Raw genomic sequence first — 83,166 nt, 5'->3', positions numbered from 1 at the left:
ATTTAAAAGTTTGATGCTCAATGAATTAAACTTCGTAATGAATTACGTGTTCACTCGTTGAGACTTGGTATTCATTTTTCGTCCGAGGACGTTAAGAATCCATGTCACTTTGAGTGCCCACACAGATTGTCTGATAAATTGTTAAAGAGCAGTGCCGCTTCGTTTTCGCTGCGGCGCGGGGTGTGCATATTACGCTTTCCCGCTTCAGAGTCAAGTGATTATTTTCGCTTTTCTCTGCTGACCCGGCGGCGTATGTGCCGTTGTTCCGTGTCAGTGGAGGCGCATTATAGGGAGTTATTCCGATGTGACAAGCACAAAATACAAAAAACTTTTCGTTCGCTCACTTTTCAAACTTAACGCTTATTTAAGTCGCGAATTGTCCGTTAAATGCGCGATTTCCCGTGCAAAACTGGCCACCTGCGACCAGTCGGTATAAACCACTTCTTTACGTGTATCCGTTTCGCCCCCTGTCATTTTCATAATCAGGCGGATCATAAAGCGGTCATACCAGCGGTAGCGAGGGTAGCGCAGCGCGCCGGCAAAAACGGCGCACAGGTCTGGCTGCCACGGCGAGTTGAGTAAAAACTTGCGCGTGTAGCTGTTGGTCTGCGGCGTACGCTTTTCCGCTTTACGCGCGACCAGATTGACCGAGTAAAACGCACCGGGCAATTTATTGAGCACCGCCGTATGCTTTTTCACAAAGCGATCCAGCGCCGGATGGAAATGCCCGTAACGAATTGACGCGCCAATCACCACGCGGTCGTAATCCTGCCAGGCAATCTGCTCCGCACGGTTCAGGTTCACCACATCCGAGTATATACCCAGCTCTTTTAATTCCGACGCCAGATACGCGGCAATCTCACGCGTTTGCCCGTCTCGCGTAGAGAAAAGAATCAGTGTTTTCATCAACGGCTCCTTACTCGCGCCAGAAGGTAGGGGTGAACAGCACCAGCAGCGTAAAGACCTCAAGACGACCAAACAGCATATTGGCGATGAGGATCCATTTCGCGACCGGGTTCATGCTGGCAAAGTTATCCGCCACCACCCCAAGTCCGGGCCCCAGGTTATTCAATGTTGCGACGACGGACGCAAAGGCGGAGAAATCATCCACTCCCGTCGCGATTATCGCCAGCATACTGACGATAAAGACCAGCGCATAGGCTGAGAAGAACCCCCACACCGCTTCGAGGATACGTTCCGGCAACGCGCGGTTCCCCAGTTTGATGCTATAGACCGCGTTCGGGTGGACCAGACGTTTCAGCTCACGGTTGCCCTGCTTGAACAACAGCAGAATACGAATCACCTTCAGGCCACCGCCCGTCGACCCCGCACAGCCGCCGATAAAGGCGGAACATAGCAGAAGCACCGGCAGGAACAGCGGCCAGCGTGCAATACTGTCCGTGGTAAACCCCGCGGTTGTCGCCATTGATACCACCTGGAAGAACGCCTGATTCAGGGTCGTCAATGCCGAGTTATAGACATCATGGAACCAGAGCACCAGGGTACAGATGATGACCAGCGTAAGCTGTACCCCAATAAACATGCGGAACTCAGGATCGCGCCAGTACACCTTCAGGCTGCGCCCGCTCAGTAAAGAGAAGTGCAGGCCATAGTTACAACCGGAGATCAGGAGGAAAATCGCAATAATAGTATTGATCGTTGGGCTGTCGAAGTAGCCCACACTGGCATCGTGGGTGGAGAACCCGCCGATGGCAATCGTCGCAAAACTGTGTCCGATAGCATCGAAAGCCGGCATCCCGGCAAACCATAGCGCCAGCGCACAGGCGACCGTCAGCAGAACATAAATCAACCACAAGGTTTTCGCCGTCTCGGCAATACGAGGCCGCATTTTGTTGTCTTTCAGCGGCCCGGGCATTTCGGCGCGATAGAGCTGCATCCCACCGACGCCCAGAATAGGCAGAATGGCGACGGCCAGGACAATGATCCCCATCCCCCCGAACCACTGCAGCATCTGGCGATAAAAGAGAATCGCGTGCGGGAGTGAATCCAGCCCCACCAGCGTCGTCGCCCCGGTTGTCGTTAAGCCGGAGAAGGATTCAAAAAAGGCATCCGTGATGCTCAGGTTAGGCTGTTCTGAGAAGATAAAGGGGAGCGAACCGACGCTTCCCAGCACCGTCCAGAACAGAACCACAATCAGAAATCCTTCGCGAGATTTCAGCTCACCTTTCTGACGACGGTTTGGCCACCACAGCAGCGAGCCAATCGCCAGCGCGACAAAGAAAGTCTGAGTAAACGCCCGCCCTGCACCGTCCCGGTAGATAAGCGCCACCAGTCCTGGGAGGATCATCGTCCCGGAAAAGAGTATTACCAGCAGTCCAACGATTCGGGTTATGGCACGAAAATGCATCTCTGCCGCTTCCTTTGGTATTCAAAAGTGAGGTGGGGATTATTCTTCAATCGGCAGCAATTGCAACGAACCACGACTAAAATCAGCCAGTTTTGCTGAAAAAGCAGCCAGTTCCGCCTGAGGAAGCGCCACGCGTAATTGCACCATTGCCTGATATTCACTGTGTGCGATGACACCATTGAACTGCTTCAGCAGTGCTTCAATACCCGAGAGCTGGGCGTAATCGCATAACAAAGTATATTCGGTGAGCGGCGTTTTGCGGGTAGTGACCAGCATATTAAGCGCCTGCTGCACGCCCCCGCCATAGGCTTTAACCAGCCCACCGGTACCTAACAAAATGCCGCCGTAATAGCGCACCACCACGGCGGTAATTTCACCCACGCCGCTGCCCATCAGCTGCGAGAGCATGGGTTTTCCGGCCGTGCCCGCCGGTTCACCGTCGTCGGAAAACCCCAGCTGCTGTGAATCGTCCGGCGCCCCCGCCACCCACGCCACGCAGTGGTGACGCGCGTCAGGATGTGCAGCCCGGACGGACTCGACAAACGCTTTTGCCGCGTCCACGCCGTCAGTATGCGCCAGCAGCGTAATAAAGCGGCTTTTCTTGATTTCCTCAACAAAGGTGACCGGTTCAGCCGGTATCAGCCAGCTTTCCATCAGGCCAGCTTCAGGTCTCGCGTCATGTTCTCGATACCATTTTCGTGAACCACAACGTTATCTTCGATGCGAATACCACCAAACGGCTTCAGCGCGTCAATTTTTTCCCAGTTGAAGTGTTTGCTGAACTGACCTTCACGCCACGGTGCCAGCAGGGATTCGATAAAGTAGATCCCCGGCTCGATGGTCAACACCATACGCGGCTCAAGAATGCGGGTGCAGCGCAGGTAAGGGTATTTAGACGGTGCCGCCAGGTGCGTACCGGTATCGTCCTGCATGAAGCCGGCAACGTCGTGAACCTGCAGACCCAGCGGGTGACCAATGCCGTGCGGCATGAATGGCCCGGTCAGATCGTTCTCAACCATCGCCTCTTCACTCATGTCTTTCACAATCTGATGCTTACGCAGCAGTTTCGCAATGCGCTGATGGAACTGGATGTGGTAATCCACATAGCGGGTTCCCGCCTTCATGGTGCTAATAAGCGCCAGCTGTTCATCGTTCACGTCTTTAATCAGCTGTGCGAAATCGGTGTCCGCGTTGGCCGCCCAGGTTCGGGTCAGGTCCGCTGCATAACCGTTGTACTCGGCACCCGCATCAAGCAGGAAGCTGCGCATTTCCGATGGAACCTGGTGATCCAGTTTGGTGTAGTGAAGCACAGACGCATGCTCGTTGAGCGCGACGATATTGCTGTACGGCACATCGGTATCACGGTGGCCTGTCGCGGTCAGATAGGCCTGGTTGATATCGAACTCGCTCATGCCCGACTGGAACGCTTCGTGCGCCGCACGGTGGCCATTCACCGCCGTTTTTTGCGCTTCACGCATACAGTAAAGTTCGTAGTCGGTTTTATACGAGCGGTAATAGTGCAGGTAATCCAGCACCCCTTTCGGGTTGAGCTTGTCGGCCGGAATGTCCAGGCCCAGCGCACGTTCCGGTACCGGACCAATATAGGCGATGTTGCCGCGTGCGGCAGGCAGCTGGCTGCCAATGCCGTCGGCTTTTGGTAAGGCGATGACCTCCACTTCTTCTGTCCAGAAGCTGGTCGGCAGCGGTTCCACGTTGTGCCAGTAATCGACCGGCAGGTAGAACCACAGTTTCGGCTTGTTCACGCCATCCACCAGCAGCCAGCAATTTGGAACCTGAGTCACCGGCACCCAGGCTTTAAACTGTGGGTTCACCTTAAATGGGTAAGCGTGATCGTCGAGAAAGGTATTCATCAGCTCGCCGGAGTGGATCAACAGCGCATCCAGCTTAAAGCGGGCCAGTACATCGCGGGTACGTTCCTGTAGGGTAACGATATGATTTTTATAAAGCGAAGCCAGTGAGTCCATCATTCTTCCTTTCGTTTTTTTGACCTCAAGTCATCGCATCTTAGCACACCTCTCTCCGGCTGCGTGATTTCCGCCGACCGTGATCAATGCAGCAATTTCTTAATGAGTAATTTGCATTTTATTAACATAAATCCCACACTCCGACTCATCTGGTATGACCAGATCCACTTGCTGGATTCAGGAGACTGACATGCTCTACAAAGGCGACACCCTGTACCTCAACTGGCTGGAAGATGGCATTGCCGAACTGGTGTTCGATGCCCCCGGCTCAGTAAATAAGCTTGATACCGCGACGGTGGCCAGTCTTGGCCAGGCGCTGGATGTTCTTGAAAAACAATCTGAATTAAAAGGGCTGCTGCTGCGCTCGAACAAAGCGGCCTTTATTGTCGGCGCCGATATCACCGAATTCCTCTCGCTCTTCCTGGTGCCTGAAGAGCAGCTGAGCCAGTGGCTGCATTTTGCCAATAGCGTCTTTAATCGTCTGGAAGATCTGCCTGTTCCGACGATCTCCGCCGTCAACGGCTACGCGCTGGGCGGTGGCTGTGAATGCGTGTTAGCGACTGATTACCGTCTGGCTACACCGGACCTGCGCATTGGCCTTCCGGAAACAAAGCTGGGTATCATGCCGGGCTTTGGCGGCTCCGTACGCATGCCGCGCATGCTGGGTGCCGACAGCGCGCTTGAGATCATTGCCGCAGGTAAAGATGTCGGTGCAGAACAGGCGCAGAAAATCGGCCTGGTCGACGGTGTCGTGAAGCCAGAAAAACTGATTGAAGGCTCCCTCACCATTCTGCGTCAGGCGATAAACGGCGATCTCGACTGGAAAGCCAAACGCCAGCCGAAGCTGGAGCCGTTAAAACTCAGCAAGATTGAAGCCACGATGAGCTTCACCATCGCCAAAGGCATGGTGATGCAGACCGCGGGTAAACACTATCCGGCGCCGATCACGGCGGTGAAGACCATTGAAGCCGCCGCCCGCTTTGGCCGCGATGAAGCCCTGAAACTGGAAAACCAGAGCTTTGTCCCGCTGGCACATACCAACGAAGCCCGCGCGCTGGTTGGCATCTTCCTCAACGATCAGTTCGTGAAGGGTAAAGCTAAACAGCTGACCAAAAACGTTGAGACGCCAAAACATGCGGCTGTACTCGGCGCTGGCATTATGGGTGGCGGCATCGCTTACCAGTCTGCCTGGAAAGGCGTGCCGGTGGTGATGAAGGACATCAGTGAGAAATCCCTGACGCTGGGGATGACCGAAGCGGCCAAGCTGCTGAATAAACAGCTGGAACGCGGCAAAATTGACGGACTTAAGCTCTCCGGTGTGATCTCGACTATCCAGCCAACGCTGGAATACACCGGTTTCGACCGCGTGGACGTAGTCGTTGAGGCGGTCGTAGAAAACCCGAAAGTGAAAAAAGCGGTACTGGCGGAAACGGAAGAGAAGGTTCGCCCGGATACCGTCCTGGCGTCTAACACCTCAACGATCCCAATTAGTGAGCTGGCGAGCGTGCTGAAGCGTCCGGAGAACTTCTGCGGGATGCACTTCTTCAACCCGGTACACCGTATGCCGCTGGTCGAGGTGATCCGCGGGGAAAAAACCTCTGACGACACCATTGCCAAAGTGGTGGCATGGGCAAGCAAGATGGGTAAAACGCCGATCGTTGTTAACGACTGTCCGGGCTTCTTCGTCAACCGCGTCCTGTTCCCTTACTTCGCCGGTTTCAGCCAGCTGCTGCGCGACGGCGCGGATTTCCGCAAAATCGACAAAGTGATGGAAAAACAGTTCGGCTGGCCGATGGGCCCGGCGTATCTGCTGGATGTGGTCGGCATTGATACGGCACATCACGCTCAGGCAGTCATGGCGGCGGGCTTCCCGCAGCGCATGCAGAAAGATTATCGCGACGCCATTGACGCCCTGTTCGACGCCAACCGCTTTGGTCAGAAAAACGGCCTGGGCTTCTGGCGCTATAAAGAAGACAGCAAAGGCAAACCGAAGAAAGAAGAAGACGCGGCGGTGGATAGCCTGCTGGCCGATGTCAGTCAGCTGAAACGCGACTTCACCGACGATGAGATCATCGCCCGGATGATGATTCCGATGATCAACGAAGTGGTGCGTTGCCTTGAAGAAGGCATCATCGCCAGCCCGGCAGAAGCCGATATGGCGCTGGTATACGGCCTGGGCTTCCCGCCGTTCCACGGTGGCGCGTTCCGCTGGCTGGACACGCTCGGCAGCGCCCGCTATCTCGATATGGCCCAGCAGTATCAGCACCTCGGCCCGCTGTATGAGGTGCCGGAAGGGCTGCGCAACAAAGCGCGCCATAACGAACCCTACTATCCAGCAGTTGAGCCAGCCCGTCCGGTTGGCGAGCTGAAAACGGCTTAAGGAGTCACAATGGAAAAGGTTGTCATTGTTGATGCGATTCGCACCCCGATGGGCCGTTCAAAAGGCGGCGCATTCCGCAACGTGCGTGCGGAAGACCTCTCCGCGCACCTGATGCGTAGCCTGCTGGCGCGTAACCCGGCGCTGGATCCGGCTGCACTCGACGATATCTACTGGGGCTGCGTGCAGCAGACCCTGGAGCAGGGCTTCAACATCGCCCGTAATGCCTCCCTGCTGGCGGAGATCCCACATTCCGTTCCGGCCGTCACCGTTAACCGTCTGTGTGGTTCGTCCATGCAGGCGCTGCACGATGCGGCACGTATGATCATGACCGGCGATGCCCAGGCCTGCCTGGTCGGCGGCGTGGAACATATGGGTCACGTACCGATGAGCCACGGGGTCGATTTCCACCCGGGCATGAGCCGTAACGTGGCGAAAGCCGCGGGGATGATGGGCCTCACCGCTGAGATGCTCTCCCGCCTGCACGGCATCAGCCGTGAAATGCAGGATACCTTTGCCGCGCGATCTCACGCTCGCGCATGGGCCGCAACGCAGTCCGGCGCATTTAAAAATGAGATCATCCCAACCGGCGGCCACGATGCTGACGGCGTTCTGAAGCAGTTCAGTTACGACGAGGTGATCCGCCCGGAAACCACCGTGGAAGCCCTTTCCACGCTGCGCCCGGCGTTTGATCCGGTCACCGGTACGGTAACAGCCGGTACCTCGTCGGCGCTGTCCGACGGCGCGGCAGCGATGCTGGTGATGAGCGAAAGCCGCGCCCGCGAACTGGGGCTAACGCCTCGCGCCCGCGTGCGCTCGATGGCAGTCGTGGGCTGCGATCCTTCGATCATGGGTTACGGTCCGGTTCCGGCCTCGAAGCTGGCGCTGAAAAAAGCAGGATTAACCACCAGCGATATCGACCTGTTTGAGATGAATGAAGCCTTCGCCGCGCAGATCCTGCCGTGCATTAAAGATCTGGGGCTGATGGAGCAGATAGACGAGAAGATCAACCTCAACGGCGGCGCGATCGCCCTCGGTCACCCGCTGGGCTGCTCCGGGGCGCGCATCAGCACCACGCTTATCAACCTGATGGAACGCAAAGATGCCCAGTTTGGTCTGGCAACGATGTGTATTGGTTTGGGTCAGGGTATCGCGACGGTGTTTGAGAGAGTGTAAGGCTATAACGTAGGCCCGATAAGCATCGCGCCATCGGGCTTTTGCCGGGAGGCGCTGTGCTTTCCCGGCCTACGAGAGGTACCTCGCCGCCAGTGGCGTCACTGGCGAAGAGAGACAGTTTAGTTGCCGTTCTTCCCGCCTGTCAGGGGCGGGTTTTTTATTTAGATAAACGCAAACGCATCGCCAAACAGGCGGTCTTCACGCGCGTCACGTTCATTACAGAACAGATCGCGGGCAATTTTCGCCATCTCAAAACGGCCAGCGATGTAGATATCGTGTCCTGCCAGCGTGCCATGATCCTGCAGTACTGCCGTCAGCACTGTACCGCTACGCCCACGCCAGCCCTCTTCCGGCTGTTCAACCACCGGCTCAACACGCAGGTTAGGATGAGTGACGCTCAGCGCTTCCAGTTCAGACAGGTCGTAGAGATGTTTCTCTTCACGGCCACCCCAGTAGATGGTGATATCACGGTCCGGGTTACGCGCGAGGGCAGTCAGCAGAATAGAACGTACGTAGGAGAAGCCTGTCCCCCCGGCGATCAGGATCAGCGGACGGTCTTCGTCATCACGCAGCCACGCGTCACCGTGTGGAATGTCCACCACGATCTCACGCTCTTTAAGAATGCGGTCCATGACGGCCATCGCATACAGGTTAAGCTCTGACGCACCGATATGAAGCTCAATAAATTCCTGCTCCGCTGGCGTTGAGGCCATAGAGAAAGGACGCTTATCACGTTCATCCATCACGACCATCAGGTACTGACCCGCGCGGAAAGAGAATGGCGCTTCTGGCACTAAACGGACGCGATATACGGTGTCGGTGATGGCATCTACCGAGGTCACTTTACAGCTTAAGGTTGTCATTCGCTCTCTCTGTCGGGAAGTCTAAAGGGCTTAACGGTCAGCTCAGGGTTTACCGTTATTCATTATGGCCAGTTCGTCCCAGATCGCGTCAATTCGCGCGGTCACAGCAGGATCTTTCTTGATCGGGCGACCCCATTCGCGGTCGGTTTCGCCAGGCCATTTATTTGTGGCATCCAGTCCCATTTTTGAGCCAAGGCCGGAAACCGGCGAGGCAAAATCCAGGTAATCTATCGGCGTGTTTTCGACTAACACCGTATCGCGCGCCGGGTCCATTCGCGTGGTAATGGCCCAGATTACGTCATTCCAGTCGCGGGCGTTAACGTCATCATCGCAGACAATAACAAATTTGGTATACATAAACTGGCGCAGGAATGACCATACGCCCATCATCACGCGTTTAGCGTGGCCCGGATACTGCTTCTTCATCGTGACCACTGCCAGGCGATACGAGCATCCTTCAGGCGGCAGATAGAAATCAACAATTTCCGGAAACTGCTTTTGCAGGATCGGCACAAACACTTCATTCAACGCCACGCCCAGCACTGCAGGTTCATCCGGTGGACGTCCGGTATACGTGGAGTGGTAAATCGCATCTTCACGCTGGGTTATGTGCGTCACGGTAAACACCGGGAAATTATCCACTTCGTTGTAATAGCCAGTGTGGTCGCCGTAAGGACCTTCCGGTGCCAGTTCACCCTGCTCAATGTAACCTTCCAGCACAATTTCCGCACTGGCCGGGACTTCAAGATCGTTAGAAATACACTTCACGACTTCGGTTTTGGTCCCGCGCAGCAGGCCTGCGAAGGCATATTCTGACAGCGTATCCGGCACCGGCGTTACCGCGCCCAAAATGGTGGCCGGGTCAGCGCCGAGCGCAACAGACACCGGGAAACGTTCACCCGGATGCGCAGCACACCACTCCTGGAAATCCAGCGCGCCGCCGCGATGTGACAGCCAGCGCATGATGAGCTTATTCTTGCCAATCAACTGCTGGCGGTAAATACCCAGATTTTGCCGCTCTTTATGCGGCCCACGCGTGACGGTCAGCCCCCAGGTGATGAGAGGCGCAGCATCTTCAGGCCAGCACTGCATGATCGGGATTTTGGTCAAATCAACTGCATCACCTTCCAGCACTTTCTGCTGGCATGGCGCGCCGCGAAGGCGTTTGGTGGGCATGTTCAGCACCTGCTTAAACTGCGGCAGTTTGTCAAACAGGTCGCGGAAACCTTTTGGTGGCTCCGGCTCTTTCAGAAATGCCAGCAGCTTACCCACTTCACGCAGCGCCGTGACGTCCTCCTGCCCCATTCCCAGTGCGACACGACGCGGCGTACCAAACAGGTTGCACAGCACCGGCATTGAGTAACCCTTCGGATTTTCAAACAGTAATGCAGGGCCACCGGCACGCAGGGTGCGGTCAGCAATTTCTGTCATCTCCAGATACGGATCAACAGGAAGTGTAATGCGTTTGAGTTCACCCTGCTTTTCCAGCAGCGTCAGGAAGTCGCGGAGATCGTGGTATTTCATGCAGTTAATCATGGCCTCTCTGTAAGCGCTTCATTATACGGCGTTAGCCTGCGTGATGCTGTAATTTTGTTAAACAAGCGTGAACTTATGCGTTCTGTTCCCATTTCCCCCATTATAATCAGCTTAGCGATCCCGCCAGGGTTTTGATATGCTTGCGCCCCGAACTAAGGGAAAGAGTGATTATGCAGGCCTGGTATTTACTGTATTGCAAACGCGGGCAACTTCAGCGCGCGCAGGAACATCTTGAACGTCAGTCTGTAAATTGCCTGACGCCCGTGATCACGCTTGAAAAAATGCAGCGCGGGAAGCGCACAACCGTCAGTGAACCTCTGTTCCCGAACTATCTGTTCGTTGAGTTCGACCCGGAGGTGATCCACACCACCACCATCAGCGCCACGCGTGGCGTCAGCCACTTCGTTCGTTTTGGCGCTCACCCGGCAACGGTTCCGTCGACGGTCATTCACCAGCTTTCGGTTTATCAACAACCTGAAGGCATCACCGACCCGGAAACACCTTACGCGGGAGACAGCGTCGTTATTACGGAAGGGGCTTTTGAAGGCCTGCAGGCAATTTTTGCCGAGCCGGACGGCGAAGCGCGCTCCATGCTGTTGCTCAATCTGCTGAACAAGCAGGTGCTGCAGAGCGTTAAAAACACCGACTTCCGCAAAGTTTAAAAACGTATCCCGAACAGCGTACGCACGTTGTCATCCGTTTGCGCGGACAGCCCGGCCGGATCCTCTCCGCGCCACGTCGCTACACGCTCAACAATGTGTCCCAGGTAAGCGGGCTCATTTCGCCGCGAAGCCGGTTTGGGTTGCATATCGCGCGGGAGCAAATAAGGTGCATCGGTTTCCAGAAGCAGCCGGTCGACCGGGATCGCCGGTAACAGCTCACGAAGCGCCAGCCCGCGACGTTCATCGCAAACCCAGCCGGTAATGCCCAGATAAAGCCCGCGCTCCAGACACTCAAGCGCCTCATGGCGTGAACCGGTAAAACAGTGCAGCACCGCGCCAGGCAGTTTATCCAGCCACGGTTCCAGCAGAGCGAGGAAACGCTCATGCGCGTCGCGACAGTGCATAAACACCGGCATTTCAAGCTCGGCCGCCAGCGCAAGCTGGGCGGTAAAGGCTTTTTCCTGTTCGGCTGGAGTGGAAAAATTACGGTTGAAATCGAGTCCGCATTCTCCAATGGCCACCACCTCAGGCGTTTTCGCCAGCCGGTGAATGATTTCAGCGCTCTGCGGCGTCCACTGGCTACTGTCATGAGGATGCACGCCGGCGGTAGACCAGCAGCGCTCGTAGCGTTGCGCCAACTGCTGCGCCTGCTCGCTTTCATGGAGGTTGGTGCCCGTCAGCAGCAATCCGTTCACCCCGGCGGCAAACGCGCGCGCAACCACCTCATCACGATCTTTCGCAAACTGCGAACTGGTCAGGTTAAGTCCGATATCAAACATGCAAATCCCCATGTAACAACCGCCCTGACGGGCGGCTGGTTTTACTCTTCAGTGGTCTTGTCCGACGTATCGTCTTCGTCATCCGCGCGACGACCTTTCCCCACGTAGAAACGCGAGAAGAAGACGCCGACCTCAAACAGACAGTACATCGGTATGGCCAGCAGGGTCTGGGAGAAAACATCCGGCGGAGTCAGCAGCATGCCAACCACGAATGCGCCGACCAGGATATAGGGACGCTTCTTACGCAGGTCATCCGGCGTCGTGACCCCTACCCAGCACAGCAGCACAATGGCCACCGGTACTTCGAAGGCCACGCCAAACGCCATAAACAGCGCCATCACAAAGCTGAGGTAGCTGGCGATATCCGTCGACACCTGAACCCCTTCCGGCGCGGTGTGCGTCAGGAACCCGAAAGCCAGCGGGAAGACGACGAAATAGGCAAACGCCATGCCGATATAGAACAGCAGAGAACTGGAGATCAGCAGCGGGATCACCAGCTTGCGTTCATGCTTATACAAGGCCGGCGCCACAAACGCCCAGACCTGATACAGAATGACTGGCGCAGAGGCGATCAACGATACCCAGAAGGTGAGCTTGATGGGGGTAAAGAACGGAGAAGCCACGTCCGTCGCAATCATCGTTGCGCCCAGCGGCATCTGCTTGATCAACGGTGCAGAGACAACCTGGTAGATATCATTGGCGAAATAGACCAGGCACAAAAAAATCACGAAAACCGCAATAATGCAGTTTAACAGGCGCTTACGCAGCTCAATGAGGTGCGTAATGAGCGGTTGAGTATCATCTACTGCCATGTTTACGCTTTATCACTCGACGAGGGGGATGATTCGGAAACAGGTGCGACGGGCTTCACTTCAGCCACTTTAACCGCGGGCTCTACTGATTGCGCCTGTTTTTTCACTTCGGCTTCCTGCGGCGTCTGTTCTGGGGCGTCAACCTGATGCTCAGCGCTGGCTGGCGTGACGCCCTCACGCTGCGCCTCGCTGCCCTTCACCACCGGGTTATGAATGGTGTTGGCTTCATCGCTCGCTTTTTCAGGGTCGTTGACGCTGTACGAGCGCTTCATGGACTCTGCCGCTTCGCGCAGTTCATCCATTGAGGCTTTCAGTTCCGGCGTCAGGTTATCCATGCTCGCCTTCTCGACCTTTTTCAGGCTTTCCTGGAATTCCTGCAGCTTAAGTTCCTGCGCCAGCTCGTTCTGTACGGTGGACGCCAGCGAACGAAGCGCACGCACCCACCCCGCAACCGTTTTTACTGCAACGGGTAAACGCTGTGGACCCAACACAATCAGGCCAATCACGAAGACCAGCAGCAGCTCACCAAAACCAATGTCGAACACGACTTACACCTGCTCTTTATCGTGGCGTTTAGCGTCTTCCTTTTTCGCATCATCCTGCTTGTCGGAGATGGACTTAGCAGTAAAATCAGCGTCCTGGCTGGATTTATCCTGCTTGTTCTCATCATCGCTCATCGCTTTTTTGAAGCCTTTGATAGACGCGCCCAGATCGGACCCAATGGAACCGAGCTTTTTGGTGCCAAACAGCAGCACGACGATGACGGCAATGATCAACAATTGCCAGATACTGATACCACCCATACATATTCCTCAGTGATAGATGATTAAGGAGTCAGGCCGCATTATACGTATGCGGCCTGGTGATAGCGACGCCTGCTCAGCGCGTTTTTCTCCAGCCAACGAACCAGACCACGATCCCGGCGGCCATCAGCCAGGCGGGCATCATCTGCCAGTCCGGACGGTTGATTAACAGCAACGTACCGCTTAACAGCAGGGTTGCGCCAATGCCAAACAGATAGCGAGACTGGCCCTGACGAACCCGGTTTGACTGAAGCTCGTGGGCGATTTTATCCATGCTGAGCTGAAGGTTCTTGCTCTGACGCAAACTGTCATAGACCAGTTCAGGAAGCTCCGGCATCTTCTCAACCCAGAACGGTGCTTTCTCTTTGAATGCCCGCACCAGAGCCGGAATGCCGACCTGATCTTTAATCCAGGATTCAAGGAACGGTTTCGCCGTCTTCCACAAGTCTAACTGAGGATAGAGCTGTCGACCTACACCTTCAACGTAAAGTAATGTTTTCTGAAGTAAAACAAGCTGTGGCTGCACTTCCATGTTGAAGCGACGAGCGGTGTTAAACAGATTCAGCAGCACGTGGCCGAAAGAGATTTCCGCCAGCGGTTTTTCAAAAATCGGCTCGCAGACAGTACGGATAGCAAACTCAAACTCTTCGACGTTGGTGTCCGGCGGAACCCATCCGGAATCAACGTGCAGTTCGGCCACTTTACGGTAATCGCGATTAAAGAAGGCAATAAAGTTCTCAGCCAGATAGCGTTTATCTTCTTTGTTCAGCGAGCCTACAATCCCGCAGTCAATACCGATGTACTGCGGATCTTCAGGATGCTCGTAGCTGACGAAGATATTGCCCGGGTGCATGTCTGCGTGGAAAAAGCTGTCGCGGAATACCTGGGTAAAGAAGACCTGCACACCGCGCTCGGCCAGCAGCTTCATGTTCGTTCCCTGTTTCTCCAGGGCCACCACATCCGAGACGGGGATCCCGTAGATTCGCTCCATCACCATCATATTCTGGCTGCAGTAGTCAGAGTAGACTTCGGGTACATAGAGCATCGGGCTATTTTCAAAGTTGCGGCGCAGCTGAATGGCGTTTGCTGATTCGCGCAGCAGGTTAAGCTCATCAATCAGGGTTTTTTCATACTCCCGTACCACCTCCATCGGACGCAGACGACGCCCGTCCGGAAGCAAACGCGGTACCCAGCGCGCCAGACGGTAAATCAGCTTCATGTCTGCTTTGATGATCGGCAGGATGTCCGGGCGAATGACCTTAATCACCACTTCTTTGCCGTTTTCTTTCAGACGTGCAGTGTGCACCTGCGCGATAGAGGCTGACGCCAGGGGATGTATATCGAAATCGTCAAACCAGGTCTCGACAGGAATATTGCCCATCGCCTCTTCAATTTGCTTTTTCGCGCGCGCACCGTCAAACGGCGCAACGCGATCCTGCAGCAGCGCGAGTTCATCAGCAATGAGCGGCGGGAAGAGATCGCGGCGGGTCGATAGCATCTGCCCGAATTTAATCCATACCGGGCCGAGCTCCTGCAGCGCCAGACGCAGACGCTCACCCAGCGGCTGACCTTTATGGCGATTGGGCATCCAGAACAGCATCCGCCGCCAGATACGCAGCGGCAGCGTAATGCGCATTTTGGGAATAAGCTCGTCGAGCCCGTAGCTCAAAAAGGTGCGAATGATGAAGTAGAGGCGCCGAATTTCACCAGGCGTCATTTGCCCTCCAGTTTTTCCAGCCGTTTGGTTAACGCGTCAACCGCACGTTCAACAGCAGCGGTCTCTTCCGCAAACCACGCCACTTCCAGTGGCCCGGGCGCCATTCGCCACTCCTCCGTCAGCACTTCCGCCGCATAGCGTTGCTGCCGTTGCAGGCTTTTACGCAGGAAGGCCGTTCCGCCATGCAGGACTTTACCGATCCCTTCAGCAGCAATGTCACCAATAAATGGCGCGAGCAGCTCTGCCGGATCGAACTCCGCCAGATCGGTGAGCGCCACGAAGCTCTGGACAACCTGAATGTCGCCTTCCACTTCCAGCTCACCGCTGCGGATCAGCGCCGTTAATTGCTGACGGTCGCGCAGTTTAGGCAACACGCTCATGTGCGTAATGACCGAACAGTCGGCTTCACCTTCCCACTCACCCAGGACGTCAAGCTGGCGTTCGCTAAAGACCAGCACAAGCGGCGTCGAGAACTCTTTTAAAACAATGCGTAATACCTTCCCGTTAAGCCGCTGGCGTGCGGCTTTTAGCGCCGGTGCGCGATAGAGAAAGGCATTCAGTACGTTCTCGATGCCTGCGGTGACTAAGGGTTTAAAGGGCACGGGACACCTCCACTCAGAACTTGTAACCGCGATGCAGTGCGACGACACCTGCCGTCATGTTGAAATACTCAACGTTTTCAAACGCTGCATCCTGCATCATGGCTTTTAAGGTGTCCTGATCCGGGTGCATACGAATGGATTCTGCCAGATAGCGGTAGCTTTCGGCGTCGTTTGCGACCAGTTCACCAATACGCGGCAGAACGTGGAAGGAATAGGCGTCGTAAGCTTTGCTCAGGGGCTCGATAACCGGTTTGGAGAACTCAAGCACCAGCAGACGTCCACCCGGCTTCAGCACGCGGTACATGGAGCGCAGCGCTTTTTCTTTGTCGGTGACGTTACGCAGACCGAAGGAGATTGTGATGCAGTCAAAGGTATTATCCGGGAACGGCAGCGCTTCGGCGTTCGCCTGCACATACTCCACATTCCCCACCACGCCGATGTTACGCAGCTTCTCGCGTCCCATTTTCAGCATGGAGTCATTGATGTCGGCCAGAACAACACGCCCGGTTTCGCCCACCAGACGGGAGAATTTCGCGGTTAAATCGCCCGTACCGCCGGCGAGATCCAGCACCGTTTGTCCACGACGCACACCGCTACAGTCAATGGTGAAGCGCTTCCACAAGCGATGAATGCCGAACGACATCAGGTCATTCATCACATCGTACTTCGCCGCCACGGAATGAAATACGTGGGCCACCATGTCAGCTTTCTGCGCTTTGGCGACAGTCTGAAAGCCAAAGTGCGTTGTGTCTTGTGAATCGTCAACCATCTCAGAGCCTGCTTATCAGTAAAATGTCCGTGAAGTGTAACAGATTGGGCGCGATTGCCCTACGTTTCAACCACCGCGAAAGAAACGCGCTGGCTGCGCGTCGGGTGAGTGCGTCGCTGCTAACGCGTTGTCTTCACTGCGTGTCTTTTGTTCATCCGCCCCTTCGCGCAGGCGAAACTCTTCGTCCTGCGCGGTAGCCTGTTCAACCAATTCCGGATTAATCTCGCGTTTCACCTCCACCCCAAGGCCGCGGAAGGCTTCGGCCTGCGCCAGCAGATTACCTCGCCCGGAGGCGAGTTTTTTCATCGCCTGGCGGTAGTTATCCTGCGCGCGGTCCAGGCTCTGCCCGACCGAAGACATATCGTCCACGAAGAGGCGCATTTTGTCGTACAGCTTGCTGGCGCGATCGGCTATCTGCTGCGCATTGCGGCTCTGGTGCTCATACCGCCACAGGTTAGCAATGGTGCGTAAGGCCACCAGTAGCGTGGTGGGGCTGACCAGCATAATGTTATTTTTGAGCGCTTCGGTGATCAGTTCCGGCTGTCTGTCGAGCGCCAGCAGAAACGCGGGCTCTACCGGGATAAACATCAGGACATAGTCCAGTGAGCGCAGGCCGGGCAGCTGCTGGTAGTCTTTTCTGCCAAGCAGGCGAATGTGATTACGCACGGATGCAATGTGCTCCTGCAGGGCAGACTCACGCGTGTAGTCATCCTCCGCATTGAAGTAACGCTCATACGCCACCAGCGTCATTTTGGCGTCAATTACCACATCTTTACCCTGCGGCAGTCGTACGATGACATCCGGCTGCATGCGCGAGCGGGCATCGTTTTCGATACTCACCTGCGTTTCGTATTCATATCCTTCCCGCAGGCCCGAGGCTTCCAGGACGCGGGTCAGCACCACTTCTCCCCAGTTGCCCTGGGTTTTGTTATCCCCTTTAAGCGCACGGGTGAGGTTGACCGCCTCCTGCGCCATTTGCGCATTCAGCTGCTGAAGATTGCGGATCTCATGCGCCAGCGTGTGCCGCTCGCGGGCCTCCTGACCAAAGCTGTCCTGCACCTGGCGGCGAAAACCGTCCAGCTGTTCGCGCAGGGGCGTCAGCAGGCTGTTCAGGCTCTGGCGGTTCTGTTCATCAACGCGGCGGTTGCTGTGCTCGAAAATACGGTTAGCGAGGTTTTCAAACTGTTCGCTGAGGCGCTGCTCGCTGTTGAGCATCTGGCGGATTTTGTCTTCCGCATGCAGTTGCGTGGATTCCAGACGGGTGGTCACTTCGCGGAGATCGGCCTCCAGCGAGGTGTTGATATCACGCAGGTTGCGCAGCTCGTTATTGAGTAACTCGCACTCCTCTCGCCAGTGGCCACTCAGCGCAAGCTGCTGCTTTGCCGCACTTAATTCGGCGACTATCTCTTCACGCTCTGCCAGCTGATCGGCCTTCTGCTGCGCATGTTGATAGCTGGAAATAAGCCAGCCTATCGCCACGCCCGCCAGCGCAATCACCGCATAAATCAGGACTGAGATATCCACAATGCCCCCTGCATCAACGTATTACCCGCACAAAATAAGATTGTGCTGTATAAACGTCCAGTTTGAAAGGGTTTTCCTGCGAGGCGCAACGCAAAAAAATTAAGGCCGAACGTGTCGGCCTTTGATTTCGAAGGGAGAGGATTAGATCAGGCGACGCGCGGCTTCAACCACGATTTTCACCGCATGGCTTTCGGTCTGCTTCATGGTTTCAGCGTTCGGGATCTCCTGCTGGGTACGGTTGACGATAACGCCCGCCACCATACCGGCACGCAGACCCTGGCTTGCGCACATGGTCAGCAGCGTTGCGGATTCCATTTCGTAGTTCATCACGCCCATGGACTGCCACTCTTCCATTGAGCCTTTGAAACGGCTTACCACGCGGCCAGAGAAGGTGTCGTAACGCTCCTGGCCTGGGTAGAAGGTATCGGAAGAGGCGGTTACGCCCACATGCGTGGTGGCGCCCACAGATTTCGCGGCCTCAACCAGCGCAGTGGTGCATTCGAAGTCGGCCACTGCCGGGAATTCCATTGGCGCAAAGTGCAGACTTGCGCCGTCCAGGCGCACGGACGCGGTCGTGACCAGCACGTCGCCGACGTTGATATGCGGCTGAATAGCGCCAGTGGTACCGATACGCAGGAAAGTACGAATGCCCAGCTGCGCCAGCTCTTCAACGGCAATAGAAGTAGACGGGCCACCGATACCGGTAGAACAGACGATCACGGCTTTACCATCCAGCTCTGCGCGCCAGGTGGTGAATTCACGATGGGCTGCCAGCTTAACCGGCTTATCCATCAGCGCGGCGATCTTTTCCACACGCTCAGGATCGCCCGGGACGATCGCGAGCGTAGCCCCTTGTAAATCGTTTTTGGTGAGGCCGAGATGAAAAACATCAGACTTAGACATAGGTGACTCCTCTGTGGGTCGGTTAGTCAGAAGAAGTAAAACGGTACTTTACAGAAGCAATACGCATAATTTCGTGACACAACTCACCATGACCGAAAATGATTGCAGTTAATTTCCATAAAATAGTGATATACATCACATTAACAAGTTATATCGTTGGGCGCTGCACAAAAGATAGACCGTTTAAGGCACTGTGAGTTGTTAACCTGGTGTCTATATTTACCTTTGCGCTAACTCATTGGTACGGAGAATGCCATGACTGAAAAAACCGGTTTTGCACCTGCTGCGGCCCCGCATGCCTCAACCATCGTCTCAACGTCTGAAGAGGCCATCACGGCGGGTGAGACCTCTATTCCCTCGCAGGGAGAGAATATGCCTGCTTACCACGCACGCCCAAAATCAGCAGATGGCCCGTTGCCCATCGTGATCGTGGTTCAGGAAATTTTCGGCGTTCACGAACATATTCGCGACCTCTGCCGCCGACTGGCGCTGGAGGGTTACCTGGCCGTTGCGCCTGAACTCTACTTCCGGCAGGGCGATCCCGACGACTACAGCGACATCCCCACATTGCTCAGCAATCTGGTGAGCAAAGTCCCGGACGCGCAGGTCATGGCCGATCTCGACCACGTTGCCAGTTGGGCGGCGCGCAACGGGGGCGATCCGCACCGGCTGCTGGTCACCGGTTTCTGCTGGGGCGGACGCATCAGCTGGCTGTATGCCGCGCATAACCCGCAGCTGAAAGCTGCTGTCGCCTGGTACGGCAAACTGGTGGGCGAAAAAACGCTGAATTCACCGAAACATCCCGTGGATATCGCCACGGAGCTGAATGCCCCCGTATTAGGGCTGTATGGCGGTCAGGACACCGGTATCTCCCTTGATTCGGTAGAGACCATGCGCCATGCGCTCCGTGCGGCCAATGCGAAGGCCGAAATTGTGGTCTATCCGGATGCCGGACATGCCTTTAACGCTGATTATCGCCCGAGCTATCACGCGGAATCGGCTAAGGATGGATGGCAGCGGATGCTTACATGGTTCCGTCAGTACGGTGGTAAAAAAGGGTAAGCCTTTCCCATTGTCATGACGCATAAGGAGTGCGTGTTATGGAGCAATCCCTCTCGTTTCCACGCGGTTTTCTCTGGGGCGGCGCCATTGCCGCCAACCAGGCTGAAGGGGCATGGAACGTGGACGGCAAAGGGCCGTCCGTGGCAGACGCCGTCGCCTGGAAACCCAACCTGTCCGTAAAAGATTACAGGGGTCATATGGCCCTGACGGACGAGAACATTCGTGATGCGTTTGAAGGCAACCATGACGCGCGCTACCCGAAGCGCCGCGGCATCGATTTTTATCACCACTATAAAGACGACATCGCCCTGTTTGCTGAGATGGGTTTTAAGGTGCTGCGCGTCTCCATTGCCTGGTCGCGCATTTTCCCGACCGGAGAGGACGCTGCGCCCAACGAGGCCGGGCTGCAGTTTTATGAAGAGATGTTCCGCGAGCTGCGTCGTCATCACATCGAGCCGCTGGTCACCCTCTCCCACTATGAAATGCCGCTGGCGCTGAGCGAAAAATATAACGGCTGGGTACATCGCAACGTGGTGAATGCCTTTGTCCGCTTCAGCAATGTTTGTTTTGACCGCTATAAAGATCTGGTGCGTTACTGGCTGACCTTTAACGAAATAGACAGTATTCACCGTCATCCGTTTACCACGGCGGGTATTCGCGAAGAGAAGAGCGCACCGGGTCAGGCAAAGCAGGATATTTATCAGGGACTACATCATCAGTTTGTCGCCTCAGCGCTGGTGACGCGCGACTGCCACGCCAAAATTCCCGGCAGCCAGGTCGGTTGCATGCTGACAAAACTGACCACCTATCCGCACAGTTGCCGCCCGGAAGACGTTGAAGCTACGCTGAAGAAAAACCTGGAGAACTATTTTTATGCCGACGTGCAGGTATTTGGCGACTACCCGCCGCTGATCCTGCGCGATCTGGAAAGACAAAATATCCATATTGAAATGCACCCTGACGATCGGCGTATTTTAAAGGAGCATACCGTCGATTTCGTCTCCTTTAGTTACTATATGTCGATGACCGAATCGACACAGCCGGACGCCGAACGTATTCCCGGCAATACCGTGCTCGGCGTGAAAAACCCTTATCTGCCTGCGTCGGAATGGGGCTGGCAGATTGATCCCCTTGGGCTGAAAATCTCGTTGCTGGAGCTGTATGACCGTTACCGGAAACCGCTGTTTATCGTTGAAAACGGTCTGGGCGCGAAGGATGTGGTCGAAAACGGCAAGATCCACGATAGCTATCGCATCGACTATTTCCGCGCCCACTTTGAACAAACGCTGGCGGCGATTAATGAAGGGGTGGAGGTAATGGGGTTCACCACATGGGGGTGTATCGACATTATTAGCGCAGGCACCTCGCAGATGTCGAAGCGCTATGGCTTTATCTATGTCGATCAGGACGATGAAGGCAACGGCACGTTAAAACGGCTAAAAAAAGACTCCTTCTGGTGGTACCAAAGAGTGATTGCCAGCAACGGCGCAGACCTGAGCTAAGTATGCGCAGGCCGGGCAGACGCCCGGCCATCGCGCGTCGTGGCTACGCCTGACGCAAATTCTGTGCCGCCTTCACCATATTCGCCAGCGCCGCGCGGGTTTCCGGCCAGCCGCGGGTTTTCAGGCCGCAGTCCGGGTTCACCCACAGACGCTCAGCCGGAATGCGCTGGGCGGCTTTCTTCAGCAGGGCTTCGATCCACTCCACGCTCGGCACGTTCGGGGAGTGGATGTCGTACACGCCCGGTCCGATTTCGTTCGGGTAGTCGAACTCTTCGAACGACTCCAGCAGTTCCATATCTGAACGCGAGGTCTCGATGGTGATCACATCAGCGTCCAGCGCGGCGATCGAATCCATGATGTCGTTAAATTCGCAGTAACACATGTGGGTGTGGATCTGGGTGTCGTCCTTCGCCACTGCGGCGTTGATGCGAAACGCCTCCACGCCCCACTTCAGGTAGGCCTCCCAGTCGCTGCGGCGCAGCGGCAGACCTTCACGCAGAGCCGGTTCGTCAATCTGGATGATGCCAATGCCTGCGGCTTCGAGATCCGCCACTTCATCACGCAGCGCCAGCGCGATTTGCTTCGCGATGGTTTCACGGGACACATCTTCACGCGGGAAGGACCAGCAAAGAATGGTCACCGGGCCGGTCAACATCCCTTTCACGGGCTTGTCGGTCAGGGACTGGGCGTATTTCGCCCACTCCACGGTGATGGGTGCCGGGCGGCTGATATCACCGATGACCACCGGCGGCTTCACGCAGCGGGAGCCGTAGCTCTGCACCCAGCCATTCTGGGTGAACACGAAACCGTCCAGATGCTCACCGAAGTATTCCACCATGTCGTTACGCTCGGCCTCCCCGTGCACCAGCACGTCCAGACCTAAGCGCTCCTGCTCCACAATCGCCTGTTTGATGTGTTCGGCGATACCGGTACGGTAGTGATTCGCGTCCAGGTTGCCTTTTTTGAAGTCCAGGCGCAGGCCGCGGATCTCGGTGGTCTGCGGGAAAGAACCAATCGTGGTGGTCGGCCACGCAGGCAGGTTGAAGCGCGCGCGCTGCGCTTCGGCACGCACCTCATACGGGCTCTGACGCTGGCTGTCCTGGGCGGTGATGGCCGCCAGACGTTTCTCCACAGCCGGGTTGTGAACACGAGCCGAGTGACGGCGCGCCTGGATGGGTGCGCTCCATTCGCTAATCGCCGCCGTGTCGCCGCTGTTCAGGGCGTCACGCAGCAGGGCCAGCTCCTCACACTTTTGCAGGGCAAAGGCGAACCAGCTCTTCACTTCCGCATCCAGACGGGTTTCTACGCTGAGATCAATCGGGCTGTGCAGCAGGGAGCAGGAAGAGGCGACCCACAGTTCACGTTTGTCGGCGATGTCTTTAATCTGCGCATATTTCTCCGTCAGATCGGCGCGCCAGACGTTACGCCCGTTCACCAGGCCAGCAGAGAGTAGCCAGTCCGCTGGCAGCCGTTTATGCAGCTCTGCCACATCATCGTTACCGTGTACGAGGTCGACATGCAGACCCTGCACCGGCAGCGCGGTAATCGTCTTCAGGTTTGGCGTCACGCCTTCGAAATAGGTGGTCAGCAGGAGCTTCACCTGCCCCGCAAGCGCATCATATGCCGGTTTGAAGGCAGAGAGCCATGCCTGCGGCAGCTCCAGCACCAGCGCAGGTTCGTCGATCTGCACCCACTGAATGCCGCGCTTGCCCAGCTCAATCAGGACCTGTTTGTAGACCGGCAGAATATCGTTGAGCAGGCTCAGACGATCGAACTGTTCCCCTTTCACTTTACCCAGCCACAGGTAGGTTACCGGCCCCAGCAATACGGGCTTCACCTGGTGACCCAACGCCAGCGCTTCGTCTACTTCATCAAGAAGCTGCGTCCAGGTCAGTTTGAACTGCTGACCTTTTACGAACTCCGGCACCATATAGTGATAGTTGGTGTTAAACCACTTGGTCATTTCCGCCGCTGCCGCTGGCTCACCCGTTGGCGCACGGCCACGGCCGATGCGGAACAGGGTATCGATATCTACCGATCCATCGCTGTTCTGATGACGAGCCGGCACGTTGCCAAGCAGCAGGCTGGTCGTCAGAACATGGTCGTACCAGGCGAAATCGCCCACTGGCAGCAGGTCAATGCCCGCCTGTTTTTGCTGATCCCAGTGACGGGCGCGCAGCTCGCGTCCCACCGCCAGCAGCTCTTCACGGGTGGCGTTTCCCGCCCAGTAGCTTTCTTGCGCTTTTTTCAGCTCGCGACGCAGGCCAACGCGAGGGAAACCGAGAGTGTGATTGCGGATGGTCATGTGTTCTTCCTCTAATTAATTGTAAATCCTTTGGATTTTGAATTCAGGGAAGGCGGCAAGTTTGCTCATCCCCGGGAGCTTACATGAGTAAGTGACCGGGGTGAGTAAACGCAGCCAACGCACCATAAATTTAAAAGACCAAGGATTTTAGACGTCCAGATGTTTACACTTCTATAATTGGCGGTTACTGTATATTCCTCAAGCGCAAAATGTTCATGCCGAAGTGAAGGACTTTCATGATCGAGATAAAACACCTGAAAACGCTCCAGGCGTTACGGAACTGCGGCTCGCTCGCGGCGGCGGCGACCACGCTGCACCAGACCCAGTCCGCCCTTTCTCACCAGTTCAGCGATCTGGAACAACGCCTCGGCTTTCGTCTTTTTGTGCGTAAGAGCCAGCCGCTGCGCTTTACACCGCAGGGCGAGATCCTGTTGCAGCTGGCGAATCAGGTCCTGCCGCAGATCGCCAGCGCGCTGCAGGCGTGTAACGAACCGCAGCAGACCACACTGCGTATCGCCATTGAGTGCCACAGCTGTATCCAGTGGCTGACCCCCGCGCTTGAGAACTTCCGCCAGAAGTGGCCGCAGGTGGAAATGGACTTTAAATCCGGCGTGACGTTCGACCCACAGCCCTCGCTGCAGCAGGGCGAGCTGGATCTGGTGATGACGTCCGATATTCTGCCGCGCAGCGGCCTGCACTATTCACCGATGTTTGATTATGAAGTGCGCCTGGTGCTGGCGCCGGACCATCCGCTGGCGGCCAAAGCGCGCATCACGCCGGAAGACCTGGCGACAGAAACGCTGCTGATTTATCCCGTTCAGCGCAGTCGTCTGGATATCTGGCGTCACTTCCTGCAGCCGGCAGGCATTAGCCCGCAGCTGAAAAGCGTGGATAACACCCTGCTGTTGATTCAGATGGTGGCGGCCAGAATGGGTATCGCAGCGCTGCCGCACTGGGTGGTGGAGAGTTTTGAACGCCAGGGCCTGGTGGTCACCAAAACCCTGGGTGAAGGACTGTGGAGCCGGCTGTACGCCGCCGTGCGCGATGGCGAGCAGCGACAGCCCATTACAGAGGCGTTTATTCGCTCAGCGCGGAACCACGCGTGCGACCATCTTCCGTTTGTGCGGAGCGCGGAGCGACCCAGCGGCGATGGACCCACAGCGAAGCCAGGATCACCGTTCCCCCAATAAGGAAGCTCGGCCAGTGCGGCTGTTGCTGCCAGATGGCGAGGTTGACCAGCAGCCCCGCCGGGACATGCACGTTGTTCATGATCCCCAGTGTACCGGCGTCGACCTGGGTCGCGCCGTAGTTCCACATGAAGTATCCCAGCCCTGAAGCCACCACGCCCAGCCAGACCAGAACGCCCCACTGCACGTTCGTGGTTGGCAGTTTTTGCGGATTACCGAGCATAAACCACGCCGCCACCGCAACAATCGCAGCCCCCATATAGAACCAGGCGAACGCGTTATGCTGCGGCATCGGACGGGTTTCCATCAGACGTTTGTAGCCCACCATGCCGATGGCGAAACTGATGTTGGCGAGCTGGACGAACATCAACCCGGTCCAGAAGTGATCGCTCACTTTGTCGTAGCGAATAATCGCCGCGCCAATCACTGCCAGCGCCGCGCTCAGCAGGTATCCCCAGCGCAGGCGGCGCTTGCTGAGCAAATCGTAGATCAGCGTGATATAGAGCGGCGTAAGCACGGTGAACAGCAGGAATTCAGAGACGGACAGGTAGACGTAAGCCCGGAAGCTAAACAGATACATGATGCCGAGCTGCATCGCCCCCACCAGCATATACAGCACGATCGTTTTCAACGATTGCCCGCGCGTACGCAGAAACGGCAGGAACACCAGCGCCGCCAGCCCCACGCGCATCAGCACCGAGAAGTAGCTGTCGACCGAACCGGCAAGGTATTCGCCAATCAGGCTAAAGGAGAAGGCCCACAGGATAGTGGTGATAATGAGTAGCGCCACAATGCTTGTCTCTCAGAAATAAGGAGAGGCATTGTAGCGAACTCTTTAGTTGACAACTGAGCAATAAATAACCGAATGAAGATTATTCAAGGAACAGTTTGCGCAGATACTTCGGTACCGCGTTATCAGCGTTAGAACCAATCACTTCCAGTTCCGGGTGCAGATCTTTCAGACGCTGGTGCGCGTTCTGCATGATACAGCCCTTACCTGCCATCGAAAGCATTTCGGCATCGTTCATGCCGTCACCAAAGGCGATACAATCTTTCAGCCCAAAGCCCAGACGTTTCGCGACCGCTTCCAGGGCGTGGCCTTTGGAGACACCTCCCGCCATCACTTCCAGACAGGTCAGCGTTGAGAAGCTGACATTAACGCGATCGCCCCAGCGGGCGTTGATCGCCTGTTCCAGCGGGAGCAGCTCTTCATGGCTGTCGCAGGTGAAGAACACTTTACTGATGCCATCCGGCTCCAGCAGACCTGGTTCATACAGGGAGTAGTTGAATACCGCTTCTTTGAAGAAACGCATTTCATCCGGGCGATGGCGGTTCATGAACCAGTCGTCATCGCGGTAAACGTTAGTGACGATAGCCGGATTATTGTGCACCACACCGAACAGATCGGCAGCAATATCGCGATCCAGGTTGTGCGTAAAGATCAGATTGCCGTCGGTATCATGTACGCGCGCACCGTTGGAGGTGATCATGTACGATTTGATCTCAAGATTATCGCGGATCTGCCCCACGTCTACGTGGTGGCGGCCGGTGGCAAACACAAAGTTCACGCCCCGGGCAGTCAGCAGCTTTAAGGTCTCTTTCGCGTAAGGCGACAGGGTGTGGTCGGGGGAGAGCAGCGTGCCATCTAAATCAGATGCAACAACCTGGTACATAGGAAAATTTAACCTCAATAGACAATCAGTTATGCCGGTCGAAAAACTCGACGATGGCGTTAAGCGCGACTGAGCGCATAGCGTCCTTTTCAAAAAGGATCTCATGGTACGCGCCGTTGATAACCAACGGTTTTCCCCCTTCACAAGGGTGGCCGGCGGCAGCGCGGAGTTCACAAAAGCGGTCATGCATGCGGTTATCCACCACACGCTCTTCTTCAGCCTGAATCAGGAGGGTTGGCGTGTCATCATTCGCGACGCCTGCCAGGACCTGCTCACCGGCAAGGATCCCTTCCCGTACCCAGTGATATGTCGGGCCGCCCACGCGCAGGCGCGGCTCATCGGCATAAAAACGCAGGTTACGACGATAGCGCTGTCGGCTGTGCGTCAGGACGTTCATCGCAAAGGGCAATGCTCGCCAGCGCCCCGTTCCGATGGCATAGCCTTCCCGAATGCGCTGATGGCCCTCAGCCCAGTCGAGAATATGACGCACCATCCAGTCAGGAAAACGCATGACGATGCCATACATCGGCGCGGTGAGCGCAATGGCGTCGCACTGATGCGGGTGGCGCTGTAAGAACAGCGTTGAAATCGCACCGCCCATCGAGTGCGCCAGGATATAGCGCTTCCGCCAGGGGCCAGGCTCGACCTCCTGCTGCCAGAACGCGGCGAGATCGTCGACGTAATCACTGAAGTTATCCACATGGCCGCGATGCGTGTCCGATAACAGGCGGCCGGAAAGCCCCTGCCCGCGATGGTCAATAATCAGCACATCGAAGCCAAGATGGAACAGGTCATAGGCCAGTTCGGCGTATTTGACGTAGCTCTCGATACGTCCGGGGCAGACCACAATGACCCGGTCATTTTTCTTATCGCGAAAACGCACAAAGCGTACCGGAATACCACCGACACCCGTAAACTCATCTTCCTCACGCTGGCGCCAGAAATCGGTCAGCGGCCCCATGGAGAAAGCAGCAAATGCGTTTTCTCGTGTTTCCCAGTCCTTTTTCTGCTGAAACATCGGGTTTCTACTCACCTAAGCCAAGGAATATCGTTTTTTCGTCACCGGTCACAAAATGACTCAACAATAGCGTATTGTGGCATAAAAACAGACGATTCGGGAGTTTCAAATGACCTTCGAGTGGTGGTTCGCTTACCTGCTGACATCCATCATCCTTAGCCTTTCACCAGGCTCGGGCGCCATTAACACCATGACCACCTCCATTAACCACGGCTATCGCGGTGCGGCGGCGTCGATTGCTGGTTTGCAGACCGGGCTGGGCATTCACATCGTGCTGGTCGGGATTGGTCTGGGCACCCTGTTCTCCCGCTCGGTGCTGGCGTTTGAAGTACTGAAATGGGCCGGGGCAGCGTATCTGATCTGGCTCGGCATCCAGCAGTGGCGCGCGGCAGGCTCCATCAACCTGAACACGCTCGCGCAGACGCAAAATCGTGGCCATCTGTTTAAGCGTGCGGTGTTCGTCAACCTGACCAACCCGAAAAGCATCGTCTTCCTCGCCGCGCTGTTCCCGCAGTTTATCGTGCCGCATCAGCCCCAGGTGATGCAGTACGTGGTGCTGGGCGCGACCACCATTATCGTCGATATCATCGTGATGATTGGTTACGCGACGCTGGCGCAGCGAATTGCGGCATGGATTAAAGGGCCTAAACAGATGAAGGCCCTGAATAAGGTGTTTGGTTCGCTGTTTATGCTGGTTGGCGCGCTGCTTGCGTCAGCGCGTCACGCTTAGCGAGAAATGATGAGATGAATACCGAAGCCGGCGAACAGCGCGCCGGCGAAGCCGTCAATCCACTTCGCGATGCGCTGGTAGCCGCGGCGCATCGCCGGTAAGGCAAACAGGCTTGCCACGATGGTGAACCAGGCAAACGTCTCAACCACGATCAGCAGGAAGATCCCCCAGCGTGCGCCCGCGCCAACGCTGTCGCCGACAAAGAGCGAAAAGACAGAGCCGAAATAGATAATCGCTTTCGGGTTCGCCAGGTTGGTCAGCAGACCTTTTACAAAACTGCGGCCGCCCGTTGCCAGCTCAACCTTTGGCTCTTGCGGTTTTTTCTCTTCTTTCTTCAGCGCCCCGCGCAGCATCTGGTAGCCCATCCAGCACAGGTACAGCCCGCCACCGACCATAATGATGTTATGCAGCCAGGCCATTTTCGCCAGAATCAGGTTCAGACCAAGCAGCGCCACCGCCGCCCAGACCATAACGCCCATGGTGATACCCAGCACGCCCATCATCGCCTCTTTGCGGGAGCGGCTGACCGCGGTTTGTGATACGAAGAAGAAGTCAGGGCCCGGGCTCATCAGCGCAACGATGTGCACTAACGCCACGGTGAGAAATAGCATTAACATAATTCGCTCGCGGGGAAATAATTCAGTGAGTCACCATCCTGGCACTTTTTCGCCCGGCTGACTACTCCTCATCATCACCGTCAGCATGGGAACGGATAAGCGCCATAAACTCCTTACCAAAACGCTCCAGCTTGCGCGTGCCAACGCCGTTAACGCTGAGCATTTCGCTGGCGCTCAGCGGCATCTGTTCGGCCATCTCGATCAGCGTCGCGTCGTTGAACACCACGTAAGGCGGGATGTTTTCTTCATCGGCGATGGCTTTACGCAGCTTGCGCAGTTTGGCAAACAGCTTGCGGTCGTAGTTGCCGCCGTACGATTTTTGCATCACTCGCGGCTTCAGGGCGACAACGCGCGGCACGGCAAGTTTCAGTTCAACGTCCCCCCTCAGCACCGGGCGCGCGGCTTCGGTGAGCTGAAGCGCGGAGTGCTGGGCGATGTTCTGTGTGGCAAAACCGAGGTGAATCAGCTGACGAATAATGCTGACCCAGTGCTCGTGACTCTGATCCTTGCCAATACCGTAGACAGGCAGCTTGTCGTGGCCCATGTCGCGAATACGCTGGTTATTGGCACCACGCAGCACTTCCACCACGTAGCCCATCCCGAAGCGCTGATTCACACGATAAATGGTCGAGAGCGCCTTACGCGCGTCCATCAGACCATCGTACTGTTTCGGCGGATCGAGGCAGATATCGCAGTTGCCGCACGGCTCCTGCCGCCCCTCACCAAAGTAGTTGAGCAGCACCAGGCGACGGCAGGTTTGCGCTTCGGCAAATGCGCCCATCGCGTTGAGCTTGTGACGTTCGATATCCTGCAGCTGCCCCTGCGGTTTCTCTTCCAGGCAGCGGCGCAGCCACGCCATATCGGCCGGATCGTAAAACAGCATCGCTTCCGCAGGCAGACCGTCGCGTCCGGCGCGACCGGTTTCCTGATAGTAAGATTCAATATTGCGTGGAATGTCGAAGTGCACCACAAAGCGCACGTTTGGCTTGTTGATCCCCATGCCGAACGCCACCGTCGCCACCACAATCTGCAGGTCGTCGCGCTGGAATTTTTCCTGCACGTCGGCGCGGATGTGGTTTTCCAGCCCGGCATGGTAAGCCGCCGCGCTAAAGCCGCGGTTTTGCAGGCGCGCGGCGGTGTCTTCCACCTTCGCACGGCTGTTGCAGTAGATGATGCCGGACTTGCCGCGCTGCTCCTGCACGTAGCGTAAAAGCTGATCCAGCGGCTTGAATTTTTCCATCAGCATATAGCGGATGTTGGGGCGGTCGAAGCTGCTGACCTGAATATAGGGGTCGTTCAGCCCCAGCAGGCGAACGATATCCAGACGAGTGGTGTCATCTGCCGTGGCGGTAAGCGCCATAAATGGCAGCTCGGGGAAGCGCTGACGCAGCTGACCGAGTGCGGCGTATTCCGGACGGAAATCGTGTCCCCACTGGGAGATACAGTGCGCTTCATCCACCGCCAGCAACACCGGGTTCCAGTGCGCGAGATGGTCGAGGAAGTTATCCAGCATCAGGCGTTCGGGCGCGATATACAGCAGGCGGATCTGCCCGGTGCGGCACCCGGCCATCACTTCCTGCTGCTGCTCGCGGGTTTGCGTGGAGTTAAGACAGGCCGCCGCCACGCCGTTGGCGAGCAGCTGGTCCACCTGGTCTTTCATCAGCGAAATCAGGGGCGATACCACCACCGTCAGGCCGTTAAGAACCAGCGCGGGCACCTGATAACAGAGCGATTTACCGCCGCCGGTTGGCATCACCACCAGGCAGTCGCGGCCTTCCAGCACCGTTTCAATGATGGTTTCCTGGCCAGGGCGGAACTGCTGGTAGCCAAAGGTTTCATGCAAAACCTGTTTAGCCAGCGACTCCTGATTCAATACTTCCGCCTGCGCCACATTAACCCCATCTGCGAAAAATAAAACAGGCGCTATTTTCAGCGCCTGAGAGAGAAACTTCAACGTTTAACGCAAAAACATTCGAGCTGTCTAGAGAATGTCGTTCAGCATCACGCCCACGCCGACACGGGTCTGGTTGAAGTTGTAGTCGATAAGCGACTCGCCGTAACCGCTGTAGACCTGCGTATAGATACGCACGTGCTTCGTCATTGGGTAGCTTAAGCCCACTTCCGCACCGCCGTAACCGGTGTTCCAGTTATACTGGCCCTTCGCGCTCAGCACGGCATCGCCCAGCTGATAGCCGACTTTAAGCTGGTAGTAGCCCATGTATTTGGTGATGTCCGGGTTGTCATCGGTTTCGCCCACCACATACCACGGCTTCACCTCCACCATCCAGTTGCCATTCTGCGCCATCAGGCGCGTATAGGCGCGGTTCCAGCTACGGGAAGTCGGGTCGGAACGGCCGTTGGAATCGTGGTTAAAGCCCACTTCGACGTCACGCAGTGTCCAGCCCGCAAACTCATAATCCGTTGCAAAACCGAGGAACAGCTGTGGCTCATAGTTAGTTTCACGGAACGGCGAGGACTCGCCGCTGTTAGAGAGCTGCCACCAGGATTTTTGCGTGTAAGACGCGCCCAGCACCGAGTTCGGCCCCAGAATGCCGCGCCAGAACGGGAAGGCCAGGCTGAGCTGGAACTTCACCTCATCTTTACGCGCATTATCAGACCAGTTATAGGAGCTTATCGCCTCTTTGTTGAGGTCACTGGTCTGGGTGTAAATCACGTAGTTGGTGTCATACGGATAGAGCGTGAACGGATTGTCATGCTCCTGAAGTAGGTTGGCGATAATGCTGCCGTGTACGGCAGGTTTATCATGCACCTCTTTGATCGTCGCTTCCTGCGCATACGCTGTGAGGGGCAGCGAAACCGCCGCCAGTAACCAGGCCAGATACGTCCGCATCGGTGGTGTTCTCCTGCAAAAGAGTAAATTTCGTTGAATAGTTATGTGCCCGTCATTCTACAGACTTCTGCGACAACTGCTGCATCCTCGTTTCTGAAAGTGGAATTCCTTATTGCTGAGGCATAAAATCAACATTTCATTAACAATAAGGATGTGATGCCTCATGTCAGCCATGCTTACCGCCGATGAAGTGTTAAAACTCGTGGGCGAGATTTTTGTTTACCATATGCCGTTTAACCGTGCGCTGGGACTGGAGCTGGAGCGTTATGAAAAGGACTTTGCCCAGCTGAGTTTCAACAACCAGCCAATGATGGTGGGTAACTGGGCGCAAAGTATTTTACACGGCGGGGTGATTGCCTCCGCGCTGGACGTCGCGGCAGGCCTGGTCTGTGTGGGCAGCACGCTGACCCGCCATGACACCATCAACGAAGACGAACTTCGCCAGCGTCTGGCACGCATGGGCACTATCGACTTACGCGTTGACTACCTTCGCCCGGGGCGCGGAAATCGCTTTACCTGTACCAGCAGCCTGCTGCGCGCGGGCAACAAAGTTGCCGTGGCACGCGTTGAATTACACAACGAGGAACAGGTCTATATCGCCAGCGCAACTGCCACTTATATGGTGGGTTGAGGCTGCAAAATCGGGTAAAATTATTTCACTTTTTTGTAACGGATTTTCCCGATGGATGCTAAACAGACGCGGCAAGGCGTTTTACTCGCCCTTGCCGCTTATTTTATTTGGGGTATCGCCCCGGCGTATTTCAAGCTTATCGCCGACGTTCCGGCCGATGAGATCCTGACTCACCGCGTCATCTGGTCGTTCTTCTTTATGATTGCGCTGATGAGCCTTAGCCGTCAGTGGTCAGGCGTCAAAACGCTGCTGCAAACCCCGAAGAAGATTTTCCTGCTGGCGCTCTCTGCCGTGCTGATCGGCGGTAACTGGCTGCTGTTTATCTGGGCAGTGAATAACCACCACATGCTCGAAGCGAGTCTGGGGTACTTCATTAACCCGCTGGTGAATATTGTGCTGGGGATGATTTTCCTCGGCGAGCGCTTCCGACGTATGCAGTGGGTGGCCGTCATTCTGGCTTTCTGCGGCGTGATGGTACAGCTCTGGACCTTCGGCTCGTTGCCGATTATTGCCCTCGGCCTGGCGTTCAGCTTTGCCTTTTATGGCCTGGTGCGTAAGAAGATAGCTGTCGAAGCACAAACCGGCATGCTGTTTGAAACCCTGTGGCTGCTGCCGGTTGCGGCGATTTATCTTTTCGGCATCGCCGACAGCCCGACCAGCCATATGGGCAGCAACCCGTGGTCGCTGAATCTGATGCTGATGGCGGCAGGTGTGGTAACGACGATCCCACTGCTGTGCTTCACCGGTGCGGCGACACGCCTGCGTCTCTCTACCCTGGGCTTCTTCCAGTATATTGGCCCGACGCTGATGTTCCTGCTGGCGGTGGTGTTTTACGGTGAAGTGCCGGGTGCGGATAAAATGGTGACGTTCGCCTTTATCTGGGTGGCGCTGGCGATTTTTGTCGCCGATGCGATTTACACCCAGCGCAGGGCCCGCAAAGGAATGTAGGTGTTTTGTAGGGCGGGTAAGCGCAGCGCTACCCGCCAGATGTTTACAGCCAGTTACGACGCTTAAAGTACAGATACGGCGCCAGCCCGGCGAGGATCATAAAGATAATCGCCCCCGGGTAACCAAAGCTCCACTTCAGCTCCGGCATAAACTCAAAGTTCATCCCGTAGCTGGAGGCCACCAGCGTCGGCGGCAGGAACACCACGGATACCACCGAGAAGATCTTGATGATGCGGTTCTGCTCGATGTTGATAAAGCCCATCGCCGCCTGCATCAGGAAGTTGACCTTCTGGAACAGGGATTCGTTGTGCGGCAGCAGGGATTCGATATCGCGCAGGATCTCCCGCGCCTGCTCCAGCTGGCCGCCCGGCAGACGCGCCTTGCGCACCAGGAAGTTCAGCGCGCGCTGGGTATCCATCAGACACAAACGCACTTTCCAGCCGATATCTTCCAGCTCCGCCAGGGTGGAGAGCGCTTCGTCGTACTCATCGCCCTGATGGCCTTCCATGATGACACGGCTCAGCTTTTCCAGATCGCTGTAGATGTTTTCAATCTCGTCCGCCAGTTGTTCAATTTTGGTCTCGAACAGGTCGAGCAGCAGCTCCCAGGCATTACCATCATTTAATGGCTGGCTGCGGGCGCGCATGCGGTAGAGACGGAATGCCGGCAGCTCACGCTCGCGCAGGGTAAACAGGCGGCCATCACGAATGGTAAACGCCACGGTGGAGTTTCCCGCGTGGTCTTCGGCATCTTCAAAGAAGAAGAAAGAGTGAATGTGCAAACCGTCTTCGTCTTCAAAAAAACGCGCAGATGCTTCGATATCTTCCAGTTCCGGGCGTGTCGCCAGGCTTTGTCCCAGCTCAGATTGTACGCGAAGGCGTTCATCGTCGTCCGGCTCGACCAGATCCACCCATACGGCATCAATGAGGGGCTGTGACTCTTCGGCTTCAAGCCGCGTCAGTCGGTTATTTTCGAGTTGAAATGCGCTCAACATGACCGGGACTCCCAATGCAAAAAAAATCGGACAGTTCGGTGGGCACACAGAAACAAATTGGGTTTCAGACCATTAAACAGCCTGACTCAGCGCGACGGGAATAATGCAGTCGCTGACAACCACTAAGGCCATCAGCAAGAGGAGATAGCCTTAGGAGTTGTTCCTGGATGACAGGGAATTGAGCCAGTATCTACTGGGTGTGTCCAAGGCGAATGTCCTCTTAGCGTAATCGTGCGCGCATGTTACGCCAGCTATAACTGTGGCGTCAACACGCAACGGAACGCTGAAGGGCATTAATTGACCTTCAACGTATAAGGTTAGCAGATTATTACAAAATAATGATATTTTTCTGAATGTTACACAGTTTCCAGCTTCGCGTAGGCTGCCACCAGCCATTTGATTCCCTGCCCCTGGAACGCCACCTGCAGGCGGCTGTGCTCACCGCTGCCTTCCAGATTCACAATGGTCCCTTCGCCAAACTTAGAATGGCGCACGCGCTGGCCCAGCTTGTAGCCGGTGTCGGTTTCCGCCATCGGCGATCCCATCCGCTGATGGCTGACCGGACGGCTGATGCTGGCACGCAGACGCACCTCTTCCACGCACTCCTCCGGCAGTTCACCGATAAAGCGCGACGGGCGGTGATAGACCTCTTTACCATACAGGCGGCGGGTTTCGGCGTAGGTCAGCGTCAGCTTTTGCATCGCTCGCGTCACGCCGACATAGGCCAGACGACGCTCCTCTTCCAGGCGTCCGCCTTCATCCAGCGACATCTGGCTCGGGAACATCCCCTCTTCCATACCGACGATAAACACCTGCGGGAACTCCAGACCTTTGGCGGAGTGCAGGGTCATCAGCTGAACCGCATCCTGCCAGGTGTCCGCCTGCCCTTCCCCCGCTTCCAGCGCAGCGTGAGAGAGGAACGCCTGCAGCGGCATCAGGTCTTCATCTTCTTCGTTGTAGCTGAACTGGCGCGTTGCCGTCACCAGTTCCTCTAAGTTCTCAATACGGGTCTGGCCTTTCTCACCTTTTTCCTGCTCGTACATGGTTCGCAGGCCGGAGTCTTTAATCACCCGGTCGGTCTGCACGTGCAGCGGCATGTCGGCGGTTTCCTGAGCCAGGGCGTCAATCAGCTCAAGGAAGCGCTGCAGGGCGCTGGCCGCGCGTCCGGCAAGCGCTTTTTCCTGCAGCAGCTCGCGGCACGCCTGCCACAGCGTCAGCTGACGGTCGCGCGAGGCCTGACGCACCACGTCCAGCGTACGGTCGCCAATCCCGCGGGTCGGCGTGTTGACCACGCGTTCAAACGCCGCGTCGTCGTTACGGTTCGCAATGAGGCGCAGATACGAGAGCGCGTCTTTGATTTCCTGACGTTCGAAGAAGCGCATACCGCCGTAAATGCGGTATGGCATCCCCACCTGCAGCAGCGCCTCTTCCAGCACGCGCGACTGGGCGTTGCTGCGATAGAGAATGGCACACTGCTCCAACGCGCCACCGTTGTCCTGCCAGGTTTTAATGCGGTTCACCACGAAACGGGCTTCGTCGAGTTCATTGAATGCGCAGTAAATCGAAATCGGTTCACCGTCGACGCCGTCGGTCCACAGTTTTTTCCCCAGACGCCCGTTGTTGTTTTCAATCAGGGCGTTGGCCGCGCTCAGGATATTGCTGGTAGAGCGGTAGTTCTGCTCCAGACGGATGGTCTGTGCGCCGGGGAAGTCATTGAGGAAGCGCTGAATATTCTCTACCTGCGCCCCGCGCCAGCCATAGATTGACTGGTCGTCATCGCCCACGATCATCACCTTGCCGGTATCGCCGGCCAGCAGGCGGATCCACGCGTACTGGATGTTGTTGGTATCCTGGAATTCGTCCACCAGAATATTGGTGAAGCGTTCGCGGTAGTGCTGCAGGATATGCGGTTTGTTGAGCCACAGCTCGTGGGCGCGCAGCAGCAGCTCGGCGAAATCCACCAGGCCGGCGCGATCGCACGCTTCCTGATAGGCCTTGTAGACGTTCTGCCAGGTCTGCTCGACCGGGTTGCCGAAGCTCTGAATGTGGTGCGGGCGCAAGCCTTCGTCTTTCTGGCCGTTGATGTACCACATCGCCTGACGCGGTGGCCACTGCTTCTCGTCAAGGTTCATCGCCTTAATGAGGCGTTTCAGCAGACGGAGCTGGTCTTCGCTGTCGAGGATCTGGAAATCCTGCGGCAGATTGGCATCCATATGGTGCGCGCGCAGCAGACGGTGCGCCAGGCCGTGGAAGGTGCCGACCCACATGCCGCCCTGGCTGGTGCCCATCAGCTGGGCGATACGGTGGCGCATCTCCGCCGCCGCCTTGTTGGTAAACGTGACCGCCATGATGGAGTACGGCGAGCAGTTCTCCACGCTCTGCAGCCAGGCGATACGGTGAACCAACACGCGTGTCTTACCACTGCCCGCCCCCGCCAGCACCAGCAGGTTGGTGCGCGAGGCGGCAACCGCGTCACGCTGTTTGTCATTAAGGCTGTCGAGCAGGTAAGAAACGTCCATTGGCACCGTCACGTCATGTCGGGCAGGCGAATAGCATTCGCCAAAACCCTGTTAATTTATACAGAACAACTGATGATTATATCAGCGTCGTGAGGGATGCCAACCGCGAAATTTCCAGGTGTGGCAGAAGACGGCTATCGGAGGCGATCATCAGGTCGGCGTTTTCCGGCTTGATCCAGCAGGCCTGCATGCCGCAGCGGATGGCTCCGGCCACGTCTGTGGTCAGGTCATCCCCCACGTGCAGGATCTGACCCAGCGGCAGGTTCAGTTTTTCCGCCGCCAGATGGTACATATCGTTAAACGGCTTCGCGCGCCCGTGGGGACCCGCACGCAGCACAAATTCAAAGTAATCACTCAGGCCAAACAGCTCCGGCTGGGCATTGCCGTTGGTGATCGCCACCAGCGGCCATTTTTCGGCAAGGGCAGTCAGCGTGTCGTGGGTCTCCTGCGGCACGTCGATACGGCTGCGCCATTTGGCGAAGTGTTCCATTGCCGCTTCAGCCCCAATGGCCGCATCCTGTACGCTGAGCCCCGCGTTGAGCATCGCCTGCTCAACCGCGCGGCGACGCCATTCGGTCACGTCGTGGTAAATCTCCGGCTCGGTCTCCCGCAGGGACTGACGCAGCTTCTGGAAGTCCTTGTTCTGTATCGTCTTCAGCGCCGGATGGTAGTTCTGGACAAACGCCAGCGACTCCTGCTCGGTACGCAGGATCACGTCGCGGTTGTCATAAAGGGTGTCATCAAGGTCAAACGTCAGGGCGGAGATCTGACCGAGTGGGCGGTAAAAACGCATTATTTCCCCCGTTTGGCGCGTGGATGCGCCGCGTCGTACACCGAGGCAAGGTGTTGAAAGTCTAAGTGGGTATAAATTTGAGTGGTCGACAGATTCGCGTGGCCGAGCAGTTCCTGCACGCCGCGCAGATCGCCGCTCGACTCAAGCATGTGTGTCGCAAAGGAGTGGCGCAGCTTGTGCGGGTGAACGTGGCTGTTAAGCCCCTGCTTAATGCCCCACTCCGCAAAGCGCTTCTGCACGTTACGCGCCGAGATCCGCTTGCCGAGCTTCGACAGGAACAGCGCATCCTCTTCTGCGCCAAACAGCCCGCGCAGATCCAGCCAGTGCTCAATCCAGGAGACCGCATTGCGGCCAATCGGCAGGCGGCGCTCTTTGCTGCCCTTGCCCATCACCCACACTTCGCCGGTCTCCAGGTCGAGATGTTTTACATCAAGGTTAACCAGTTCCGAGAGACGTAGCCCGGCACCGTACATCACCTCCAGCATCGCGCGGTCGCGCACGGCCAGCGGATCGTTCAGATCGATATCCAGCAGGCGGTTGACGTCGTCAACGTCGATATTTTTCGGCAGATGGCGCGGGGCTTTCGGCGTGGCGATCCCTTTTGCCGGGTTGGCTTTTAAGCCTCCCTGGCTGACCAGCCAGTCGAAGAAACTGCGCAGGGCGGAGAGCCTCAACGCCAGACTTGCGGGACTGAGATTTTTTTTACGGCTACGCACAACGAACCCGCGTACCGTCGCAGCATCACATTGTTGCCAGCTTTTCAGGCCGATTTCGTCGGCAATCTGCATGATGGCATCAAGCTGACGCTGATAGTTGAGCAGGGTAATAGGGCTAAGCTGACGCTCCACGCCCAGATAGCGCAAAAAGCGGGAGACGTCTGTGGCAAGCAATCCGTCCATCATACGCGCTCAATCCAGCGCTCCAGCAGCTCAGGCAGCATCAGGGCAATCTCCTGCAGCAGGTGCGTGGCCTGCCCGCGCTCGTAGTGATGCGCGTCGCGGCTGGTAAATAAGATAACCCCCAGATCGCCATCGCGCCCCATCAGAGACATCGCTACCGAACCAATCGCTTTGGCCTCCGGCAATACCACCAGCAGTTCGGGTCCGTTCAGCGGTCCCAGATAGTGATGCTCATGGCCCAGACGCTGAATGCGCAGCGGTTCAAACGCCTGACGGCTAAGTGCCAGATGGGTAAATCCCGACGGCGCGCCAATGCGCCAGCGGTCAGGGAAAAGACGGATCGTTGCGCCCGCCAGCCCAAGCTCGCGCGCCCAGCGATGGAAACGGTTGAGGAACTCTTCGAGGCTGTGCGCCGACGCCAGACGCGCCTGCAGATGGAGCAGACGGTAGAACAGACTTTCGTTTGTACTCGCCTGTTCCATCAGCAGCGTCATGTTCTCTTCAAGCTGATTGATGTGGTTGCGCGAGCGCGCCATATGCCATTCGACCAGCGACACGGTTCCGCGAACCGGATGTGGCACGCGCATCTCTTCGACGACGCGTGCATTGCGAATAAAAAACTCAGGATTGCGCAGCAGATAATCAACAACAGCCCTGTCGTCCAGTTCCGTCACTGTTTCCTGCAGTTCTTCCCCTGGTTGTTTCATAGATGGATAAACCCGTCATAGACATGTGCCGCCGGGCCAGTCATATACAGTGGATGACCCGGTCCTTTCCAGGCGATATCAAGCCGACCGCCTGGTAACTCCACGCGAACCTCTTCTGCCAGTAACCCCTGAGAGATGCCCACGGCCACCGCCGCACAGGCGCCGCTTCCGCAGGCCTGCGTCTCGCCCGCGCCGCGCTCGTAAACCCGCAGGCGGATGTGCTCGCGTTTCACCACCTGCATAAAACCGATGTTCGCGCGCTCCGGGAAACGTTCGTGGCTCTCCAGCACCGGGCCGAGGGTTTCGACGGCGGCCGTTTCCACATCATCAACCTGAATCACGCAGTGCGGGTTACCCATTGAGACGACGCCGCACAATACTGTCTGCTCGGCCGCACGCATAATATAGGTCTTTTCCGCTTTGTTTGCGCGAAACGGCACGACGGAAGGCTCGAAGTTTGGCTCGCCCATGTTCACCCGCACCAGCTCATCGTCGGTGACGCTGAGCACCATACGACCATTGGCCGTACTGACGCGAATATCACGCTTGTTGGTCAGCCCTTTCAGGCGGACAAAGCGGGCAAAACAGCGCGCGCCGTTGCCGCACTGATTCACTTCGCTGCCATCCGCGTTAAAAATACGGTAGTGGAAATCGAGGTCGGGATCGTACGGTGGTTCAACCACCAGCAGTTGATCGAACCCCACGCCCAGATGCCGATCCGCCAGGCGGCGGATCAATTCCGGGGAGAAAAACACATTCTGCGTTACCGCGTCGACGACCATAAAATCGTTGCCAAGGCCATGCATTTTAGAGAACTGCATCATTTGCTCCATTGCGCGGGTACAGAACGTTGTCGTCAGAGATTAACCTGAGTCGGGCCGCCGTTGTTGCCACGATCGTTAGTATCTGGCGTAGAGGACTCAATGCCGCTGTTCACCGGTTTCGTCGGCGGTGGTGCGGTTTTATCCGCTGGCGGGAAGTACAGCGGTCCCTTCAGTCCACAGCCAGTCAGGCTAAACAACGTGATGAGAACGGCAAGCGTTCGGAAAGCGTTTTTCATTATAAAGTTGCCCGTAAGTTCAAATCTGTTTCTATCATCGCAGGAGAAGACACAAAAGCAAGAGTTTGCCGCTTTCCTGCAACGGGATTTATTTAGGGTTATACTGCCGGCATCACGAAAAACAGGAACAAAACCATGAACGACAGTGAATTCCATCGCCTTGCCGACAACCTGTGGATGACCATTGAAGAGCGTCTTGACGACTGGGACGGCGACAGCGATATCGATTGTGAAATCAACGGCGGTATTCTGACCCTGAGCTTCGAAAATGGCAGCAAAATTATTATTAACCGCCAGGAGCCGCTTCACCAGGTATGGCTGGCGGCCAGACAGGGCGGCTATCATTTCGATCTGAAAGACGGGGAGTGGGTTTGCGACCGCAGCGGCGTACCGTTCTGGGATCTGCTGGAACAGGCGGCGACCGCGCAGGCGGGCGAGGACGTCAGTTTCAGATAATTTTGTTGCCCGGTGGCGGCTACGCCTTACCGGGCCTACAACAACTCGAACTGTAAGCCGGGTAAGCGCAGCGCCACCCGGCGAAAAGAGTCAAGAGAAGTACTGCTGCAACAGCGGCGCGGTGTCCTGATTGGCAGGGGCAGCAGGCGTTACGGTCTGAGTCCGGAACGGAATCACCTGCGCACGGCCATCAACGTTCACAATCTGGTAGAACTGCGGCAGGTTAAAGTTGATAAAGCTTGAGCCGTAGGTGAACCGGTCATGCGAAGAGGAGTAGAAGCGGCTGACGTCGCGCACCAGCTCCTCTTTACTGCCTTCACAGTGGTGATAGACCTCGGCGCGGTTGGTCTCATCCAGAATGTAGATGTTGAAACCAGCATCATCGCCCGACTCTTCAAAGAAGAACTGAATAATCCCTTCACTGGCAAAACCATCCACCACCTGCGGCAGCTTAACGTGGTTGGTTTCCACCTGCACCGACAGACCATGCAGTTTGTTGTGCGAAATCGCGCCATAGAACTCGATGGCGTTTTCCAGCTTCTGTACTGACACATTGAGACGTTCGAAGAACAGGCCCCAGGTCTGGCCGGAAACGCGCAGCGCTTTAAAGCGGCCGGTTTCCTGACGGGTACTCGAGAGACGCAGCTCAATACATTCCGAGACCAGCTGCTGCACGCGGGTACGAATCAACCCACGCAGATGCTGGCTGTAGCAGAACACTTCCACGCTGTCCGGCGGCGCGGCATCCTGGTGCATCTTGCCGAGAATGGTTTTCAGCGCTTCGATCATCGCCTGCTCGCCGTTGAAGTGCAGGGTACGCACTTCGTTCCACGAGTTGCGGTACAGCAGATCCACGCTACCCACCAGGCAGTTTTGCTGCTCGCCAAAGCTAAAGACGTCCAGCTTGCGGAAGTCGAAATGAACCACCTGATTGCGGAAGGCCGCCGTCGGGTCGTATTCCAGGTTAACGATGATCGCCAGATGGCGGATCTCGCACGGGCTGTAGAGCGCTTTCGGCGTGGGTGCCGGCAGGCGCAGCGGGAAGTGGTGGGAAACATCCGCCACCATCTCCTGCAGTTTAGCGAGATCGACCACCTCGTTGCCTTTGATGAACAGACGCGTGCGTGAGGTCAACAGGCCGTTAAACCAGGCCCAGGCCACCAGCTTGTTCAGGTAGCGGTTATACTCCAGCGGCTGATGGCTGATGATCGAGTCCATGCTGGGGGCGCGGTTATACAGATACCACCCGGTGCGGTTCGCGCGGCCCGGCGGAACATAGATAAAGGTCAGGTTCGGTTCTGACAGGTCAGGCGAAATCTGTGGGTTAACCAGGGTCACTTTACCCGGCAGCGCTTCAAACGCGGCGTACAGTTTACGGGTCAATACCCCGATATCCTGCGGGCTGGCGGAAACGCTGAGGTTGTTACGGCGCGCAAAGCGGATCAGATTACGGTAGCTTTGCATCATCGCATCGAGCAGTTCGTTGTGCGCTTCACGCACCTGATCGATTTTCCAGTTGGCCCGGTTGTCGAGCATGGAGAGACGCTCTTCGCCCCATCCCCACTCTTTCACTAACTGCGTGACCACTTCACGACGCCAGCCGACGCAGGCGCGCTCGCGGCTCAATTTCTCACACACTTTGAGATAGAAACATCGACGCACCAGGTCGAGACGCGTGGTGTCATCAATGGCTTTCAGGTATTCGGTCACGCGCTCCAGCATCATGCAGTAAGCGTCCAGCCCGAAGGAGACAATTTCCCCGTCGTGCAGACGCTGCTTGATATCTTTCGCCAGCAGGCGCGGCGTGGGGTATTCCCAGGAATAGGCTTCAAGCAGCAGCGTTTTCAGCACCGCTTTGTACGGTGAGTCGATGCTCTTATAGAGCTGCCAGAGGCTTGCGCCAAAGTACTCTTCGGCTGACAGCGAGCTCAGGCCGCCGAGGTCCAGCCATTCGTTTGGCGTCAGTACGCCCTGCGCATAAAGCGACATGACGTAATCGTCGTAATGCTCTTCTTCTTCGCACGGGACCATATTCCACAGAATACGCTTCCCGGCCAGACGCACAGCAGTACGGTAAAATTCATCCAGCAACAGGATGTGCTGCGTCGAGCCACAGTCCTCACCACCCAGACTGCCGCTTTCGTTATGGCGGAAACGGTTTTCATCAATCAGGAAGAAGCTCACTTCCACGCCGAGCGACGCCGCCCAGCTCTCCAGCAGGCTGCATTTACGCTGCAGCAGCTGACGCTCTTCGTTATCGAGCCAGGATTGATGACAGACCCAGATGTCGAGGTCTGACGAACAGCTTTGCCCTACCGATGAGGTGCTCCCCATCGAGTAAACCCCGGTAATCGGCAGTTCACCTTTCGGAGACTCCTGTGGCGGCATGCCGCGGTAGAGTTCCAGTTCGTTGAGATAATGCTGTTGGGTTTCATCAGGCGTGAAGAGGCAAATGCCCTTGGGAACGTTACCGTCAAGGTAGCCAGGCATTAGCGGATGGTGATAGTGCAATAATGTCGGCAGCAGACTGTAAACCTGCTGGAAAGCAGGTCCCATAGCAGCAAGCGCGCGATCCACACGCAGTTGATTTATGGCATCCAGTCTCTGTTTCAGAGTCTCAATATAGAGGTACAAGACGTATCGCCTGATGTTTCCGGGTATCGCATGCTATTCAAAACACGAATAACAGCGGGCCCCGCAGTATTTCAAAAAGATAACCGTTACCCTTTTTCGCCTTATCATTATGCTGGTACCGACGAAAAAATGGTCTAAAACGTGATCAATTTAACACCTTGCCGATTGACCGTAAAGAAAGTTGCGCTACATACAAAGTGTAGCACCGTTCTGTACGTGTAAATTCCTTAATACGGCTGTGGCTGACAAATACGCCGCCTTGTCCCTCTCACTCTTCATCAACCGTAAAACTGCCATCCCAGAGTCAACAATGTTAGGATGGTTGGCGATTGATAATGACGGTAACAAGCATGTTAGACAATGTTTTGAGAATTGCCACACGCCAAAGCCCTCTCGCGCTCTGGCAGGCACATTATGTTAAGCAGCGCCTTGAAGCCTGCCACAGTGGATTGCGCGTCGAGCTGGTGCCGATGGTCACGCGCGGTGATGTGATCCTGGATACGCCACTGGCGAAAGTGGGCGGCAAGGGCCTGTTTGTCAAAGAACTGGAACTGGCATTGCTTGAGAACCGCGCCGATATCGCCGTACATTCGATGAAAGACGTGCCCGTCGAGTTCCCGGAAGGGCTGGGGCTGGTGACCATCTGCGAGCGCGAAGATCCGCGTGATGCGTTTGTCTCTAACCGCTACGACTCGCTCGATGCGCTGCCTGAGGGAAGCGTGGTTGGCACGTCCAGTTTACGTCGCCAGTGTCAGCTGGCGGCGCGTCGTCCCGATCTGATCATTCGCTCGCTGCGCGGTAACGTCGGCACGCGTCTGGGCAAACTGGATAACGGTGATTACGATGCCATTATTCTCGCCGTTGCCGGGCTGAAGCGTCTGGGGCTGGAAGAACGCATTCGCATGGCACTGCCGCCAGAACTGTCGCTGCCGGCCGTTGGCCAGGGTGCCGTCGGCATTGAGTGCCGTCTGGACGATGCGCGTACCCGCGAGCTCCTTGCCCCGCTGAACCATGACGAGACCGCTATCCGCGTAAAAGCCGAGCGTGCGATGAATACCCGCCTCGAAGGGGGGTGCCAGGTGCCGATTGGCAGCTATGCTGAATTGACGAATGGTGAACTGTGGCTGCGCGCGCTGGTCGGCGCTCCGGACGGTTCGCAGATGGTGCGCGGTGAACGTCGTGGTAACGCGCAGGATGCCGAACAGCTTGGCGTCTCGCTGGCAGAAGAGTTACTGGATAACGGCGCCCGCGAAATCCTGGCTGACGTTTATAATGGAGAACCCCCTGCATGAGTATTCTTGTCACCCGCCCTTCTCCCGCAGGAGAGCAATTAGTGAGCCGTCTGCGCGCACTGGGGCAGGTGGCCTGGAGTTTTCCGCTGATTGAATTCTCCCCGGGTCGGGAGCTCTCTGCGCTCGCCGACCAGATGAATACCCTTCAGGACGGTGACCTGCTGTTTGCGTTATCGCAACATGCCGTGGAATTTGCCCACGCGCAGCTGCAACAGCAGGGTCTGCCCTGGCCAACTGCCCCCCGCTATTTCGCGATTGGCCGCACAACAGCACTGGCGCTGCATACCGTAAGCGGCGCGGACGTTCGTTACCCGTTAGATCGGGAAATCAGTGAAGTCTTGCTACAATTACCTGAATTACAAACTATTGCCGGAAAACGTGCGCTGATATTACGCGGTAACGGCGGACGCGAACTGATTGGTGAAACGCTGCGGGAGCGCGGGGCTAACGTGACGTTCTGCGAATGCTACCAGCGTTGTGCAAAACATTATGACGGTGCACAAGAGGCGATGCGCTGGCATACGCGCGGCATTAATACCCTGGTCGTGACCAGCGGTGAAATGCTGCAGCAGCTCTGGTCACTTGTGCCGCAATGGTATCGTGAAAACTGGTTACTCCACTGTCGGCTTCTGGTCGTCAGTGAGCGTCTGGCGAACCAGGCCCGGGAGCTGGGCTGGCATGATATTCGGATCGCTGATAACGCCGACAACGATGCGCTGCTGCGCGCATTACAATAACTCTCAAATGGGAAGCCATAATGACGGAACACGATAAATCCTCCGCCGTGGTTGAAGAGACCAGGGAGACTGTGGAGACAACACCACAGCCAGAGACGACTGAGAAAACCGCTGAGAAGAAAAACGGCAGCAACAAAACGAGCCTCACGCTGAGCGCGATTGCCATCGCCATTGCGCTGGCAGCCGGGGTGGGTCTGTACGGTCTGGTAAAACAACAGAGCGCTAACCAGACCTCTACCAGCGATGCGCTGGTGAATCAGCTCAGCGCCCTGCAAAAAGCGCAGGAGACGCAGAAAACTGAACTGGAATCAGTGATTAAACAGCAGGCCGCCGCGCTTGCCGAAGCGAACAGCAAACAGGAAGAACTGACCAAACAGCTGGGCGAAGTGCAGCAGAAGGTCGCCACGATCTCCGGTACCGATGCCAAAACCTGGTTGCTCTCGCAGGCTGACTTCCTGGTGAAGCTCGCCGGACGTAAGCTCTGGAGCGATCAGGACGTCACCACTGCCGCTGCGCTGCTGAAAAGCGCCGATGCAAGCCTGGCAGACATGAACGATCCAAGCCTTATCACCGCACGTCGCGCGATCACCGAAGACATCGCCAGCCTCTCTGCCGTCTCGCAGGTGGATTATGACGGCATTATACTTAAAGTGAATCAGCTTTCGAATCAGATTGATAACCTGCAGCTGGCGGATAACAACGACGACGACTCCCCGATGGATTCCGACGGGACCGAGCTTTCCAGCTCCCTGAGCGAATGGCGCGTGAACCTGCAAAAAAGCTGGCAGAACTTTATGGACAGCTTTATCACGATTCGCCGCCGCGACGAAACCGCGGTCCCGCTGCTGGCGCCGAACCAGGATGTCTATCTGCGCGAAAATATTCGTTCCCGACTGCTGGTGGCCGCTCAGGCCGTGCCGCGTCATCAGGAAGAGACTTACAAACAGGCGCTGGATAACGTCTCAACGTGGGTACGCGCTTACTACAACACCGATGATGCGACGACCACCGCCTTCCTTGAAGACATTGATAAACTGAGCCAGCAGAACATCACCATGAACGTGCCGGACAAGCTGGCCAGCCAGCCGATTCTGGAAAAACTGATGCAGACGCGCGTACGCAATCTTCTGGCGCAGCCGGGCGTACCGGCAGAGCAGACGGGCGGAGCAGCACCCGCTCCTGCTTCCGCACCGGCGCCTGAAAGCGCGCAGCAAGGAGAGTAATGATGCTAAAAGTCCTCTTACTCTTCGTCCTGCTGATCGCCGGGATCGTGCTGGGGCCGATGCTTGCTGGTCATCAGGGCTACGTCCTGATCCAGACCGATAACTACAACATCGAAACCAGCGTAACGGGCCTGACGATCATCCTGATCCTCGGCGTAGTGGTGCTGTTTGCGCTCGAATGGGTCCTGCGCCGTCTTTTCCGCACCGGTGCCCATACGCGCGGCTGGTTCGTTGGCCGTAAGCGCCGCCGCGCCCGTAAGCAGACCGAACAGGCGCTGCTTAAGCTCGCAGAAGGTGACTATCAGCAGGTTGAAAAGCTGATGTCGAAAAACGCCGACCATGCCGAGCAGCCGGTGGTGAACTACCTGCTTGCTGCCGAAGCGGCGCAGCAGCGCGGTGATGAAGCCCGCGCCAATCAGCACCTGGAACGGGCGGCTGAGCTGGCGCATGGCGACCCGATTCCGGTGGAAATTACGCGCGTACGTCTGCAGCTGGCACGCAATGAGAACCACGCGGCACGCCACGGTATCGACCGCCTGCTGGAAGTCGCGCCACGTCATCCGGAAGTGCTGCGTCTTGCCGAGCAGGCCTATATCCGTACCGGTGCGTGGGGCTCGCTGCTGGACATCATTCCGTCGATGGCGAAGGCCGATGTTGGTGATGATGAGCACCGTGATGAGCTTCAGCGTCTGGCGTGGATTGGCCTGATGGACCAGGCGCGCGCCGATCTCGGCAGCGACGGTCTGAAAACGTGGTGGAAGAACCAGAGCCGTAAAACGCGCCAGCAGGTTCCACTGCAGGTGGCAATGGCGGAACATCTGATTGAATGTGACGATCATGACACCGCCCAGGAGATCCTCCTCGACGGTCTGAAGCGTCAGTACGACGATCGTCTGGTGATGGTGATCCCGCGCCTGAAAACCAACAATCCTGAGCAAGTCGAGAAAGTGCTGCGTCAGCAGATTAAAACCGTCGGCGATCGCCCGCTGCTGTGGAGTACGCTCGGTCAGTCGTTGATGAAGCACGGCGAATGGCAGGAGGCAAGCCTTGCGTTCCGCGCGGCGCTGAAACAGCGTCCGGATGCGTTCGACTATGCGTGGCTTGCCGATACGCTCGACAAGCAGCATAAGCCGGAAGAGGCGGCAGCGATGCGCCGCGATGGATTATTGCTGACGCTGCGAAATAACGGCAGCCAGCAATAAATAAAAAGGAGGCCAGACGGCCTCCTTTTTTTATCGCCTTTCTCCTGCTACATTCTTTACACCCTAATCCGCAAACGAACCCGCCAATGTAACGATGTCTTTTCATTAACTTTTTTTCACACACGCGCATTTTCTGCAGCGTGGATTAAATCGTTTTTGAAAGGAAATCGTCATGAACTCGCTTATGTATGCGCTTATTGAAGCGCTGCGCTGCCATCGCTGGCTGCGCCTGCTTGCCTGTGCCTTTATTTTTTCTTCGCTGGGGAATGGGTTAACCCAGGTGGTGGTCTTTGGTTTACTGTTAGCGTGGTCGGCCCCGCCCGCCCTGCTCACTCTCGCTTTTCTTTTCGCTACGGTACCGGGATTCATCGGCAGCGCGATCGGCGAAAAACTGTGCTCACGCTATTCTCCGATATCTCTGCTGATCCTGACCGAGGGGCTGGGATTGCTCGCCCTGCTCTTTCCCCTGTTTGGCACGGGTTATCACAGCATTGCGGCGCTACTCGCCGTGCAATCCACCGAAGCGCTGCTCAGCGGAATGAGCTGGCCCGCGCTGACATTGCTCTTTAAGCGCGGTCTTAGCGAAGCGGAGCTGCCTGCGGCAACCTGTCTGGAAAATGTGATTTTTGCCTCTCAGGTGCTGCTCGGAACCGGACTCGGCGTAGTGCTGTTCCAGAAGACATCCGTGTTTACCTTACTCGCCATTGATGCCGCCAGCTTTCTCGGGTCGTTATTACTGCTGTGGCTGGCTGGACGCCGGTTTTCTGCGCGATTGCTACCGCTCCCCGGTGAAGAGGAAACCCCTGTGCCACTACGCTGGCGGACGTTAACCGTTCGACAAAAACGCAGCCTGCTCATTTTGCCGGCGCTGGCGGCCGTCGGCTCACCGGCCATGGCGCTTCTTCCGGCACTGGCGCAGCAAATCCATCCTCAGGATGCGGCGGGTCTGGCTTTACCTCTGCTTTTCGCAAGGAGCCTGGGACAACTTTGCGGCCCCCTGCTGCTAAAAAAAGAGAGCCTGGCGCGCTTCGCCACACGCACGCCGCGAATCATCGTTTGTCTTGGCCTCTTTCTGGCCGCTTATGGAATGCTGCCGTGGTTTTCCGGGCGAATGGCATATGCGCTGGGGATGATCTTTATTGCACATCTGGCCTCGAATGTTCTCTTCGCGGCTGGCACGTTCGGCATTCTCAGTAGTTTTCATTTTGCACAAACCGCTTCAGCCAGCGGTAAAGCCTGGCGCTGGCAAACGCTCAGCGCCTCTCTTTTCACCGGCATTGCCGCAATGGTGGCAGTTGGGTTTGGCTCAGTGCAGGCGCTTTATATGGTCTCGTCAGCCGCCCTGCTGTTAGTGGCCCTGATCATGCGCCGGTATCGGGAATAAGGCATAAAAAAACGCCTGCTATAAAAGCAGGCGTTAAAACAGGTCTGTAAGACAACATATTTGGTGCTTCACTCAACGTTGTGTCCATGGTGTTTGATGAGGCCAAAGCGACATCTGTCAGTGGACGATAAGCACCGTAAATGGCTCTGCGTCATTCCTGAGTTTATGAGGCACTAAGGCGAACATAAGAGATGGAATGAGCATCTACACGCATATTATTGCATGTAACGTGCCAACATGACACCAGGAAGTTTTACATGGCGCAACATTTTAAGATAAAAGGAAATTATGCTGTTGAGTGTCGTCTTAAGCCCGACAACGTATCGTTCAATACAGAAATATGTCGCCAGGAGGAGACAGCAAAACACACATTCTGTAAAACACTTTATTTTCAATAAGTTGCCTGTCGCTGAATCGCGACAATAAGATGGAGTGCTGTCGGGGAATCACTACAGGGAAGAAAAGTGGCAGAAAACAAAAAACCCCGCCGAAGCGGGGTTCAAAATTGGTCGGCGAGAGAGGATTCGAACCTCCGACCCACTGGTCCCAAACCAGTTGCGCTACCAAGCTGCGCTACTCGCCGATGTACTGCTTTTTGAATTTTTAGTTCAATTCATTTAAAAAGTCGTGGTGCGAGGGGGGGGACTCGAACCCCCACATCCTAAGGACACTAACACCTGAAGCTAGCGCGTCTACCAATTCCGCCACCTTCGCAATTCACAACTCTTTCAATAATGGGGTGGCTAATGGGATTCGAACCCACGACAACTGGAATCACAATCCAGGGCTCTACCAACTGAGCTATAGCCACCACTGTATTCTTTCACGCGGTACTGACTACTTCTCAGACCACCGCAGCTCTAGCGCCGGGACTAAAATGGCGCGCCCGACAGGATTCGAACCTGAGACCTCTGCCTCCGGAGGGCAGCGCTCTATCCAGCTGAGCTACGGGCGCTTAGCGCCGTTGCGGGGCTGGATATTACGTACCTCCGTCCCCGCTGTCTAGTGCTTTTTTGAAAAAAATGCGCGTTTGGTTATGGTTTGCACATTTTGCCGCTTATTCCTCCACTTTCTGCGTGGTGGCACGGCGACCCAGGCCAAAAAGCTTATAGGCAGCCGTCACTGCCGCCAGGAAGATCACCCCGACAAACAGCGACATGCGGGTATCTTCATTAAAGTACATTCCGATTAATACGCAAATCAGGAATGCCATCGTCAAATAGTTCGCATACGGGAACAGAATTGAGCGGAACGGATGGCTTGCAATCGCCTTTTTATGCGCATGACGGAAACGCAGCTGGCTGATGAGAATAACAAACCACGGCACCATGCCCGGCAGTACGCTGGCACTGTAGACGTAAACGAACACGCGCTGCGGATTCGGGATGATGTAATTCAGGCAAGAGCCAATCAGCAGGATCGCAATGGATACCGCCACACCCGCAACCGGCACGCCAGCACGTGAGACTTTGCTCATTGCGGCAGGCAGCTGGTTATTCTTCGAGAGCGCATAGAGCATACGCCCACAGCTATACATCCCGCTGTTACAGCCTGACAACGCTGCCGTCAGGACCACAAAGTTAATGATACCCGCCGCCGCCGTGATACCAATTTTGGCGAAGGTTAAAACAAACGGACTCCCCGTCGTGCCAATTTCGTTCCACGGGAAGATGGTCACGATAACGAAGATCGCGCCCACATAAAAAATCAGGATACGCCACAGTACTTTGCCCACCGCACTACGCAGCGTGACCTGTGGGTTTTTCGCTTCACCGGCGGTGATCCCGATGAGCTCCACGCCCTGATACGAAGCCACAACGATACACAGCGCCGTCAGGAAGCCTTTCCAGCCGCCAGCGAAGAAGCCGCCGTTTTCGGTCAGATTGCCAAAGCCAATCGCGTGTCCGCCGTTGCCAAAGCCGAAGAAAATCACGCCCAGTCCGACGACAATCATCACGATAATGGTGGTGACTTTAATCATCGCAAACCAGAACTCAATCTCGCCATAAAGACGTACGGCGGCCAGGTTTGCCAGCGCCACCAGCCCCACGGCAATGAGCGCGGGTATCCACTGGGCCATGTCCGGGAACCAGAACTGAACGTAGACCCCTATCGCGGTGATCTCTGAAATGCCCACCGCCATCCACATAAACCAGTACGACCAGGCCGTCAGGTAGCCAAAGAACGGGCTCATATACCGGTGCGCATAAACGGCAAAAGAGCCGGTTACCGGTTCCAGGAAGAGCATTTCGCCCATGGAACGCATGATGAAGAAAACAAACAGCCCGGCGATAATGTACGCCAGTAAGACGGAAGGGCCAGCCCATTTGAGGGTGCTTGCAGAGCCCATAAACAGGCCCACGCCGATAGTGCCACCCAGCGCTATCAGTTCAATATGACGAGCTTCCAGCCCACGCTGTAGCTCCGGTTTTTTCTCAGCCATAGATCCTCGATTGTGTTTGCTGTTTCCCGGCTTAAGACCGGGTATTGTTTTTTAGGGGGACTAAAATACGGAGCGAATGGTTTCTTAAAATGTGCCAAATGGCAAACGATGCATTAAAAAAATGAATGCATTGCACAGAATATCAGCAGTTTTGCTGGCGAGTTGCAGCGCGAATAGCATATCGCGCTACATTTTGATTACATTTTCCCGGTGTGATGCCAGGCGAGGTAGCGAAGCAGTCGGATCTGTCGTTTAATACGCGTCGGTTGCGATAACAGGCGGTACAGCCACTCCAGCCCGAGATTTTGCCAAACCTTAGGCGCACGCTTAACGTGGCCGGTAAAGACGTCATACGTGCCACCGACCCCCATATAAAGGGCATCCGGACAGACCAGACGGCAGTCGCGCATCAGGATCTCCTGGCGCGGGGAGCCCATCGCCACGGTGACAATTTTCGCCCCGCTGTCACGAACGCGTTCAAACAGAGCCTGCCGCGCTTCAGGTTTGAAGTAACCATCCTGACTGCCGACAATATTCACATTCCATTGACGACGCAGTTTCTCCTCAGTCTGAGCCAGAACCTCCGGCTTCCCGCCAATCAGGAACACGGGCGTGCCCTGCGCGCCGGCGCGAGCCATGAGCTGCTCCCAGAGATCGGCTCCCGCCACGCGAGAAACATTAGCGTCAGGATACTTTTTACGGATGGAGCGAACCACGCTGATGCCGTCCGCGTACTTAAACTCCGCCGCTTCAATCAGGCTTTTGACCTCGGCGTTATCTTCCACCGCCAGCATCTTTTCCGCATTGATGGCGACCAGCGTACCGGATTTCATCTGGCCGTCGGCGAAGAGAAAGTCCAGCGCATGCTGCATGTCGCGCCAGCCAATCAGCTGCAGACCCCGTAGCGCATAGCGCGGTGCAGAAATGTTATCAGTCATTACTATCCTTACTCAGACTTGTGACAGCGTTGTGCTGCCCTGACGCTCGCGCCTGTGCACAAGCCCTGCATTATCAAACAGCCAGTACAACAGCTTGGCCAGTAACAGGCAGACGCCGAAAACAACCATGAAGAACACCACGCGCGAAACAAACGAATCCAGCCCTTCGCGCGCCAGAACGATCATATTGAAAATGGCACCGAAGCAGAAACTGTGCAAAATGGCCGCTTTATAGCGGTTGGTCTCTTCATTGCCACGCAGATAAAGCCAGTCGAACCACTTAATAATCAGCCCCACGGCAACCGCCCCGGGAAGAATGAACCAGGCTCCCCCCATCACCACCAGGGAACCGAGCAGCGTTGGCGAGATTGCCAGACCGGAGTGGTTGTTCAGCACTTCCCACGTAAAGTAGTTCGCCGTATTCAGCACCACGCCAGGGCGGTCCGGCCATAGCCAGGAAGGGATAAAGACGTAGAAGTCGCGAACAATCGGCGCCAGCCCCTGGAAATCAATCTTGTCGTAGTTTTGCAGCAGTAATGCCAGGTTTTCCCATGGCGAGAACGTATCCCGCGTAAGGTAGAGGAACGTATAAAACGCCTCATCACCCGCCACGTTCATTCCGTACCGCTTCAGCGCCAGCCAGAACATCCCCACAATGCCAAACACCCCGGCGGCAACCAGCATCCACAGCGAGATCCAGCCGCGGATGATGCCAATAAACAGGAAGATGGCGAAAGCGATAATGATATTGGCGCGCGTACCGCCCACAATCATATAGGTCAGGATGCCAAACGCGACGGTACTGACCAGGAAGAACAGCCACGCTTTACTGTCCTGACGCAGGAAAAAGATCACCAGCATCGCCGGGATGAAGAAGTAGAAGAAACGCTTAAGCGCCACGCCCGATACTTCGGCAGAAAAAATCTGGCTGTAGGAGTGAAGCTTAAACAGCAGGAAGCCGTTATGCATGAAGAAGATACCGACACTGACCAGGGCAATGGTCATCAGCATCACCCACGTCAGGTGTGTCTCCACACGGTTCATGGTAAATAGCGCCCGGCGCGGCGTGGCGGCCTGCGCGGAACGCAGACGCGTTTTATAGGTAACGTAGTAGACCGCATAGAAGCAGGTCGCTGCCAGAAGCGCCTGGAGCAAAATTTCCGGCGGCGCGACGCTCACGTCAAAGCGGAAGACCAGAATGCTGGTGAGCGGGAAACCGAAAAAGAACGTCAGCAGAAACAATAACGAGAAGAACACGTTAAAGTTGAAACGCACGCGGCGGAATTCGAACCAGGTGAGCGTACCGATAAACAGGATGCTCAGCAGCCAAACGACCAGCAAACCGCTGAATTGCAACTGGCTCATGCTTTGTCTCCTGCAGCGATACGCAGTGCACGGTGCCACGGCGTGAGGTAATTCGGGCTAAAGAAGTCGATGGCGTTTTTATCCACCAGCGCCAGCTGTCGCTGTGCTTCCCGAACAACCTCTTCATTAAGCACATCCGTGGTAAACAGGACCGGAAGATGCTGTTCGGCCATGTCCTGCCAGAACGGGTTGTCGCGGTTGAGCACGCACGGGATCCCCGCCTGAATAAGCAGACACAGCGTGCCAATGCCCTGCTGACGGGCAAAGATGAAATACCCGAGGTCGCATTTTCTCAGCAGCGCGAGATACTCCTCAAATTCCAGCTTATGCCGCAGAATATGCAAATTCTCCGCGCTGAATAACGCGAGCCCCTGCTGGCGAACCTCATCAATGTAGGCGTCGTTATTGGCGGGATAGCCCATCGGCACCACCACCTTCACCGTGTCGCCAAACTGCTGATGCACCGCCCTGAGCGCTGCAATATGTTCGTTACTGCGATCGCCGGAATTCCCCACCAGGATCGTCAGCTTGCCTTCTCGCACCGTGTCATTCGCCATGGCGTTCAACGCCGGATCCATGCGGGTCGGGAAATAGAGCAGCTCACCACGCACATTCGGATGCTGTTTCGCAAAATAGTTGAGATCGCCACGGGTAGCAAAAACGCAGCCCACCCGCCCCTGGGCCATGCGGCGCAGGGGATAGAACAGACGGAATTTCCAGCCGCGGGAGACTTCGTAGAGATCGGCCCCCCAGATATGCCAGCTGCACTGGGAAGGTTTAATCCCCCCGCTGAGAAGCCCCAGCCACAGGCCGGTATTAAACTGCCCGTGGAAGAAGAATCGTTGCTCACGATCCGCTTTGGCTTTGGCAATCACCGCCTTTGCCAGCGTGGCCTTATCCGGCCAGAAGCTCATGTTCAGCGCCGGAAATGCTGCGCTCAGGCCCTTATCCTGACCTGCAACCATAAACTCACGCGCATCGGGATTACCCGATGCCAGCTCGTCGTTGAAAAACCGCAAAACGGTCTGGTTATGGTGTGGGATATCCGATCCCAGGATGTGAATCAGTGCAGTCATGCGCTTTTACGCCACAATAAAAATACGCCGCAACAGGCAGCGAAATAAACGATATACGTTGCCATATAGGCCTGAGCCGCCCCCAGCGCGCCGTGCGCGGGTATCAACCAGTGCGAGAACGACGTCAGTAACACAAACTGGCTCATTTCCGCCAGGATATACAGCCGCAGTGAAGCCTTCGCAATCACCAGGTAGCCGAAAACGTAAGCCCCCACTTTCAGTACATCGCCCACCAGCTGCCAGGCAAAGAGATCGCGCATGGCGGTGAACTTCGCCGAGAAGAGCAACCAGATAGCGACATCGCGCAATAACCAGACGGTGAAGCTGGCAGCCGCAACCGCCGGCAAGACAAAGCGCAGCGATCGGAAAATCTCACGGGTGATATCCTGTCTGGACGTCAGACGCGATAAGGTTGGCAGCAAATAAACGCTAAAGGAAGCCGTAATAAACTGGAGGTAGGCGTCAGAAATGCTGCTCACGCCCTGCCAAATCCCGACCTCTTCCCAGCTATAATGCGCCGCCAGCAGGTTTCGCATCATCACATAGGCCACGGGCAGCGTGACGGAGGTGATGAGCGCCATCAGGGTAAATTTACCCAGCTGGCTGGCAAGCAGCTTGTCCCATTGCGGTTTCAGGTAGCGCAGAGGGATGACGCCCCGACGCATCAGCATAAACGCGGCAGGCACAACCACGAGGGCCGGTACCAGCGCCAGCCCGAGCAGGGCACCTTCATAGCCACCGAGGCGATAGCAGAAGTAGTAGGCAATAACACCAATGACGCTTCCCAGGATTAACGCAAGGGCGTTCCCGGCAGCATCACGAAAACCTTTCATCAGCGCCAGCAGCAGGTTAGCCCAGGCAATACCCATCTGCACCAACGCAACCAGACGCACCAGTCCCTGATAGTGGGTGTGACCGAATAATCCCTGGCTGATGGGGGCCGCCGCCAGCAGAAAGACAATCGCCATCAGGGTCGAAAAACCCGTGACCATCGCCGAAGCGGTGCCCACCACCCGGCGCAGCTGTGCCGCATCATCATGATACTGCGCAACGTATTTGGTCACGCCGTTGAAGATTCCGGCACCGGCCAGCACCCCAAGGACGGTAACGAGCTGGCGGAAGTTACCCGCCATCCCGACACCTGATGGGCCAAATGAGACAGCCAACAGCTTGACGACCAGCAGTCCGGCGCCAATTTTTACAAGTGTGGACGCGGCGGTCCACACCGATGCTTTTGCCAGAGACATATCAGCCGAAATAGCTCAGAAGGGTATTAATCACCGTACGCTGGTTAACTGGCGCGAGGTTGTAGAACAATGGCAGGCGAAGCAAACGCTCACTTTCTTTGGTCGTGTAACGGTCTTCACCCGCAAATGTGCCGAACGCTTCGCCCGCGGGGCTGGAGTGCAGCGGAATGTAGTGGAACACCGCCATAATTTCAGCCTCTTTCAGCCAGGCGATGAGCTGGCTGCGATCGTCGTTATCGCGCAGCTTGATGTAGAACATGTGCGCATTGTGGACACAATCAGCCGGAATGGTCGGGAGTTCAATGCGCCCGGCTTTCGCCAGAGGCTCCAGCGCGTCGTAATAGGTTTGCCACAGGGACAGACGCTGAAGGTTGATACGCTCCGCGGCTTCCAGCTGCGCCCACAGGTATGCCGCCTGCAGATCCGCCATCAGATAACTTGAGCCGATATCGCGCCAGGTGTATTTGTCTACCTGTCCGCGGAAGAACTGGCTGCGGTTGGTCCCTTTTTCGCGGATCACTTCCGCGCGCTCGACCAGCGCGCGATCGTTTATCAGCGTCGCGCCGCCCTCACCGCCAGCGGTGTAGTTTTTGGTTTCGTGGAAGCTAAAGCAGCCAATATGGCCGATCGTGCCCAGCGCGCGTCCCTTGTAGGTGGACATCACCCCCTGAGCAGCGTCTTCCACCACAAACAGGTTATGTTTGTTGGCAATCGCCATGATGGTGTCCATTTCGCAGGCTACGCCCGCATAGTGGACCGGCACAATCGCGCGCGTTTTGTCGGTGATCGCCGCTTCAATGAGCGTTTCATCAATGTTCATGGTATCCGGACGGATATCCACAAAGACGATTTTCGCCCCGCGCAGGACAAACGCGTTCGCCGTGGAGACGAAGGTATAGCTTGGCATAATGACTTCATCGCCAGGCTGGATATCCAGCAACAGGGCCGCCATTTCCAGTGATGCTGTACAGGACGGGGTCAGCAACACTTTGGCACTGTGAAAACGCTGCTCCATCCACTGCTGGCAGCGACGGGTAAACCCACCATCACCGCAGAGTTTGCCGCTGCCCATGGCAGACTGCATGTAGTCGAGTTCGGTGCCCACGACGGGTGGTGCGTTAAATGGAATCATCTTGTCACCTGTATAACCAGTAGGCGGTGGCGTCGATGTTGGCACCACTCGCAATATATCGTTTAAGCGCGGCGGTATTGCCCACCTGGGTCGCCACCCGCAGCGTCACAAGCTTTTGCTCCTGCGCCCAGTGCAGCGCCGCCTGCATGAGTTTCTCACCCATCCCACGCCCGGCTAATAAGCCAATCCGCGCCTCGCGCTCGTTGAGCTTACGCAGCGAGACAAATCCCTGGATCTGACTGTCCCCTGCCCGAAAAACCAGGCAGACATGGTCAAACGTGCCTTTGACCGCATTCTCCACCCACTGGGCGTAGAACCGTCCGCTATCGCCAGGTGCGTACCAGGGCGTGCGAAAGCGGCTCTGCGCAAACGCCTGGGCCGCCATCTGACGCAACACGGGAATATCCTGTTCGGTTGCCATTTCCGCACCGGGCGCATCGTACCGGGTAAGGGTAATGGAGAGATCGGCCTCACCTTCAACCAGCTTAAAGCCGAGCTGCTGGAGCGCATCAAGCAGATCAGTACGGTCCGCCGGGATCTTAGCCTGTACCCGTTGCCAGGCGGTAAATGCCGATTCCGTCAGTGCCGGCGCATCATCGCGCAGACGCACGATGGCCGACGGCAGACCGAAAAAGGCACTCTCCCATTGCAGAGGCTCGAGTACCCCATTCAGGCGGCTCAACGCCAGACACCCTTGGTATCAACCACATACTGCTGATGAACGGCATCGCCGGAGATCGCTTTAAACTCGTTGTGATCCACCAGCAGTACCAGCACATCCGCCGTCGCCAGGGCATTGTCGAGCGCCGTCAGCGTGCAGTGCCCCGCCAGTTTTGCCGGCAGTTCATGAATATTTGGCTCGACCACCAGCGTTTCGCCTTTGTGCCATTCGGCAATCATTTCAGCAATTTCCATTGCCGGGCTTTCGCGCAGGTCGTCAATGTTGGGCTTAAATGCCAGACCAAAGCAGGCGATTTTCAGCTCGCTGGCGCGCTTGCCGCTCTCTGCCAGACAATCCGCTACCGTGGTTTTGACCTGGTTGAGTACCCAGTGCGGTTTGCTGTCGTTCACTTCACGCGCGGTGCGGATCAAACGAGCCTGCGCCGGATTCTGCGCCACGATAAACCACGGGTCGACGGCGATGCAGTGTCCACCCACGCCCGGGCCTGGCTGGAGAATATTGACACGCGGATGGCGATTCGCCAGGCGAATCAACTCCCAGACGTTAATCCCCTGATCGGCGCAGATCAGTGACAGTTCATTCGCGAAGGCGATATTAACGTCACGGAAGCTGTTTTCCGTCAGCTTGCACATTTCAGCAGTGCGTGAGTTGGTCACCACGCATTCGCCTTCAAGGAAAATCTTGTATAGCGCGCTGGCACGTTCAGAGCACACCGGCGTCATACCGCCAATCACGCGGTCGTTTTTAATCAGTTCAACCATCACCTGGCCCGGCAGCACGCGCTCCGGACAGTAGGCGATATTGATATCCGCCTGCTCTCCCGCCTGTTGCGGGAAGCTTAAATCAGGACGCGCGTCGGCCAGCCACTGCGCCATCTGCTCGGTCGCGCCAACCGGCGACGTCGACTCAAGGATCACCAGCGCCCCTTTCTTCAGCACGGGCGCGATAGATTTCGCCGCCGCTTCGACATAGACCATATCGGGTTCATGGTCGCCTTTAAATGGCGTAGGAACGGCAATCAGGTACGCATCCGCTTCAACCGGCGTGATACTGGCGCGCAGGAATCCCCCGTCAACCGCCTCCTTGACCACGCGGTCGAGATCGGGCTCCACAATATGAATTTCGCCACGGTTAATGGTTTCCACCGCGCGTGTGTTGATATCCACACCGACAACCTGTTTTTGACGAGAGGCAAACGCCGCCGCGGTGGGCAAGCCAATGTAGCCAAGACCAATGACAGAGATGGTAGTAAAACTCATAGCGATACCCGATTGTGTTTAAGTGCATGCAAAATACGACCACAAGCCTGCCCGTCGCCATATGGGTTATGGGCCCGGCTCATTGCCTGATACGCTTCCTCGTCGTGCAGCAGGCGCGTGACCTCTTCGACAATCAACTGCGTGCTGGTTCCGACCAGGCGCACGGTTCCCGCTTTAACGGCCTCCGGGCGTTCGGTGGTTTCACGCATCACCAGCACCGGTTTACCGAGGGAAGGCGCTTCTTCCTGGATCCCACCGGAATCGGTGAGGATCAGCCAGGCATGGTTCATCAGCCAGACAAACGGCATGTAGTCCTGCGGTTCCATCAGAAGTACATTGTCGACATGGCCCAGAATGCGGTTAACCGGCTCGCTGACGTTAGGGTTGAGATGGACCGGATAAACGATCTGCACATCTTCGTTCTGCGCAGCAATTTCAGCCAGCGCATGACAGATCTGCTCAAAGCCCCGACCAAAACTTTCGCGGCGATGGCCTGTAACCAGGATGGTTTTTTTGCCGTTGTGCAGGAAGGGATAACGGGCAGCAAGGTCTTCCTGCAGTTCGCGGTTCGCCAGCACGCGGTCACGTACCCAAATTAACGCATCAATGACCGTATTACCGGTCACAAAGATTTTGTTATCAGCGATATTTTCACGCAGCAGGTTCTGACGGGAATTTTCCGTGGGCGCAAAGTGGTACATCGCCAGATGTCCGGTGAGCGTGCGGTTAGCTTCTTCCGGCCACGGCGAGTAGAGATTGCCGGTGCGCAGTCCCGCCTCAACATGTCCTACGGGAATACGCTGGTAAAACGCCGCCAGGCTTGTCGCCACGGTGGTGGTGGTGTCGCCGTGAACCAGCACCACGTCGGGCTTGAATGACTCCAGGATCGGCTTGAGCTCTTGCAGGATGCGACAGGTTATCTCCGTCAGCCCTTGACCCGGTTTCATAATATTAAGATCGTAATCCGGGACGATAGAAAAGAGCGTTAAAACCTGATCGAGCATCTCACGGTGTTGGGCAGTGACACACACTTTCGCTTCAATATCAGGATCGCTGGCCAGCGCATGAACCAGAGGTGCCATCTTAATGGCCTCCGGCCTGGTGCCAAATACGGTAAGTACTTTCACATCGATTCTCTTCGATTAAGCGATGAAGGCCATACATAGCCTTCATCGTAGACGGCGTTCTTAGTTTGTGCGACGACGCGTTAACGCCACGCCAGCGCCCGTCAGTGCGCCGACAATCCCCCACATAATCATCAGGAATGCACGACGCGGACTATCGCGTTTTACAGGTTCTTCAGGCGTTCTCAAATAACGATAGGTCTGAAAACGCGGGTCCAGCGTCGGACCGACATTCAGGGTAGTGAGCATGGCGCGGTTTTGATCGTAGTCGAGGTCAAAATCGGGGCCAACGGCCTGAAGATTTTCCAGACGTGCCTGCAGCATGGGGCGGCCAAGAAGGAACATTTCAGAATCCGGGAGTTCATCAGCCGGTACATCCGTTTCGCTGCGGGAAATATTGTGCTGTTCCGCAATTTTCAGCGCCTGCTCAATATTGTGTACGCGGCGAGCGAAAATGGCTTTCGCCACCTCTTCCTGACGTTTTACCTGCGCCTTCATCTGGATGGTACGAGCCGCCCAGGCGCCTTTCAGCTCTTCATTGAGATGACTGGCAGCTCGCTGGCTGGCAAACGCAACGTACTGGCGCAACAGGTTGTTGGCATCCGGCGCGGTTTCTGCAATCAGCTTGACGCTGTCATTCACGTTACGCAGCGCATCGCCCGGCATAAACTGGATATTGTTAATCAGGTCATCTAACAGCGCGGCATCCGCCTTGCTGTTACCCACCATACGCTGCTTGTAATAATCCGTCTGGGACCAGAAGTCGCGACGCGTGTCCCAGGAGGCCAGCTGCATCACAAACTCTTTATAGGCTTCATCCATAACAGAAGCCTGGTCAGGTGTCGCCAGATTGGCCTTGATATCCAGGTTACGCAGGAACTGCTGCTGAGAATAAAACCCACCGAGCATGTTAACCGTAGGTCGGTCTGTGATTGCCGTGGCGCTCCACTCCTGTTTTGCAAAGAAAGTGTAGGCCAGGGCTAACAGTGCGAACCCCAGTGCGATCCCCGCAATCCAAAGTTTGCCTGCCCATAACACGCGAAACAAACCACGAATATCCAGTTCATTCTCAGTTACCACTGATTTCGCTCCCGCCAACGGTTGAGTCATCATAGTCCCGGTTTTACTTAGTTAATGTTGGGTTTTTGTCATTGTTACGACGCATCCTGCGTTTCAGACGTTTAATGAATCGCGCCACTTTCCATGCGCGCTTAATACAGTAGCCATACAGGAAAAATGCTAGCAAGAATAATACCAACATTACCCATTCAGGAATAAAGTGGGCATATTCAGCCGCGACGCCAATGGCGGCCAGAATAGCAGCGGCCAGGGTGATCAGCACAAACGCCTGACGAGAAGTAAAACCTGCGCGCATGATGAGATGATGAATATGCTGACGGTCAGGCGAGAAAGGACTCATCCCTTTACGCAGACGGCGATACATAATCGCCACCATATCCATTAATGGAATAGCAATGATCCACAATGCCGTGACCGGACTGATCGGGTGAGTTTTGCCCTGCGTCGTTTCGAGCAAAATCCAGATCACAGTGAAACCAATCAACGTACTGCCCGCATCACCCATAAAGACTTTATAGCGACGCCCGAGCGCACCGAGGTTCAGGAGAATATAAGGCAGGATGGCGGCAATCATGGCAAAACACCACATTGCCAGGCTGTACTGACCATCAAACCACAAAATAATGCCGATGGCGGCGAACGAGACAGAAGACAATCCCCCGAGCAGGCCGTCAATGCCGTCGACCATGTTGAAGGCATTGATGGCTGCCCAGACGGCAAAGAGCGTCAGGAAGAAACCAAATGGACCCAGGACTAACTCCCAGGGGCCAAACACATAACCGAGGCTTCTCAGGTACAGCCCACCCACGACCATCATCACCACGCCAATCGCCGCCTGGACGGTGGCGCGTATTTTCACCGCGATATCGAACCGGTCATCAAGCGCCCCGACGAGGACCAGGACGCCCGCACAGGCAATATAGAGGGCTGCGTGTGGAATATAATAATCCGCAATACCAAACGTGAAACAGATACCTGCGTAAACAGAGATCCCTCCAACAAGAGGAATAAGTCCCTGATGACGTTTACGAAAATTAGGTTTGTCCACCAACCCTATTCTTTTTGCCACCTTACGCGCGATGAACAAAAAACAGGTTGTGAATAAAAATATACTGATTAGCTCAGTCACAACGGTGAGTAGATTCACAATGGATTGCTCTCAACAAATGTTAGTCCCGGAAGTATAACCATGAAGCCACCGCCTCAGAAGTAATAAAGGTGGCTTCTCACAACTCCCTTTGTATATTTTTCAATCAATTATTTCTTTGACTGTATAAACGGTCCTATTGTCGCACCGACCGGTCAAAATTGGGAGTAGGTGGTACTAGCGTATAGTCCATAAAAGAAAAACGCCACGTAAAAACGTGGCGTTCACTGGCTTTATTTGCGTTACGAGCGTTTCATCATGTCGAAGAAATCGTCGTTGGTTTTGGTCATCGCCAGTTTGTTAATGAGGAACTCCATCGCGTCAATTTCACCCATTGGATGGATGATTTTGCGCAGGATCCACATTTTCTGCAGCTCTTCCTGGGTGGTGAGCAGCTCTTCTTTACGGGTACCGGAACGGTTGTAGTCGATTGCCGGGAAGACGCGTTTTTCAGCAATCTTACGAGAAAGGTGCAGTTCCATGTTGCCTGTCCCTTTAAACTCTTCGTAAATCACTTCGTCCATTTTGGAGCCGGTATCGATCAGCGCTGTCGCGATGATCGTCAGGCTGCCGCCCTCTTCCACGTTACGTGCTGCACCGAAGAAGCGTTTTGGACGATGCAGGGCGTTAGCATCCACACCACCGGTCAGTACTTTACCGGAAGCCGGGACCACGGTGTTGTAGGCACGCGCCAGACGCGTAATGGAGTCGAGCAGGATGATCACGTCTTTCTTGTGCTCAACCAGGCGTTTCGCCTTCTCGATCACCATCTCAGCCACCTGAACGTGGCGAGAGGCCGGTTCGTCAAAGGTTGAAGCCACAACTTCACCTTTAACCAGACGCTGCATCTCGGTAACTTCTTCCGGACGTTCGTCAATCAGCAGCACCATCAGCACACAGTCAGGGTGATTGTAAGCAATGCTCTGCGCGATGTTCTGCAGCAGCATGGTTTTACCCGCTTTTGGCGGTGCCACAATCAGACCACGCTGACCACGACCGATTGGTGAGGCTAGATCCAGAACACGTGCGGTTAAGTCTTCGGTAGAACCGTTACCACGCTCCATACGCAGGCGAGAGTTCGCGTGCAGCGGCGTTAAGTTCTCAAAGAGGATCTTATTACGCGAGTTTTCTGGTTTGTCGAAGTTAACTTCGTTGACTTTCAACAGCGCAAAGTAGCGTTCACCCTCTTTAGGAGGACGAATCTTACCTGAAATGGTGTCACCAGTGCGGAGGTTGAAACGGCGGATTTGGCTGGGGGATACGTAGATGTCGTCAGGGCCGGCGAGGTAGGAGCTGTCTGCAGAGCGGAGGAAACCAAATCCGTCTTGCAATATCTCCAGCACACCGTCGCCAAAGATATCTTCGCCACTCTTAGCGTGCTGCTTCAGGATGGCGAAAATGATGTCCTGCTTGCGCATACGAGCCTGGTTTTCCAGTCCCATATTTTCGCCGAGAGTGATCAGCTCAGAAACCGGCGTATTCTTTAATTCGGTAAGATTCATAATGGTGTGGGTTCTTAAACTCGGGGTGATTCTCGAACTTAATGTTGTGAATGGTATGGCAGGGTCATCCATGCCTGTTTAGCGGCCATCAACTCATGTCTGTTCGCTGTCTGGTCACAGGGAAAGAACGCAGAACTGAAACGACAAGACGGATTGAGTGACAAGCCCGGAATTTAGCCACTTCACGCACTGTTTATGTCAACAACGGGAAGTATCGGGTAAAACAAGATTCAAACAACAAGATATGTTTAAAACGAAGTCATAGCTAACTTAGCACGACTTCTGCCGGGCGTCCAGAGTTCCACATCATTTAGCAAGATGCTCTGGACGCACAGCGGAGAAACCTTACGCCAGGTTAGCGTCCAGGAACTCTTTCAGTTGACCTTTGGACAGCGCGCCCACTTTGGTCGCCGCCACTTCGCCGTTTTTGAACAGCAGCAGGGTCGGGATACCACGGATACCGTATTTTGGTGCGGTACCCGGGTTCTGGTCGATGTTCAGCTTGGCAACGGTCAGTTTGCCCTGATATTCGTCGGCGATCTCATCCAGAATCGGGGCGATCATTTTGCAAGGACCACACCATTCAGCCCAGAAATCGACGAGGATCAGCCCGTCAGCCTTAAGTACGTCCGTGTCAAAACTGTCGTCTGTCAGGTGAATAATTTTATCGCTCATATATAACTCCACAGGAATAAGCCTGGTACGTTGGTTTTGTCTCCACCAACGACGTGTTGATGTCGCATTAACCAACTAAAGGTTGACTTTATTTCACCGGATACGCTTTCGTAAAGCAATAGTAAGCTGATATTCTACCACACTATGAGCAAAACACATTTAACAGAACAGAAGTTTTCCGACTTCGCCCTGCACCCAAAAGTGATTGAAGCCCTTGAAAACAAAGGCTTTCATAACTGCACGCCCATTCAGGCCCTCGCCCTGCCGCTGACGCTGGCCGGTCGCGATGTTGCAGGGCAGGCGCAAACCGGTACTGGCAAAACGATGGCGTTTTTGACGTCAACGTTTCATTATTTACTTTCTCACCCAGCGATTGCAGACCGCAAAGTTAACCAGCCGCGCGCGCTAATTATGGCCCCGACGCGAGAACTGGCGGTACAGATCCACGCAGACGCTGAACCCCTGGCACAGGCTACCGGCCTGAAGCTGGGTCTGGCCTATGGCGGTGACGGTTACGATAAGCAGCTGAAAGTGCTGGAAAGCGGTGTGGATATCCTGATCGGTACCACTGGCCGTCTTATCGATTACGCCAAACAGAACCACATTAACCTCGGTGCCATTCAGGTTGTGGTGCTCGATGAAGCCGACCGCATGTACGATTTGGGCTTCATTAAAGACATCCGCTGGCTGTTCCGCCGCATGCCGCCGGCCAACCAGCGTCTGAATATGCTGTTCTCTGCCACCCTCTCTTACCGTGTACGTGAACTGGCGTTCGAACAGATGAACAACGCCGAATATGTGGAAGTGGAGCCGGAGCAGAAAACGGGTCACCGCATTAAAGAAGAGCTCTTCTATCCTTCCAATGAAGAGAAAATGCGTCTGCTGCAAACGCTGATTGAAGAAGAGTGGCCGGATCGCGCCATTATCTTCGCGAACACCAAACACCGTTGTGAAGACATCTGGGGCCATCTGGCTGCTGATGGTCACCGTGTAGGTCTGTTGACCGGCGACGTGGCGCAGAAAAAACGCCTGCGTATTCTCGAAGAGTTTACCCGTGGCGATCTCGACATTCTGGTCGCAACCGACGTGGCAGCACGTGGTTTGCACATTCCAGCCGTGACGCACGTCTTCAACTATGACCTGCCAGACGACTGTGAAGACTATGTACACCGTATCGGTCGTACCGGTCGTGCGGGCGCAAGCGGTCACTCGATTAGCCTTGCGTGTGAAGAGTATGCACTGAATCTGCCCGCCATTGAGGCTTACATCGGTCACTCTATTCCGCAGAGCAAATACAATCCGGAAGCGCTGTTAAGCGAACTGCCGCCGCCTAAGCGTCTTACCCGCCCACGCTCCGGCAATGGTCCGCGTCGTTCAGGTGGCGCGCCGCGTAATCGTCGTCGTTCAGGTTAAGAAAATATGCTCAGCTCCACCTCGCTTTACGCAGCCATCGATCTCGGTTCGAATAGTTTTCATATGCTGGTTGTGCGCGAGGTGGCGGGAAGCATACAAACGCTGACGCGCATTAAGCGCAAGGTCCGCCTCGCGGCGGGCCTGAGCAGCGACAATTACCTCTCACCAGAAGCCATGGAACGTGGCTGGCAGTGTCTGCGGCTCTTCGCTGAGCGTCTGCAGGATATCCCCCATTCCCAAATCACCGTTGTCGCCACCGCGACACTCCGCCTGGCGGTTAACGCCGTGGATTTTATTGCCAGAGCGCAGGAAATTCTCGGTTGTCCGGTTCAGGTGATCAGCGGTGAAGAAGAAGCACGCCTGATTTATCAAGGTGTTGCGCATACCACAGGGGGCGACGATCGCCGTCTGGTGGTGGATATCGGCGGTGCCAGCACGGAGCTGGTCACCGGTACAGGCGCGCAGGCGACCTCGCTGTTTAGCCTGTCGATGGGCTGTGTGACCTGGCTTGAGCGCTACTTTGCCGACCGCAATCTCGGCAAAGAGAACTTCGACGAGGCAGAAAATGCCGCGCGCGAGGTATTACGTCCGGTGATGGACGAACTGCGCTATCACGGCTGGAAAGTCTGCGTAGGTGCCTCGGGTACCGTGCAGGCCTTGCAGGAAATCATGATGGCACAGGGCATGGACGAGCGGATTACGCTTGCCAAGCTTCAGCAGCTAAAACAGCGCGCTATTCAGTGCGGACGACTGGAAGAGCTGGAAATTGAAGGCCTGACCCTTGAACGTGCGCTGGTCTTCCCCAGCGGGCTGGCCATTCTGATCGCCATTTTCACCGAGCTCAACATCACCTGTATGACGCTGGCCGGCGGCGCACTGCGCGAAGGTCTGGTGTATGGGATGTTGCATCTGTCGGTTGATCAGGACATTCGTAGCCGTACCCTGCGCAACGTGCAGCGCCGTTTTCTGGTGGATATCGACCAGGCTGGTCGCGTGGCGCAACTGGCGTCACGCTTCGCCGATCAGGTCACTAACGCATGGGATCTCGATCATCTGAGCCGCGATCTCTTGCTGAGTGCCTGTGCGCTCCATGAAGTGGGGCTGAGCATTGATTTTAAGCAGGCTCCTGCTCACGCTGCGTATCTGGTGCGTAACCTTGATTTACCGGGTTATACCCCCGCCCAGAAAAAACTGCTGGCAACGCTGCTGCTGAACCAGACCAATGCCGTTGATCTCTCTTCTTTGCACCAGCAAAACGCCGTACCGCCGCGCGTGGCCGAGCATCTGTGCCGTCTGCTGCGTCTGGCGATCCTGTTTGCCAGCCGCCGCCGCGATGATTTGCTGCCTGCGATCAATCTGGTGGCCGATGACGAAAAATTGTCCCTGACGCTGCCTGAAAAGTGGCTGGATAATCACCCGCTTGGGGCTGAGTTGATCGAGCAGGAATGCCAGTGGCAGAGCTATGTGCACTGGGTGCTTGAGGTGAATTAATACCCTGAATATTGCCGGGTGGCGGCTTCGCCTTACCCGGCCTACAAAAAATTATCCTTTCTCTTTCGCTTTTGCCAGCATGGCGCGAATGTTCGCTACGTTAGCCTGCCCCTTGTGCATACGCTCTTCTGCGGTAATCACTTTGCGCTCCTGTTCCCAGATCAGGTCATCCTGCGGCAGTTCCAGCAGGAATCGGCTCGGCTCCGGGCGCACCAGCTCGCCGTATTGACGACGCTCTTTACACAGGGTGAACGTCAGCTCTTTCTGCGCGCGGGTGATCCCCACGTAGGCCAGACGGCGCTCCTCGTCGACGTTGTCTTCATCGATACTGCTCTGGTGCGGCAATAACCCCTCTTCCATGCCAACCAGATAGACATACGGGAACTCCAGCCCTTTTGACGCATGGAGCGTCATCAGCTGAACCTGATCGGCCTCTTCTTCGCTCTCACCGCGCTCCATCATATCGCGCAGGGTAAAGCGGGTGACCACCTGCGTCAGGGTCATTGGCTCGTCGATTTCGGAGCCTTCCAGCATTTCCGTCATCCAGCTGAACAGCTGGTTAACGTTTTTCATACGCATCTCTGCCGCCTTCGGGCTGGCAGACGTTTCATACAGCCAGGACTCGTAGTCGATGCCGTGGATCAGATCGCGGACGGCGGCCACCGGTTCACGCTCCGCCAGACGCTGCACTTCACCCAGCCAGTGGGTAAAGCGGGTTAACGAATCATAACCCCGACCGGTTAACGTCTGGCTCAGCCCCAGGTCGAAGCTGGCAGTGAACAGGCTTTTGTTGCGCGTCATCGCCCATTCGCCCAGCTTTTGCAGCGTCGCCGGACCAATCTCACGTTTCGGGGTATTCACAATACGCAGAAACGCGCTGTCATCATCCGGGTTGGTGAGCACGCGCAGGTAAGCCAGCAGATCTTTGATTTCCGGCCGCGAGAAGAACGAGGTGCCGCCCGAAATTTTGTACGGGATGCGGTTCTGCATCAGCATCTTTTCAAAGACGCGCGACTGATGATTACCGCGATAGAGGATCGCGTAATCCTTGTAGTCGGTTTTATTGACGAAGTGGTGAGCAATCAGTTCACCCGTGACGCGCTCCGCTTCGTGCTCTTCATTGTTGGCACTGAGCACTTTCAGCTCTGTGCCATAGCCGAGTTCGGAGAACAGGCGCTTCTCAAACACGTGCGGGTTATTGGCAATCAGAATATTGGCCGCTTTCAGGATGCGCCCCGAGGAGCGATAGTTCTGCTCGAGCTTAATAACCTGCAGCGCCGGAAAATCTTTACTCAACAGCACCAGGTTTTGTGGACGCGCACCGCGCCAGGAGTAAATAGACTGGTCGTCATCGCCTACCACGGTGAAACGCGCACGCTGTCCCACCAGCAGCTTCACCAGCTCATACTGGCTGGTATTGGTATCCTGATATTCATCCACCAGCAGGTAGCGGATCTTGTTTTGCCAGCGCTCGCGCACCTCTTCATTACGCTGCAGCAGCAACGTTGGCAGCAGGATCAGGTCGTCAAAATCCAGCACGTTGCACGCTTTCATGTGCGCATCGTACAGGCCGTAGCAATGGGCGAAGATCCGATCCCGTTCGCCTTTGGCACTCGCCGCCGCCTGTGCGGGAGTCATCAGATCGTTTTTCCAGTTGGAGATCGTCGAGATCAGCTGTTGCAACAGCACTTTGTCATCTTCGATCAGCCCCTCGGTGAGCTCTTTGAGCAACGCCACCTGATCGGTGTCATCGAAAAGCGAGAAGTTGGCCTTCATTCCCAGCGCCGCATATTCGCGTTTGATGATATCCAGCCCCAGCGTGTGGAAGGTGGAGATCATCAGGCCGCGTGCCTCTTTACGCCCCAGGGTCTGGCCGACACGCTCTTTCATTTCACGTGCCGCTTTATTGGTAAAGGTTACCGCCGCAATGTGCCTGGCCTGATAGCCGCAGCCGCGGATCAGGTGGGCAATTTTATTGGTGATCACGCGGGTTTTACCGGAACCAGCCCCCGCCAGCACCAGACACGGTCCGGTGACAAATTCGACGGCTTGTTGTTGTCCGGGGTTTAAACGCATAAATGATCACTCAATGAAAGTCAGGAGGGGAGAATAACAGCGTGGTAGTATAGCGAGCCTAATCCATACCACTCAAGGCACGATCATGGCAAAAACAGCAGCAGCACTGCATATTCTTGTTAAAGAAGAGAAACTGGCTCTGGATCTTCTGGAGCAGCTTAAAAACGGCGCCGATTTCGGCAAGCTGGCGAAGAAACACTCCATTTGTCCATCAGGCAAACGCGGTGGTGATTTAGGTGAATTCCGCCAGGGTCAGATGGTTCCGGCGTTTGATAAAGTGGTCTTCTCCTGCCCGGTGCTGGAGCCAACCGGACCGCTGCACACGCAGTTCGGCTACCACGTGATTAAAGTGCTGTATCGGAAATAAACAGCAAGGCCTTCTCTTAGAGAAGGCCTTTAATGTTTGCACCCTCTCCCTGTGGGAGAGGGCCAGGATGAGGGCATCAGCCCGCACCTGTTGTTAACCCGCTACCGCGATACGCTTCATGTCGGTCATGTAGCCACGCAGTTTGTGACCCACTTTCTCGATCTGGTGGCTGCGAATGGCTTCGTTTACATCACGCAGCTGTGCGTTGTCCACGGCACCTTCCGCAATCGCCTTGCCCAGATCGCCCGGCTGCAGGGTGGTCATGAACTCTTTCAGCAGCGGTACACAGGCATAAGAGAACAGATAGTTACCGTATTCTGCGGTATCCGAGATAACCACGTTCATTTCGTACAGACGCTTACGGGCGATGGTATTCGCGATCAGCGGCAGCTCGTGCAGTGATTCGTAGTAAGCAGACTCTTCGATGATGCCGGAATCCACCATGGTTTCGAACGCCAGCTCAACGCCTGCTTTCACCATCGCGATCATCAGTACGCCTTTATCGAAGTACTCCTGCTCACCGATTTTACCTTCATACTGTGGCGCGGTTTCGAACGCGGTTTTACCGGTCTCTTCACGCCAGGTCAGCAGTTTCTTATCGTCGTTCGCCCAGTCCGCCATCATACCGGAAGAGAACTCGCCGGAGATAATGTCGTCCATATGTTTCTGGAACAGCGGAGCCATGATGGTTTTCAGCTGCTCAGACAGCGCGTATGCACGCAATTTCGCCGGATTGGACAGACGGTCCATCATCAGGGTGATACCGCCCTGTTTCAGCGCTTCGGTGATGGTTTCCCAGCCGAACTGAATCAGTTTTTCTGCGTATGCCGGGTCGGTACCCTCTTCCACCAGCTTGTCGAAGCACAGCAGGGAGCCCGCCTGCAGCATGCCGCACAGAATGGTCTGCTCGCCCATCAGGTCAGATTTCACTTCAGCCACGAAGGACGATTCCAGAACGCCCGCACGGTGTCCGCCGGTCGCCGCTGCCCATGCTTTCGCGATCGCCATCCCTTCGCCTTTCGGATCGTTTTCCGGGTGAACCGCGATGAGGGTCGGCACGCCGAAACCACGCTTGTACTCTTCACGCACTTCTGTCCCCGGGCATTTCGGTGCAACCATCACGACGGTGATGTCTTTACGGATTTGCTCGCCCACTTCAACGATGTTGAAGCCGTGAGAGTAACCCAGCGCCGCGCCGTCTTTCATCAGCGGCTGCACGGAACGCACAACGTCAGAGTGCTGTTTGTCTGGCGTCAGGTTAACCACCAGATCCGCCTGCGGGATCAGCTCTTCGTAGGTACCTACTTTAAAACCGTTTTCGGTCGCTTTACGCCATGAAGCACGCTTCTCAGCAATGGCTTCTTTGCGCAGGGCGTAAGAGATATCCAGACCGGAGTCACGCATGTTCAGGCCCTGGTTCAGACCCTGTGCGCCACAGCCGACGATGACCACTTTTTTCCCCTGAAGATAGCTCGCGCCATCGGCAAATTCGTCGCGCGCCATAAAGCGGCATTTGCCCAGCTGCGCCAGCTGCTGGCGCAGATTCAGTGTGTTGAAGTAGTTAGCCATGGTGATACCTCGTGATGTTGTGTTGTCGTGCTTATTGTTCGGTTCGCTTATGCGAGAATGAACTTACTATATGACAGGAATTTTATTGCGGAAATTGATATATTCACAACGTCATGTTGCAATATCTGCAATGTAAAACGGGGGAGTGGAATCCGTGGATTTACGCGATCTGAAAATGTTCCTGCATCTGGCGGAAAGCCGCCATTTTGGCCGCAGCGCCCGGGCGATGCACGTCAGCCCCTCCACGCTTTCACGCCAGATCCAGCGTCTTGAAGAAGACCTCGGCCAGCCGCTGTTTGTGCGCGATAACCGTACCGTCACGCTCACGGAAGCGGGAGAAGAGCTGCGGATTTTTGCCCAGCAAACCTTGTTGCAGTATCAGCAGCTGCGGCACACCATCGATCAGCAAGGGCCGTCGCTCTCCGGTGAGCTGCATATTTTCTGCTCCGTGACCGCCGCCTACAGCCATCTGCCACCTATCCTTGACCGTTTCCGCGCGGAACACCCCTCGGTTGAAATTAAACTCACCACCGGCGACGCCGCCGACGCGATGGAAAAAGTGGTCACCGGCGAAGCGGATCTGGCGATTGCCGGAAAACCGGAAACCCTGCCCGGCGCGGTGGCGTTTTCGATGCTGGAAAATCTGGCGGTGGTACTGATCGCTCCGGCGCTGCCGTGCCCGGTGCGTAATCAGGTGTCAGTGGAAAAGCCGGACTGGTCAACGGTACCGTTTATCATGGCCGATCAGGGGCCGGTACGTCGCCGCATCGAGCTGTGGTTCCGTCGGCAAAAAATCAGCAATCCATCGATTTACGCCACGGTCGGTGGTCATGAGGCGATGGTGTCAATGGTGGCACTCGGCTGCGGCGTGGCGCTGCTGCCGGAAGTGGTGCTGGAAAATAGCCCAGAGCCGGTACGTAATCGCGTGATGATTTTAGAACGCAGCGATGAGAAGACGCCGTTTGAGCTTGGTGTATGTGCACAAAAAAAGCGGCTGCATGAGCCGCTTATTGATGCGTTCTGGAAGATATTGCCGAACCACTGAAGCCGGGTGGCGCTGCGCTTACCTGGCCAACGCGCAGCCGAACCGTTAGCCCGCGAGGAAGAACCTGAACGCCGGGTTATGGGTTTCATCGTGGCACTCGTAGCCCAGCTCGTTCAGGCGCGTTTCGAAATCCGGCTCGTGCTCGGCGAGTTCAAACGCCGCCAGCACGCGGCCGTAATCGGTGCCGTGGCTGCGGTAGTGGAACAGGGAGATATTCCAGTGCGTGCCCAGCGTATGCAGGAACTTCAGCAGCGCACCCGGTGATTCCGGGAATTCGAAGCTGTAAAGACGTTCCTGGAGTGGCTTCGACGGACGTCCGCCGACCATATAGCGCACGTGCAGCTTCGCCATTTCGTCGTCGGAGAGATCCACCACGCTGTAGCCACCTTCATGCAACAGGTTGAGAATCTCTTTGCGCTCTTCCAGACCGCGGCTTAAACGCACGCCGACAAAAATGCAGGCGTCTTTCGCATCGGCAAAACGGTAGTTGAACTCCGTCACCGAACGGCCACCCAGCAGCTGGCAGAACTTGAGGAAACTGCCCTTCTCTTCCGGAATAGTGACCGCCAGCAGCGCTTCACGCTGTTCACCCAGCTCGCAGCGCTCGGAAACGTAGCGCAGGCCGTGGAAATTGACGTTAGCCCCCGAGAGTACGTGCGCCAGGCGCTCGCCGCGAATATTGTGCTGGGCGATGTATTTTTTCATTCCCGCCAGCGCCAGCGCGCCGGACGGTTCTGCCACCGCACGCACATCCTCAAACAGATCTTTCATCGCTGCACAGATTGCATCACTGTCAACGGTAATGATGTCATCGAGATACTCCCGACACAGGCGGAAGGTTTCGTCGCCAATGCGTTTCACCGCCACACCTTCGGCAAACAGCCCGACGCGGGGCAGATCTACCGGATGCCCGGCATCCAGCGCCGCTTTCAGGCAGGCAGAATCTTCGGCTTCCACGGCAATGACTTTGATCTGCGGCATCAGCTGTTTGATCAGCACCGCCACGCCCGCCGCTAATCCACCACCGCCCACCGGAACGAAAACGCGGTCGAGATGGGCATCCTGCTGCAGCAGCTCCAGCGCCAGCGTGCCCTGGCCGGCAATCACCATCGGGTGGTCGAACGGCGGCACCCAGGTGAATCCCTGCTGTTGCGCCAGCTCAATCGCTTTGGCTTTCGCTTCATCAAAGTTTGCCCCATGGAGTAGCACTTCGCCGCCGAAGCCTCGTACCGCGTCGACTTTGATATCCGCAGTAGCCACCGGCATCACGATTAACGCTTTCAACCCTAAACGGGCAGACGAGAACGCCACACCCTGCGCATGGTTACCGGCAGACGCCGTAATCACGCCGCGCGCTTTTTGCTCATCGCTCAGCCCGGCCATCATCGCGTAGGCCCCGCGTAGCTTAAAGCTGTGCACCGGCTGACGGTCTTCACGCTTTACCAGAATGACGTTGTCGAGGCGCGAGGAGAGTTTTTCCATTTTCTGCAGCGGAGTGACCTGTACCGCTTCATAGACCGGCGCGCGCAGCACCGCCCGGAGATATTCCGCCCCCTCAGGGGCGGCGGATAAGGGTTGTGACTCGGCCATCATTAGCCCCCAAGTTTCGATTTATCGCGTACCGCGCCTTTGTCTGCACTGGTCGCCAGGCTCGCGTAAGCGCGCAGGGCAAAGGAGACTTCACGCTGGCGGTCTTTTGGCGTCCAGGCTTTATCACCGCGCGCTTCCTGTGCTTCACGACGCGCCGCAATTTCCTGATCGCTCAGCTTGAGCTGGATCCCGCGATTCGGAATGTCGATTTCGATCAGGTCACCATCTTCGATGATGGCGATGTTGCCGCCGCTTGCCGCTTCCGGAGAGACGTGGCCGATGGAGAGGCCTGAAGTACCGCCCGAAAAACGTCCGTCGGTGATCAGCGCGCAGGCTTTACCGAGGCCCATGGATTTCAGGAAAGTGGTTGGGTAGAGCATCTCCTGCATGCCCGGCCCGCCTTTTGGCCCTTCGTAGCGGATGACAACCACGTCGCCCTCCACCACTTTACCGCCCAGGATGGCGTCTACCGCCTCATCCTGGCTTTCGTAGACTTTTGCCGGGCCAGTAAACTTGAGGATGCTGTCATCTACGCCAGCGGTTTTAACGATACAGCCATTTTCAGCGAAGTTACCGTACAGCACAGCCAGACCGCCATCTTTGCTGTAGGCATGTTCAAGAGAGCGGATGCACCCTTCAGCGCGGTCATCGTCCAGCGTGTCCCAGCGGCAATCCTGGGAGAAGGCCTGCGTGGTGCGAATACCGGCCGGGCCAGCGCGGAACATCTTTTTCACCGCGTCGTCTTTGGTCAGCATCACGTCGTATTTATCCAGCGTCTGCGGCAGCGTCAGGCCAAGCACGTTCTGAACGTCGCGGTTCAGCAGCCCGGCGCGATCCAGCTCGCCGAGAATACCGATGACGCCACCCGCGCGGTGGACGTCTTCCATGTGGTATTTCTGGGTGCTTGGCGCGACCTTACACAGCTGCGGCACTTTGCGGGAGAGCTTATCGATATCGCTCATGGTGAAGTCGATTTCGGCTTCCTGCGCGGCAGCCAGCAGGTGCAGAACGGTGTTGGTGGAACCGCCCATGGCGATATCCAGCGTCATGGCGTTTTCAAACGCGGCCTTGCTGGCGATGTTGCGCGGCAGCGCGCTGGCATCGTCCTGCTCGTAGTAACGTTTGGTCAGTTCAACGATGCGCTTACCAGCGTTAAGGAACAGCTGTTTACGATCGGCGTGGGTCGCCAGCAGCGAGCCGTTGCCCGGCTGAGACAGGCCCAGCGCTTCGGTCAGACAGTTCATGGAGTTGGCGGTGAACATCCCGGAACAGGAGCCGCAGGTTGGGCACGCGGAGCGCTCCACCTGATTACTCTGCTCGTCAGAGACTTTCGGGTCCGCGCCCTGAATCATCGCATCCACCAGGTCGAGCTTGATGATTTTGTCGGAAAGCTTGGTTTTACCCGCTTCCATTGGACCGCCGGAGACGAAGATCACCGGAATGTTCAGGCGCAGGGAGGCCATCAGCATCCCCGGGGTGATTTTATCGCAGTTGGAGATACAAACCATGGCATCAGCGCAGTGGGCGTTAACCATGTACTCCACCGAGTCGGCGATCAGCTCGCGCGACGGCAGTGAATAGAGCATGCCCCCGTGACCCATCGCGATACCGTCATCCACCGCAATGGTGTTGAACTCTTTCGCCACCCCGCCAGCAGCTTCAATTTGCTCGGCAACCAGCTTACCGAGATCGCGCAGGTGCACGTGGCCCGGTACAAACTGGGTAAAGGAGTTCACCACGGCGATAATCGGCTTACCGAAATCAGCGTCGGTCATCCCGGTGGCGCGCCACAGCGCGCGGGCACCGGCCATGTTACGGCCGTGGGTGGTGGTGGCGGAACGATACTTAGGCATGCTTTATTTACTCCCGTCTGACGAGTCAAAGGGACGGTGCGTGCCGTCCCATATTTATGCTTATTGATTAACCTGATCCAACCAGCCGTATTTGTCTTCTGTTTCGCCGGTAAAGAGGCCGAAGAAGGCTTGTTGAATGCGTTTGGTGACCGGACCACAGCGGCCTGCGCCTACCTGAATACCGTCTACGCTGCGAACCGGCGTGATTTCAGCCGCGGTACCGGACATAAACACTTCATCCGCCAGGTACAAGGATTCGCGGGACAGGACCTGCTCACGCACTTCGATACCCAGATCTTTCGCCAGCTTGATGATGGCGTCACGGGTGATGCCCGGCAGCGCGGACGAGGTGAACGGCGGCGTGAACAGGATGCCATCTTTCACTTCAAACAGGTTTTCACCGGCGCCTTCGGAGATGTAGCCGTTCACATCGAGCGCGATACCTTCCTGATATCCGTGACGGCGCGCTTCGCTACCGACCAGCAGGGAAGAGAGGTAGTTACCGCCCGCTTTAGCGGCGGTCGGGATCGTATTGGGTGCCACACGATTCCAGGAAGAGACCATTGCGTCGATCCCCTGCTCCAGCGCTTCTGCACCCAGGTAGGCACCCCACGGGAACGCGGCAATGATCACATCCGTGGTATAACCGGCTGGCGGGTTAACGCCCATCCCTACGTCACCCACGAAAACCAGCGGACGAATATAGGCACTGGTCAGATTGTTTTTACGGATGACCTCGCGGCAGGCTTCCATCAGCTCATCAACGCTCTGAGAAACCGGGAAACGATAAATTTTGGCTGAGTCATGCAGACGCTGCATATGTTCACGATGACGGAACACCACTGGCCCTTTGTGAGAGTCGTAGCAACGGATCCCTTCAAAGACAGAAGTACCGTAGTGCAGCGCGTGGGACATCACGTGGACTTTCGCGTCCTCCCAGCGAACCATCTCACCATTGAACCAAATGTAATCAGCTTTTTTTGTCGTCATTTTCTCTTCCTGTCACGCTTAAGCGCGGATTTGTTGTGATGTGGTTGTGCTCTGGCAGATGGCAACATGGGCAACGTCTACCAGCTTTGATAACTGACTAAACAGTAAGTCTACCGGGCGCGGGCTGGCAACGGTTAATTCGATACTGATGTTTTGGGCGTCAGTGGCCGTCTCCATATTCATAGAGCAAATCTGAAAGCCACGATGACGGACCACGCGCAAAACGCGCTCTAATGTCTCTGGATTGAAGCGAGCCTGCACGGCGACCTGATGTTGCATCATGATAATTTCTCCAGCATTTGTGAGTTACTGGCACCTGGCGGTACCAACGGCCAGACATTCTCAAGCTCGTCGATTGAGACATGAAGCAGGTAAGGCCCTTCGCTTGACAGCATGGTGTCGAGTGCCGCTTCAACCTGGTCTTTACGGGTGATGTGCTGGCCAGGAATGCCAAAGGCGCTGGCCAGGGTGAGGAAATCGGGATTATCAGTCAGAGTGGTTTCGCTGTAACGCTCCTGGAAGAAGAGTTGTTGCCACTGGCGAACCATCCCTAAACGCTGGTTATCGAGCAACACGATCTTCAGCGGCAACTGCTTGCGCTTCACGGTGCCCAGCTCCTGAACGTTCATCATGAAGGAGCCGTCACCGGAGATACAGATTACCGTATCGTTCGGGCGGGCAACCTGCGCACCCACGGCAGCAGGCAAGCCGAAGCCCATCGTGCCTAACCCGCTGGAGGTGATGAAATTTTCCGGGCGGGTATAGGTCATGTGCTGGGCGGACCACATCTGGTGTTGCCCCACATCCGTCGTCACCACGCTGTCTGCGGGTTTCCGATCGGACAACTGCTTCAACAGCAGCGGCGCGTAGATGGCGTCGCCAGGATGATCGTAACGCCAGGCGTGTTCAGCGCGCAGGTCTGAGGTGTGCTGACGCCAGGCATTGATATCCAGTGGCTGCTGTAATGCCGGTAACAGCGTATTGAGATCGCCCTGCAAGGCAACATGCGCCTGACGCAATTTGTTCATCTCCGCAGGGTCGATATCCATATGGATCACTTTGGCATTCGGCGCGAAGGTATTCAGCTTACCGGTGACGCGATCGTCAAAACGGGCACCCACGGCGATGAGCAAGTCACACTCCTGAACGGCCAGATTTGCCGCTTTGGTACCGTGCATCCCTAGCATGCCCAGATAACAGGGATAATCCGCATCTACCGCACCCAGCCCTTTCAGCGTGCAGGTAGCAGGCATTTGCGTCACCGCGATAAATTCACGCAGGGCAGGAACTGCCTGCGCCATGCCCACGCCACCACCGACGTACAGCATCGGCTGTTTCGCCTGGGCCAACATCTGCCGCGCCTCTTCCACTTCCGCATGCGGAAACGCATCGTCGCTCCCAACAGTGGAGAAGTGCGGTTCGAGATCGCCGATGGCCACCTGGATATCTTTCGGGATATCAACCAGAACCGGACCTGGACGGCCGGAGCTTGCCACCTCGAACGCTTCTGCCATCACCCGCGGCAGCTCTTCCAGAGACTGGACGAGGAAACTGTGTTTGGTGCAGGCCAGGGATAAGCCGAGAACGTCCACTTCCTGGAAAGCGTCGGTACCGATGAAGGGAGATGCAACCTGTCCGGTGATGGCGACGACCGGAACGGAATCGAGCAGCGCATCAGCCAGACCGGTGATCAGGTTAGTTGCACCGGGACCCGAGGTCGCCATGCAGACGCCGGTTTTGCCGGTGGCGCGCGCATAACCGATCGCCGCCATTGCCGCGCCCTGCTCGTGTCGGCACAACAGGTGCTCCACGCCGCCGTCATACAGTGCATCGTAAATCGGCATAATTGCGCCACCCGGATAACCGAATACTGTTTCGACTCCCTGCGCGCGCAACGCATGTACTACCCACTGTGCCCCATTCATAGTTAGTTCCCCGTCATAAATCGGGAGAAACAGAATTTTGTGCTATTTGTCATTCTCTGCTCCTCATTTGCGTTTTTTAGTCATAAAAAAACCCCCGGACCTTTCGGTGCGGGGGTCTTAGTTCGTTAAGGCTTGATTTCTAAGCCTTTCCTCGTCCAAGTGCAGCCCCGCACGGTGGGATAATAATCACCACCACGCTAATCACGACCAGGCTAATCACTCGTAGAAGGGCTGTCATTTTCAGTTCTTTTTGCATCTTGTTCGAAGGAATACCTAAAGAGTTATCACAGTTTTTAAACCAAACACAAGATTTATTTATGACCATTTTGATTAGCTCGCGAACCATATCTTTGAAAAGCATTGTTTTATATGAGAAAAACAGATGGTGAATATTTTTCATTTTTTTCGCCGCCGCCAGGTCATCATAACGGGCTCGTTTTTTTCTGCGATGTGGCTTCCACTCACAAGAAATGATTGCAAATTGCTGCTAAAAGTCTGGAAGTAATGCCGTAAAACACAAAAACAGCACTCAAGGTATGAAAGCGATAGTGGCATAGTCAGCGCCCGAGGAGGTGCTTATGTCACTGTCAGTTGTTTATACGCGTGCGGCTATTGGAGTAAAAGCACCGCTTATTTCTGTGGAGGTTCATCTGAGTAATGGACTGCCCGGCTTAACGCTTGTCGGCTTGCCAGAGACAACGGTGAAAGAAGCCAGAGATCGGGTCCGCAGCGCCATTATCAATAGCGGTTATACCTTCCCGGCGAAAAAGATCACCATCAACCTGGCACCAGCAGATCTGCCTAAAGAGGGCGGGAGATATGATTTACCTATCGCTATTGCGCTTCTCGCCGCTTCTGAACAGCTTAATACATCCAGGCTAGGCTCGTACGAGTTCATCGGTGAACTGGCGCTTACAGGCGCGCTGAGAGGCGTTCCTGGCGCTATCTCTGGCGCGCTGGAAGCCATACGTGCCGGTCGCGAAATCATTCTTGCCAATGAAAACAGTGCGGAAGTGAGCCTGATAGCCGAAAAAGGGTGCCTTATTGCCGGGCATTTGCAGGAGGTCTGCGCCCATCTTGAAGGGCGGCATAGGTTGTCAGAGCCCGAAGAAACGGAAGATATACCGCCTGAAAGCACCGACGATCTCAGCGATATTATCGGTCAGGAGCAGGGAAAGCGAGCGCTGGAGATCACCGCTGCCGGCGGGCATAACCTGTTGCTGATTGGCCCGCCGGGTACCGGAAAAACGATGCTGGCGAGCCGGTTGAATGGTTTACTTCCACCACTCAGTAACCATGAAGCACTCGAAAGCGCTGCGATAGTGAGCCTGGTGAGTTCAGTGTCGTTGCAAAAACAGTGGCGACGTCGCCCTTTCCGCTCTCCGCACCACAGCGCGTCCCTGACGGCCATGGTCGGAGGAGGTTCCATTCCGGGGCCAGGAGAGATTTCACTGGCACATAACGGCATCCTGTTTCTTGATGAACTACCTGAGTTTGAGCGGCGCGTGTTGGATGCCCTAAGGGAGCCGATTGAATCCGGAGAGATACATATCTCACGCACCCGAGCCAAAATAAGCTATCCGGCACAGTTCCAGCTGGTTGCGGCAATGAACCCCAGCCCGTCAGGTCATTATCAGGGGAATCACAACCGCTGTACGCCTGAACAAACGCTGCGATATCTGGGAAAGTTATCAGGCCCTTTCCTGGATCGTTTCGATTTATCCCTGGAGATCCCTTTGCCTCCTCCCGGCCTGCTCAGCCAGAGCAGTGTCAGAGGAGAGTGTTCAGTAACGGTTCGCGATCGGGTTATTGCTGCTCAGGCCCGGCAGTACAGGCGGCAAAATAAACTGAATGCCCGTCTGGATAATGCTGAGATCCGACAGTTTTGCCAGCTAAAGGCTGAGGATGCGACGTGGCTGGAGGAAACGTTGACGCGCTTCGGGCTCTCCATTCGTGCATGGCAGCGTCTTTTAAAAGTTGCTCGTACTATCGCCGATGTGGAAAGCAGTCATGCAATTGAGAGACAGCATCTGCAGGAAGCGTTGAGCTATCGGGCAATCGACCGTTTACTTTTGCACCTGCAAAAGTTACTGGCGTAAAAAAGGGGCCGCAGCCCCTTTTTTCTTAGTCATCAGACTCGGTGTAATCTTCAGCACCTTCCATCTGCGGCTTACCGCCAGAAAGGGTATGGAAACGCTTTGGACGCTTAATGCGCGCCATGTACTTGATCCATACACGTTCCGCTTCAGATTGTGGTTCACGCTCACCACGGCACACGGAGACAAACTGCTTTTCATCTTCCGTTGCAGGCTCACGTTTACCCAGATCCAGCTCGTTGAAGGCATAACCATGACGCTCAAGCAGCTGCGCCTCTTTGATGGTGAAGTCGCCGTGACGAGAGAACCCGCGTGGATAATTTTTATTGTCGAAAAAACGATTAGTCGTCGTAAAGCTTTCCGCCATCCTACACGCTCCTAATTCTTTGGCCGAGCTATTTATGGCGCGGAGTATTAGTTACGCTTGACAGAGTGTAAAACAAAACATTTAAATCATAACGACAAATAATTTTGCGGAGAAAGATGTGGATACGGAATTGCTAAAAACTTTCCTTGAAGTGAGCAGAACACGCCACTTTGGGCGAGCAGCTGAAGCCCTTTATCTGACGCAGTCAGCAGTCAGTTTTCGTATTCGACAGCTGGAAAATCAACTGGGTGTGAATCTTTTTACCCGCCATCGCAACAACATCCGTTTGACACCTGCGGGTGAAAAACTGCTCCCGTACGCAGAAACGCTGATGAATACCTGGCAGGCAGCGCGCAAAGAGGTTGCCCATACTTCGAGGCACAATGAGTTCTCGATTGGGGCCAGCGCTTCTCTGTGGGAATGTATGTTAAGTCAGTGGCTTACCCGGCTGTATCATTCTCATGGTCATTTGCAATTCGAAGCCAGGATTGCGCAACGGCAGTCGCTGGTTAAGCAACTTCATGAGCGTCAGCTTGATCTTCTGATCACGACCGAAGCCCCCAAGATGGATGAATTTAGCAGCCAGATTGTTGGCCAGTTTGGTCTGGCGCTTTATGCCTCTGAACCTTCGATGATGAAGGCAGACCTGACCTATTTGCGGCTGGAATGGGGACCAGATTTTCAGCAACATGAGGCGGGATTGATTGCACCTGATGATGTTCCACAGTTAACAACCAGCTCTGCAGAGATCGCCTGCCAGCAACTGCCCTTGTTAAAAGGGTGTACGTGGTTACCGGTTCGCTGGGCAGACACTAAAGCCGGGCTGCATACCGTGGTGGATTCCACCACGCTTACCAGGCCGCTGTATGCCATTTGGCTGCAAAATAGTGATAAGCAATCGCAGATCAAAGATCTATTAAAAATCAACGTGATGGATTGATATAGCAGCCAGCAGGGAGGCTGGCTGAAAATGAAGAAGCGGTGCTGTAGAGTATTTCGGGCAAAAAAAATCCTTTGCCGAAGCAAAGGATTATATATGGCAGGGGCGGAGAGACTCGAACTCGCGACACCCGGTTTTGGAGACCGGTGCTCTACCAACTGAGCTACGCCCCTAAAGTTTTTTGCCATTAAGCCTGCCAGTAAGGCAGGCTTAATGTCTTAATAAGTGGCGGAACGGACGGGACTCGAACCCGCGACCCCCTGCGTGACAGGCAGGTATTCTAACCGACTGAACTACCGCTCCACCGAAGACTGCTTGTAACCACCGGATTAATGCACCGGCTTACTACTTAATTTGATGCCTGGCAGTTCCCTACTCTCACATGGGGAGACCCCACACTACCATCGGCGCTACGGCGTTTCACTTCTGAGTTCGGCATGGGGTCAGGTGGGACCACCGCGCTAAAGCCGCCAG

75 protein-coding genes, 6 tRNA genes and 1 rRNA gene are annotated in these 83,166 nt (G+C 55.9%); 21 read left to right on the top strand and 61 right to left on the bottom strand.

Translation table 11 applies throughout. The features are described from left to right. Nucleotides 1-360 precede the first annotated feature (360 nt). The 4 genes from hemG to pepQ are packed head-to-tail and all read right to left on the bottom strand — an operon-like array spanning nucleotide 361 to nucleotide 4,353. Entirely contained in the window at nucleotides 361-906 is a 546-nt protein-coding gene (hemG, locus tag GM298_RS19505) for a menaquinone-dependent protoporphyrinogen IX dehydrogenase (RefSeq protein ID WP_045285595.1), read from the bottom strand. Nucleotides 907-916: 10 nt separating this feature from the next. Continuing rightward, complete coding sequence (trkH, locus tag GM298_RS19500) at nucleotides 917-2,368, bottom strand: Trk system potassium transporter TrkH (RefSeq protein ID WP_023309600.1); 1,452 nt, start codon at nucleotides 2,366-2,368, stop codon at nucleotides 917-919. A gap of 39 nt (nucleotides 2,369-2,407) precedes the next feature. Continuing rightward, nucleotides 2,408-3,022 carry an IMPACT family protein gene (locus GM298_RS19495; RefSeq protein WP_025757512.1) on the bottom strand — a complete coding sequence of 205 codons (615 nt, stop codon included), beginning with the start codon at nucleotides 3,020-3,022 and terminating at the stop codon, nucleotides 2,408-2,410. Further along, nucleotides 3,022-4,353 carry a Xaa-Pro dipeptidase gene (gene pepQ, locus GM298_RS19490; RefSeq protein WP_045285593.1) on the bottom strand — a complete coding sequence of 444 codons (1,332 nt, stop codon included), beginning with the start codon at nucleotides 4,351-4,353 and terminating at the stop codon, nucleotides 3,022-3,024. The genes GM298_RS19495 and pepQ overlap by 1 nt, the downstream gene beginning before the upstream one ends. A gap of 190 nt (nucleotides 4,354-4,543) precedes the next feature. Here pepQ and fadB point away from each other — a divergent pair, with 190 nt between their 5' ends. Together fadB and fadA are read left to right on the top strand one after the other, a co-directional pair. Then, complete coding sequence (gene fadB, locus GM298_RS19485; RefSeq protein WP_262784522.1) at nucleotides 4,544-6,733, top strand: fatty acid oxidation complex subunit alpha FadB; 2,190 nt, start codon at nucleotides 4,544-4,546, stop codon at nucleotides 6,731-6,733. A 9-nt stretch (nucleotides 6,734-6,742) separates the two neighbouring features. Next, the gene (gene fadA / locus GM298_RS19480) at nucleotides 6,743-7,906 is read left to right on the top strand and encodes an acetyl-CoA C-acyltransferase FadA (protein ID WP_025757514.1); all 1,164 of its coding nucleotides are present in this window, start codon (nucleotides 6,743-6,745) and stop codon (nucleotides 7,904-7,906) included. A gap of 161 nt (nucleotides 7,907-8,067) precedes the next feature. Here fadA and fre read toward each other — a convergent pair whose 3' ends face one another. Both fre and ubiD read right to left on the bottom strand, forming a co-directional pair. Further along, nucleotides 8,068-8,769 (bottom strand): NAD(P)H-flavin reductase, encoded by a 702-nt coding sequence (gene fre, locus GM298_RS19475; RefSeq protein WP_045285590.1) that lies wholly within the window; start codon nucleotides 8,767-8,769, stop codon nucleotides 8,068-8,070. A 42-nt stretch (nucleotides 8,770-8,811) separates the two neighbouring features. Then, nucleotides 8,812-10,302: a 4-hydroxy-3-polyprenylbenzoate decarboxylase gene (ubiD, locus tag GM298_RS19470; RefSeq protein WP_162185039.1), complete on the bottom strand. Its 1,491-nt coding sequence runs from the start codon at nucleotides 10,300-10,302 to the stop codon at nucleotides 8,812-8,814. A 173-nt stretch (nucleotides 10,303-10,475) separates the two neighbouring features. Here ubiD and rfaH point away from each other — a divergent pair, with 173 nt between their 5' ends. Then, on the top strand, nucleotides 10,476-10,967 hold the full coding sequence (gene rfaH, locus GM298_RS19465) for a transcription/translation regulatory transformer protein RfaH (RefSeq protein ID WP_020882871.1): 492 nt from the start codon (nucleotides 10,476-10,478) through the stop codon (nucleotides 10,965-10,967). Here the strand turns inward: rfaH and tatD are convergent. The 9 genes from tatD to udp all read right to left on the bottom strand — a co-directional run bounded on the left by tatD (nucleotide 10,964) and on the right by udp (nucleotide 18,876). After that, nucleotides 10,964-11,746, bottom strand: coding sequence for a 3'-5' ssDNA/RNA exonuclease TatD (tatD, locus tag GM298_RS19460; protein WP_128338995.1), 783 nt, complete (start codon nucleotides 11,744-11,746; stop codon nucleotides 10,964-10,966). The genes rfaH and tatD overlap by 4 nt on opposite strands. Nucleotides 11,747-11,787: 41 nt before the next feature. Further along, a complete protein-coding gene (tatC, locus tag GM298_RS19455; protein ID WP_025757519.1) occupies nucleotides 11,788-12,558 on the bottom strand; it encodes a Sec-independent protein translocase subunit TatC in 771 nt (256 codons plus the stop codon). A 2-nt stretch (nucleotides 12,559-12,560) separates the two neighbouring features. After that, nucleotides 12,561-13,103 carry a Sec-independent protein translocase protein TatB gene (tatB, locus tag GM298_RS19450; protein ID WP_095450465.1) on the bottom strand — a complete coding sequence of 181 codons (543 nt, stop codon included), beginning with the start codon at nucleotides 13,101-13,103 and terminating at the stop codon, nucleotides 12,561-12,563. A gap of 3 nt (nucleotides 13,104-13,106) precedes the next feature. After that, on the bottom strand, nucleotides 13,107-13,361 hold the full coding sequence (gene tatA / locus GM298_RS19445) for a Sec-independent protein translocase subunit TatA (protein ID WP_025757521.1): 255 nt from the start codon (nucleotides 13,359-13,361) through the stop codon (nucleotides 13,107-13,109). Between the two features lie 76 nt (nucleotides 13,362-13,437). Further along, nucleotides 13,438-15,078: a ubiquinone biosynthesis regulatory protein kinase UbiB gene (gene ubiB / locus GM298_RS19440; protein ID WP_025757522.1), complete on the bottom strand. Its 1,641-nt coding sequence runs from the start codon at nucleotides 15,076-15,078 to the stop codon at nucleotides 13,438-13,440. Beyond that, nucleotides 15,075-15,680 (bottom strand): ubiquinone biosynthesis protein UbiJ, encoded by a 606-nt coding sequence (ubiJ, locus tag GM298_RS19435; RefSeq protein ID WP_266155083.1) that lies wholly within the window; start codon nucleotides 15,678-15,680, stop codon nucleotides 15,075-15,077. Before ubiJ ends, ubiB begins: the two co-directional genes overlap by 4 nt. A 13-nt stretch (nucleotides 15,681-15,693) precedes the next feature. After that, on the bottom strand, nucleotides 15,694-16,449 hold the full coding sequence (ubiE, locus tag GM298_RS19430) for a bifunctional demethylmenaquinone methyltransferase/2-methoxy-6-polyprenyl-1,4-benzoquinol methylase UbiE (protein WP_025757525.1): 756 nt from the start codon (nucleotides 16,447-16,449) through the stop codon (nucleotides 15,694-15,696). 66 nt (nucleotides 16,450-16,515) lie between these two features. Next, complete coding sequence (rmuC, locus tag GM298_RS19425) at nucleotides 16,516-17,973, bottom strand: DNA recombination protein RmuC (RefSeq protein ID WP_266155082.1); 1,458 nt, start codon at nucleotides 17,971-17,973, stop codon at nucleotides 16,516-16,518. 141 nt (nucleotides 17,974-18,114) lie between these two features. Continuing rightward, complete coding sequence (gene udp / locus GM298_RS19420) at nucleotides 18,115-18,876, bottom strand: uridine phosphorylase (RefSeq protein WP_003860792.1); 762 nt, start codon at nucleotides 18,874-18,876, stop codon at nucleotides 18,115-18,117. Between the two features lie 255 nt (nucleotides 18,877-19,131). On the opposite strand from udp, the gene GM298_RS19415 reads away from it, so the two are divergent. Continuing rightward, complete coding sequence (locus tag GM298_RS19415) at nucleotides 19,132-19,938, top strand: dienelactone hydrolase family protein (RefSeq protein WP_025757528.1); 807 nt, start codon at nucleotides 19,132-19,134, stop codon at nucleotides 19,936-19,938. 38 nt (nucleotides 19,939-19,976) lie between these two features. Further along, complete coding sequence (locus tag GM298_RS19410; RefSeq protein WP_266155081.1) at nucleotides 19,977-21,440, top strand: glycoside hydrolase family 1 protein; 1,464 nt, start codon at nucleotides 19,977-19,979, stop codon at nucleotides 21,438-21,440. A gap of 43 nt (nucleotides 21,441-21,483) precedes the next feature. Here GM298_RS19410 and metE read toward each other — a convergent pair whose 3' ends face one another. Then, nucleotides 21,484-23,745: a 5-methyltetrahydropteroyltriglutamate--homocysteine S-methyltransferase gene (gene metE, locus GM298_RS19405; RefSeq protein WP_266155079.1), complete on the bottom strand. Its 2,262-nt coding sequence runs from the start codon at nucleotides 23,743-23,745 to the stop codon at nucleotides 21,484-21,486. Nucleotides 23,746-23,981: 236 nt separating this feature from the next. Here metE and metR point away from each other — a divergent pair, with 236 nt between their 5' ends. Continuing rightward, nucleotides 23,982-24,935, top strand: a complete 954-nt coding sequence (gene metR, locus GM298_RS19400) for an HTH-type transcriptional regulator MetR (protein WP_266155077.1) — start codon at nucleotides 23,982-23,984, stop codon at nucleotides 24,933-24,935. On the opposite strand, the gene GM298_RS19395 is transcribed toward metR, so the two are convergent. From GM298_RS19395 to pldB, 3 genes are all read right to left on the bottom strand, one after another. Then, complete coding sequence (locus GM298_RS19395) at nucleotides 24,823-25,722, bottom strand: carboxylate/amino acid/amine transporter (protein WP_032672477.1); 900 nt, start codon at nucleotides 25,720-25,722, stop codon at nucleotides 24,823-24,825. The two genes, metR and GM298_RS19395, sit on opposite strands and share 113 nt — an antisense overlap. 82 nt (nucleotides 25,723-25,804) lie before the next feature. After that, nucleotides 25,805-26,605: a sugar/pyridoxal phosphate phosphatase YigL gene (gene yigL, locus GM298_RS19390; RefSeq protein WP_025757535.1), complete on the bottom strand. Its 801-nt coding sequence runs from the start codon at nucleotides 26,603-26,605 to the stop codon at nucleotides 25,805-25,807. Nucleotides 26,606-26,630: 25 nt separating this feature from the next. Beyond that, the gene (gene pldB, locus GM298_RS19385; RefSeq protein WP_045285582.1) at nucleotides 26,631-27,623 is read right to left on the bottom strand and encodes a lysophospholipase L2; all 993 of its coding nucleotides are present in this window, start codon (nucleotides 27,621-27,623) and stop codon (nucleotides 26,631-26,633) included. Between the two features lie 109 nt (nucleotides 27,624-27,732). On the opposite strand from pldB, the gene rhtB reads away from it, so the two are divergent. Continuing rightward, nucleotides 27,733-28,353 carry a homoserine/homoserine lactone efflux protein gene (rhtB, locus tag GM298_RS19380; RefSeq protein ID WP_008501533.1) on the top strand — a complete coding sequence of 207 codons (621 nt, stop codon included), beginning with the start codon at nucleotides 27,733-27,735 and terminating at the stop codon, nucleotides 28,351-28,353. On the opposite strand, the gene rhtC is transcribed toward rhtB, so the two are convergent. From rhtC to pldA, 3 genes are all read right to left on the bottom strand, one after another. Next, complete coding sequence (gene rhtC, locus GM298_RS19375; RefSeq protein WP_025757538.1) at nucleotides 28,350-28,970, bottom strand: threonine export protein RhtC; 621 nt, start codon at nucleotides 28,968-28,970, stop codon at nucleotides 28,350-28,352. The genes rhtB and rhtC overlap by 4 nt on opposite strands. A 61-nt stretch (nucleotides 28,971-29,031) precedes the next feature. Beyond that, nucleotides 29,032-30,861: an ATP-dependent DNA helicase RecQ gene (recQ, locus tag GM298_RS19370; RefSeq protein ID WP_032644788.1), complete on the bottom strand. Its 1,830-nt coding sequence runs from the start codon at nucleotides 30,859-30,861 to the stop codon at nucleotides 29,032-29,034. Between the two features lie 90 nt (nucleotides 30,862-30,951). Next, on the bottom strand, nucleotides 30,952-31,821 hold the full coding sequence (gene pldA, locus GM298_RS19365) for a phospholipase A (protein WP_025757542.1): 870 nt from the start codon (nucleotides 31,819-31,821) through the stop codon (nucleotides 30,952-30,954). A 163-nt stretch (nucleotides 31,822-31,984) separates the two neighbouring features. Between pldA and yigI the strand changes: the two genes are divergently transcribed. Together yigI and rarD are read left to right on the top strand one after the other, a co-directional pair. Further along, nucleotides 31,985-32,452 carry an acyl-CoA thioesterase YigI gene (yigI, locus tag GM298_RS19360; protein ID WP_025757543.1) on the top strand — a complete coding sequence of 156 codons (468 nt, stop codon included), beginning with the start codon at nucleotides 31,985-31,987 and terminating at the stop codon, nucleotides 32,450-32,452. Nucleotides 32,453-32,503: 51 nt separating this feature from the next. Beyond that, nucleotides 32,504-33,400, top strand: coding sequence for an EamA family transporter RarD (gene rarD, locus GM298_RS19355; protein WP_045285580.1), 897 nt, complete (start codon nucleotides 32,504-32,506; stop codon nucleotides 33,398-33,400). A 43-nt stretch (nucleotides 33,401-33,443) separates the two neighbouring features. Here the strand turns inward: rarD and corA are convergent, their stop codons facing one another. The 8 genes from corA to lptM form a co-directional block, all read right to left on the bottom strand. Beyond that, nucleotides 33,444-34,394 carry a magnesium/cobalt transporter CorA gene (gene corA, locus GM298_RS19350; RefSeq protein ID WP_025757547.1) on the bottom strand — a complete coding sequence of 317 codons (951 nt, stop codon included), beginning with the start codon at nucleotides 34,392-34,394 and terminating at the stop codon, nucleotides 33,444-33,446. Between the two features lie 150 nt (nucleotides 34,395-34,544). Continuing rightward, complete coding sequence (ysgD, locus tag GM298_RS19345) at nucleotides 34,545-34,601, bottom strand: YsgD/CorL family protein (protein WP_212743980.1); 57 nt, start codon at nucleotides 34,599-34,601, stop codon at nucleotides 34,545-34,547. A 149-nt stretch (nucleotides 34,602-34,750) separates the two neighbouring features. Next, nucleotides 34,751-36,913, bottom strand: a complete 2,163-nt coding sequence (gene uvrD, locus GM298_RS19340) for a DNA helicase II (RefSeq protein WP_025757548.1) — start codon at nucleotides 36,911-36,913, stop codon at nucleotides 34,751-34,753. Nucleotides 36,914-36,989: 76 nt separating this feature from the next. Further along, on the bottom strand, nucleotides 36,990-37,706 hold the full coding sequence (yigB, locus tag GM298_RS19335) for a 5-amino-6-(5-phospho-D-ribitylamino)uracil phosphatase YigB (RefSeq protein ID WP_025757549.1): 717 nt from the start codon (nucleotides 37,704-37,706) through the stop codon (nucleotides 36,990-36,992). Further along, nucleotides 37,706-38,608 carry a tyrosine recombinase XerC gene (gene xerC, locus GM298_RS19330; protein ID WP_025757550.1) on the bottom strand — a complete coding sequence of 301 codons (903 nt, stop codon included), beginning with the start codon at nucleotides 38,606-38,608 and terminating at the stop codon, nucleotides 37,706-37,708. The genes yigB and xerC overlap by 1 nt, the downstream gene beginning before the upstream one ends. Beyond that, a complete protein-coding gene (locus tag GM298_RS19325; RefSeq protein WP_025757552.1) occupies nucleotides 38,605-39,312 on the bottom strand; it encodes a DUF484 domain-containing protein in 708 nt (235 codons plus the stop codon). Before GM298_RS19325 ends, xerC begins: the two co-directional genes overlap by 4 nt. Continuing rightward, nucleotides 39,309-40,133 carry a diaminopimelate epimerase gene (dapF, locus tag GM298_RS19320; RefSeq protein WP_008501545.1) on the bottom strand — a complete coding sequence of 275 codons (825 nt, stop codon included), beginning with the start codon at nucleotides 40,131-40,133 and terminating at the stop codon, nucleotides 39,309-39,311. Before dapF ends, GM298_RS19325 begins: the two co-directional genes overlap by 4 nt. Nucleotides 40,134-40,168: 35 nt before the next feature. Further along, complete coding sequence (gene lptM / locus GM298_RS19315; protein WP_013099260.1) at nucleotides 40,169-40,372, bottom strand: LPS translocon maturation chaperone LptM; 204 nt, start codon at nucleotides 40,370-40,372, stop codon at nucleotides 40,169-40,171. Between the two features lie 135 nt (nucleotides 40,373-40,507). On the opposite strand from lptM, the gene cyaY reads away from it, so the two are divergent. Further along, nucleotides 40,508-40,828 carry an iron donor protein CyaY gene (gene cyaY, locus GM298_RS19310; protein WP_266155072.1) on the top strand — a complete coding sequence of 107 codons (321 nt, stop codon included), beginning with the start codon at nucleotides 40,508-40,510 and terminating at the stop codon, nucleotides 40,826-40,828. 90 nt (nucleotides 40,829-40,918) lie between these two features. Here the strand turns inward: cyaY and cyaA are convergent, their stop codons facing one another. Further along, nucleotides 40,919-43,462: a class I adenylate cyclase gene (cyaA, locus tag GM298_RS19305; RefSeq protein ID WP_025757556.1), complete on the bottom strand. Its 2,544-nt coding sequence runs from the start codon at nucleotides 43,460-43,462 to the stop codon at nucleotides 40,919-40,921. A gap of 350 nt (nucleotides 43,463-43,812) precedes the next feature. Between cyaA and hemC the strand changes: the two genes are divergently transcribed. The 5 genes from hemC (at nucleotide 43,813) to GM298_RS19280 (ending at nucleotide 49,300) form a co-directional block, all read left to right on the top strand. Beyond that, a complete protein-coding gene (gene hemC, locus GM298_RS19300; RefSeq protein ID WP_045285579.1) occupies nucleotides 43,813-44,754 on the top strand; it encodes a hydroxymethylbilane synthase in 942 nt (313 codons plus the stop codon). Then, complete coding sequence (gene hemD, locus GM298_RS19295; protein WP_025757559.1) at nucleotides 44,751-45,491, top strand: uroporphyrinogen-III synthase; 741 nt, start codon at nucleotides 44,751-44,753, stop codon at nucleotides 45,489-45,491. Before hemC ends, hemD begins: the two co-directional genes overlap by 4 nt. Nucleotides 45,492-45,511: 20 nt before the next feature. Continuing rightward, nucleotides 45,512-46,714: a uroporphyrinogen-III C-methyltransferase gene (gene hemX, locus GM298_RS19290; RefSeq protein WP_266155070.1), complete on the top strand. Its 1,203-nt coding sequence runs from the start codon at nucleotides 45,512-45,514 to the stop codon at nucleotides 46,712-46,714. A gap of 2 nt (nucleotides 46,715-46,716) precedes the next feature. Next, nucleotides 46,717-47,916, top strand: a complete 1,200-nt coding sequence (gene hemY / locus GM298_RS19285; protein ID WP_045285577.1) for a protoheme IX biogenesis protein HemY — start codon at nucleotides 46,717-46,719, stop codon at nucleotides 47,914-47,916. A 172-nt stretch (nucleotides 47,917-48,088) separates the two neighbouring features. Continuing rightward, nucleotides 48,089-49,300: an MFS transporter gene (locus tag GM298_RS19280; protein ID WP_266155069.1), complete on the top strand. Its 1,212-nt coding sequence runs from the start codon at nucleotides 48,089-48,091 to the stop codon at nucleotides 49,298-49,300. Between the two features lie 506 nt (nucleotides 49,301-49,806). Here GM298_RS19280 and GM298_RS19275 read toward each other — a convergent pair. From GM298_RS19275 to trxA, 17 genes are all read right to left on the bottom strand, one after another. After that, nucleotides 49,807-49,883, bottom strand: a tRNA-Pro gene (locus tag GM298_RS19275). Nucleotides 49,884-49,928: 45 nt separating this feature from the next. Continuing rightward, a tRNA-Leu gene (locus GM298_RS19270) sits at nucleotides 49,929-50,014 on the bottom strand. A 21-nt stretch (nucleotides 50,015-50,035) separates the two neighbouring features. After that, a tRNA-His gene (locus GM298_RS19265) sits at nucleotides 50,036-50,111 on the bottom strand. 67 nt (nucleotides 50,112-50,178) lie between these two features. After that, nucleotides 50,179-50,255 (bottom strand) — tRNA-Arg (locus GM298_RS19260). Nucleotides 50,256-50,357: 102 nt separating this feature from the next. Further along, on the bottom strand, nucleotides 50,358-51,743 hold the full coding sequence (thrP, locus tag GM298_RS19255) for a bifunctional threonine/serine APC transporter ThrP (RefSeq protein ID WP_025757567.1): 1,386 nt from the start codon (nucleotides 51,741-51,743) through the stop codon (nucleotides 50,358-50,360). A gap of 197 nt (nucleotides 51,744-51,940) precedes the next feature. Then, nucleotides 51,941-52,681: a lipopolysaccharide N-acetylmannosaminouronosyltransferase gene (gene wecG / locus GM298_RS19250; RefSeq protein ID WP_025757568.1), complete on the bottom strand. Its 741-nt coding sequence runs from the start codon at nucleotides 52,679-52,681 to the stop codon at nucleotides 51,941-51,943. Between the two features lie 12 nt (nucleotides 52,682-52,693). Next, a complete protein-coding gene (gene wzyE, locus GM298_RS19245) occupies nucleotides 52,694-54,046 on the bottom strand; it encodes an ECA oligosaccharide polymerase (RefSeq protein ID WP_025757569.1) in 1,353 nt (450 codons plus the stop codon). Beyond that, nucleotides 54,043-55,122 (bottom strand): TDP-N-acetylfucosamine:lipid II N-acetylfucosaminyltransferase, encoded by a 1,080-nt coding sequence (locus tag GM298_RS19240; protein WP_095450456.1) that lies wholly within the window; start codon nucleotides 55,120-55,122, stop codon nucleotides 54,043-54,045. The genes wzyE and GM298_RS19240 overlap by 4 nt, the downstream gene beginning before the upstream one ends. Continuing rightward, complete coding sequence (gene wzxE / locus GM298_RS19235) at nucleotides 55,119-56,369, bottom strand: lipid III flippase WzxE (protein ID WP_252088229.1); 1,251 nt, start codon at nucleotides 56,367-56,369, stop codon at nucleotides 55,119-55,121. Before wzxE ends, GM298_RS19240 begins: the two co-directional genes overlap by 4 nt. A 1-nt stretch (nucleotide 56,370) precedes the next feature. After that, on the bottom strand, nucleotides 56,371-57,501 hold the full coding sequence (rffA, locus tag GM298_RS19230; RefSeq protein WP_025757575.1) for a dTDP-4-amino-4,6-dideoxygalactose transaminase: 1,131 nt from the start codon (nucleotides 57,499-57,501) through the stop codon (nucleotides 56,371-56,373). A 4-nt stretch (nucleotides 57,502-57,505) separates the two neighbouring features. Then, nucleotides 57,506-58,183 carry a dTDP-4-amino-4,6-dideoxy-D-galactose acyltransferase gene (rffC, locus tag GM298_RS19225; protein ID WP_266155068.1) on the bottom strand — a complete coding sequence of 226 codons (678 nt, stop codon included), beginning with the start codon at nucleotides 58,181-58,183 and terminating at the stop codon, nucleotides 57,506-57,508. Then, a complete protein-coding gene (wecC, locus tag GM298_RS19220; RefSeq protein ID WP_262784531.1) occupies nucleotides 58,180-59,442 on the bottom strand; it encodes a UDP-N-acetyl-D-mannosamine dehydrogenase in 1,263 nt (420 codons plus the stop codon). Before wecC ends, rffC begins: the two co-directional genes overlap by 4 nt. Beyond that, the gene (wecB, locus tag GM298_RS19215) at nucleotides 59,439-60,569 is read right to left on the bottom strand and encodes a non-hydrolyzing UDP-N-acetylglucosamine 2-epimerase (RefSeq protein WP_025757578.1); all 1,131 of its coding nucleotides are present in this window, start codon (nucleotides 60,567-60,569) and stop codon (nucleotides 59,439-59,441) included. Before wecB ends, wecC begins: the two co-directional genes overlap by 4 nt. A gap of 60 nt (nucleotides 60,570-60,629) precedes the next feature. Then, nucleotides 60,630-61,676, bottom strand: a complete 1,047-nt coding sequence (wzzE, locus tag GM298_RS19210; RefSeq protein WP_025757579.1) for an ECA polysaccharide chain length modulation protein — start codon at nucleotides 61,674-61,676, stop codon at nucleotides 60,630-60,632. A gap of 13 nt (nucleotides 61,677-61,689) precedes the next feature. Continuing rightward, nucleotides 61,690-62,793 (bottom strand): UDP-N-acetylglucosamine--undecaprenyl-phosphate N-acetylglucosaminephosphotransferase, encoded by a 1,104-nt coding sequence (gene wecA / locus GM298_RS19205; protein WP_047959702.1) that lies wholly within the window; start codon nucleotides 62,791-62,793, stop codon nucleotides 61,690-61,692. A gap of 242 nt (nucleotides 62,794-63,035) precedes the next feature. After that, a complete protein-coding gene (gene rho / locus GM298_RS19200) occupies nucleotides 63,036-64,295 on the bottom strand; it encodes a transcription termination factor Rho (protein WP_008501566.1) in 1,260 nt (419 codons plus the stop codon). Between the two features lie 345 nt (nucleotides 64,296-64,640). Next, nucleotides 64,641-64,970, bottom strand: a complete 330-nt coding sequence (gene trxA / locus GM298_RS19195; protein WP_006179218.1) for a thioredoxin TrxA — start codon at nucleotides 64,968-64,970, stop codon at nucleotides 64,641-64,643. A 144-nt stretch (nucleotides 64,971-65,114) separates the two neighbouring features. Here trxA and rhlB point away from each other — a divergent pair, with 144 nt between their 5' ends. Together rhlB and gppA are read left to right on the top strand one after the other, a co-directional pair. Next, complete coding sequence (gene rhlB / locus GM298_RS19190; RefSeq protein ID WP_025757583.1) at nucleotides 65,115-66,383, top strand: ATP-dependent RNA helicase RhlB; 1,269 nt, start codon at nucleotides 65,115-65,117, stop codon at nucleotides 66,381-66,383. Between the two features lie 6 nt (nucleotides 66,384-66,389). Next, nucleotides 66,390-67,874: a guanosine-5'-triphosphate,3'-diphosphate diphosphatase gene (gppA, locus tag GM298_RS19185; RefSeq protein WP_045285571.1), complete on the top strand. Its 1,485-nt coding sequence runs from the start codon at nucleotides 66,390-66,392 to the stop codon at nucleotides 67,872-67,874. Nucleotides 67,875-67,925: 51 nt separating this feature from the next. Here the strand turns inward: gppA and rep are convergent, their stop codons facing one another. After that, the gene (gene rep, locus GM298_RS19180) at nucleotides 67,926-69,950 is read right to left on the bottom strand and encodes a DNA helicase Rep (protein WP_025757586.1); all 2,025 of its coding nucleotides are present in this window, start codon (nucleotides 69,948-69,950) and stop codon (nucleotides 67,926-67,928) included. An 85-nt stretch (nucleotides 69,951-70,035) separates the two neighbouring features. Here rep and ppiC point away from each other — a divergent pair, with 85 nt between their 5' ends. Beyond that, complete coding sequence (gene ppiC, locus GM298_RS19175) at nucleotides 70,036-70,317, top strand: peptidylprolyl isomerase PpiC (RefSeq protein WP_013099282.1); 282 nt, start codon at nucleotides 70,036-70,038, stop codon at nucleotides 70,315-70,317. Between the two features lie 93 nt (nucleotides 70,318-70,410). Here ppiC and ilvC read toward each other — a convergent pair whose 3' ends face one another. Next, complete coding sequence (gene ilvC / locus GM298_RS19170) at nucleotides 70,411-71,886, bottom strand: ketol-acid reductoisomerase (RefSeq protein WP_008501571.1); 1,476 nt, start codon at nucleotides 71,884-71,886, stop codon at nucleotides 70,411-70,413. Nucleotides 71,887-72,040: 154 nt separating this feature from the next. Here ilvC and ilvY point away from each other — a divergent pair, with 154 nt between their 5' ends. After that, nucleotides 72,041-72,931: an HTH-type transcriptional activator IlvY gene (gene ilvY, locus GM298_RS19165; protein WP_017382574.1), complete on the top strand. Its 891-nt coding sequence runs from the start codon at nucleotides 72,041-72,043 to the stop codon at nucleotides 72,929-72,931. A gap of 45 nt (nucleotides 72,932-72,976) precedes the next feature. On the opposite strand, the gene ilvA is transcribed toward ilvY, so the two are convergent. From ilvA to ilvL, 7 genes are all read right to left on the bottom strand, one after another. Beyond that, nucleotides 72,977-74,521 (bottom strand): threonine ammonia-lyase, biosynthetic, encoded by a 1,545-nt coding sequence (gene ilvA, locus GM298_RS19160; protein ID WP_126801312.1) that lies wholly within the window; start codon nucleotides 74,519-74,521, stop codon nucleotides 72,977-72,979. A gap of 2 nt (nucleotides 74,522-74,523) precedes the next feature. Continuing rightward, a complete protein-coding gene (gene ilvD / locus GM298_RS19155; RefSeq protein WP_045285569.1) occupies nucleotides 74,524-76,374 on the bottom strand; it encodes a dihydroxy-acid dehydratase in 1,851 nt (616 codons plus the stop codon). A 60-nt stretch (nucleotides 76,375-76,434) separates the two neighbouring features. Next, nucleotides 76,435-77,364, bottom strand: coding sequence for a branched-chain-amino-acid transaminase (gene ilvE, locus GM298_RS19150; protein WP_013099287.1), 930 nt, complete (start codon nucleotides 77,362-77,364; stop codon nucleotides 76,435-76,437). Nucleotides 77,365-77,382: 18 nt separating this feature from the next. Next, complete coding sequence (gene ilvM / locus GM298_RS19145; RefSeq protein WP_003860184.1) at nucleotides 77,383-77,646, bottom strand: acetolactate synthase 2 small subunit; 264 nt, start codon at nucleotides 77,644-77,646, stop codon at nucleotides 77,383-77,385. Continuing rightward, complete coding sequence (gene ilvG, locus GM298_RS19140) at nucleotides 77,643-79,289, bottom strand: acetolactate synthase 2 catalytic subunit (protein WP_262784534.1); 1,647 nt, start codon at nucleotides 79,287-79,289, stop codon at nucleotides 77,643-77,645. The genes ilvM and ilvG overlap by 4 nt, the downstream gene beginning before the upstream one ends. 2 nt (nucleotides 79,290-79,291) lie before the next feature. Further along, on the bottom strand, nucleotides 79,292-79,342 hold the full coding sequence (gene ilvX / locus GM298_RS19135; RefSeq protein WP_102046757.1) for a peptide IlvX: 51 nt from the start codon (nucleotides 79,340-79,342) through the stop codon (nucleotides 79,292-79,294). An 86-nt stretch (nucleotides 79,343-79,428) separates the two neighbouring features. Next, on the bottom strand, nucleotides 79,429-79,527 hold the full coding sequence (ilvL, locus tag GM298_RS19130; protein WP_001311244.1) for an ilv operon leader peptide: 99 nt from the start codon (nucleotides 79,525-79,527) through the stop codon (nucleotides 79,429-79,431). A gap of 340 nt (nucleotides 79,528-79,867) precedes the next feature. On the opposite strand from ilvL, the gene GM298_RS19125 reads away from it, so the two are divergent. Then, entirely contained in the window at nucleotides 79,868-81,388 is a 1,521-nt protein-coding gene (locus GM298_RS19125; protein ID WP_025757595.1) for a YifB family Mg chelatase-like AAA ATPase, read from the top strand. A gap of 25 nt (nucleotides 81,389-81,413) precedes the next feature. Here GM298_RS19125 and GM298_RS19120 read toward each other — a convergent pair whose 3' ends face one another. Beyond that, a complete protein-coding gene (locus tag GM298_RS19120) occupies nucleotides 81,414-81,752 on the bottom strand; it encodes a DUF413 domain-containing protein (protein ID WP_025757596.1) in 339 nt (112 codons plus the stop codon). Nucleotides 81,753-81,870: 118 nt separating this feature from the next. Between GM298_RS19120 and hdfR the strand changes: the two genes are divergently transcribed. Continuing rightward, the gene (gene hdfR, locus GM298_RS19115) at nucleotides 81,871-82,692 is read left to right on the top strand and encodes an HTH-type transcriptional regulator HdfR (RefSeq protein WP_025757599.1); all 822 of its coding nucleotides are present in this window, start codon (nucleotides 81,871-81,873) and stop codon (nucleotides 82,690-82,692) included. Nucleotides 82,693-82,789: 97 nt separating this feature from the next. On the opposite strand, the gene GM298_RS19110 is transcribed toward hdfR, so the two are convergent. The 3 genes from GM298_RS19110 to rrf all read right to left on the bottom strand — a co-directional run bounded on the left by GM298_RS19110 (nucleotide 82,790) and on the right by rrf (nucleotide 83,166). Continuing rightward, a tRNA-Trp gene (locus GM298_RS19110) sits at nucleotides 82,790-82,865 on the bottom strand. Between the two features lie 53 nt (nucleotides 82,866-82,918). Further along, a tRNA-Asp gene (locus tag GM298_RS19105) sits at nucleotides 82,919-82,995 on the bottom strand. A 56-nt stretch (nucleotides 82,996-83,051) separates the two neighbouring features. Further along, nucleotides 83,052-83,166, bottom strand: a 5S ribosomal RNA gene (gene rrf / locus GM298_RS19100).

This window comes from Enterobacter sp. HSTU-ASh6 (assembly GCF_026319105.1).
Taxonomy (GTDB): Bacteria; Pseudomonadota; Gammaproteobacteria; order Enterobacterales; family Enterobacteriaceae; genus Enterobacter; species Enterobacter sichuanensis.
Note: the sequence above shows the minus strand (reverse complement) of the source record. Positions and strands in the feature narration are given on the sequence as shown.

Excerpts from the sequence above, each read along its gene's own strand:
- fre (WP_045285590.1), bottom strand. The coding sequence starts at position 8,769 with ATGACAACCTTAAGCTGTAAAGTGACCTCGGTAGATGCCATCACCGAC.
- yigI (WP_025757543.1), top strand. The coding sequence starts at position 31,985 with ATGTCAGCCATGCTTACCGCCGATGAAGTGTTAAAACTCGTGGGCGAG.
- dapF (WP_008501545.1), bottom strand. The coding sequence starts at position 40,133 with ATGCAGTTCTCTAAAATGCATGGCCTTGGCAACGATTTTATGGTCGTC.
- rffA (WP_025757575.1), bottom strand. The coding sequence starts at position 57,501 with ATGATTCCATTTAACGCACCACCCGTCGTGGGCACCGAACTCGACTAC.
- yigB (WP_025757549.1), bottom strand. The coding sequence starts at position 37,706 with ATGCGTTTTTACCGCCCACTCGGTCAGATCTCCGCCCTGACGTTTGAC.
- GM298_RS19240 (WP_095450456.1), bottom strand. The coding sequence starts at position 55,122 with ATGACTGCACTGATTCACATCCTGGGATCGGATATCCCACACCATAAC.
- ilvC (WP_008501571.1), bottom strand. The coding sequence starts at position 71,886 with ATGGCTAACTACTTCAACACACTGAATCTGCGCCAGCAGCTGGCGCAG.
- wecG (WP_025757568.1), bottom strand. The coding sequence starts at position 52,681 with ATGACTGATAACATTTCTGCACCGCGCTATGCGCTACGGGGTCTGCAG.
- metR (WP_266155077.1), top strand. The coding sequence starts at position 23,982 with ATGATCGAGATAAAACACCTGAAAACGCTCCAGGCGTTACGGAACTGC.
- GM298_RS19125 (WP_025757595.1), top strand. The coding sequence starts at position 79,868 with ATGTCACTGTCAGTTGTTTATACGCGTGCGGCTATTGGAGTAAAAGCA.
- ilvM (WP_003860184.1), bottom strand. The coding sequence starts at position 77,646 with ATGATGCAACATCAGGTCGCCGTGCAGGCTCGCTTCAATCCAGAGACA.
- cyaY (WP_266155072.1), top strand. The coding sequence starts at position 40,508 with ATGAACGACAGTGAATTCCATCGCCTTGCCGACAACCTGTGGATGACC.
- rho (WP_008501566.1), bottom strand. The coding sequence starts at position 64,295 with ATGAATCTTACCGAATTAAAGAATACGCCGGTTTCTGAGCTGATCACT.
- xerC (WP_025757550.1), bottom strand. The coding sequence starts at position 38,608 with ATGATGGACGGATTGCTTGCCACAGACGTCTCCCGCTTTTTGCGCTAT.
- rhlB (WP_025757583.1), top strand. The coding sequence starts at position 65,115 with ATGAGCAAAACACATTTAACAGAACAGAAGTTTTCCGACTTCGCCCTG.
- udp (WP_003860792.1), bottom strand. The coding sequence starts at position 18,876 with ATGTCTAAGTCTGATGTTTTTCATCTCGGCCTCACCAAAAACGATTTA.
- trkH (WP_023309600.1), bottom strand. The coding sequence starts at position 2,368 with ATGCATTTTCGTGCCATAACCCGAATCGTTGGACTGCTGGTAATACTC.
- hemD (WP_025757559.1), top strand. The coding sequence starts at position 44,751 with ATGAGTATTCTTGTCACCCGCCCTTCTCCCGCAGGAGAGCAATTAGTG.
- fadA (WP_025757514.1), top strand. The coding sequence starts at position 6,743 with ATGGAAAAGGTTGTCATTGTTGATGCGATTCGCACCCCGATGGGCCGT.
- gppA (WP_045285571.1), top strand. The coding sequence starts at position 66,390 with ATGCTCAGCTCCACCTCGCTTTACGCAGCCATCGATCTCGGTTCGAAT.
- GM298_RS19120 (WP_025757596.1), bottom strand. The coding sequence starts at position 81,752 with ATGGCGGAAAGCTTTACGACGACTAATCGTTTTTTCGACAATAAAAAT.
- rep (WP_025757586.1), bottom strand. The coding sequence starts at position 69,950 with ATGCGTTTAAACCCCGGACAACAACAAGCCGTCGAATTTGTCACCGGA.
- GM298_RS19280 (WP_266155069.1), top strand. The coding sequence starts at position 48,089 with ATGAACTCGCTTATGTATGCGCTTATTGAAGCGCTGCGCTGCCATCGC.
- hemY (WP_045285577.1), top strand. The coding sequence starts at position 46,717 with ATGCTAAAAGTCCTCTTACTCTTCGTCCTGCTGATCGCCGGGATCGTG.
- GM298_RS19325 (WP_025757552.1), bottom strand. The coding sequence starts at position 39,312 with ATGAAACAACCAGGGGAAGAACTGCAGGAAACAGTGACGGAACTGGAC.
- hemX (WP_266155070.1), top strand. The coding sequence starts at position 45,512 with ATGACGGAACACGATAAATCCTCCGCCGTGGTTGAAGAGACCAGGGAG.
- pldB (WP_045285582.1), bottom strand. The coding sequence starts at position 27,623 with ATGTTTCAGCAGAAAAAGGACTGGGAAACACGAGAAAACGCATTTGCT.
- uvrD (WP_025757548.1), bottom strand. The coding sequence starts at position 36,913 with ATGGACGTTTCTTACCTGCTCGACAGCCTTAATGACAAACAGCGTGAC.
- rhtC (WP_025757538.1), bottom strand. The coding sequence starts at position 28,970 with ATGTTAATGCTATTTCTCACCGTGGCGTTAGTGCACATCGTTGCGCTG.
- pepQ (WP_045285593.1), bottom strand. The coding sequence starts at position 4,353 with ATGGACTCACTGGCTTCGCTTTATAAAAATCATATCGTTACCCTACAG.
- GM298_RS19415 (WP_025757528.1), top strand. The coding sequence starts at position 19,132 with ATGACTGAAAAAACCGGTTTTGCACCTGCTGCGGCCCCGCATGCCTCA.
- metE (WP_266155079.1), bottom strand. The coding sequence starts at position 23,745 with ATGACCATCCGCAATCACACTCTCGGTTTCCCTCGCGTTGGCCTGCGT.
- rarD (WP_045285580.1), top strand. The coding sequence starts at position 32,504 with ATGGATGCTAAACAGACGCGGCAAGGCGTTTTACTCGCCCTTGCCGCT.
- wzxE (WP_252088229.1), bottom strand. The coding sequence starts at position 56,369 with ATGTCTCTGGCAAAAGCATCGGTGTGGACCGCCGCGTCCACACTTGTA.
- thrP (WP_025757567.1), bottom strand. The coding sequence starts at position 51,743 with ATGGCTGAGAAAAAACCGGAGCTACAGCGTGGGCTGGAAGCTCGTCAT.
- ilvG (WP_262784534.1), bottom strand. The coding sequence starts at position 79,289 with ATGAATGGGGCACAGTGGGTAGTACATGCGTTGCGCGCGCAGGGAGTC.
- ilvE (WP_013099287.1), bottom strand. The coding sequence starts at position 77,364 with ATGACGACAAAAAAAGCTGATTACATTTGGTTCAATGGTGAGATGGTT.
- trxA (WP_006179218.1), bottom strand. The coding sequence starts at position 64,970 with ATGAGCGATAAAATTATTCACCTGACAGACGACAGTTTTGACACGGAC.
- rhtB (WP_008501533.1), top strand. The coding sequence starts at position 27,733 with ATGACCTTCGAGTGGTGGTTCGCTTACCTGCTGACATCCATCATCCTT.
- ilvL (WP_001311244.1), bottom strand. The coding sequence starts at position 79,527 with ATGACAGCCCTTCTACGAGTGATTAGCCTGGTCGTGATTAGCGTGGTG.
- hemC (WP_045285579.1), top strand. The coding sequence starts at position 43,813 with ATGTTAGACAATGTTTTGAGAATTGCCACACGCCAAAGCCCTCTCGCG.
- lptM (WP_013099260.1), bottom strand. The coding sequence starts at position 40,372 with ATGAAAAACGCTTTCCGAACGCTTGCCGTTCTCATCACGTTGTTTAGC.
- yigL (WP_025757535.1), bottom strand. The coding sequence starts at position 26,605 with ATGTACCAGGTTGTTGCATCTGATTTAGATGGCACGCTGCTCTCCCCC.
- rfaH (WP_020882871.1), top strand. The coding sequence starts at position 10,476 with ATGCAGGCCTGGTATTTACTGTATTGCAAACGCGGGCAACTTCAGCGC.
- pldA (WP_025757542.1), bottom strand. The coding sequence starts at position 31,821 with ATGCGGACGTATCTGGCCTGGTTACTGGCGGCGGTTTCGCTGCCCCTC.
- ubiE (WP_025757525.1), bottom strand. The coding sequence starts at position 16,449 with ATGGTTGACGATTCACAAGACACAACGCACTTTGGCTTTCAGACTGTC.
- ilvD (WP_045285569.1), bottom strand. The coding sequence starts at position 76,374 with ATGCCTAAGTATCGTTCCGCCACCACCACCCACGGCCGTAACATGGCC.
- tatD (WP_128338995.1), bottom strand. The coding sequence starts at position 11,746 with ATGTTTGATATCGGACTTAACCTGACCAGTTCGCAGTTTGCGAAAGAT.
- tatA (WP_025757521.1), bottom strand. The coding sequence starts at position 13,361 with ATGGGTGGTATCAGTATCTGGCAATTGTTGATCATTGCCGTCATCGTC.
- GM298_RS19410 (WP_266155081.1), top strand. The coding sequence starts at position 19,977 with ATGGAGCAATCCCTCTCGTTTCCACGCGGTTTTCTCTGGGGCGGCGCC.
- wzyE (WP_025757569.1), bottom strand. The coding sequence starts at position 54,046 with ATGAGCCAGTTGCAATTCAGCGGTTTGCTGGTCGTTTGGCTGCTGAGC.
- wecC (WP_262784531.1), bottom strand. The coding sequence starts at position 59,442 with ATGAGTTTTACTACCATCTCTGTCATTGGTCTTGGCTACATTGGCTTG.
- GM298_RS19495 (WP_025757512.1), bottom strand. The coding sequence starts at position 3,022 with ATGGAAAGCTGGCTGATACCGGCTGAACCGGTCACCTTTGTTGAGGAA.
- tatC (WP_025757519.1), bottom strand. The coding sequence starts at position 12,558 with ATGGCAGTAGATGATACTCAACCGCTCATTACGCACCTCATTGAGCTG.
- wzzE (WP_025757579.1), bottom strand. The coding sequence starts at position 61,676 with ATGACTCAACCGTTGGCGGGAGCGAAATCAGTGGTAACTGAGAATGAA.
- hemG (WP_045285595.1), bottom strand. The coding sequence starts at position 906 with ATGAAAACACTGATTCTTTTCTCTACGCGAGACGGGCAAACGCGTGAG.
- corA (WP_025757547.1), bottom strand. The coding sequence starts at position 34,394 with ATGTTGAGCGCATTTCAACTCGAAAATAACCGACTGACGCGGCTTGAA.
- ilvA (WP_126801312.1), bottom strand. The coding sequence starts at position 74,521 with ATGGCCGAGTCACAACCCTTATCCGCCGCCCCTGAGGGGGCGGAATAT.
- ppiC (WP_013099282.1), top strand. The coding sequence starts at position 70,036 with ATGGCAAAAACAGCAGCAGCACTGCATATTCTTGTTAAAGAAGAGAAA.
- ubiB (WP_025757522.1), bottom strand. The coding sequence starts at position 15,078 with ATGACGCCTGGTGAAATTCGGCGCCTCTACTTCATCATTCGCACCTTT.
- fadB (WP_262784522.1), top strand. The coding sequence starts at position 4,544 with ATGCTCTACAAAGGCGACACCCTGTACCTCAACTGGCTGGAAGATGGC.